Source organism: Fodinibius sp., assembly GCF_034521915.1.
Taxonomy (GTDB): domain Bacteria; phylum Bacteroidota; class Rhodothermia; order Balneolales; family Balneolaceae; genus Fodinibius.
In genome coordinates this window covers 1-108,522 of record NZ_JAXHLU010000018.1, presented here as the reverse complement: position 1 = coordinate 108,522, position 108,522 = coordinate 1, and the positions used below count along the sequence as shown (strand labels likewise).

Below are 108,522 nucleotides of genomic sequence, written 5' to 3'. Positions count from 1 at the left end.
CGTGACGCATCACACCACTGCCCGGATCATTGGTAAGCACGCGCTTGAGTCGTTTGTCGGCCGACTCCGTTCCATCAGCAACACAGACCATTCCTCCGTGAATTGAATACCCAATTCCAACGCCGCCGCCATGATGTAGTGACACCCAACTTGCTCCACTTGCTGTATTCAACATAGCATTAAGCAGCGGCCAGTCGGCAATGGCATCTGAGCCATCTTTCATTCCTTCGGTCTCGCGGTTTGGCGATGCCACCGACCCCGCATCCAGGTGATCACGACCGATTACCAGGGGAGCATCTACTTTTCCCTTTTTGACGAGCCAGTTAAACTTGGCACCCATCTCGGCGCGTTCACCGTACTCCAGCCAGCAGATGCGCGACGGCAGGCCTTGAAACTGCACCTGATCTTGGGCTTTGCGAATCCACCGATTTAGCGATTCTTTCTCAGGAAACGTATCCAGTACCGCTTGATCAGTGGTATAAATATCTTCGGGATTGCCGGAAAGCGCCGCCCAGCGAAACGGACCGGAGCCTTTACAAAACAGCGGACGAACGAAAGCGGGTACAAATCCCGGGAAGTTAAAGGCTTCGTCCATACCGCGATGATCGGCCACCTGGCCGCGCAGGTTATTTCCGTAATCAAAGGTAATGGCTCCCTTTTCCTGCATTTTCAACATAGTTTCTACATGGGTCACCATCGAGTCAAGCACGGCCTCTTGGTACATTTCAGGGTTTAGCTCACGCTCTTCGGCAGCCTCTTCAACCGACATCCCGGCAGGAATATATCCAACCTGGAGATCATGGGCCGCAGTCTGATCGGTCAACACATCGGGGATCACGCCTTTTTCCAACATTTTAGGTAGCACTTCGGCCACATTTCCTAATAATCCAATAGATAGCGATTCTCCTTTCTCTTTGGCATCCAGTGCTTTTTCGAGCGCCTCATCCAGATTCGAACACTTTATGTCACAATAACCAGTTTCGATACGCCGGTCAATATGACTTTCATCCACTTCGATGGCGATGCAGGCCGCGCCGTTCATCGTAGCTGCCAGCGGCTGAGCGCCACCCATGCCACCGAGTCCAGCCGTGACCAACAGTTGACCTTCTAGCGTACCATCAAATTTCTGGCGGGCACATTCCGCAAAGGTTTCATATGTGCCCTGCAAAATGCCCTGCGTACCGATATATATCCACGATCCGGCCGTCATTTGTCCGTACATCGTCAACCCCATTTTATCTAGGCGGCGAAACTCATCCCAATTAGCCCAGTTAGGTACCAAGTGCGCATTGGCAATAATCACGCGCGGGGCCTCATCATGCGTCTGAAATACGCCCACCGGCTTGCCGCTCTGCACCAAAAGCGTTTCATCATTTTCGAGTCGCTTTAGCGTTTCAACAATTTTATGATAGCACTCCCAGTTGCGCGCCGCTTTGCCACTCCCACCATAGACAATAAGCTCGTCTGGCTTCTCAGCGACATCAGGATCGAGATTATTCATCAGCATACGCAGGGCGGCCTCCTGATGCCAGCCCTTGCACTGCAATTCAGTTCCGGTTGGTGCTTTTATATTTTTGACGACTCCTTTTTCTGTACTCATCACCAATTTTTTTACTTCGGATTTTTGGCAATGTAATAAATTTAATGCGTATTGCGTACCATCTACCCCTGTTTGAATATCTCTGTATCAGTCGTTAAATAATACAAACACTTAAAAAGTTGCTTCACTATGTCGGTTTAATTATCATGCACGGCGTAAATCAATTGTGTTATTGGGAATTGCAATTTTAAATAAATACCAGTTTCAATGGCAAACGAACAAACAGGGACAGTAGAGACTGATAACTCCCAAAAAAATGACTTTTTTGGCCATCCGCGGGGGCTATCAACATTGTTTTTTACGGAGTTTTGGGAGCGCTTCAGTTATTATGGAATGCGTGCCCTTCTAGTTCTTTTTATGGCAGCAGCTGTAACCGGAGAAAATCCAGGTCTTGGATTTAGTGATGGCAGAGCTACTGCTATATATGGACTTTATACGTTTTTTGTATACGTCTTGGCTTTACCCGGCGGCTGGGTTGCCGACAAGCTATGGGGACAAAAGAAAAGTGTTTTTATAGGTGGATGTATTATTGCTCTAGGCCACTTTACAATGGCCGGCCCACTGATGGGACTTCCCGATGAACCTTCTTTTTACCTGGGACTCATTTTCATCGTAATAGGAACCGGACTTTTAAAGCCAAATGTAAGTTCTATGGTTGGTGAGCTCTATCCCGAAGGAGGTGCCCGACGCGATGCCGGATTTTCTATTTTTTATATGGGGATTAACTTCGGTGCTATTTTAGGACCTACGCTTTGTGGTATTCTCGGCGAAGGTTACAACTGGCACTGGGGATTTTCATTGGCTGGTTTCGGAATGCTCCTCGGACTTATTTCCTATAAAGTTGGTGAGAAAAATCTGGGAGAAGCTGGAAAACTGAAGGTAGATGACAGCCGAGAAACACTTTCTCGACGTAGCCGAAATTTTTGGATAACAACCGGCGCATGTACTGCAGTTATCATTCTGTTTAGCATCCTGATGAATACTGGGGTTATCGGGATATCACTGCAGCAACTTGCTCAAACTTTGGGTACCAGCGTGGCTCTTATAGCCGTAGTTTTCTTTGCTTATCTCATCAACGATACAAAATGGATTGGGATTGTATTACTATTAGCCGCTGCTGGATTTTACGCTGCATCATTTAGTTGGGGCTACACGTTATTTTCGTACCAAATTGGTATTGGAATTACGGTAATAGCCTTTCTCCTCTTCAATACTGTTCGGATGTTCATGCCAAGTCTCAATGTTTCACTAGAAAAGAAAAGATTATTTGTAATTTTTTGGCTTTTTATTCTAGCAGCACTTTTCTGGAGTGGTTTTGAGCAGGCAGGTTCCTCTCTTAATTTATTTGCAGATCGAGAAACTGATCGCACTTTCGGTCCCTATGGATTAATTAGCCAAGTAGGTGCATTTCTTCCTGCCTTAATACTGGCACTTCCCCTCGGTTATATAAGCTGGCGTATTTTTAAGCGTGATAACCTTTGGTGGGTTGGTAAAGCAGGAACAGCCGGTCTCTCTTTACTGGTTGTTGGCTTTGTCTATTACGTTTCTACCCAATTAACCGCCACGTGGGAAATGCCGGCAAGTATGCTTCAAAATATTAATCCACTCTTTATTGTAATATTGGCACCTGTATTTGGCTGGTTTTGGACATGGTTAGCAGCTCGTAATGCAAACCCTTCGATCCCTGTTAAGTTCGGTCTAGGACTTTTGGGACTAGCTGCAGGCTTTTTCGTAATTTCTTGGGGAGCCGCTAATGCTACAGGCCCCAACTCTGTTGCTCCAACATGGCTCATCGTTACTTACTTCCTTCATACCTGCGGTGAACTTTGTCTGTCTCCTGTTGGACTCTCTTCAATGACGAAGCTTGCCCCAGAACGTCTTGTCAGTCAAATGATGGGGGTTTGGTTTGTAGCAGCGGCACTCGGCAACTTATTTGCAGGGCTGATGGCCGGGCAACTGGAAACGCTGGAACCAAGCAGCTTATTTGGGAGCGTAGCACTGTTGGTCGGCGGTGGAGGAATTGTAGGTTTACTTGCGGCACCTCCAGTTAAACGATTAATGGGTGATGTAGAGTAATATTTTAGGATTTTTTATCCGAACCCTGTCAGAGTATACAACTTTGACAGGGTTTTTTATTTGAATGATATAAGGTGCAAAACGCCTTATATTTATTGCTATGACAAAAGAAGAAGCCACTCCTAATACAGAAGAACAACAAGAAATTAATCAGAAAGAACCTATTGCGGCCATTGCCACACCTGTGGGTGAAGGGGGAATTGCTGTAATCCGCGTATCGGGCAAAAATGCAATTGCCCAAGTTAATGCTGCCTTTAGTGGCATAGATCTTACCGAGCAGGAATCCCATACGGTACATTTTGGCAAAATTATAGATCAAGATGACAATGTCGTAGATGAAGTATTAGCTACGCTGTTCCATTCTCCAAAATCATACACCGGAGAAGAAACCGTTGAAATATCATGTCACGGCGGAGTGCTCGTAACCCAAGCCGTTTTAGAAGCTATGTTGGAGCTGGGAATTCGATCTGCCGAACCGGGGGAATTCACCCAGCGTGCTTTTCTGAATGGAAAAATGGAGCTAAGCCAGGCCGAGGCCGTTGCCGATCTTATCCACGCGAAAAGTAAAAAGGCCATGGATGCGGCCCATCAGCAACTCGAAGGGCAGCTTGGCGAACATATCAAGCAATTTCGGCAGCAGATCATCGACGCTACGGCTATGGTAGAACTCGAGCTCGATTTTGTAGAAGAAGACGTCGAATTTGCCGACAAGGAAGAATTGGAGCGACTCCTGAAAGAACTCGATAAGGAAATTGATAATCTCCTGGCCACCTACGAAACAGGGCGGCTAGTTAAGCACGGCGTTAAAACTGTGTTCATTGGGCTCCCCAATGCCGGAAAATCTACACTCCTGAATACACTGGTGGGTAAAGACCGGGCCATCGTTACCGACATAGCTGGCACCACGCGGGACACCATTGACGTGGACTGGAGTTACGACGGACTGCGTTTTACACTCACCGATACTGCCGGACTCCGCGATACCGAAGATGTAATTGAGGCCGAGGGCGTTAAGCGTTCGCAGGAAGCCTTCGAAAAAGCGGATCTGGCTGTCTACCTGAAAGATCTATCAAAACAACTGACTCAGGAAGAGCGCGAAGATATCGCCCGCTTCCAAAAAAGTGCAGGGGATACGCCCTTCGTACTTATAGGTACTAAAAACGATATCGCCTTAGATGTTGACGATGAGCGCATGGATTACGACCTGAAAATTTCGGCATTAGAGGGCGAAAAAATTGACGAGCTCAAAAAACTAATGAAACAACGAGCCCTCGAAAATAAGGAGTACGATTCCTCGAGCCTGCTCGTAACTTCCAGTCGCCACCGCGATGCGCTCCAAAACGCTCAGGAAAATGTTCGCAGCGCTTTAAACGCACTTGATCAGGGTATGACAGGCGATTTTCTTTCTATTGATTTGCGCTCGGCTCTTAAAGATCTGGGAACCATTACCGGAGAAATTACTACCGAAGATATTCTGGATTCGATCTTTTCGCGATTTTGTATCGGTAAGTGAAGCTGTTTTCTCTTCTTTGGCTTAACTCCTTTATATACTTTCATTTATACCCTTAACAGTATAAATAAGGACTTTAAAGAGTCAAGCTTTTAAAGGAGACCCTCTTTGAGCTTGCCGCTTTAAATTCTTTGCTATAGCATCATTTTTTATAGAATTGCTATAACAGGTTGTCGTTATGGTTTGGAGTCGACAACCTATAGCTGATTGGGTGTCTACCAAAATGTAGCAAGTTCACAGTAAAAAGTTGAACTAACCCCGATTGCTTATTTTGTTTGGCTTTAATTAACAACTGTAAATACTGTCTGAACATCAGGAGGAGTAGAAGCTATAACAGCAAACTTACTCTCATCATTATATTCAAACTCACCATACCCTTGCTCAACAGTAGCTATAATTTCTTTTACTCTTTCATAGCTAAAATTGGGTTTACCATCTTTAACCATTCTACCAGGCAGATCTTCTAATGCAACTTCTTCCAAATTAAACTCAGGAATTGCACGAAATGACCAAATTGCCAGCTGGATTTCACGATAAGTAATATCAGGATTATTGGTCATCAGATCTTCTTTGATATTAATCAAATAATTAACCGGTTTCCACTTTTCAACCCTATACGTAGAGTAGAGTTCAATACCATTGTAGACACCGTTTTCAGAATCGATTGAGGTCTGCCAATCTATACACCACCCTTCTCCAATACCATTCTGAGATTACATCATTTTGTTCAATATCACTGAATTCAATTCTGAAAAACGCTTTATTGTCCTTATTCACCGTGATTGTTGCATCTTCTCCTCCAGAAATCAGGGTTACTTCTTCCACTGGTTCAAGAGATTCAGATAATTGTTTATCGTTTTGTTCAAGAATTTCGCATGAAGCAATCGCGAATAGACTAAATACGAATATTGATAGGACAAATAAATGAGTGCTTTTTAACATCTGTGCCGTTTATTTTATTATTTCTCTATTAATGACTTTAGATAATATTACATCAAATATGATACAAAATTTATACTGTTTCTAATTAATATGTTCTAATGTTATCTACTGATCATTAATACTATTAGTCAACATGGTATTGCTAAAAAATTAGTCAGTTGGTTAAGACAGATCATGCAACTAGTTCTTTCTTAAACTCGGCCAGTTACTTCTCTTTGGGTATAAGGCTGGGAATTCCCTTGCTTGGAAAAGATTACCAGGATTTTTTTATGCCCTGATCACAAACTGTAGATAAGACTCGTTTAATAACTCCCTCCTAAGCTAACTCACGGATATTGACACATTGATTATTAACTGGATCAAATCCAATTTAAATGCTTAGCAGTAGATTCCTATTGGGGCATAATTTGCAACCGGAAATCTATAGCTCAACTGGTACCAAAATTTTACAAAGTTCACATGCTTATTGGATAATTATTAAGATACTTTTCTTTTGGTCTTTTTTTAGCACTTTTAACACTTTTTCAAATTGCTTTCATTACTATGGTTTTCATCCTTATATCAGTTGTATTATCAAAATCTCCAAGCACTTACTTTGATCCAATAAGTACCATAAAAAGGGATCAGATTTGTAATCATCATATAAACACTTCCTATCCCATCAATTTGAAGAATATATTTTCCTTTGGGGTGGAAAATATCCATCCTTCAGACGTAATTATTAAACCATCTGAATCTCAACATAGATTATTATGAAAATTTTATTGATAGGCGGAACCGGAACTATCGGCTCAAAAGTGACAGAACGACTTGATGCCGACAACGAGCTAATTATTGCCGGAAGCAGTTCGGGCGACATACAAACGGATATTACCAATCCGGCATCCATCAAAAAACTCTTTAAAGAAACAGGTAACGTCGATGCCGTAATTGTCACTGCAGGATCGGCGCCTGTAAAACCCTTGGTCGACTCTACGAACGAGGATTTTCTGGAGGGCGTTAAAAGCAAGATGATGGGACAGATCAACGTAGCCCTCACGGCCATGAATTACCTGAATGAAGGCGGCAGTGTAACGCTTACCTCCGGAATTCTTTCTGACGATCCCATACCACAAGGAAGCATTTTGAGCACGATTAATGGCGCAGTTAATGGATTTGTGACGGGCGCCTACGGAGAATTTCTACAGAACGGATTTCGCATTAATGCTGTAAGTCCCGCGCTGGTCGAAGATTCAGCCGATGCACTCGGCGATTTCTTTCCGGGACATACGCCTGCCAAAATGGAGCACGTCGTCGACGGCTACGAAAAAAGTCTCAAGACGCTCATCACCGGACAAATTATTAATATAGAATAACAACTATTTATCTATTAGATTACAGTAGTATCCTCAGAAACATAACCACTATTCATTATGCGATATGGAATATTAATAGCATTTATTTTGGCAATGGGTTACGGCTGTCAGTCCGAATCCCAAGAACAAACTGATAATAAATTAGCATACGATACTACTGTTGTAGTAAATGAGGGACAAAAGATAGCGAAAGCAACTTTTCAGACATTGAGTTCAAACCTGCAAAAAGCTATGCAAGAAGGAGGTGTTGAGTATGCCTTGGAATTCTGTAATGTAGAGGCGATGCCTCTTACTGATTCGCTTTCAGCTCATCATGACGTAAGTATTCGTCGCGCCAGTCATAAACCGCGCAACCCCTACAACACCGCCGACTCGCTCGAAGCCGAAGTCATCAAACAGTATATCAAAAAATTAGAATCGGGTGATAAGCTACAACCCGTTACCTATGCCGATGAAAACAGAATCACATTTCATGCCCCGATTACTATTACCAATTCTCTCTGTTTGAACTGTCACGGTAAGGTCAATGAAGATATCAGCAAAGAAAACCTGGCTACTATTCAGGAACTGTATCCCAAAGATCAGGCTACAGGATTTTCTATGGGCGACCTTCGTGGTGTTTGGACGATCCGTTTCCCCGCCACTCATTTTGATGATGCTGATATCCAACAATTAAAAGAGTAATCAGTTAACGCTTTATACTGTATTTTCTGTGTCTAACTTATTTTGATAAGAATTTCCTGTCTTAATTTATGAGCAACAATCCCCTTTCTGAGGTAAAATACTCTGTACTGGATTTAGCTGTAATAACCGAGGGCAATTCCGCCGCTGACGCCATTGAAAACAGCCGCGATTTAGCTCGCCATGTCGAAGACTGGGGCTACACCCGATTCTGGATGGCCGAACATCACAATATGGAAAATATCGCCAGCTCGGCAACTTCTGTTCTGCTGGGACATGTAGCCGAAGCCACCGAAACATTACGAATTGGCTCGGGTGGCGTAATGCTGCCAAATCACTCTCCGCTGGTTATTGCCGAACACTACGGGACGCTGGCTACGCTTTATCCCGATCGCATTGACCTGGGTTTGGGACGCGCGCCGGGCACCGATCAAAAAACCGCGCAGGCCATTCGTCCCGACCGCATGCAGCAGGTGCGGCAATTTCCTCAAAATGTAAAACAACTGCAGCAGTATTTTTCTGCTGATAACAGTTCGGCAGATGTCCGTGCCATTCCCGGTGAAGGAACCGAAGTACCGTTGTGGATTTTAGGTTCCAGTACCGACAGCGCTCATCTGGCCGCCGCATTGGGATTACCCTACGTCTTTGCCAGCCACTTTTCTCCACAGCAACTGCATGCGGCACTTCAGGTATATCGCGAAGAATTTCAGCCTTCAGAACAATTGGACAATCCCTATGTAATGCCCTGTATTAATACAGTTATAGCAGATACTGACGAACAAGCTGAATATCTGTCCACCTCCCTAAAACAGATGTTTATGGGGGTCGTTACCGGCAATCGTGATCCCATGCCACCCCCCGTTGACAATATGAATACGGTTTGGAATATGCGTGAGCGAATGGCTGTCGAGCAGATGTTGAAATACACATTCGTGGGCAACAAAGAGACTGTTAAAGAAGAGCTTTCCAGTTTCGTAAAAAAAACGAATGCCGATGAAATTATGACCGCTACCTACATTTATGATCATGATAAACGGCTCAAATCACACCGCCTGTTATCTGAAATCATGAGTGACCAATAGAAAAGCCCGACTTCCTGTTCAGAAATCGGGCTGTATAAAATCTTTATTCGTTTCGGAATTAATTATCGTCTCCCGAACTTCCTCCGTTATCTCCACCACCGTTGTTACCACCTTGGTTCTGTGGCAGTTCGGGTACCGCTGATGGCGTCTGGGAGGCATCATTTACTCCATTGCTTTGCTGGGCGGGGGCTTCAACCCCACTTTGTTGTACCGCACTTTCGGTAGCACCTTCACGCTCAATGGCAAAGTTCGCAAACACGCTGAGCGCCAACAATGCTGCTCCAAGTACCGTTGTAGATTTGGATAGCAGGTCAGCTGTGCGACGAGCTCCAAGGCCCTGGCCACCTGCCTGTCCACCTGCCAAACCACCGGATATTCCTTGTCCCTGGCCCGGTTGCAGCAAAATAACAATTACCAATAAAATGCAGATTAAAGTAATAGTCGATAATATAATTGTATAAAGCATAAGAGTAATCTATCTAACAGTAATTTTCAGACCCGTAAAGTTATTCAAAATTCCTTTTCTTTACAATGAATATATAATAGAAATTTAGCTGTAATGCACCTATACTAACAATTTGAATCAGTAAATATTTCATTGCCTAAATAATTAGCCGTGCCAGATTTCCCAAATAGAGTTCAAGAGTTCATTCAGAATTCCCCCGGTATTACCTACCAGGTTATTATTTCGATCATTGCCATTTTTATTATTTGGCTGATTCGCCTTATCGCTATACGTATCATCAACAAAAAACTACCGGAGGCAAAAGCCCAATACAAATGGCGTAAAAATCTGACATATATCGCCGTTTTCATCGGCTTTTTAATTGTTGGACGCATCTGGTTTGAAGGGTTGCAATCGCTGGCCACCTTTTTGGGATTACTTTCTGCCGGTTTAGCTATTGCGCTGAGAGGTCCCGTCACTGATTTTGCCGGATGGATCTTCCTAATCTGGCGCAAACCTTTTGATGTTGGAGACCGCATTCAGGTTGGCGATGTCAAAGGCGATGTAATTGATGTCCGAGTTTTCAAATTTACATTATTGGAAATCGGCAACTGGGTGCATGCCGACCAGAGTACCGGTCGCGTTATCCATGTGCCCAATCATTTGGTGTTTGATGATTCACTGGCCAATTACACCAGCGATTTTGAGTTCATATGGAACGAGCTGCCGGTGCTCGTCACTTTTGAAAGCGACTGGAAGAAAGCAAAACAAATTCTTCACGAAATTGCCGATGATCACTTAAAGGATTATGTGAAAGAGGCTCAAAACCAAGTGAGTTATGCTAAAAAATCGTACCTTATCCACTATCGGTATCTAACACCTACGGTCTATACGGATGTACGGGACAGCGGCATTTGCCTGACAATCCGCCACCTCTCCAATCCCCGGCGGCGACGTAGATTAGGCCAAGATATCTGGGAAGATATATTGGATAAGTTTGATAACCATGATGATATTGAACTGGCTTACCCCACCATGCGGATTTATAAAGAAGGCGAACAGTAATTTAGTGGGCTGATTGGATTAATCCTCGGTCCTGTCATTATTTGGGAATCGGCTGTATAAGTTCCGGACTGTTATTTTCGGGGTCATTGACATCCTCAGATACGCGATTGACCGTCAATTCGGTCATGGCGTAACCATTAATCACTTTCTCCAACTCCGATTCACTTAACACATCATCTCCCAGCCACTGATCATGATCATCAGGATGCACAAAAATAGGCATCCGGTCGTCAACAGGCTGAACGAGCGTGTTGGCTTCAGTCGTAAGCATCGCGCAGGAATAGACATCGCGGCCAGCCGAAGATTTCCAGACAGAATAAATCCCGGCAATGGCTGTCAGCTCGTTAGACAGCAGCCTGATGTAAAAAGGCGTGCTTTTCTTTTCGCTGAATTTCCATTTGTAAAATCCGTTGGCCGGTATCAGACATCGACGCTGCTCAACACACTTCGTCAGCCACTCATCCTCTTCGAGTTCTTCAATAGGAACGACAAAATTGTCGTTGCCCTCAATTTCTTCTTCGGCATCGGGCGGAATCAATCCCCAGCGAAAAGTATAGACTTTTCGTTTTTCATCCTCTTCATAAACAACCGGAATAAGCGAACCGGGCGCGATATTATAGTCCGGCTTAAAAAAATCATCCCGCGCCGTTGAAACCTCAAATAGTTCTTCTACTTCCTGTTTGGATGCCTCCAAGACAAAACGATCACTCATAAATTTCTGATTTCCTTTAGCTTTTCACATAGATTATGTTGCCTTTATACTAAGGTAACCGAATCAAAACTGCTAATGTTTCTTAATCCATGAATATCTTCATCAATAATAACGAACAGCGCCCCAGAGCCGGGTGGCGGCTGTTAATTCAATTCATCTTCATGTTTCTGTTTGTCGGCTTCGGCATAATGGGCGTTCAACAACTGTTAGCTGATCCGCTAATCATATACACCACCATTCCTCAATTTTTGGGAATTATCCTAAGCGTCTGGCTTGCAGCAAAACTGTTAGATAAACGCTCTTTTTTTGAATACGGAATCAATTTCAACAAGCAGTGGAGTAAAGATTTTTTTACCGGATGTTTGATTGCGGCCATTTCCATTAGCACCATTTTTCTTATTCAATGGTCGTTAGGGTGGATAACTATTATTGAATACGGCTGGGAAGCAGACTTAGAAACACCATTTCTAACCGGAATCATCAGCTTCTTTGTAGCTATGCTTATGGTGGGATTCCATGAGGAGCTGCTCTCGCGGGGCTACCAGCTTCTCAATATCACCGAAGGGTTAAAATATCCCGCCGTTGGATTAAATGGAGCCCTTGTTATGGCCATATTGCTAACATCTTCCCTCTTTGGGTTTATGCACTTTTTTAATCCTAATGCCTCATTTATCTCAACATTCAATATCATTTTAGCAGGTATCGTCTTGGCCATACCATACGTTCTGACCGGTAGTTTGGGCTTGTCGGTCGGACTTCATTTCAGCTGGAATTTTGTAATGGCAGGTATTCTCGGCTTTCCCGTTAGCGGTAAGAATATCGAGTTTTCCATACTCCAGATTCAGCAATCCGGGGCCGACTTTTTTACCGGCGGTGCTTTTGGCCCCGAAGCGGGTATTCTTGGATTATTGGGAATGACAATAATGTTAGGGGGATCACTCGTTTATATTAGGCAGAGCCGTCGCGAACTTAATATTGATCAGTTGTTTAAAAAAGACTATCAACAAACCACGAAATCAGATGAGCAAACGGCATAAGTTTTGTATATTCTGCTATTGATACGCATCGCTTGGTTTTGAAGCGAATGCATGAAGAACAAACATTAATAAAATGAAAGGTTAGCACGTTGAAGTTTGAAGAAATGACGTTGAGCCCCAATATCATGAGCGGGCTTCAAGACATTGGTTATACTGAACTTACTGAACTGCAAGAAAAAGTAATCCCAGCTGTACTGGAAGGCAATGATGCACTTATAAAAGCCGAACCGGGAAGCAGCAAGATCGCCTCTTTTGTAATCCCAGCACTTGAGCAGGTCAATAAAAGAGAGGACAAAGACGGTACTTCGGTACTGGTACTAACTCCCAACCCCGAGGAGTCTCAAGAAATTGATGAGCTTGTTTGGGCTATGGGTTATCATGCTCAAATTGAGTGTGCTTCCATCGATATGGATACCGATCTCGAAGAACAAAAGGAATCTATCCAAAGTGAGGTGGAGGTTATTGTTGGCAATCCCGGTCCCCTGTTGGATGTTTGCCAGGATCTGAGATTCATATTCCGTCACGTTGGATTAGTGGTTATCGATGCCGCTGACGAAATGGTGGCTCTAAATCTGCAGGACAAAATACAGAATATTTTAAAGCGGGTACTCAGTGATCATCAAACACTTATTTATGCAAAAGAAGTTGATGATGATGTAAAAGAGCTTACCAAACAACATACTGAAGATCCTATTGCCATTGGTTTTGAAGATAAACCTGGCATGTTAACAGAGCCCCCAAAGGTAGATCAAAACTTATCACAGGGCTACATCTATGTGCCTAACCGCATGAAGATTACGACCCTGATGGCACATCTTGAGAATACTCCTCATGATAACTGTGTTATTTTTACAGCCTCGAAGCGCGGGACGGATCGCCTCTATCGAACGCTGCGTAAAAATGATATGAAGGCCACCAGCCTTCATGGAAAGCTTTCGGATGAGAAACGGTCACAACGATTTGCCAACTTTACCAATGGTGATGTCCAGTATTTGCTGGTAGCCGATATTCCGGCCGCAGAACTGGTGTTAGATCGCGTAACACAAGTTATTAATTACGATGTGCCTAACGATCCGAATGAATATCGATATCGCGCCAGCTTAGTTGGTTCGGGTACCGCTTCGCGCATTGTGTCACTCGTCTCTAAGCAGGATCGCAGTGATATTAACGAGCTGGAAAATAGCCTTGGACAAGCACCCAAAGAATTACCACTTCCGGACAAAGTGAAGCAGAAACTTGAAGAGCGCAAGAAACAGAAAAAGAAAAAGTCTCGTGGCGGTAAGCGTGATAACCGCTCCAAACAAGGCGGCAACAACGGTCGCGGTAAAAAGAAAGATGACGAACTTCAATTACCACGTCCAAGCTATGACAAGCTTAGCGGTGGTAAAAAGGGCGATTCGCCTAAAGATCAAAAGGATGGGGTTATTGGCCTGATCAAAAAGCTATTTTCTTAAGAACCATGATAGGGAAATGATCTGAATCCCAACAATTTATGAAAAGAAAAAGCCCCGTTTTCGGACGGGGCTTTTTCTATATAGATTCTGAATGTTAAATCAATTGGCAACTGCCTCTCATGCCGTCATTTTCTTCTTCTGTTTTTCCGCCTCAGCAAATACCACATCTTTAATCGCTTCAAACCCTTTGAGCGTTTTTTCAATATGCTCTTCGGTATGAGCGGCAGTCGGTATCAGACGAATTAGTACCGTGCCCTTTGGTACTACCGGATAGGCAACACCGCTTACAAAAATGCCGTGCTCTTCACGCATTTTTCGCATAATAAGCTGACAGAGATCAGTACTTCCTTTTGTTAAAACAGGCGTTACGGGACATTCGGCAGGCAATACATTATATCCCATATCCCGGAGTCCACCGCGCAGCATGTTCGTATTTTCCCATAGCTTTTCTCTCCACTGAGGATTATTACGAATCATTTCCAGTCGCTTGCGCGCCGACTTCACAATCGGCATGGGTACTGACTTCGCAAAAATCTGACTTCGCACATTTGCTTTCAGAAATTCCACAACGCGTTCATCGGTAGCTACAAAAGCACCAATCAGAGCAAAAGCCTTGGCAAAAGTTCCAAAGTAGATATCAATTCCATCGTGACAATCTAAATGCGTTCCAGTACCGGAACCGTCTTCACCCATCGTACCAACACCATGCGCATCATCAACAAGCAAACGGAACGGATACTCTTCTTTAAGTGCAATCATCTCATTGAGAATACCAAGGTCTCCGGTCATCCCGAAGGCGCCCTCTGTTACAACCAAGACAGCCCCATCATCCTTTTTCTTGCGATGGGCTCGCTCCAACTGAGTCTTAAAACTATCAACATCGTTATGCTTAAACACATACTTTTCAGCCATAGCCAGCTGCTTTCCATCAACAATACAAGCGTGGCTTAGCTCGTCATAAATAAGAACATCGTTGCGATCTACCAGCGCATGTATAACGCTCATAATGCCTTGGTAACCATAATTCAGCAGAAAAGCATCATCTTTATGAACAAAATCGGCCAGCTCATCTTCCAGCTTTTCGTGCTCGGTAGAGTTTCCCGTCATCAGGCGGGCCCCCATAGGGCTGCTTAAACTGTAATCCTGTGCAATTTTGGCATCATATTCTTTTATCTCTTCATTGCTGCCAATACCTAGATAATCATTGATGCTCCAGACAATTACATCTTTATCGTTAAACTTCATTACGGGACCCAATGGTCCTTCAAGTTTGGGATATGTATAATATCCGTATCCTTCTGAAGTAAATTCTCCTAACGGGCTTGGTCTGGACTCAAGCTTATCAAATAAATCCATAAACTAACTTGTACTAATTTGGTTATATGTAGATGATTCTATTATGCTCACAACATAAAATGTAGCTGTAAAAACAATTAAAAAAGGTAATGAAAATAACCCGCATCTCAAAAATAACAACTTCCCGAATAACCCTTCCTAAACTATTGATATTAATATAATTACGGATAATATAAACTGATTTTTATTAAATTCTACTATTTGCTCTCCCTTTTCAAACCCTCTTTTTCTCCAACTTGCTGCCAATTTCCAAAACCACCTTTTTTAGCAGTTGTATATCCTCCTTCTTGGTACGGGGATTGATAAAGCAAACCCGAAGTGCGGTTTTCCCATTTATTTTTGTCCCCGTTAGAAACACACGCCCATCCGACTCAATTTCCTTTATAATTTGATCATTCACCCTGTTTATGGCCGACTCTTCCATCCCCCCGGGATTATATCGAAAACAAACAATCGATAACGAAACCGGGGCCATAAGTTCCAGTTTTTCATCCGACTCCACGAGTTTCGACAAATACTTTGCCTTATTTATATCGGAAGCTATTTCCTCGCGCAACCGTGTGGCACCAAATGCCTTAATCGTCATCCAAACTTTTAACGCCTTGAACTCTTTTGTAAGCGGAAGGTTGTATTCCATTAAATCGGTACGGGCCCCGGTTTGCTCATCAGATTTTAGATAATCGGGAATAGTGCTGAATGTTTTGCGCAAATGATCGGGATTCTTAACCAAAGCCCCGCCCGCTTCGAATGGTACATATAACCACTTATGGGGATTCACAACAACCGAATCTGCTTTCTCAATCCCGGAAAACAACTCACTTTTTCCCTCAACTTTAGCAGCCGGACCTCCATAAGCTGCATCCACATGGTACCACAAGTCGTAACGCTGGCAAATATCAGCGACGGCATCCAAATCATCAACAGCACCCGTGTTGGTCGTCCCTGCAACGGCAATAGCACAAATAGGTTGAAGACCTGCATTTTTATCGGTCCGAATTTGTTCTTCCAGCTGATCGAGATCAATTCGAAACTCATCATCAACCGGAATCTTACGCAGATACTTCTTGCCCAATCCCAACATATCCATCGCCTTGTCGAAACTGGAGTGTCCCTCCTCCGAAACATAAACGGTCATCGGCTGAGAGCCGTAGATGCCCTCCTCCGAGATATCAATCGGTGCTTTAATTTTACGCGCCACGGCCAGGCAGTTAAAGTTTGCGACCGACCCACCGCTGAGCAACACCCCGGCACTGCTGGTCGGGTAGCCGATAAATTCTGCCACCCAACGCATCACCAGTCTTTCCAGTTCGGTACTCACCGGTGATGAGTGCCACTTTAGATTATTCTGATTAATTGACGCCTTGATCATTTCCGCCAGTACCGCCACTTGATTTCCACCGCCCGTAATGTATCCGAAATAACGCGGTCCGGCACTATTCGTAATGGTGCTTAAGACCTTCTCACCGACTTCATCCAGCAGGGAACCAATATTTTGCGGATCATCAGGTAAAGGCTCATCCAGAAGCTTTTGTACCTCAGCAGGACTTTTCCCGGCAAAAACCTTTGATTTGCTATGTTCCTGGTAGTGTGATGTGACCAGTTTACCCGCTTCATCAATCCAACGCTTAAACTGTTTTGGCGATACATCAAGACTCATTATCTGCTATTTTTATATTGCTAGATTTGATATGATGTAGGTGAATATAGCTCTCTTCTACAGCAACTTCACCACTGACAATACAATCATCTAAAAAGATTAAAATCCCTCATAAAAGTACCTCCCCAGTCCCAGAGTAAAAATCAGCCAGCCGTAAATAACATGCTCCATCGCAACCCAAAACAGAGATTGCGTTCGTTTGTAGGTCATACCAAACAATATGCCTCCGCCAAAACTGAGTGCTACTGCCAACCAGTTTCCATATACAATGTGTAAAAAGGAAAATGCCAAAGCACTCAACAGAATATCGCTGTTCTTGAAATAGAAAAAATCTTTGTATCGGTGAAAAAAGAACGTGCGATAGATAAATTCCTGTGGCAGGGCCGAAAAAAATGGATATAACACCATCACAAGCATCCATATCCAGGGCCGTTCAAGTGGGAAGGCGAATAAATCTTCTGGATGTAACAGCCACGCTAACCCCAACAATCCCGGTGCAATAATTAGCAAACGAAGTAAAATTGTTTTACTAATCTGATCGTCATCAGATCTGCGAAACAGTCCTCGTCCAAATGTAGGATCATGCCAAAGCATATAACCACAATACACCGCAACTAATACAAGCAACACCAACTTTGGCAGAAAATTTGCTTCCAGATATTCCACTAACGGCAATCCGATAAAAAGGACAATCCCTTCCAATATAAGTAGCCATGAAACTGATGAAGTCGGAACCTCTTTTTTATCACTTTCTCCGGTCATCATAAGCGAACGTATTTATAATCTGACTTGTTTTAGTTAATTGTTTAAATGGATTAAAACCTCACTTTTTGCCATAAAATTCGTACCTTTACCCGTTTATAAAAACGCAAAAATAATTGAATGTCTCAGACCGAAACGATCTCCGATAAAGACCAATCACAAACCGACGAAGATCGCCCCATTATTGTCAAAGGGGCTCGTGTTCATAATCTTAAAGATATAGATGTAGAAATTCCCCGAAACAAGATGACGGTAGTTACCGGCGTCAGCGGATCGGGTAAATCGAGCCTGGCTTTTGATACCATCTACGCCGAAGGGCAGCGCCGTTATGTGGAGAGCCTTTCCAGCTACGCACGACAATTTCTGGAACGCATGGACAAACCCGATGTAGACTTCATGCAGGGTATTTCTCCGGCTATGGCCATCCAGCAGAAGACTACGTCTTCAAATCCGCGCTCTACCGTAGGTACCACCACTGAAATTTACGACTACATGCGGCTCCTTTATGCGCGTATTGGCCATACAATCTCCCCAAAATCGGGCAAAGAGGTCAAAAAAGACACTACCAAGACAGCCATAGAAGAACTGCACAATCAGTTTGATGAAGGTACAAAATTTTATGTGTTGTTTTCCATTCCCGAGCATAAGGAAAAGAGGCTGGAAGATGAGCTCCGCGTTCTAAAAGAAAAAGGCTATCCGCGACTACTGCATATCGACGACGAAAGTATTTTAGATCTCACTACCGATGATGTAGATCCCGATGACATCAATCCCAAAAATTATCGGGTACTGGTTGATCGCCTTATTTTAAAAGATGACGATGACACGCGTACCCGTATCGCCGGATCACTGGAAACAGCTTTTCAGGAAGGCAGTGGACGCTGCTCAGTAAAAATTCGCGATGGCAAAGAGCTTAATTTCAGTGAGCGTTTTGAACGTGATGGCATGGAGTTTACCGAGCCTAAGCCACAGATGTTTTCATTTAACAACCCGTTTGGGGCCTGTGATAAATGTGAGGGGTTTGGCAAAGTTTCGGGCATCGATGAAGATTTAGTGATTCCTGATCCCGAAGAGACTATTCGCAACGGGGCCATTGCTCCCTACAGCGGTGAAAAATTTAGCAAACATCTGCGCGATCTTATCAAAGTTTCGGCGCGATACAGCCTGCCTATTGATACCCCCTACCAAGAACTCGACGATGAAGTCAAAGAGATCATCTGGGAAGGCAAAGATGAATATATTGGCATTCGCCCATTTTTTGAGGAGGTGAAAAGTCAATCCTACAAAGTACATATGCGCGTATTCTATTCGCGCTATCGGGGATATAGCCGCTGTCCCTGATTGTAAAGGCTATCGCGTGCGAAAAGATGCCCTGTATGTGAAAATAAACGACAAACATATCGGGGAAGTAGCCGAAATGACCATCGGCCACGCCCGGGACTTTTTTGAGAACCTGGAGCTATCAGAGTTCGAAAAAGAAGTAGCCGAACAGGTACTCTTTGAGATCCGTAAGCGGCTCAAATATCTCGATGAAGTCGGTCTCAGTTATCTTACGCTAAACCGCTTGGCCAAAACCCTAAGCGGCGGTGAAGCACAGCGCATCAGCCTTGCAAATTCCCTGGGCAGCTCACTCATTGGTAGTCTGTATGTGTTGGACGAGCCCACTATTGGATTGCATCCCCGCGACAACGATCGCCTGATCAACATTTTAAAATCGCTGCGTGATATCGGAAATACCGTATTGGTTGTTGAACACGATCCCGAAATGATTAAAGCGGCCGACAATATTATTGATATTGGTCCCTTTGCAGGCGTGCACGGCGGTGAGGTGGTCTTCAGCGGATCATACGATAACCTGCTTGAAGCCAACACCCTAACCGGAAAATATCTCAGCGGTCGCAAAGAAATCCCCGTACCTGAAAAGCGTCGCAAAGGAAGTGGAAAAACAATTACGCTTAAGGGGGCAATGGAGAACAACCTTAAGAGTCTGGATGTAGACTTTCCACTCGAGAAACTGATCTGTGTGACCGGCGTCAGCGGATCGGGGAAATCCACCCTGGTACACGATACGCTATATGCGGCTATACAAAATCAGATGGGGACCTATAATGATGAAATTGGTAAACACCGAAAAGTTACCGGCACCAATTATATCGATTCGGTAGAAATGGTCGATCAATCTCCAATTGGCCGATCCTCGCGCTCTAATCCCGCTACCTATACCAAAGCATTCGATGGCATTCGAGATCTTTTTGCTAATACGCGTCAATCCAAAATAATGGGTTACGAACCGGGTCACTTTTCATTTAACGTGCCCGGCGGGCGTTGTGAAGCCTGTCAGGGCGAAGGCATCCAGAAAATCGAGATGCAATTTATGGCAGATATTGAGCTGACCTGCGAAGAGTGCGGCGGCAAGCGGTATCGCAAAGACGTGCTACAGGTTAAATATCGCGGCAAAAATATCCACGATGTGCTGAACATGTCGGTATCCGAGGCAATCGAATTTTTTGTGGATGAGGAACGCATCACCAATAAACTGCAAACGCTTGAAGATGTGGGACTCGGCTATCTTAAACTCGGTCAAAGTGCGCCTACGCTTTCAGGCGGTGAAGCACAGCGTGTGAAATTGGCAAAATTCTTGAGTAAATCAGCCGGCGACAGTACGCTGTATTTCTTTGATGAACCCACGACGGGACTCCATTTTGAAGATATCGCCAAGCTGCTTGACTCCTTCAATGAGCTCGTAAATAACGGACATACCGTTATCATCATCGAGCACAATTTAGACGTAATTAAATGTGCCGACCATATCATTGATATCGGTCCGGAAGGTGGTTTTGCCGGTGGACAGATTGTAGCGACCGGTACCCCCGAAGAGATTGCTGAAGTTGAGGAAAGTTACACCGGTCAGTATTTACAAGAGGTACTGTAAACGCTTATTGATCTATCGGTACAATTTGTCCGGTAGGCGTTATTTTTTCGCGGGGGCCCGGCTCTTCCTGAGGAAACTTATCAATAGACACATCGGGATCACGATCGTTAGGTACGTAATGCACATGAGAGCCATGCGATACAGCCGTATATGGCTTAGGATTGAAATACCCGAGTGCATCGGCCAAGGCCAACGATGCCAGCACAATTACCACGGCGATAAAAATATATTTGAACGTATTCTTTGAGGTCATATCATCACTTGCTTCAGGATTTAAAACAGCATTATAAAGATAATATTGTCAGCTTGATTCCCGAAATGCTATTTTGAACATTAAAGAACTGCTGAATTTACCTGTGTATCATGCTGCGTAAACTTATATATCTCAACTGGTCTGCGTTTTTAAACAGACTCACCAGCTTCCAGACCTTTCTGGTAGTAGGATATATTATTTTCCTGCTGATCCTATTCTCCAATCTTCTCGGTTCGGCCCTGGTTATTGTTTTATTTGATCAAAATCCCATTGTCACTAACCAGCTGCCCTGGCTTACCGCTGAAATTCACCAGCTTATCACTCTCATTTTTGCCAACGTTCTGTGGATTCTCCATTTCTCCTTTACCAGCACCCGGCTCCTTAATATGGAGGAAAATAGAAAGCTATTAGCCTATGGATATCCCGTTAAAAAGTTGAGCTGGTACCTCAATCTGATGGGCTTTTTCCACCCGCTCAACCTTATCTACAATTTCACCTGGCTGGTTTTTTTGCTGATGCAGATTGAAAACCTGATGTATATCCCGGTTGTTATTACCGTTGTGCTGTTAAATTATGCGGTTATCTATTCCATTAAGCATCGATTTCTCAAAATTGTTGAAAAACGCTTCAAAATTATTGTCTTTAGCGCACTATTCCTGATTTTCGGCACTATTCAGGCCATTGCCATCATCTCGCGTCGGTTTGAACAAATTATTGCCCATTACCTGCCAAGCATAGATATCATCAACAGCTACCTGTTTTATACTCCCGGCGGGCTTCTGCAGTACACGGCTACCGGTACCTACAACCTTCCCACGGCATCAGCTATTTATGGATTCAGTGCACTGCTCATCTTCCTGATTTTTCGCGATCACTTTTTCAAAACAAGAGAAGGGCTTCAAAAACCGGTTAGGGAACGGAAAATTTTCAAACGTAATAAGCGATGGTACTATCTCAAAAAATGGCTGGGACTTAATGCCGGCAAGTTTTATCACTACGTATTATCTCACTCATACAACCGCTTGCAACTATTAACCATCGCGCTTATTCCTGCTGTGTATATTCCTCTTCTGCTACAGCTGGGCAACAGTTATTACAGCGCCCTGCTCATCCCCACTATGCTGGCAGCCATCCCCGTAGCACTACTTGCCATGGGCATGGCCAACATGTTTGGATATGAAAACAAAGAATTCTTGCTCCATAAGCAGTTTCCCGTCTCGTTTGAAAAGCAGCTCAAAGAGCGCTTTTTAGGGATTATCGTGGTCCCATTACTCATATTTTATCTGATTACCACCGCTGAAATTATTTACTTGCCACAATTGGGGTCAGTTGTTGAAATCTATGTTGCCAATACCTTCTTTTTTGTTTGCTTTACGCTCGTATTTCTTTGGGCCTCTTTTTATTACTACAAAAAAGTCAACTATTCCTCCTTTAGCTTCAAGCATCCCATAATTTCCCAGAAAGTTACTTTTATGATGATGTTCCTGATTTTTGGACTCGGCTATGCCGTTTTTGCACCCCTTGGAGAATACCAGATTTATCGACTTTGGGTGATGGGAGGATTAATCATTGCTATCGGAATTTACCTGTGGCGCGACATGGATCTGTTAGTCCGTGCCTTTAATAACCATATACTAGATAAAGTTTGGGCCGATTCCGGTCATTAAGTTTAACACTCTACTGTTGCAACTATGGATCAAGCGATAAAAATTTCCGGCCTTCAAAAATCATATGGTAGTACCTTTGTACTTGCCGATTTTGAACTTTCAGTTCCGGAAGGAAATATTTTCGGGCTCATCGGTCCCAATGGTGCCGGCAAAAGTACACTAATTGGCATATTAACGGGTCTGCTCGATTATGATGAAGGGGAAATCATCATCAACGGACACGAGCTTAACGAGCAAAATGAGCTCCTGATTAAACAAGAAGTGGCCTCGGTACTTCAGCCGCCCCTGCTTTTCGAGCACTTCACCAGCCACGATTTCCTGCACTACATTTGTGATATCTATGAGGTTGATCCCAAAACACGGCAGCAAAAAATGGATTCTCTGCTGGAATACTTAGGACTTACTGAATTTGAGCATGCCAAAATTAACAAGCTATCCGCTGGTAGCCGCAAAAAACTATCCTTCTGTGCAGCTATCATAAGTGATCCTAAAGTCCTGTTTTTAGATGAACCTTTTGAAAGTATCGATGTTATTTCAATTGGCCGAATGAAAACCATCCTCAACCACCTGCAACAAAAGGGAGTTACCATTATCATCACCAGTCATATCTTAGAGATTGTAGAAAACCTATGTGATGATATTGCCATCCTCCACAATCAAAAAATTATTGCCTATCTCGATTCTGAAACGCGTAAAGAATTGCAAAAAGATGCAACTCTCAGCGAAATATTTGAAAGCTATGTCGAGATCGAGCAACCTAAAAATGACATATTAAATTGGCTTTAATCAAAACTAGAATCCCAGCAAATTCCAGTAGTTGAGCTGCCAAATCATCGTCACCGAAAGCAAAAATAATAAGCTGTACCACAGGCGGCTCCAAACGCCACTCTCGCTTTTTTGCCAAATCTTATAGGTGTAGTAACCCATAGCAACGGTCAAAACCAACGAAAAGAGCGGTAGAGCAAATGCCACCTTAAGTGAGGTGGATAAGCCATAAACGATAGCATCCAAATTACCGCTACTTAACAGAATGCCAACCCAAGCAAAAAATACCAAAACAATGAAAGCGTTGCTCCAAGCTGTTGCCTTCTTTTCAAAACTTATTGGCGCATTTGCGGCTTTTGCCGGCTCATATTTTCTGCGAACTCCATACGCCAGCGGCCAGTAGATAAGCGTCAGCAAAAAAGCAGCGCCCGCAAAACCGAAAAGCGTAAAATGTAATTTCTGACTCGAAATAAAAGGCACTTTCTCAAATGCCATAATCGGCAGATCGTCACGGAACATATGTGTGATTTCTCCGGAATCATTTTCTTCAAAGGCAAGTACATCAGAACTTTCAGTATTTCTGAACGTGAGGGAATCTACGGGAAACCAGAAATTCGCTTTGCCATCATTCATTGTCTTTAAGGTGTCTTCCTCGGTTACATCTACGGAGCTAGATCCCAATAGGGCCATTATGTAGGTAAACCGCTCATGCGGGTAGCGATTTGCACGGTAATTTCCCGCAAAACGACCGAGCTCCTCCCGGCTCTGTTAAAGGAGATAAAAAAACCGAGATCGTGCTCCGGAAACAGCGCCATCGAGGAATGAAACCAAAACGTATCGCCACCGTGACCGATAATTTATATCCCATTTTGACTCATATCTATAAAAGAACCTTGTTTAACAATACTTTTTAACCTGTAAAAAACCGATTATTCAAGAATATTAGAAAAATACACCCTTTTTTAATGGATGACTCCATATATCCCCTTTATTGTTTTTTCAAGTATAAAGGAGTGATGTTTATCCGTTTAATCATAATTTATTTACAAATAAATTATGAACGCTACAACATAATATTATTAAATCCATTTTGCTGATAATCAAAGTGAGACTGGCATTCAACCAAAAACTTGGTTATAAAACAAATCCTTTTGATCCTTTCAGAGCAGGCTTAACGTGGAATTATAGTATTTAAGATATGGTTATCATAATTAGAGCTTTGAAAAACAGAAGTGAAACAAAAGAGCAGTTTTGCAAAGGCCTCTTAATAATCAGTTAATAAATATTAAATACAATGGAAGAACAAAAAGGAATGCCATTATTAGGCGATATGTTTCCTGAAATGGAAGTAAGCACGACGCACGGACCGAAAAAATTACCCGATGACTATAAGGGAAAATGGTGGGTACTTTTCAGCCATCCCGGTGACTTTACCCCGGTATGTACTACTGAATTTGTCGCTTTTGCAAACAGAGCAGAACAATTTAAAGAGCTGAACACAGAGCTAATAGGACTTTCCGTAGATCAGGTATTCTCTCACATTAAATGGACGGAGTGGATTAAAGAAAATCTCGAAGTTGAGATCCCATTTCCCATTATAGGGGATGAGATGGGGCGAGTTGCCAAGCGTTTTGGAATGATTGCTCCTGAGAAAGGTACAAATACTGTTCGAGCGGTTTTTATTATTGATCCGGAAGGACGCATCAGGCTCTCTATCTACTATCCACAAGAAATTGGACGACAGGTGGATGAAGTGCTGCGTGCACTCAAGGCATTACAGATGCATGAGAAAGAAAACGTTGCACTGCCTGAAAACTGGCCTAATAACGAACTCATAAAAGATCGCGTGATCATACCACCTGCAGCAACGGAAAAAGAAGCTGCAGAACGTCGGGGGAAAAAAGATTGCTACGACTGGTGGTTTTGCCACAAGGAGATGAAGTAAAGGAATACCCCAAAAAGAAAAATGCCGGATTGCCATCCGCAGTTTGGCATTTTTCTATATTTTATAAATCAACGCACTGGCAAATAAAACTGCTACATCATGTGAATTAGCAGGCTTAACAGCAAAGGATTGTCATGTGAAATTTATAAGAAAAATTTAAACACAGATTTTATTATGATTAAAGAAAAAGTCCAAAAAGCAATAAATGAACAAATACAAGCAGAACTCCAATCTGCATACATCTACTTAGGAATGTCGGCATATTTTGAAGAAAATAATTTAGATGGTTTTGCAAACTGGATGAAAGTTCAGTGGGAGGAAGAGATTCAGCACGCCATGTACTTTTACGATCATGTACTACGCCGAGGCGGCCATGTAGAACTACTCAATATAGATCCACCTAAACTGGATATAAAAAGTCCGAAACATGCTTTTGAACAAGCACTTGAACACGAGCAGTATATAACGGGCAGAATTAACGAACCTCTACGAATTGGCTCAGGAAGAAAAGGACAATCCATTTCAAACTTTACTGCACTGGTTTATCGATGAACAAGTAGAGGAAGAAGAAAACACGGATCGAATCAGACAGCAGCTTGAAATGGTTGGAGATGATCATACCGGATTGTTTATGCTGGATAAGGAGATGGGACAACGTCAGGCAGCTCAAAACAATGCCGGCAATGAAGGTGGTCAGACCTGAACAAAATTAATCATCTCACATTACATAAGCTCAAAAACCACGGACACGTTGTAAAGTGTGTGTGGTTTTATTTTTTTGAAAATCTGTTGGAATTAACTGCCAGTTGTTTCAATTTTACAAAAAGGTATGATCACCAATTACTTTACTTAAACCAACACCCCAGTGAGGAACTTTACCACCTAAGGTATAATACATTTTTTTGAAGCCCATTTTAAGCGCATAAGGCGTCACGCCCATTTCCAAATGCGATTCTTTTCCTCCCCACCATTCATCTGTGCGCATATAAAAGCCCTTAATACCACCCATATCGCCCATACATAATAGTTCAAATTCCATCGGTTCAATCTCACCCTCAACCACACCCAGCTCTTTCGATAAGGTATTGGTCAATACTTCAGCTTCCATGTGACCTATCGAACCAATTTTGGGTACAGTAATTGAAGCAGCATCACCTACTGCAAAAATGTTTTGATAATCCGGATTACGCATATACAGATCAGTAATGACAAAACCCTGATCATCTGTGAATGGCAGCTCTTTCAGAAAATCATGGGCCTGCCAATCGGGAAAAATAATAGCTACCTCAGTTTCCTGTGATGATCCATCATTGAATTCAATTCCGTCTTTATGAATCTTTTTTATCCCACGAGTATTTGCCTGGTAATTATATCCCTGTTTATCCATCATAGGCAGTAACTCATCGAGTATGGTTTCACCTGCATCTTCTGCAATAACCTCAGCAGGAGTTGATAAATAAATGGTGGATTCTTCGCCTTTTTTATTTTCTTTTAACCAATGGGCCATGGAGAAAGCTAATTCAACAGGTGGCCCTTCACATGCGGTTTCTGCTACTGGCAATCCTTCGGGAAGCTTATCACTCTTTCCCTGATGAAACAGATCTGAAGTGATGCCGATAGGTCCACCCTTATATTCTTTATGTAAATAATTTCTTAAGCGATTACCCAGGTAAATATCTGTAACACTATGGCCATGTTCACTAAATCCATCAATGGCATCATAGGCCAAACGGTTACCCAATGCTACAATTAAATAATCGTATTGTATTTCACGAACCGGATGACCGGGTCTTTCATTAGGTTTATAAAATACGGTATCGATTTCAGGATCAATATCTTTTACTTCAGCCTGAATAAAAGTACTTCCATCATCCTCCAAAAATGACATGAATTGATAATTCAAATCTATACCAGGATTTTTGTTTTCCAATACCTGCATAGGAATATTCGGCACAAACGTAAGTAATGATTTACGGTCAATAATGGTAATTTCTGCTTTATCTTTCACCGCGTCGTGGATATATCTTGCGGTTGTAAGTCCTGCAAAATTGCACCCGAGGATAACGATATGTGGTTTTGACATAATCTTTTATTTTTTATTTCTCTGCTTCCCAATTAATGGTATCGCAACCTTATTTACATCGACGGATCGAAGTGCTAATAGGGCTCGCTTAACTTCGCCCATATTTTAGCACACTTCACCATGTAAAACTTGATTGAATGAATTACCAAAAGTATGAATAACAAGATTTTAAGTGGGAGTATTTATCTTTCCACCTAACTTACTTTACCATATAAATTTACGACACGCAAATTTATATTTACACTGATAGTGCCATTCCTCGAATACGACTAGCTTTTCCTCTTTTTAATATCTCCAAACTATACCCCAGTGGATATTGTAGGTATCAATGACCAAGTATAACCTGAAAAGCACTCATAGCAAGTACAGCTAAGGTAACCCAAACGCCTACTGATTTAGCTTTACATTGTTCAAGAGCTTCCGGTACTAAATCGGCAAATACCATCCAGATCATGGCACCGGCGGCTAAACCGAGACCGAGTGGAAGATATTGTTTAAAGGTTTCAACAAAAAGAAAGGCAGGTATAGCCATCAACGGTTGGGGTAAACTCGAAAAAATACTCCACCAAACTGCCTTAAGTGGAGAGGTGCCCTGTGGAACCATTACCAAACTGATGGCAAGTCCTTCGGGAATGTTATGGACGGCAATGGCAATGGCTATGAATACACCAAATTCCAGGGTGCTGGCGAAAGAAACCCCGACACTAATCCCCTCTGCAAAGGAATGAACCGTCATAATTCCAAGAAACATAAGCATTTGTTTCCGACTTCCGCTAATCAAATCTTTTACATCAGTATCACCGCGACTTTCCATCCATTTTTGTGATACCGCTACAAGTATTAAACCGGCAAGCATACCACCAATAGTCATCCATTCACTGGCATTATACCCTTCTCTGATCAGACTAAAACTTGCAGCAAGCATTAGTCCGGCAGCTGCGGCGTTTGACCTGCCTAAAAGCGAGGGTGAAATATTTTTAATAAAGAAAAAAGGCACAGCTCCCAAACCAGTTGTTACCGCGGTTAAAAGAGCATATAAAAAGACTTTTGTAATTGGTAACGAAAGTATTTCCATAACAGTAAATTATTGTAATAATATAAAGAGACTGGTACCAGTTTTTTTAAATACCTATCCAAATGCTTCGTTGTTTATTTTAGAATCTAAACCATGTAATTCTTTTTTCATAAAGATCCATCATCTCTTCATCAAGAATTGTTAATTTGGAATAATACCATTAATTCGTAATCCCTTAAATTCACTATTTAACAAAATCTCTACCATGAAAAAGCTTACAAAGCTAATCCTTAATTTAACTATAGTCACCTTCATTATGGGTATATCAACAACACCTCTTTCAGCTCAATCCACACTGGACAACTACATTACCTCTTTTGATTATGAGGCCAGAAAAGAGATGAAGGTAAGTAGTGAAGAAATTGTGAACTTACTTATATCCGGCGACGCCATTCTTCTTGATATCCGGTTTGAAGAGGAGCAACAGTCATGGGCGATGCCTTATGCCATGGCGATGCCATTGCCGAAAATTCCCGGTCGTATTGAGGAATTAGACAAAAGTAAAACCATCGTGGCGGCATGTCCGCATAGAGATCGGGCTATCATTGCTATGATGTATTTGAAAAGCAAAGGTTTTGATGCAAAATATTTAAATGAAGGGCTGCTTGGATTGGCTGAATATTTGAGAGGTGACCGGGCCCGTGAGTTTATTAAAGAATTAGACAATAAGTAATACAGATCATAAATTGCAGTTCAACCGGCGAATAAGTTCTCAGCAGTGATGAACTAAGGGTAATAGAAGAGTGTTTTCATTATACAACAGTATAAGCAGAAATAGGTCATTTCGCCGATCTGTATTCTGCCTGAATAACGTACTAACAATAAAATCACTGAATCATGTCTGACAAAAAAGATATCTATCGCCTGGAAGAAGAACAAAGCCTCGAACAGATTGCCGATTATTTTGAAAAACTGGCTTCTGATCTGAGAAACGGACATATTACGTTCGGTGATGGTACCAGTATTAAATTGCCGGAAACCCTTACTCTTGATATTGATGTTGATGAAAAGCACAAAGAGGACATCATCTCGACTAATGCTGAGTTTGAGCTAAAATGGGTCGAGGAAAAATAGGACGGCACTAATTCCTACCACCAAGCCTCTATTTTTAGACCCATTTTTGTGGTCTTTACGTTTAAAATACGTCTGTAAAATATTCTTTCTTAAATACATTTTAGCACCCTTTATTTGTCATAATATAAAGGGTGCTAAATGACATAAACTACTTTCACCTATTGAGATTTAGCTTTTTAGGTCATATATCACTCTTCCAGTTGTAATCCAATAATAACAGTAATGATCACAATTACAGTTAGTTCCCAATTCATCCCCCGCTGTGGGGCCCAGATAGCCTGAAGCGGAGCAAGTTGTTACTACCACGAGTGTGATAGCTGCAACTTATTTAATTTACAGAATTTGCTTGGAAAATTGAGGGTAATTAAAATTTAGACCCGTTTATGTTCGCAGTAGCCGTTTACGGCTGTCTTATCCTTAACAAATGCTTTTTTGCTTAGTCCTCCATGTCATGCATTATAAACTACAAGTTCTTTGCTGGTAATTACTATTTTAAATCGTAACATTAGCTCATGTTATGTTAATTTTTTTTACTTATGGAGACTAATAATCAATTGAGCTTAAAGCACCGACTGCACAAAATCATTTTTGAGGCCGATACCCCGAGCGGCAAAGCGTTTGACGTAATTCTTATCCTCAGCATTGTTATCAGCGTATTGGTGGTAATGCTCGACAGCGTCTCAAGCTATCATGCAGCCTACGGCCACTGGTTCTACAGTATCGAGTGGTTTTTCACCATACTATTTACCTTCGAATATGTACTTCGAATAATAACGGTAGAGAGGGCCAAGGGGTATATTATTAGTTTTTACGGGATCGTAGACTTGCTCTCCTTTTTACCTACTTATTTTATTTTATTAATTCCCGGCAGCCAATTCTTTCTGGTAATTCGTATACTCAGAATTTTACGGATCTTTCGGGTACTCAAATTTACTAAATACATTATCCAGGCCGATCAGCTTCGAGAGGCATTGGCCTCATCCCGCCAAAAAATTATAATTTTTATGTACACCGTCGTGACCATAACCGTAATTGTCGGCTCGCTTATGTACGTCATTGAAGGTGCCGAAAATGGATTTACCAGTATCCCCAAAGGTATATACTGGGCTATTGTTACGTTAACTACAGTAGGCTATGGTGATATTTCTCCGCAGACAAATTTGGGACAGATGGTTTCAGCAATGATTATGATTATGGGATATGGCATTATTGCGGTACCCACCGGAATTTTTACTGCTGAACTGAGTCGCGTTAAGCAGGGGAAACAGACGACCGAGGTCTGTCCCTACTGTTCAAAAGAAGGGCATGATGCCGATGCAGAATATTGCAAGTATTGTGGTGGCAAGCTGAATCCCGAATAAAGATCTCAAGTGGTCTTTGCCGTCCAACATGTTGGAACCGGGAAATCGATTTCTTTAAAACGAAATCACAAATAACGGATATGTAGCCGGGGCAATTCTGCTCTGTATCGTTCTGCTGCTTGCCGCCGTCTATCTGCCTGGATTATCCGATGTACTTAACACGCAAGATCCCGGACGATCTGGCTGGGCGCTATTGCCTGGTATGAGCCTCGCTCCTTTTGTAATCGGACAATTAATCCGGGCATTCCAATCAAAATATGCAGGTACTGCAGAAGAGGGTGAAAGCGAGTCCTGATCGTAAAATATATCACTTACTCTTAGCATTCTTTTAGACAATTCTTTTTTTGAAATTGTTATTTCAACATTTATTTCTTGGGGTTCATCCGTTCTATTTTCAATTTCATTTGGGTTCATTTTTGTGGCAATAGCTGCCTACAGTATAATCGAAATCTAAATTTACCAATGATAGAATACGATAAGGATAAGATTGATGAGATGATGCTGGCGCTTCTGTAGCTTACCATGTTCAACGATAAATTTGGCACGCGAGCTTGGAAAGAACATAGCTGGGAGCATTTGGGGATAGCAGTCTTCTAAAAAATCTGTAAATGACTTTCATTCCAGCGTTAGTTATAATAAAAATAAAACGCTAATTAAGGGACTATGCCATGGAAACGGATGCCACTCAACAAACAGTAAAAGATTCCAAGCACCAAGTCGGTTATTTCGATCGTCTTGCCACGCACGTCCGAGATCTGCGCGACACCCCGCCCGACGTATTTGAAGATGTTAGCTTTACTGACTGGTCCGACCTGAGCTGGGATAAAGTAAATAGACCATATAAAGTTGATAAGTGGGCCGAAGGCAAAAAAAAGTGGGAAAAGGAGCACGGTGAAGAAATGGGTGTAAAAGAAGGCTGGGAGCATTTTAATAGATCTTTTCATCAGCTATTTATCAAAGATGTTCCCGAAGAAAAACAGCAGGCCCGATCTGCTATCTGGAAAAACCTAATGAGCATGGATATTCACGGTGCGGGCGAAGCGCTGGAAGAGCTGGTACAACTACTGGTTTGGAATAAGGTACACCGCATTGAAGACGCCATCTGGGATCCACGGGGCAAACGAGCCCTTTTTGAAGGATTGGATGTCGAAAAACCGGAAGTGCTGTTCCTGGGGGCAGCCGACGGCTACGAGGCCATGCAATTAATGGCACAATATCCCGGAGGACATGCGGTGCTAGTTGACTATGACAAATTCTGCAAAACCGATCGCTATGGTAAATTTCCGGCCCAATATCCTTTTTTAGGAAATGATCCCGCTACCGGCAATCACAAGGTATATTACAAAGAGGATATGAATATCGATTTTGTGGTCGAGGATATCCGGAATTTAAAATATGGCAAGGAGTTCGACATTGTGGTCAGTATTGGGCTCATCGAGCATTTTCCCGATGAGTATAAACACGAGGCTTTTGAAATGCACCGTCGTTTCTTAAAACCAGGCGGCTATGCTATTCTTACTACTCCTCGAAATCAGCTGCGCAGCAAGGCATTTTATACCGTAATGAGCGATTACATGAATTATGGCTACCGAGAGTTGATGGATATCCACCAAATGGGATTATATGCCTGGGAAAACGGCTTCGATATCCTGCGCGCCGGATACATCAAAGCACATAACGGACTTATTTGCAAGGTTCGTTAACTATCTTTTGCATCTATAATCTTCACTGAGCTAGCTACAATGTTATACTCCTTTTGAGGCCCCATCACCTTTTTAGCATCTCCTCCGGCATCCTCAGCATAGTGCTTAGCCTGATCTTCAGAAATATCCTTGACCCTAAATATTCCCATCAACTGCACTTTAGATCCGGCCGCATCGGTTGGAATAAAGAACTTGTAATCCTTAAATGAAACGCGAATATTTTTTTCACCGGCAGAGAGCATAAAGAAACAACCTTTCTTTTGGCATACCTGCTTGATAGTTCCCTGAGTTGCCACCTTTTTAGCTTTAAAAATATCTGCATTACGCACTAAATATCCCGGGGCAAAAAATTGGGCATCATCCGGGAATTCACTGCCATAGACCTTATAATTTTCGCCCGTTTCTACCGGTTCCGCCAACTGCATTACTTTATCTGTATTTTGGGCAGTACCAATATTTGTTATGAATAATACTCCAACAATTATGGTAGCTAATTTTTTCATGATCGACTTCATCATTTTTTATTTAAAATAATGGCGAAACAATTTCACAAACCTTCTCCAGCATTTTTCGATGCTCTTCGGTCATCGAATCTCTCTTGTGCGAATCAATATCAAGCTCGGCAACAAATTGCCCATCTTTTTTAACCGGCACTACAATTTCTGCTTCAACGTGCACACTGCATGCCAGATAATTATCTTCTTTACTAACATCCTGAATTACAAAAGTTTCGTTAGTTTCGGCCGCCTGTCCGCAAATTCCCTTCCCAAATGGGATGCGCGTATGGTCGGTTTCTTCGCCAACATACGGCCCCAGCACAAGCTCCTTGTTGGCATTAGGATCAACCAGATAGAACCCTACCCAGTCAAAAGCTTCAACATTTTTTGCCAGTAACTCACTGATCTGCTGCAGTTTTTGATCGCGCGATTCATCGTCACGATTAACAATTTTGCTAACGGTATTAACAATCGATTCGTAATTTTGTCCTTCTTTTTGCTTCATCAACAATCTATTAAATACTTAAAAATTCGAATCTAAATCTAAGATTAAATTTAACATTTGGAAAGCGTATTTCGTTGGCAAAATATGTTAAAAAACTGAGCACCATTTTATATATTAGCGACTTATGTTTGAAGAGATTATAAATCAAAGTAGCACATTTAGTTCCTATCTAATGGGTACCACAACCCTTTTTGTGGCAGCCTTCACAGCCATAATATCGGTAGCAAACCCGTTGGCAGCCATGCCTGTTTTTCTCTCCTTGACCGAGAAAAATAGTGACCTTGAGCGCATCTCAGTAGCTAAAAAATCATCCCTCTATATGTTTCTGGTGCTCATCATTTTTTTGCTGGCAGGCACTTATATCATGAGTTTTTTTGGTATTAGCCTCTCAGGAATTCGTATTGCGGGCGGACTTATCATTCTACGTGCCGCCTACGCTATGTTGAATCCCGAAGTAACAGAACACAGAATTTCAGAAGAAGCACAGGAAGCCGCAAAGGATAAACAGGATATCTCTTTTAGCCCCATGGCGATGCCCATGCTATCGGGACCGGGAAGCATTGCTGTTGTTATTGGACTAGGATCTCAAGCTCAGGGTATCTGGGATTTTGCCATTATAAGCATAGCTATTGTATTGGTTGCTCTAATCTCATACGGTGTGCTTCGGCTGGCTCCTTTCTCCGCAAAGTATATTGGTCCCACAGGGATGAATATCATTACAAGAATGATGGGATTTATCGCAATGGCCATTGGGGTACAGTTTATCCTGAACGGGGTTTCAATGTTTTTTGGAGTCTGAGATAGAAGCGAAAAGCAAGAAGAAAGATCAAACACTTCTTGCTTTTCACTTCTTCCAATTACTGCTTCTGCTGTCTTTCCATAATCAGGCGCAAGCCATCGAGCGTTAGCATGGGATCAATAACATCAAAGTAATCGGTATGTGCGGCAATTTTTTCAGATAAGCCTCCCGTAGCAATTACTTTTGCCGATCCTCCCATCTGTTTTTGCATCCGGTCAATTAATCCTTCTATCATACACAAATGGCCCAATACCAGCCCCGACTGCATCGCCTCCATCGTGCTGCCGCCAATAACCTGCTTCGGGGGCTCCATCGGGATCTGTGAAAGCTGGGCAGTTTTCCCTACCAAAGCATCAATAGTAACCTTTAACCCGGCACAAATAGATCCTCCAACAAGTTCACCCGGCCTTCTTACTGCCATCAACGTCGTAGCCGTACCAAAATCAACCACAATACAATCATCTTGAAACAATGCATAAGCACCAACCGCATCTGCAATAAGATCAGCACCAACGCTTTTTCGATTTAACCGTTTAATCTTAAGCCCTGTCTCAACCTCTCCATTTAAAATCAATGCTTTGGTATGGGACTTTTTCTCAAAAACCTCACTAATCGTTTGCGTAAGCTGGGGGACAACACTGCTGATTATAATCTGCTTAAACCTGTTAAAGGTAAGATCAAACTCGCTGAACAAGCTATTAAAAAGCACCGCGTATTCATCAGCCGTTTTGTCGGTATCGGTCTGGATGCGCCACTGGTGTTTCCATTCCCCGTTTGATGATGCACCAATTACAATATTGCTATTTCCGATATCAAGAGCGAGCAGCATATTTGCACAATGATTTGTTTAATATTATCAAGCAGCTAAAATAGGATGGCTCTCAACTACTTCAAAATTTGTATTATATTATCATTTCTGATATGCTCTCTTTACTGATTAAATTCAACAAAAATCTAAATCATGGAATCAGCGGATCATCTGCTTCGATTATTTGAATACGACAACTGGGCCAACGAACAAATTTTATTAAGCCTCCAAGACAATCTCAGTTTTGAAGAATCCGAGAAAGCAGTTGAATACCTTGCACATATTGCGGGATCACAGCAAATGTGGTTACATCGCATTAAGGGCAAATCTTTGGGTGATATTAAAATTTGGCCCGACTACGGATTACCCGAAGCACTGCAAAATCTTAAGACCCTAAATCAACAATGGAAGCAGTTGATTAGTACCGGCCAAGACAACCTGGATAAAATTATATCCTATACCAATTCAAAAGGCATTTCCTACGAGACTACTCTTTCCGATATTTTATATCATGTAATCATCCATGGTCAACATCACCGGGCACAAATCGCCAAACTATTGCGAAATGCAAATATTGATCCCCCTGCTACCGATTTTATCTTCTTTACTCGCACGAACTAATTAGTATATTCACCCCTTTTAAATATTAATTAAATCCAGCTTATAATTTGGAACTTATAGAACAAGCACTTAGCGCTTTTTCAAGTTTTATGTGGGGCATGCCGCTGGTTTACCTGCTGGTAGGTGGCGGACTTTTCTTTCTGATTTATTCACGTTTTGCCCCTTTCAAATATTTTAGACACGCTCTTAACATCCTTCGCGGACACTATGACGATCCCGACGATCCCGGTGACATTACCCACTTCGAAGCACTGGCCAGTGCCCTGGCTGCAACAGTGGGCATGGGAAATATCAGTGGTGTAGCGGTAGCTATCTTTATGGGCGGACCCGGCGCACTTTTCTGGATGTGGGTCAGTGCCTTTGTAGGAATGGCCACTAAATTTTTCACCTGTACGCTGGCCATTTTATATCGCGGCGAAGATTCCGAAGGCAAAGTTCAAGGTGGACCGATGTATGTGATTCGCGAAGGTCTGGAAAAAAAGTGGGGCGACAACTGGACGTATCTCTTTAAACCCTTGGCCGGACTCTTTGCACTGGCCGGTATTTTTGGGCCGTTACCCATCTTCCAAGCCAACCAGCTCACGCAAATCCTGCGCGACAGCATTTATATTCCCCAAGGCTGGGTTGCTGCCAACGCGCATATGGGTGGTGATTTAATTACGGGCTTTGTGCTGGTTGTATTAGTTTCCATTGTCATTTTCGGTGGTATTACCCGCATTGGAAAAGTGACTTCCAAGTTGGTCCCTGCCATGGTTGTAATTTACGTGGGATGCGTGATCGCAATTTTAGCTTCGCATATCACCGAAATTCCACATTATCTGGGACTTATTGTTACGGATGCGTTCACCGGGAAATCCGTAATGGGTGGTGCGGTTGGATCCCTGATTGTTATCGGTATTCAGCGCGGTGTATTCTCCAATGAGGCCGGACTCGGTACCGAAGCCCTTGCCCACGGCGCCGCCAAAACCAAAGAACCGGTCCGCGAAGGGTTGGTTGCCATGCTCGGTCCCGCTATTGATACCATCATTACCTGTACGATGACCGCCCTTGCTATTCTGGTCACCGGCGTCTGGAAATCCACCGAAGCCAATGGCGTTACCCTTACGCTCAATGCTTTTAATCAAGCACTGCCTGAATTCGGAACGTACCTGCTGGTCATTTGTGTAGTATTCTTTGCTATCAGCTCAATGCTTACATATTCCTATTACGGAACCAAATGCCTGGGCTATTTAATCGGTGCTGACAAACAACATTGGTACAACTACTTTTATGTAGCTTCCATCATTTTTGGTTCAGTCGCCTCCATTGGTGCCGTAATTGATCTTATTGATGGAATGTTTGCCCTGATGGCGATCCCGACAATGGTTTCAACTATCCTGCTGGCACCCAAAGTTAAGGAAGCTGCCACCAGTTATTTCAGTCGCATTGATACTTTTAAAAAATTTAAGTGATAGGACGATCAAATTTTACCGATGAGAAATCCATCGTAAATCTGTTATATTCAAGTAAATTCACCTAATCACTTATTTATGGCTGATGTCATCCTTGGTATTGATCCCGGCTCGCGCAATACCGGCTATGCTATTCTCACCGAAGAGGACAGCAAGCTTGTAGCCTTGCGCTGCGATGTGCTGAAGATGGCTCACATGGATGACCACTCCGATCGTCTGCAGTATATTTTTGAAGAAGTTTCAAAGATTATTGCTTCTTTCAATCCCGACTCCTGCGCCGTGGAAACGCCTGTATACGGCGTTGATCCGCTGGCTATGCTCAAACTGGGACGTGCCCAGGCTGCAGCTATGCTGGCTATTACCAATCAAGATATTGGAGTCACGGAATACTATCCCAAACAAGTAAAGAAATCGATTACGGGAAATGGTAATGCCAGCAAGGAGCAAGTCGCTTTCATGCTGCGAAAAACCGTGAGCCTGCCCGATGAAAAGCTATCCAAAGATGCAACTGATGCACTGGCTGTAGCATGGTGTCACCTGATGAAACAAAACAGTTTTAACCGGCAGGCGCCCGAATCGAAAAAGAAAACGCACCAGAATAACAGCAAATCGAGCTGGGCCGATTTTGTAGCAAATAATCCCGACCGAGTTAAGGATTGAGCATTTCAAATTTGAATACCTTTACTAATATCGATATATCTGGAAGACTTTATCTTCGGATCAAAAACTTTTACTTATAGTCAAACCTATACACCCAAGCAAGTTTCCCGAGCTACAAAACACAAAAAGGTGTCATTCTGAACTTGTTTCAGAATCTGTAAGCTTTAATTTCTGATAACAAAGATCCTGAAATAAATTCAGGATGACATTAAATTTTTATACATATTTCTTTTTCATGATTGCATATTTAAAAGGAATCGTCCACGATAAATCACCGGAACAAGTTATTGTTGATGTCCGCGATGTGGGTTATATGCTTGAAATTTCCAATCAAACGTATGACCAGTTACCGTCCACAGGCGATGAGGTGGAACTGCTTGTTTATCATCATGTGACTGATAACGATCAGCGGCTATTCGGCTTTGCCAATCAGAATGAGAAAGATCTTTTTGAGCTCTTGATTACCGTTAAGGGAGTGGGTCCCAAGCTTGGACTTACTATTCTTTCCGGATTACCCGCCCAGGAAATCACGGGCGCTATCGTGCAAGAAGATAAATCAGCACTGTCAAAAATTAAGGGCATCGGCAAAAAAACCGCACAGCGGATGATCCTGGAACTCAAGGATAAAATTTCCGAGATGGTAGATGCCACTTATACGCCCGATGGATCTACAGCTATCAGCAGCAATGTTAAAGAGGAGGCCGTTTCTGCTCTGCAATCGCTTGGCTTTAAAAAGCGGGATGCCGAAGAATCCATTGAGCTTGCGGCCAAAGGTGAAGATTTTGATGGCGACGTGCAGCAGCTGGTTAAAAAAGCCCTTTCGCAGATGGACAAATAAGCAGGCTATATTTCATTGTATGGCTGATATTGCCATCCGATAAACACTATCCGTTTTCTTTAGCACCGGATCGCAAAATAAGCGAGCGTGTGGAGCATCCCCAAAAGAAATAACAATTATTTAACAGGGCTGCGGTTTCAATTGCGGATGGGGCTTTGTACTATTGCTTCTTAAGCTATAAGCAATGTTTTACTTACCTTCATTTAATACTGTAATCAATTTTTGAGCCGTGTCTGACAAACAAACCATCTTAGTAGTCGACGACGAACAAGATCTTCTCGATCTAATTGAATATAATCTTCAAAAGGAAGGCTATGACGTCCTAAAAGCTGAAAACGGCAAAGAGGGTTTGGAGATGGCTCGCAAGCACAGCCCAAATCTTGTACTTTTAGACATCATGATGCCTAAAATGGATGGCATGGAAGTGGTGGAGCGCATGCGCAACGATAAAAATCTTAAACACATCCCTGTTATCTTTCTAACGGCGCGGGGCGATGAAAAAACGGAGGTCAAGGGATTAGATATGGGAGGTGATGATTATATCACCAAGCCAATCAGTACCACGAAATTGATCTCTCGTATTAATGCCGTTTTACGTCGGTTTGAAGAAACCAATCAGATGTCCGACAAAATTGAAGTACATGATATCGTAATTGATAAAGATCGATATATAGTCACCAAAGGCGATGAGGAGTTCCAAATGCCGCGCAAGGAATTTGAGCTGCTTTATTTTTTAGCCAGTCGAAAGGGTAAAGTTTTAGATCGCCAAACACTGCTTAATCAGGTTTGGGGCAACAATGTTTATGTAGTCGACCGAACAGTAGATGTTCACATCCGAAAAATTCGAGAAAAGATCGGAAGTGAGTATATTGAAACAGTTAAAGGAGTCGGTTACAAGTTTAAGGAATGAGAAAAAAACCTTTTCAAAGATCATCACGTCTTGCATTCCGCAGTGCCATCTATGCCGGGCTGTTAATTGGCATCGCGGCAGGTGTTGCTGCTAAATTCTTGTTGAACACTGCCTTTACAAACTCACTTCTTCTAGGCGGCGGGATGTTCCTGCTATCAGGGATTATTGTTTACGTGATTATCTATAAACAGCAATTTTCCCGCCTGGAGACCCTTAATCAGATCAATAAAAATATACTAAATAAGCGTTTTCGGGATTACGAAGAGCTTAAGACGAAAAATCATGATGAACTCGACTATCTTATCAAGCAAACGGTACGTGCCAGCAAAACGGTAGAGCGTGAAATACAACGCCTTAACAGAATAGAAAATTACCGCAAGGAGTTTATCGGGGATATTTCTCACGAACTTAAAACACCCATATTTGCCATCCAGGGCTTTATCGAAACGCTGCTAAACGGCGCTATTGATGATGCGGAAGTCAACCGCAAGTTCCTTGAAAAGGCAATGCGAAACGTCAATCGTCTCATCTATCTCACCAAAGATCTAATGGAGATCTCAAAGCTTGAAACGGGGGAATTAAAGTCTGATATCCAAGACTTTAATCTCAAAGAGCTGATCGTGGAGGTGGTTAATATTCTGCAATACAAGGCCGACAAAGCCGACGTCTTGCTTAAAACGAATATCCCCCACGTTTTCTCCGTCAGCGCCGACCGTAATCAGATCAAACAAGTTCTCATTAACCTGGTCGACAATGCCATCAAGTACAATGTTGAAGGAGGCAAGGTTACCGTTGGTGTTAAATCGTGGGCAGAAGATGAAAGCCGTGTATTAGTGTATGTAAAGGATACGGGTATTGGGATTAGTCAGCAGCATATTGAACGGGTCACCGAACGTTTCTTTCGAGTTGATAAATCTCGTTCTCGAGAGGACGGCGAAGGCACCGGCTTGGGACTGGCTATCGTAAAGCATATTATTAAGGCTCATGACGAAGAGCTGTTTATCGAAAGTACTCCCAAGGTCAGCTCCTCATTCAGTTTCACGCTCAGCAAAGTTGATCGTACATCTGCAGAAGCAGAATTAACCAATTAAGTGCCATAACATATTTTGATGAACAACCCGGAAACTTCCATCATTTTTTTAATAACCGGACTCATTACCGCCTGTGGATCACACGAGGCCATGCCTATCCTGCAAAAAACACGGATGAAGGTAGTAAACAAACAATATCTTGAAGCTATTTTTGCGGCCGAAAAAATTGTAGAACACTATCCCAATACCGCTTTTGCAGAATCCGCCCGAGATATTATTCATCTTATCAATAAACATCACCTCGACGAAGAGTACACCGTTACTGTTTAATCGTGGGATACATCCAACAAAACTTCTTCACACTTGTTGGGATTTTCAATACCTTCCCTTTCCAAATTCATCAATTCTAACGCTTATTTACTTTTATGCTACACGCCGTAATTATGGCCGGCGGATCAGGTACCCGATTCTGGCCACGAAGCACTGAAGCTCGTCCCAAACAATTCTTAAATATTTTTGGCGATCGCACCATGCTGCAGGATACCGTTGATCGGATCAAACCACTGGTTTCTGCCGATTGTGTCTGGGTCATTACCAACGATAAGTATGTAAATTTGGTGCAGGAGCAGCTCCCTGATGTACCGGCTAATAATATCGTCGGTGAACCTGTGGGCAAAAATACCGCACCTTGTGTAGCGGCTGCTGCTACACTTATCCGGGAAAAAGACCCTGACGGAACCATGGTTGTATTGCCTGCGGATCATTTAATCGGCAAGCCCGATACATTTTTATCCATTTTAGAAACCGCCGAAACCAAAGCTCAGGAACCCGGCGCGCTGGTAACCATCGGCATCAAACCCGACCATCCAGAAACCGGCTATGGTTACATTGAGTTTGATGAGGATACTTCGGAAAACGTCAAAGGGCACCAGGTTAAAAAAGTAAATCAATTCCGTGAAAAGCCCGACTTGGAAACGGCGAAAGAGTTTATCGAATCAGGCAATTTCCTCTGGAACAGCGGAATGTTCGTCTGGAAAGCTTCAACTATCTTGGATAAATTCAAGCAACATCTGCCCACCCTTTTTGATGAGATAAGTAAACTAAAACCTGAAGTTGGTACCAAAAATCAAAAAGAGGCTGTTGATGAATTTTATTACGGCTGCACTTCTATTTCCATTGACTATGGAATAATGGAACAGGCCGACAGCGTTTTTGTTGTTCCCGGCTCCTTTGAATGGAATGATGTGGGAAGCTGGAGGGCCGTTTACGACTTGAGGTCCAAAGATGAGGACGGCAATGTTATACAGACTAACACCTCTGCCACCGCTGATGCCAAAAATAATCTTATCCAAAGTAATAGTGGCAAAATGATTGCACTCGTAGGTGTTGAAAATCTTGCCGTTGTGGAAACAGACAATGCCATTTTGGTTTGCGATCTGGACAGTTCTCAAGGTGTTAAAAAGGTAGTCAACAGGCTCCGCAAAGATGATGACCTAAAACGATTTGTGTGATTCCGGAGCAGGGCCTCTAATCAATAGTAAGCGTTAGCTGATCGTAGGCCAGACGTACATGGTCGGGCAGCCGCTTATTCGATTCCTCGTGATTCACATACGAATTCATGTGACACAGATAGGTTTGGGGGATATCAAGCTCATTGGCAACCTCCACCGCTTCGGGAATGGTCATATGGGTGGGATGTTCCGGCTTCCAGCGCAATCCATCCAGCACCACCACTTTGGAACCCAGAATACGTTCTTTCGTTGAATCAGGCAGCTTTTTAACATCTGTAATATACGATATGTCATTCACGCGATATCCAATTACGGTAACCTTACCGTGGATAGCAGGCAATGGCGTAATTTTTAAATCCCTAAACGTAATCGGATCACTGATTTCCTTTAAATCGATATCCGTTGCTCCGGGATAACGATCAGGACCAAACATATATTCAAAACGACGCCGAATAGCATCCAAACAAATAGAGCTGCCATATACCGGAATAGATTGGTCCTGCTTATAGCAAAATGGGCGCAGATCGTCGAGCCCGGCAATATGATCCATATGCTCATGCGTAATAAGCACCAGATCGATTTCCGAAAGTCCGGCCCGGATCGACTGCAATCGAAATTCAGGTCCGGTATCAATAACAATAGATGACTCTTCGGTTTCTATCCATGCCGAACAGCGCCAACGAATGTTACGCGGATCTCCATCAATTTGCTCTTTACCAAATCCCCCGGCCGTTGGGACGCCCATGGAAGTTCCGGTACCCAAAAACGTTAACTTCATCGTCTAAATATCAATATCCATTTCTTCAATTTCACTGTCTTTATACTTCTCAAACCGATCCCAAAGTTCCTCAAGCTGCTTGCGAATAACCGGCTTAATATAGATATCCGATAATTCCTGCTCTTTATTTTTAAGAACACGGGCCAGCAATCCCACCTGTTGCTGTTCGGGTTTATTTTTATTCAGAACTACCAACTTTTGCCCCTCCATCACACAAGAATCCCCCCGGAATGTTCCCTTTTCCTTGCGAATGGTATAGCCCAGTTGTTCAATGAGCTGTTCAAGTTCTAAAATCAGTTTTTCGGTTTTCATCAGTTTAAAAAGTAACTCCTATTTCAACACTGTGTCCTTTCATGTCGTAGTCGTAGATATCGTCTTCGATATCATAACTGCGCAAATCATATTTATAACCAATCGATAATCCCTTGTCGTTAAATAGACGATCAAAATACAGCTTGCCATGCGCATTAACGGTTCCTATTGACCCGCCTAACGATCCCCCCGTTGCAAAAGAAAATCCATAAGTTGGAACTGCTCCAACTTCAATTCGAAAGTTTTTAGCAGGCCGCCAAACTCCATTTATTCCAGCTCCAGCTGCAATCATTCCAAATTGAAATCGATTAACTGTAAGAAATCGAAAGGTCTGATTGTTCGTGATATTGGTGTAGCGCGATGCTATACGGATGGGGATTTTTACATTAATTTTAGAACTTCGATATAGGCTAAGCCCAAAATCAAAGTTACCACCTGTGTGAAAGTATGCTCTATCGTCCACTCCTGTAATTTTACCTCCGGTGGAAAGATATAAATTTATTCCCCCGGTATTATATCCCACTGATAACACCGGTCCGCTATATCCAAAAGCTCCTGCCCCATTTAAGTTAGATTCTCCTTTAAAATTCGCATCCATAGAACCTACGCCTACATATAGTTCAGACATGGGACGATTATAGCTAGGTCCTGATTCGCCCACCGAAAACATCTGTGCCTGCAACTGCTTTGTATTTACAGCCATCAGGATAAACAGAATCGATAAGAAGGGGACTAAGATTTTATATCTTTTTTCAAAAAGCAGGGAATTCTTTGTTGTATCTTTACATTTCATATATGTCATTTGTTAAATAAGGTGTAAAATCTATGAAAACCGCAGGACTCTTAATAATTCTTTTATCAATGTCGTTACATACTGCTGATACAACCACAGATTCCGTTTACGAGTTCAAAACTACTAATATTGACGGAGAAGAAACATCACTAAATAAATATGAAGGAAAAGTTTTACTAATCGTCAATACCGCTTCGGAGTGCGGCTATACTCCACAATACGAAGGATTGCAAGCCTTATACGAAAAGTATAGTGATGATGGCCTTGTTGTATTGGGTTTTCCTGCCAACAATTTTGGCGGGCAAGAGCCGGGAACGGACGAAGAGATTAAACAGTTTTGTAATGTGAACTACGATGTAAGTTTTCCGATGTTCTCAAAGGTATCCGTTAAAGGCGATGATCAGCATCCATTGTTCTCGTATTTGACAACGGCTGAAAATCCCGATTTTACCGGCGAAATAAAATGGAACTTCGAGAAATTCTTGATTGATAAGAACGGAAAACTAATCCATCGCTATCGAAGCGATGTAAAACCACAGAGCGATGAGATTTTAAGGACAATAGAAAAGGAATTAAACAGTTAGATATGATGTATCCCTAATACATCCCATCACCATCCCGACGGAGGGCCGTAACTGATACTTGCGGTCCTCCTTTTTTATTTAGTTCAATAGATGTGATGTAAGTAAAAATTCCGGTATTCGAACCTTTATTATTTTCCCATCACTGCGCTCCATAGTATAATACCCACGCATACTGCCACGATACGATTTTAGCACACAAAAGCTGTTGTATTCATGCTCGGCACCCGGCTTGATCGTTGGTTGTAACCCAATTACACCCGCTCCATCGACTTCATGATCTTGTCCGCCGGAGTCTTTAATCTCCCAATGTCTTCGCAACAATTGTACCGGCTGGTCTCCCATATTTCGAATGGTAACGAAGTAAACAAATACATGTTTATCAGCAACAGGGCTTGATTCCTCTTCTAAATAGCTCGGCCTTACCTCAACACTGATATCATGGGAAACCTCAACAAATGTGGGCTGATACATAAATTTAATTAGCTTAATTTTTTCCTATAGTAATAAATTCCATATGTGAATCAAAGGATCAAAAATAGCATAAATTATGCTTGACATAGGAGCCAAAAGGTCGTTATATTTGGGCTCTCATTTGGTCCCGTAGTTCAGTTAGAACGTCCCGATGTTTCGGGAAGGTCGCGAGTTCAGGCGATTATCTACTGATATAAGGTCATATTGACATTTTAAACACGGTCCGGTAGTTCAGTTGGTTAGAACGCCTGCCTGTCACGCAGGAGGTCGCGAGTTCGAGTCTCGTCCGGATCGCTTTCTTATAAGCCGTTAGCTCCCATAGAGTTAGCGGCTTTTTTTGAGATAGTACAGGAATAGGTATAGTTAAATGCCCATTTCTAATTAAAAGAGCATAGATACTTATAAAAATATGTCCTGTCAATCTCCACAATTTCTGTGCGCACTCAACTCTAAATAAAGTTTTTTACGCTTACTTCGGATCACAAGGTTGAGGGGCAAACCATTCCGGGCGTATAATGATATAACTGCTGGGGACAATAGAATGTTTTTACCTATGCTCTTTTTTCTACTAGTGAGATCACAAAAAGAATAGAACAATAACTTTACTTGACATCCAGCTCACCCTTTAACGGTGAAGTCTCATACATTTCTTTGGGATCTGCTAAAGGTAAAATAGCCTCCGAGAGAATATTCTCCTCTGATTTCGCTACCAACGCACCTCGGGTTGTAGAAAGGGCAATACTGAGTAATGTTATAGCAAGACCTTTGGGTAAGATAAAATCACCATCTTCATTTATCAGATCATCCATATTCGACAGGCTATAAGTTGTACGAGTTATGATGTGTCCTAACTCTACAGGCTTATCCCTCCCAAGTTGGGCGGTAATCTTAAATTCAATAGAAAAGGTACTGCCTTCAATATCAGCATGATGCTTAAACTGTACCTGGAAACCAAGTTCTTTTAGATCAATATCTTTTTCAGATCCTTTATACTCATATTTCAGAATCTCGAATGCTTCAAGACCAAAATTAATTGAGATTCCTTGTTTCTCTTCTTCACTCATAATCACTTAACAAGCTTCAGTTCACCTTGAGCTGGAACCACATATTCGGATTCAGCTTGATTGTTCTCATAATTTAATCGATTACCAGTTTGAATATCATAAACGGGACTAAGATTGGCCTCATCAGAACCAGTAACCCTTTCCCCCTCTAATCGGTAATGTTTATTTAGAGCAGCCTGTTGGATCTTAAAATGATCTGCAATATTACGTATTACCTTCTTGGACAACCGTTTTTTGTAATTCAGGATTTCAGAGATATAACTCTTTCCCACACCAGCAATGTCTGCAAGTTCCGTTTGGGTAAGCCCATGATCTTCTTTCAAGCTTTTAACAAATTCTACTGGATCAAGATCAGGTCCGAGCTTGTTCTTATCGTCCCAGTCCTTGATCAAAAGATCCAGAAGCTCAATCTCGTCCTGATACTCTTCGCTATTATCACTAAACACCAATTCTTTGTGGATTTTACAGTACTCTTCATACTGCTCATCTGATTTAATAACTGTATATTTAAGATCTGCCATAGCTTTATCCCTTATTTAATACTCGTCAACTGTATATTGCCTGCCTTGATTACACAACTCTGTGTATTCGGCATGAGTACCTATCCAATTTACGTAAAGATGAACTCTGGTTTTACCAAAGTTATATTCACAAATGATTCTATGCTTGTTACCTCCAACATCAAATACGACTCTATCGCTGCCTTTTCCCAAAGGATCTGCAGAGGGAAAAGTCTTTCTGATATCATTTGCGTTCTCCCATTCAGCATTTTCTAATCTTCTAATCCAGCGATTAAAAGAACTAATTGAAGTAGCATGCTCTTTAGCATACTTGTTAACTGTTTGTTCTGCTATTAAATGAACTTTCATTTATGCAACGATCCAAAGGTACAAAATAGTTCGCAATTTGCGAACATTTATTATAATAATTAATCCCACAGAGTATTTAGAACTTGATCACCCAGAAATTCGGCAAGCTGTCCTTCTGGTCTAGCCTTCCCAATCACTTGGCCTACTCTCTGTGACCATAACACATTCTTATTATCAATTGCCTTTTAAACCTCTTTAATAATAGGTTTAAATCATGCTCGATAAACCCATCCCCATTAGAACTGTATGCAAAAGGGATATACAGGATTTCCGCATACTCCTTGGCTTGCTGGATACCGGTCCCGAGCGGCTTGCTATTCGATTTAGCCTCGACAATAGCTAAGGGAATATTGGCCTTGTAATTAAGCACATAGTCGGCTCGTTTCGGCTGGCCTCTCTTAACCGTTTTCCCTCGAACGATAACTTTACCTGCGGTGAACGAATACTCTTCTCTAAGCTGGCGCTCTACATCCCATCCCGCTTGTTCAATTGCCTGAGTAATATATTTCGTCCAAATATCCTGTTCGGAAAGCTCGCTTTTCTTCATAGATGAATTGATTAGTCAAGAAACATAGCGCAACGTAATGAAATCTTGTAAATGATTATAACAGAAATAGGGAAGAGTTGCTATACCTCCCTATTCTGGGAATAGGAGAAATACAAAAAGCCCGCCCCTCCGGGCAGGCTCAATGTAACTCTCTCTTGATATTATCAACGGCTTATCTATAAGTAAGACCATTGCAAGGCCCGATCCTTACAATATTCTTTTATTTCATATATTATTTCCCATAATTTGTGTGGAAACGCTTAAAACGCTATTAGAAATCCGGTCAGCTGCGGCTAAGGGTTCGCCGGTCGTAACGGTATATATTTTTAATATTCTAATTACAAAAGCGGGATCAACAGATGGATCTTTTAAAGATTATTTTTGCGGTACTTCTTCCTCCTCTCGGAGTCTTTTTGGAAGTGGGACTCAAGGGAGCATTTTGGTTAAATATTCTGCTAACCATCCTTGGGTTTCTTCCTGGTATTATCCATGCGGTATGGGTGATTGCCAAACGCTAATGCTGGAAGACTGTCGTTACTTCAAAGAGAACAACAGACTATTCCTTGGAGGCTGATCGTCCGTCCCATTGGATGTCGACATTAACCTCTTTTTCATCGAAGAGCATCTGATCGTCAAACTCATAGAGCAGGATCCAGATAATCTTGTCGGCGTCATACACAAGGTGAAAATACCGGTCACCTTCGCAGTGAATCACAAAATGGACCTGCAGGCGCTTGCCCTTGCGCTGGGCGTAGGAGCGGCGGACTTCCTGAATCTTTAACACTTCTCCTTTCTTCCGCTTGACGTAGCGAGGCTCAATACGCTTGTGTTCCCACCCGCTGCGCGTTGAGGCGCGGTCGTCTTTATAGCTGCGAAAGACCGCATCCACATTTACTTTTTCTTTGAGGACCGTTTGCATATATGAAAAGTAATAATTCTATTTCATGTATTTTTTTATATATATTATGAGAAATTGCCCCACGAAGTCAACTCTTTTTCATGTCCATGAATGCGACTATAGACCCGGGAACCTACAATCCCGACGAGGACGTCCACAAGATTACCGACTACCGGTGCGTGAGTCGCGACATGCAACACTCCTCGATGAAGGAACGGCTGTACCTGCACCTGGATATGAACTGCTTTTATGCGCAGGTCGAGCAGCAGTGCTTTAAGCTCCACGGGCTTCCGATCTATATAGGCGGGTGGTACAAAGGGGAGCAGGGGATCCCGCGAGGCATTGTCGCCACCAGCTCATATGAAGCACGGGCCTTGGGAATAAAGACGGCTATGAGCGCCTACGAGGCCGAGCAGATCTGCCCGTACGTCATTGGCCTGCAGGCCGACTACGAGAAGTATAAAGGCGTCAGCGCGCTCATCGAAGACGTGCTGGAGGAGTTTGCTCCGACGGTCGAAAAGTATTCAATGGACGAGTACTTCCTTGATATCAACTTTTTGAAGGACAAATCCAGAGACGAAATTACGCAGTTCGGCAACGACCTGAAAAATCTGATCTACCGGGAGATCGGGCTCGTCTGCTCGATCGGAATCTCCTTCTCGAAGACCTACAGCAAGCTGGCCAGCGACATCAACAAACCCGACGGACTTACGCTGGTCCTGGACAAGCAGGAAGCCGAGGAGCTGCTGTGGCCAATGCCACTGGATGAGGTGTGGGGAATAGGCCGGAAACGTTATGAAAAACTAAAATCAAAAGGTCTGATGACTATCGGTGATGGTATCAAACGCGGATATCCGGTATTTCAAGAGCTGTTTGGTAAGTACTTTGGTAAAATTATGTATGAGATGATCGCCGGCAAGGACCGCGCCAAGGTTCTTACCGGAGAGCTGTCACCCAAAGAGCAACTGAACTACATGCATACCTTTAGCACCCAGTCCACCGATCCCACCCGCATCAGCGGTGAGCTGATGAAAGGAATTATGCGCTTGTGTTATCGTATGCGAGGATACCGGCTGCGAGCACGGTCGTTTTTCTGTTACCTGCGCATCCAACACCGTGAGCATCGTGGAATTAACTTTCGATTTACGACCGACGGCTATACTAATCTGGACGGGTATATACACCACGAGTGCATGCGAAAGGCCAAACCGCGAATTAAAGGGTTACTTGATGCCGGTTATGCGCTCCGAGGGATCGGAATAGGTACGACCAAGGTGGATACCTCCGGTCAGCAGGAACTGTTTTTTAGCGAGGATCGTCAGCAACGAAACTTCTATCTGGCTCAGGACGCCATCAACAACCAACACGGCAACGGCACTATCACCAGAGCTTCTGTTATGGACAGCGTGCCTGGGAAGACGCATTTTCTGGAGCGTTCATAAGGCTGCTTTCGGCTCGATGAGTGGGCCTCATTCCAAATAATCCTCTATCACTGATTTGATGATATTGCAGGGGATGAAGCCGGGTTTTTCCGTGATACTTACCGATAGGGTATCCCCATGAAATGCGACCTCACCGGTAACCTCGCCACCCGGCACTGAGATGGTAAAGGCTCCGCTGTTGCCGGTAATTTGGATGTCGCCGTCGTTGCTTGTGATCTCTTCGGTGATAATTTGTTTCGCTTCGTCCGTAGGTTTCGAATACGTGATCTCGAAATCGCAGGTAGCCATAGGGAATGTATTGAGTAATGAGTTCGAATTGGTGATATTAAAAATAGTATAAGCCTACAACTAAAACGAATACCATTTTATGTGTGGACGCTATACACTTACCAAAAATGAGGGAGATCTAGAATCATGGTTTGATGCGGTCATGGAAGAGGTTGAGGAATACGGGCCCAACTACAACGTAGCACCGACTCACAACATGCCGGTAGTGGGACAAAACCGCGAGGGTCAGCGCACGATACGGCAATTCCGTTGGGGACTGCTTCCATTCTGGGCGAAAGAGAAAAAGGTTGGCTACAGCATGATTAATGCCCGGGCCGAATCCGTGAACACCAAGAAATCCTTCAAGCGATCTTTCGAGCGATACCGATGCCTGGTACCGGCCAGCGGATTCTACGAGTGGAAAGGGAAGAAGGGCAATAAAACGCCCTACTATATTCATCCAACGCACGAACCAATGTTTGCCTTTGCGGGGATCTATAACGTGTGGGAGTCGCCCGAAGGCGAAAAAATACCGACCTACAGCATTATTACGACTGATGCCAACGAGAAGATGAGTAACTTGCATGACCGCATGCCGGCCATGTTGCTAAAAGAAGAATGGGACGAATGGCTGGATCCCGAGAATCACAACACCAAGGCTCTGAAAGACCTCCTTAATCCATTCCCGGATGATGCCATTGACTATTATCAGGTAGATAAAGCCGTTAACAACGTGCGGAATAATTCTGAGGAGTTGCTGGAGAAGGTTAACGGCGAATAATCTGGTATGCTTGGAGTGTATAGTTTATTTGATCAGTACAGATACAACTGTTTGGTGTTTACATTATCTGTATTCAAACGGACCTCTTAAGAATGGATAATATAGAGAATTTCTAATATTTCAGCTCCTATTAGACCTTTAATGTATTATCCATAAACATGTGGGTAGACTGCTATTTCTATTCATATGTAACCTTCAGGACTTTTTTCAGTATTAAAATAGAACAATATCTATAAACTTAGTACTGATTATGAACAAATACACTTTAATGCTCTTGTTCTGTGGATTATTAATTTTTATTGGCACACCAATAACTGTAAAAGCTCAATTCGGTAATGTTGAACAAAAAGCCCGGAATAAACCAACTTTGGTTATTGTGGGAACTTACCACATGGCTACAACAACAAGTAACGTCATTAATACTGATGTCGATGATGTAACTTCGCCTGAAAGGCAAAAGCAAATGCTTGAGCTAATAGATAAGCTTAAAAAATTTAACCCTACGAAGCTTGCATTGGAGTGTGATTATAAAAATCAATCTAAGGTTGTAAACCAATATAATGATTACCTGTCAGGAAACTTTGAACTCACAAGAAGTGAAGTTCATCAAATAGGTTATCGGCTGGCAAAGGAATCAGGACATGAAAAAGTCTATTGCATTGATTGGGGTGTTTTTCCAGAAGATTCTTTATACAACTATCAAACCTACTCCAAGCAACATCCCCAATTAAATGAGTATCTAAATGATTTATATAAGGACAATGAGGATATTGCAAAAAAAGACTCTGCAAAAATAGCATCTCGAACTATCATTGAGAATCTGATTGCTGAAAATCAACCTGTTGCTAACGAAAAAAGCCATCAAGGTTATTTTAAACTTCTCCGTATTGGCAAAGGACATGAATATGTAGGGGCCAATTATTTGTCTTGGTGGTACGGTCGAAATTTAAAGATTTTGACAAATATTATTCGCTTTACAGAATCACCGGATGATCGAATTCTTGTAGTTTATGGGGCTGGCCATAACTATTTGTTAAATCAATTCGCCAGAGAATCCGGGTTTTATGAAGTTGAAAGCCCACTAAATTATTTAAGAGAATAGAAAGACATGACTAATACATAGAAAAAAGAGCAATAAGTTGATCCTGCAGCCCAACCATCGTTTCAAGCCGACGCAACTTTCCTATTTCTTGCCAGTTTGCCAATTTTGGCCTACCATACTTTTATGAATCATAAAATAAACCTATTACGTCGGTTAAGTGCAGTGAGCGTTATACCATCTGATAATTCTATTTCTATATACATGAAAAGGACAACACTTTTTTTAGCCATTTATGCAATTACTTTAACCATCATTGTTCTTTATGCTTTACTTTCAGGATTCAAGATAAGTAGTAACAACCAAGAGTTTGAGGAAATCACAGTTGAACGAATTAATGTGTTAGAGTCTGACGGAAGCCTAAAAATGGTCATCAGTAACAGTTCCAGACAGCATCCCGGGATGATGAATGGTGAAAGCCTTGAAAAAAGGGACAGAGATCCTGGTATTATTTTTTTTAATGAGGAGCAGGATGAGGTAGGCGGATTACTTTATTCGGGAAATGAAAAAGAAGGTGCTACGTTCGTACTGTCAGTTGATCAATACAAGAACGATCAGGTCATGCAATATATGCACTACACCAATAAATACGGGAATAATCGTTACGGCCTTCAACTTTGGGATCGTGATAAAAACTATACATTGCCAGTTTTGAACAGCATTATGGACTCCCTTGACCGTGAAGGATATAACTATCAACAAAAATTGAAGTATTTGGAAGAGAAAAATAACGGCAAGCCAATAACTGCTCCTCGATTATTTATTGGGAGAAATTACAATACTGAAGCCGGTTTATTCATCAAGGACAAATTCGGAACAGATCGACTTCGATTGTATGTAGACTCTACCAATACCCCAAAAATTGAAGTACTTGACGAATCAGGAACAGTAATTAAAAGTGTTTTATCAGAATAACAAATACTGAAGTGGTATAACGCGCGCATTTTGCGCAATGTTGTTATAGGGCTTTCTTAACCTGATGAACATAGTTTAAAATATTCAATGGATGATTCAGCCGCATATTTGTTGATGTTATTAGTAATAATCAGTCTTGCTTGGTTGATTCCACAAATACGTAAAAAAATATTGAGCCTATTTAGAGGCTGGATAGGCGAAAAAAAGACTACGTTCTATCTGGGTCTATCACTCAATTCTAAAGTCTACAGAAGATTTCATGATGTCATCATTCCATCAGGAAATGGAACAACTCAAATTGATCACCTTGTTGTATCACTATATGGACTTTTCATAATAGAAACAAAGAATAGGAAGGGGTGGATATTTGGATCTAAGGGTCAAAGAAGGTGGACCCAATCCCTTTATGGTAATAATTATTCTTTTCAGAACCCGATACGGCAAATCTACAGACAAAAAAAGATTGTTTCAGAATTTTTGGGTCTCAATGAATCAATTATCCATACCGTTATTTATTTCGTTGGCGATTGTAAATTTAAAACAGAGTTGCCAGATAACGTGATAAAATCCCGGCCAGGAAAATACATCAAACAGTTTAAGGATCGAGTGCTTTCACCTGAAGAAGTAGATCGAGTAGTCCGAGAAATTGAATACTACGTTTCTGAGTCTTCACTCACCACTAAAGATCATGTACAATCTTTGCGTGAACGACATAATTCATCTACTGTTTGTCCGAAATGTGGATCTAATCTTGTTGAGAGAACTGCAAAGAAGGGGCCTAATGCAGGTTCGAAATTTTTGGGATGCGAAAACTACCCACAATGTCGGTTTACAAAGGATATATAATAGAAACTAATGCGCCCTATAACCCATGCCTTAACGCGGACAGGCCTCGCCATCTCCTTGGCTCCCTTTCATTTATTACTTAATCTATCGTTTTAACACTAATCCGACATTCCAGCGCCTGACGGTTATGCGCCATGTCGTTATTTACCAAAGAAAAGTACATAAACTATTCAGACAGGCTTTTTACTTTAATTTTTAAAATTAAGATGATGCCTGTACTTTGATACTAAGTATTATTTCTACATTTTATTTATTGTTTATTTACATTAAATAAATAGCGCAAAATAAAGAGTAATGCAGTTCGTATCAGTGTTCTTTAAATGACGATAATTTCCTGAGAGAATATGGATGTTTATGAACTACATAAATCTAACCCTAAACTCTTCCCACAATTTTCGGTTAAAGATACGCTGGTTTTATACTACAGTTGTCCGCAACGGGATGAAATTATGCAGCTCTACTCCAAACATATCCAGATCTTATTTACATTAAGTGGGAAACGGATCCAGAAACATGGAGATCAGGTATGGGTATCCAGTCCCAAAAAAGGTGGATTATTAAAAAAATGTGCTTTTTTACAGGAACTACCTGCCGATTATAGTGGATGGGACACCATGGTATTCTACCTGAAAGATGATTACCTCCGTTCTGTATTTGAAGAGTTCAGATCGCACTTATCCCTGATTGATTTACCTGAACCAAACAAAGAGATGATCGAGATGTTTGAGATTAACGACCGTATCAGGAGTTGTTATAAAAGCTTTCTTCCCTATTTTGGTAATAATGAACCGCTACCGGAGAGTGTGCTTGAAAATAAGTTCAAAGAGTTACTTTTTAATGTTTTCAGCCACCCCGAAAACAAACACATCCTGTCCTATATACTGAAAATCGTAGATCGCCGTCAGACTCCGGTCTGGGAAGTGATGGAAGAGAACTATATGTACGATCTAAAAATCGAAGATTTTGCTAATCTTGCGAACCGAAGCTTGTCTACCTTTAAGAGAGACTTTAAAAAACACTATAAAAGTTCTCCGGGGAAATGGCTTACTTTGAGGCGCCTGAAAAGAGCTAAAAGTATGTTGCAAACCGGGAACAAAACAATTAGCCAGGTCGCTTTCGATTGCGGCTTTAATAATTTATCGCACTTCAGCAGAACCTATAAGGCCGAATACGGCATGTCCCCATCTGCATATCGGAGAGATTGGGCTGATAAGTAAAGCTTCTGAGCTTTTAAGAAAAGCCTCAAGCAAATCTTTTTATTACATTCGATTGTATCGACGAATATAGATGGGTATGGTTTTGAATTGTAGAATCTGAGTTCGATTCATAAATCAAGTCATTTGAAAGACTCCTTTAAAAAAGAGGGAATAAGGGAGATGGTCATACAATGATGGAAAAATCAATAGACAACCTTTTAAATCTCTCCGCCATCCGGCGGATGTTTAAAATGCTTACCACCTATCAAGCATTCAATTAAAAAATGGAGATTACATGCTGGAGAACAAAACAATCACAGAATTCAATAACGCACTTCTTGGAGAGATTATTACTCCGAAGGATAGAAGGTATGATCATGAACGACAGGTTTGGAACGGGCTCATTGACAAATATCCGTTATTGATCGCCAAGTGCAGGGGAACATCCGACGTGATTCACTCCGTTAACTTTGCACGGGAAAATAAACTGCAAGTATCCATTCGCGGTGGCGGCCATAATGTTGCAGGTCTGGCTTTGGTTGATGATGGACTGGTCATTGACCTTTCGGATATGCGGGGAGTTCACGTAGATCCGGACTCAAAAACGGCTATTGTAGAGGGAGGGGCAATCTGGAGCGATGTTGACCGGGAAACTCAGCTTTATGGGCTGGCCGCTCCCGGGGGAGTGGTTTCTACCACGGGTGTTGCAGGCCTCACGCTAGGCGGCGGGCTGGGAAGGCTTCGGAAAAAACACGGACTCAGTTGTGATAACCTTCACTCTGTACGCATTGTGACCGCAGAAGGAAACGTTTTGACAGCGAACGAACAAGAAAACAGTGATCTCTTTTGGGCAGTACGGGGCGGGGGCGGAAACTTTGGGATTGTTACAAGCTTCGAATTTAATCTCCATAAAGTGGGGCCTCAAGTAATGTTTTGTTTACCAATGTATCCTATGGAAATAGCCGAAAAAGTACTATCGGTTTGGCGGGATTTTATGGTTTCTTCACCTGACGAAGTAAGCTCAGAGGCCTTGCTTTGGTCTATACCTGATGTTGAGGATTTCCCGGAAGAAGCACGGGGCAAGAGTATTGTAGGCATCCCGGCAATGTACTCCGGTGATCCGGATGAAGGCCAGCAGGTGCTCCAGCCCCTCAGGGAGATTGGTGAACCGGTTGTTGATCTGAGCGGACAATATCCTTTTGCAGTGGTACAAACGATGTTCGATTGGGTATTCCCCAAAAACGAGCGCAATTACTATTTCAAGTCAACAGATCTCAGCTCGCTTGATAATGACGTGATAAACGCATTCGTTTCAAAAGGGAAAGAGCGCCCCGTGCCTTCCATGCTGATGGCTATCTGGCATTACGGGGGAGAAATGAACAGGATTCCTGCAGAAGATACGGCTTTCGGCAGCCGTGATACATCATTTCTGCTGAGTGTCGATTCCGTTTGGGACGACCCTGCCGACTCCGAAAAAGTTATTGCATGGTCGCGCAATGTACTGGATGAGATGAAACCCTATTCCGGATCCGGTATGTATTCCAATTTCCCCGGTTTCGGAGAGGAAGGAAACGAGTTGGTACAATCCGCTTACGGTAAAAATTACGAACGCCTTTCAAAAATAAAGGCCAAATATGATCCGGATAATTTTTTTAGTGTAAATTTGAATATTAAGCCGGCTGATTAATTCAAAAATATGAAACGGATCATCTTTTTAGTTTTTTTCCTGATGCTTGGTTGTAGTCAACAATCCAAAGAGTTGTCAATCGATGAAATTGAGCAAATAAAAAACGAGATAATTACGCGGTCCCAAAAGCACGCTTCTGATTTGGAAAACATGGATTATGAATCCGTCATGACGTTCTATTCGAAGGATCTCATCATGTTTGGAGATGGATATTATTGGGGAGATTACTTAACAGCTGATGGAGTCTGGAAAGATATTTTAGGAGAAGATGGCTGGGAGGAAATGTTGAAATGGGATTTGCAGAACCACAAAATTCATGTCCATTCAAGAAACGCAGCATCCTATTTGGTTGAGTTCGACCATGAGCATTTAGTGGAAAACGGGGATACCATTCGAAGTTCAGGATGCTTCACATACGGAATGCAGAAATTGGATGGGGAATGGAAAGCTGTAACCGCTCATGTAACACATATCCCTGTTCGAACTGATGATGAAAAATGGTGGTCTAAGTACTCGCCTTCAAACAGGTCCAAATAGAAAATAAAGACATACAACTACAACTAAAATCTACTGCCACTCAGTATCTAAAACCCACCTTTTCGTAGCTGCTTATATTTTATAATCAGAGAGTCATACATTCACAACAAGTGCAATTCTTTAAAACATGTTTTAAAATACCTCACAACATCATCATTGAGGAGTTACTTTAGCGTATAAACTTTGAAATGAGTCCGGATTTCTCCATTTTAATTTAATTCTTCCAAATAAAGAGTTTCACGGGAAGATATTTCGATAATCATTTGGTGCCATGCCAACTCTCAAATGTCCGTATTATGGATTTGTATGAAGCACAAATATCGAACCCTGAACTGTTTCAGCAATTTACGTTGAAAGACACGCTGTTTTTGCATTATAGCTGCCCACAAAAGGAAAAAGTTGTGCAGCTGTTTTCCAAATATATCCAGTTCAATTTTACATTGAGCGGAAAACGGATAATAAATCATGATAGTAACAGATGTGTGGCGAACCCAAATAAGGGAATAATCATTAAAAAATGTGCTTTTGTACAAGAGTTGCCATCAACCCGTGAAGGATGGGATGTATTAATATTTTATCTGAAAGACGACTATCTTCGATCTTTGTTTGAGGAATTCAGGCCACATTTATCGTTAGAAGAATTGCCCGAGCCAAATAAAGTCTGGATTGAAAGCTTTTCGATTAATGAGCACATCAAAAATAGTTACAAAAGTTTTATCCCCTATATCATTGACAATAAATCACTACCGGACAGTGTATTTGAAAATAAATTTAAAGAGTTACTCTTTAACATTTTCTCCCACCCCGAAAACAAACACATTCTCGCATATATCCTGAAAATTGTGAACCGCTTTCAGACTCCAATCTGGGAGGTTATGGAAGCAAATTATATGTATGATCTAAATATTCAGGATTTTGCAAAAATTGCCAATCGCAGCTTATCTACCTTTAAGAGAGACTTTAAAAAACACTATCAAACATCGCCCGGAAAATGGCTTACAGAGAGGCGCCTGAAAAGAGCTAAAAGCATGCTTCAGACCGGTAACAAAACAATTAGCCACATTGCATTCGATTGCGGCTTTAGCAATTTATCGCACTTCAGTAGAACGTATAAGGCCGAATATGGCATGTCCCCATCTGAATATCGGAGAGATTGGGCTGATAAGTAAAGTTTCTGGGCTTCTGAGAAAAGCCTGAATCCCGGGAATCTATTATGTTGCACTTCAGATAGATAACGTGTTATTGGGGATTCTTAGAGGAGAGCAGAAATTCTGATACCCATCTATGTATTCCCGTAGGAATTTATCTCAAACAATCAGTCTTTAACCTCCGACATGTGGGAGAGGAAAAAGAAGCCATTGAACGGGACGTTTTTGGCTGCGATACTGAAACCGTAAAAATGGAGACCCATGATTTTAAAGTGGGAGCCTCGGATAACTTTATTGCATATCAACCGGAGTATAAAGACAAGAAACTAATACAGTAATCCTGAGAGAATTGTCCTCGATTACAGATTGAACAGGCACAAAACGTGCCACAACATCAACAATAAAACAAGAGGTATTATGAAAACACTAAAACTACTGCCGATACTACTGATAACGGGCCTTCTGTTCGGGTGCGAATCATACACCCCGGTTTCGCCTGAAAGTGAATTAGCAATTGCTGAATTGCAGTTGGATGCCGCTGCGAAGGTAAACACCAAATCCACTGCGGATATTTTCAACTTCGTTACCGGTGACTTAATCGGAAAATCTACGCTGCACCGGAATGGCAATGGAATCACGGTAAACTTTAAGACAACCGGATTAATGCCCGGCCATGCCTACACATTGTGGTGGGTGGTTTGGAATAAACCGGAAAATTGTGCGACCCCGGGAGCATGCGTTGAATCTGATTTTGCAAATGCCTTGAACGTGGAAGTACAGCTTCTGTATGCCACAGGTAGCATTGCGGGAAATAATGGAAAGGGAAATTTCTCGGCTCACCTGAAAGAAAACGATGACAGCGGCTCAGTTCATGAAATATTTGGTTTGCCAAACTTTGGCGGCCTCCAGGATGCGCATGCTGCAGAGATTCACGCTGTTTTGAGAAGTCACGGGCCGAAAATACCCGGCCAGGTAGGTGAGCAGATCAATTCCTATGAAGGCGGCTGTGTCGTTAATTTTCCGGCCTTTACGGAGATACCTGATGAGGCGGGAGAGTGCGGAGATATCATTGCTGCTATTCACGGGCCGCTTTGAAAGTAGAATCAGTGAAAGAGTCGTAACTCATTCAGTTTAGTCAATAATGGGATAGCTTTGTCGTAATCATCCTGAAAAGAAGCGTTTTTTGGAAAATTCAGCGGCTCAGTATTCCGTATTTGCCGGACCCACCCCCGCCTTGTGCCGAAAAAAAGCGTGTCGGGACAAGGAGGGGAGTGATCCTGTAACCTTTAAAATAGTGTTGTCCCTGGTTTTTGAGCAAAATTAATAACACCTGCCGGATAGGATGCAACCTACACAGAATCATCGATTCATTTAATTCGATTACAACAGATAACGGGAGATAAGATCAATGAAACATTCAACAGCCCACAACTTACATCGGCATACTGGAGCCATTATTTCCACAGCTCATGGATGGAGTATAGCAAAACTTAAAAAAAACACCTTCCTGATTGTAGCATTGGTACTGTTTTCTATAGTCCTGACGTCCTGCGATCAAACCACTTCTCCAGGCAAAGATACCGAACTCCCCGAAACCTCTGAGTATGACGCTCACGTGGCGACTGCCTGGTTTGGACTGTCACTCGACCTCATCGAAAAAACAGCCGGCTTTTCTCCGCCTGTAGCCTCACGGGCTCTTAGCTATATGGGAGTAACACTTTACGAAACCGTGGCTCCCGGAATTCCCGGATACCGAAGCTTGGCGGGAGAGCTGAATGGACTGAAACCCTTGCCCCAACCCGGGGCTGAAATTCACTGGCCTGCTGCAGCCAACAGTGCCCTGGCGGAAATCACCCGCAAACTCTTCAGATCTGCGGAACCTGACCTCCTCCAGGCTATTGATGCATTGGAAGAGACGCTGAACGGTCAGTTCAACCTTCCTGCCACTGATGGCGTTTTTAACCGTTCGGTGGAATACGGGCGGGAGATTGCCGGGGCAATCTATAACTGGTCGCAATCCGACGGCGGCCATCAGGGATTTTCAACTAACTTCCCGGACAACTACACACCCCCCGCAGGTCCTGGCATGTGGATCCCCACTCCGCCCGGTTATCAGACGGCCCTGCAGCCTTACTGGGGTGAGAACCGTCTGTTTGCCCTCTCCGAAGCCAACGAATGTTCCGTAACGCCTCCGCCAGCCTATTCAGAAGACCCGGAATCGGTGTTTTATACCGAGGCACTGGAAGTGTATGAAACCGTTGGGCAATTGAGCGATGAGCAGCGGGAAATCGCCCTGTTCTGGTCCGATGATCCCGGGAAAACTTCCACCCCGCCGGGACACTGGATCTCGATCCTCAATCAGGTGATTTCAGAGTACAACCATTCGCTCGATACCGCCGCTGAAGCCTATGTCCGACTGGGAATTGCCCTTGCCGACGCCTTTATTGTCTGCTGGTACGAAAAGTACCACTATGATGTGATCCGGCCCATCAGCTACATCCAACAGGTGATAGATGCGGGCTGGAATGACCCCGAAATTACCGATCCTGTGTTCACCCCGCCCTTCCCGGAGTATCCGTCCGGGCACTCCGTGCAGTCGGGTGCAGCGGCAGTTGTGCTTACTGATTTGTTCGGAGAGATATCCTTTGTCGACCGCAATCACGAAACCCGCGGACTTGCAACCCGATCATTTGTCTCGTTTTGGGAAGCGGCCGAAGAGGCGGCCATCAGCCGGTTGTATGGCGGCATTCATTACCGGGCCGGCATCGAGTTCGGTGTGGAACACGGACGGTGTATAGGTGAAAAGGCGACCGCCCTGGAATTGAAATAGTAAATAGGTTTAGCGCTCAGAGATTTCAAAACCTCAGTTTGATTCTAAAAATCAATAAAAGAGGCTCCCCTCCTTCGTAAGGAGGGGACTTTTGAGGCACTTTGATACAGATTAAGAATCGAACTCAGGTTTAAATGTTTTCCGCAAAACGATCCATTGTAAGTGAATTTATAGTATTCATTTTAAAGGAATCCATCAGCTAATCTGATGAAAGTCAGATAAATATTTAATCCATTTAGATATGCTTTGAAGGTACTTGTGCTATAATTCTAAGGGTAGTGTAAACTGAACTCTGTCCGGTTTGTTTATTTTTTAGGGTTACGGGTTAAGTCCAGCGGCGGTATCTACGGCCTGGAAGAAACGACTTAGTTTTCCATTTTTTACAGTCCAGATGTGAACCGCATTAGCTTTAAATTTCTTACCAGTGGCTTTCCAAGTTCCCGTGTAATACCCCTCCATGATTACGCGGTCGCCTGATTCCATAAGTTCTTCAATTTCAACATTGAAGTGATCATAATACTCAGAGAGCTTACTGAAAACACCATTACCTACCGCTTGTGGTCCTGTAAATATGCCATCGCCCTCAATAAAGGGAAATCCGTTACATTCATGCCATTCCATTTTGGGATCAAACATGGCAAGAACACCATCAATATCACCTTCACTGAATTTTTTATACCCGGTTTTTGCTAACTCAATATTTTTCATAACACTCCCTCTAATATTTGATTTGAATTACCTGTATAGTAGATAATATTTATATAGAAAAGGTATATTTTATTTGTATAAATAAAATATAAACAAATACTTATAACTATTTGTGTAGTAGTTATTAACGACCAACAGCTTTGCAACTATAGGAATCACTACTGGTTCATAATGTAGCTAACCAGCGTATATATAATTCCCCATTTTTTTCTGATGTTTCCACAAGCCCTCATCACCTACATTTTCACGATCCATCTCAGCCAAGTGCTTTTTTAGTTTTGGAACTTCTTCTTCTGGCCACAGATCAAATAACGTAAAGGAGAGTATCTCTTCTCTTGAATATCCGTGTAGCTTGGCCATCGATTGATTTACATCCCTGATCGAGTAGTCGTCTGGATTGTAAGTCCACATGGGGATAGCCAACAAATTAGCTTATGTAATAACTAACTGATTTAGGTGAGATACTTGAAGCTATTTGCCCACTAAAAAACAGCTCTATAAAAGTTTTGGTAGTCCCTCTTTTAATTAGGTTGTACCCAAGAAAGACCTCTTTATTTTACTGGATCTTTGTCTCTTCGAGCGTAACCACGCGGGTATACTTGTTTTGCTTGACGGTGTTAGCAGCTCCCATTTTGGCATAGTTTTCTCCAGCGCAGGTATAATTAATCGCAATATTTCCTCCAATATCTACCTCTATATCAGTAGTATCATCAGTATCCCCCACTAATACTGAACCATTGATAGTGGGTGTGCCGTGTCCCTCGAAAAGCTGGGCATTTTCAAAAATAACCAACCCGTTAAATTCAAAATTACCCCTGATGCTAACTGTATTTCCATCTTCATCCTCATAATCCATATGGGCACTATCTTTGATAACCATTATGCCATACCCCTCACTTTGCTGTCCCGTCAGCTTAACATTCCCATCTATAAAAAAGACTCCGGGATTTTCAGCAGTTCCCAAGTTGTCACTGTAGTCGGAATTAACTGTAGTTGCATTGCCCGAATTTTCAAGTCTCGCAATTAGTTCGTCGGTAGGTTCATAATTTAACTGATTATCTACCGCAATATCCCCATCCAGGTTCAGATCATGACTTTGCAACCCATCTTTTGTCTCTGAATTATTTACCGTAATTGGTGGTCTGTCTTCGCTGCAATCCGGATCCGTGCCATTAATTTCATGAGCATTTCCATCTACCGTCAATGAACCATAACCACTGGGTAACTGAAGTGCTCCAGAAAATTCAGGAACCAGATTACTAAATGGGGCTATCAAATAAACGCTAATAACTTTGGAGGTATATTTCTTTGATCCACCACCTCCCACATCAATCTCTGACTTAGACACAAGACGTATAGAATCGGCATCCCAGTAATTAGGGGCCTCATACATATAATCTACATACAGTGTTGTTTGAACATCTTCAATAGTTGTGGTCCACGCGTTAGAAGAATCATGCTCTTTAGCCCAATCATCGTTTTCATTTATTTTCTGCATGGAAACCTGAATAGCCGTATGCGCAGCATTAAGGGCTTCTGTTTTCTGTGCATATTCAACCGTTTTTTTGGTCAGCATCTTGCCCTGACCTGAAGTGCCCATTGCTACAATGCCAAGCGCAACTAACATACCGGCACAAATTATTAACATTGCTCGTCCCATAATAACACCTCTTACTTATTAAACATCTTCCAAATTAGGGGGAGAAAAGCGCTTCTCCCAAATTGTACGCACAAAACGTCCATCAGTATTTGTATTACCGTGGACTTTGGCCGAACTTTGCAATTCTAAGGCAATATAAAGCTGTCGAATACTATTTAGATCAGAACTTGCCACCGGGGTTGACATATGGTTGCTAACCGGTTGGCCATATTTATCCAGGTACTTGATATTAAAGTTCGTTACTCCCAATCGTATAGGAGTTTCACTTATAATACTCCCCGTATCAACATCCTTGACTGTTCTTTTTAATACATATGCGTTGGGATTTCCGTTGCCAACCGACGTATTTGTAAACTCCCAGGTTACCAGTTCAACTGAGTTATCACTACTGTTGTCAATATTACTGCGAAATGCAACTTTGTGGCTATCTGCTTCCACCAACACAGGACTAGTCTTATTATTCCTGTTAAATCCAATTTTTTGGATATCGTGATTAAGCATCTCCTGCACACCCACTGCTTTTTCGCGGGTCGTTTGCGTTAAGGTAAGCTCAGTAGAGCTTTGAGAAAGCGACATATTCATAGCAAGAATACCAATCAACAAAATGCCCCCGATAACATAACTTGTAACTAATCCCATATTCATAATGTTACTCCGCTAATCTGCGTAATAATTTCGAATAAACTCCAAACTGTATAATGTAAGGTTACCAGAACTCTGCCGATTCAAATATTTACTGGTTATATACACGCGCAGTTTTTTAAATGTCGTTTGTGTATTCGTTGAATCGTAGTTCGTCTCATCCACATAAAAAACTTGGGCACGAATGTTAAATTCGCCATGCTCGGTTTCTACCACATCATCCCATCCGTTGTAGTCGTCAAAATCATTAAACTCATGACGCGTTATATTTCCATCACCATTCTGATCATCACTGGTTTCTGGTCCCAAAGACGAAGGAGCTGAAAAATCACCCGGTATATCTGCCGGTGGTGCCGCTGCATCAACGGAAACCTCATCAAATTCTTTAGTGCGGCCCTCTTCAATAATATCCTGAGCCAAAGCAATAACTTCCTGTTCCAATTCTCCCTCTACCTGCATATAGGTATTCCGCTGAATCATGCTTGTGGCACTAAGTAATATCAGCGAAAAGATCACCATCGCTCCGATTGTCTGTAGTACTTCTCCGTAGCCAACCATAACTAATTATTTAAAATGAGTTTTACTAACGTTAGAAAATTTTAATATTATATCAATGCTATTTTTCAATTCTAATGTTTCGCATTCCAATTAATAAGGCCGTCGGACAGTAACTAATACTATCCGACGGACTCAGCTGATTATATGAAGTAATCGCCCACTAAAAGGCTATTACTTCTGACTCTGCTAATTTTGAGAGACGGTAATCGTTTCCAATTCCGTTGTTTCGCCTACATTTACTTCAACGTTATCAACATTTTCTGTTGCATAGGAGTCATCGGTAGGATCAACGGAAACGGTATAAGAACCTTCTTCGAGACCAATAAGCTTAAATTCGCCATTCGATGTATCAGCTTTTGTGGAAGACAGTGTATCCTCTCCGGCTATAGCATACACATACGGCTCAGAATCAACGGGCTCAACAGCTCCTGCAATATTACCGGTCACTGCTTCATTTGTAGCTTTTATTACCGGCTTCAGCAGATAGCCTTCTCCAGCTTGCTGATTACCTGTTACTACCACCGATCGCGCCGCATCAAAATCGAGCAGCAAGGTATAAGTGATGTCGGGCTCAATTTCAGCATTTACATTTAGCTTGATACCTGTTTGTTCACCACTGGGTACAAACATGCTGTGTTTTTCTCCATCAACTACCACACTGTGTCCGTCACTGCTTAATATAAGTCGAATTTGATTATAAGTTCCCGCGGGCAATTCGGCAGATCCGAGAACTTCGGTTGCTCCGTTTGTAAGCTCGAGAAGATCATAGGATTGCTGGGGACTATTAATTTCTACCCATCCCTCGTCATTTTCGCTATTATTAACCTCCACTCGCTCAATAAATACATTTACTTCATCATAATTGGCCGGTGCATCATGGAGTAAGACCTCCATTGTCCCGGTATCTCCATCAGCATTGGTTCCACTATTACATCCCATAAATACAACTGAAACTGCTAATAACAGTGCAAATGGTATTTTTAGTAACTTTTGTGTTTTCATAATTATTACCCTGTAGATTTATTATTTGTGTTAAATGTAGGATATATGACGATCGGGGTTTCGAAAGGTTACCAACTTTCTTGATAGGCTTACTACTTCTCTTGATAAACAGTGTAAATACGGAACCTGTACGACAAAGAAATCTAATTAGCCATTGCCGGAATTATTGCCCCTATTTCCCTTGCCTGGATTATCTTCCATTCCTTTGGGGATATTGCCGGGCGGTCCTCCTCCTATATTACCATCAAACAACTTTTGCAAAATATCTTGGGCAGGAACCCCTTTCTGCAACTGATTACCCACACCCTGAATAATGTTCGATGCAGGAATTTGACTTCGCTTCTGTGCCATATTTAGGGCCATAGGCAGCTTTTGAAATTCACCGGCTTCAAATCCTCCCTTCAACGCCCGAACAATAAATGACCGCGTAAGCTCGGGCTGATCCTGCATGGGCAAATCCGAAACAATATCCATTGCAGAAACAATGTTAGATCCGGTTGTTTTTGACAGCACTGACTTTTTACCTATGTCTGACAGAAGCTGACTAATATTTTCGGGCGAAACATTTTGTGTTATGGCGCGAGAAGACGATTCCACAAGTCTGTTGCGCATACTTCGGGAGGACTCATTTTGTCCGCCCATTATTTGTTTTACTTCCGGTTTTTCCATCCAGGGATCAACTACACCGGCTGCCTGACGGGTAGCACTGGTCATTCTATTTATATAAGGAACGATCCGTGCATCGGGCACTCCTTTTGACAATCCTTCCAGAGCTTTTTGCAGCACATGGTTTGCCGGCAAGTTATCTTCAGCAAGTTGTACCGCCGGCTCAATCATATTTATCAGCTGTTGATTACTTAAACCTCTCGCTTCTTTTCTTGCCTTAAGATCATCAATTACGGATTGTTCTATTCCTGCATTACCTGCCCGCTCCACCAGTTTATCCAACGATTCTGTTTGACCAGAGGCCGTATCAGGAATACCAAACCAAGCACACGCAACAACCAAAAGTGCTATGACCTTTATATGTTTATTTAAAACCTTCATCATATTCATTTCATTTAAATTATTGAACTAATAACAATGCATTTTGTCCGCCAAATCCATCTTCGACGGTATACGTCTCGCTGGAAAATGCAATCCAGCTTTCTTCTCCGCCCTCAATTTTAAGCACTTTATATTCATAAGAACCGGGATCCAGCTCAAGCTCGGCTCTGTACCTATCATTCTTAACATTTACGAGTGGGACGCCGGGACGTGACCAGTTATTAAAATCGCCAACCAGATAAATACGTGCATCCCCTGAATAAGAAATTTCTACCCGCTGAATATCTTTCTCCTTATTCCAGTCCGGCGATATTTTACCCCTATCTTTTCCCGATTTGGGCTGCAGCGTCAGTCTAATACCGCCAGAAACCTGTATGTCATTAATATTCTGATCGGTCGCAGTTGTGTTATAACGCAATCCTTCTGCACTCACAAAAGCCGTTAACTGCTGGCTGATGGGAATACTACCTTCAATTCCCAGCCGAAATATGCGATTTGTTTCTTCTATAGTTTCTGTGGTCTCGGGGGGTCCACCTCCCACAGGGGGAAAGCCGCCCCCTCCGCCACCGGTAGTTACTGTTTGTTGGTTTTGATACTGTTCAAGACCAACTTTAAATCTAATTTTTGAACCCTTTTCAAAAATTCGGCTTGCAGCCACAAACGAACTAAATCCTTGTTGTATATCTGGAAAAGAATCGAAGTTTCCGTACAACCCCGTAGAAAGTTGCCAATTAAAACTGGGCCAGGTTTCAAACTCAAGAGCATATAAATCAGATCTATCATTGATAGAGGTAGCCACACTGTCAACCATATAATCTCGATAGGAACGAAAGTTAGAGCCCGCTTTTACTTTCAGCTGGCTGAAGGGCGTAGGCGACCACGTAAACGTAGGTTGAGCCCAAAACATGCCGCGGCTAAATGAAGAATTAAAATAACTGCCTCCCACTTCTATTCCTCCACTTATCGAATGGCTAAATTGATGCTGATACCTTGCCAGAGCCAATCCTCCTTTCCACGTATCTAAGCCTGAAAAGAAAGGTTCCAAAACAGCAATCCCCGTTAACTCAACCATGTCCTTGTCGCCAAACCACGTGCTTTGACCAATTCCCGAGAGCGCCCCAAAAGAAGTATTTTCTGCGCGATCCCACTCCGCGTAATAGGGGTTCAAATAGGTATTCGTTGAATACCCTACCCGGGAATCAACAGAAAAAATGGTCTGCCAATCCTGGGCTAACATTTCATTTGTTATAGAAAGTAATAACATCACAATAATGAGACCTATTCTCATAAGTAGATCACTGCATTTTTATTGCCAAATCCATCTTCGCGCTGCATCGGAGCCATTGGATCGGTTACCCATTTCTCGCCATCTTTAACAAACATATAGCGGTGCTCACCTCTATTCATTGATACCAAGCCGGTCCAAACCTGCTCTCCGTTTACCTCCTGTTTGTCAAGAGGGATAGGCTCCCAGCCGTTAAAGTCGCCGGCAACTTCTATGGATCGCGCATTCTCATCAATATATACAAAGCGTACCCACACCTGGTCTTGGCTATGGGCAACTTGCTGAACTGTTTCTTGGGTAGTGTTATTCGCCGGCTGCACCTTTTGGGAAGCATCAAAATAAAATGGCGTCAATATTGCGATCGTTAAAATCATTGCTGCGGCAACACCATACACCGGTCGCAGATGTATCTTTCGCGGCATCCATATCCCTTTTATCCAGCTTTCAATCTGCTCTGTCAGCGAGTTATTCGGAACCGATTGTTCCCCTTGTTCAATGCTATACATTACCCGATCCGTAAATCCATCGGGCACTTCCGGTTGATCATACGCATTCGTCTCATTAATAGTACTTCGGACTGATCTTTCGAAAGAAAGCATTTCTCGCATCTCGGGGTCTTCTGCTATCATATGGAGGGCTTCCCGCTCCTCCTCTCCGGATAGTTCCCCATCCAAGTATTTTTGCAGTATTTTGTCCTTATCTATATTCATAATCTCCTAGTTATATTGGCTGATATAATCCTGCAGCTCCTTGCGTGCCCTGTGCACGCGCACTTTTAGAGCTCCTTCCGTGGCATCCAAACGCTTTGCCATGGCTTTATACGTCATATTATCACGATACTTCATCAAAAAAGCCTCTGCATAAATCGGTGTTATTGCAGAAAGGCCCTTTTCCAATATTGCCTTCTGTTCCTGCTTCTCAATATCATCGTTGGGCAAATCCTCTACTTTCATGTTCGCTTCGAGCTCGTGGGATTCCATCTCACTGAACTCCTTATTTGATCGCCTGATATTCTTGGCGTAGTCCAAACAGTGATTCCTTGCCAACGTGTAAAGCCAGGAAGAAAACTTTGATTGCCTCCTAAAAGAATCCAGTCGCTCGTAAGCCTTAACAAATATCTGCTGCGCCAATTCTTCCCGGTCAGCTTTTCTATTCACAAATTTTCCAACAATACTAAATACCATCTTTGCATACCTGTCAACAAGTATCCTGTAACGATCTTGCTGACCGTCCAGGATCTTTTGGATTAATTGAAATTCTTTTTCCTTGGAATCATCCATTTAGCAGATACATATATCAGCGCAGAATTAGGCCTTTGCAAACTCTGCTCGGTTATGTGACGACTGACTTTAAAAATGGTTACTAAAAAACCGCAATTAAATTAAAAGATCTATCAGCTTGTCCATTTACAAAAATAACCAATGGTTGACCTATCTTTTAGCACCCAATTATAATTGTAAACATAATATATTTTATTTTTATAGGTAATCATTCGGTTATTTCATAACATATTAACAAATCGTGAATTTTTAATTCATGAACGACTTCTCGAGTAGCAAACAGGAATGATAATTTCACTGGTATACAATTTATTCCAAGCTGGTCATACGGTGTAGTATAGCATAGATCAGTTTTAATGAGCTTTTCCATGGACCGTACTTATCAAATTTTACTCCTCGCAGATGATAAAAGCGATGTTAAACTAATAAACAGGACGTTATCCGGCGTTGGATTAGAGCATGAGATTACAATCATGCAAACCCGGAAAGAACTGGAGTCTCTTCTTGCAGAGAACACCCCACATCTTGTCATCAGTAATTACAACCTTGCTAATTTTAGCGCTACTGATGCTTTAACATACGCAAAAGCTCATGCCCCAAACCTTCCTTTTATTATAATTGGAGAACACATCGGTGAAGAAAAAGTGGTGGATATTCTCCATCAAGGCGCCTCCGATTATATCAATAAAAGTAATATTAGTCGGCTGAAATCTGTAGTTGATCGAGAACTACTCAAAGCAGATCACCCGGAGAATACTGAAAGTCAAAATACGTTCGTTTACAAGCATTTGCTGGAGCGTACAAAAGAACAGGCCTGCATATTTCATATTTCCAGCCTGGATGAACAACAGCTAACCATTAAGGAACTCCTAGAAAATACTCTGCGGATTATACCGCAAGGATGGGCTTATCCCGAAATAACAGAAGCATCCATTACATTTAAAGAAAAAACCTACAGCACCGAGCATTTTAGGGAAACCCCATGGCTCTTGCGTTCAACAAAATCCGATCTCTTATTGTCGGGAACACTTACAGTTAGTGTTGTCTACACCGAAGAAAAACCACCCAGAGATCTCGGTCCCTTCCTACATGAGGAACAACAGCTTTTGGATTTAATAACGGGGCTTTTGGGACTTAAAATTGATCATATTCAATCAAGAAAAGACCTGCAGGAAAAGGATCAAATTATTGCCAAGGCCTATGACCTTGCCAGCATTGGTCATTGGGAACTGGATCTTACCAATCAATCATTGCATTGGTCTAAAGAAATAAAACGACTGCACGAAGTGGATGAAGATTATGAGCCTGATCTGGACTCAGCAATAAATTTCTATAAGGAAGGCTATCACCGCAAAAAAATTCAGGAGGCCGTTCAGCGGGCAATAGACGAAGCTATCCCTTTCGATGAAGAGCTCAAAATTATTACTGCCAAAGACAATGAACGGTGGATACATGCTGTTGGAGAGGCAGAATTTGAAAATGGACAATGCCGGTGCATTTATGGCAGTACTCAAGATATTACCTCTCGTAAACGGGCAGAAAAGAAGCTCAAAAGTACGGAACAAAAATTGCGTGATATCGTCGAGAACAGTACCAACATGTTTTATCGGCATGATACTGATCATGTACTCACTTACCTGAGTCCACAGTGCAAAGACTTTTTGGGATATCCTGTTGAAGAGGCCAAAAAACAATGGACAGAATTTACGACTGACCACCCCATTAATGAAGAAGGATTGGAACACACACAAAAAGCAATTGAAACGGGTCAACCCCAGCCAGCGTTTGAACTTCAACTCCAGAAAAGAAACGGTGAAATAATTTGGGTGCTCGTTAATGAGGCTCCCATCGTAGAAGATGGAGCAACGGTAGCCATTGTGGGATCTCTCACCGATATCACCGAACAAAAAAGGTATGAGGATAAACTTGAGCAGTTGTCCTTAGTGGCATCCAAAACAACCGATTTAATAGTATTGACTGATGCCGATGAAAATATTACTTGGGTCAACGATGCTTTTGAAGAAGTAACGGGATATATGCTGGACGAGATTGTCGGTAAAAATCCCGGACAGTTATTACAAGGACCCGAAACTGATCCCGCTACCGTACAGCATATCGCCAATAAACTTGCAAAGCCGGAGACCGTGCAGGAGGTCATCTTAAATTATACCAAAGACGGCCGTAAGTACTGGCTGGATATGACTATCGATCCCATTCTGGATGATGACGGCCAATGCACCGGCTTTATAGCCATTGAAAAAGATGTAACTGCTGAAATTGAACGAAGCCAAAAACTACAGGAAAGTGTAGAGCGCTACGAGATTGTATCAAAAGCTACCAGCGATACCATCTGGGATCTGGATCTGCGCACTGATGCCATGCAGTACAATCAAAACATTTACAACATGTTCGGCTACGAAAAAGAGGAGGTTAATAAATTAAGCCAGTGGTGGAGAAACAAAATTCATCCAGCCGATCAGCAGTACGTTCAGGATAAACTTGATGAAGCGCTTTCTTCGGACGAAGATCGCATTCAATTCGAATATCGCTTTAAATGTGCCGATGGCAGTTACAAATATATTTACGATCGGGCTTTTGTTGTTCGTAATAAGGATAACGATCCTATTCGAATTATTGGTGCCATGCAAGATATTACAACCTTTAAAAAGCGGGAGCAGCAAAGCCGGGAATTTCAGGAAGTTGTTTCACGCCTGGCAACCGATCAATCTCTGTTGCAGAAAGATCTTTTAGATGCCTTGGTTGACGTCCTCCAAATTTCCGCTCAAACATTAGGCGTTGAACGCGTAAACCTTTGGCTGCTTGAAGACCAAAAACTGCGATGTGTTTGTTCCTTTGATGACGGACAGCTAAACACCATGCGTGGAACTATCATCACAAAACAAGATAGCCCCAAATATTTTAGTTACATTAAAGAACACCGCACCGTTGCTGCCGAACATCCCTACAATCATGAAGCCTTCAGCGAACTCGCTGATTCGTACTTAACTCCCAACAACATAAAATCGCTCCTGGATACCAGTGTTATAAGTTATGGTTCTAAGCAAGCCGTCGTTTGTCATGAGTCTGTAACCCGAAAGCGCAGCTGGGAAAGCGATGAAATTTCATTTGCCGGAGCTGTCACTGATCAAATTGCACAGCTTTTGGCCCACCAAGAAAAGAAAAAGCGTGATCAGGAAATTCGAGAATCCCTGAAAGAGAAAGAAACCTTACTGGCCGAAGTTCATCACCGGGTAAAAAACAACCTGGCCGTAGTATCGGGTATGATGCAGCTGCAAGCCTTTGAAGCGACAGACAAAGATTTGCGCAACAAGCTTTTTGACAGCGTGGCTCGCATCCAAACCATGGCCGCCATTCATGAGTTGTTGTACAAATCAAATAGTTTTTCAAATCTGCAGCTTGATGAAAATATCAAAAAACTGATCTCCAATATTACTGATACTTTTCAGTCGGCAGACAATATTAATATTTCATACACGCTGGATGCTGTTAACCTCAATGTCAATCAAGCTATTCCCTGCTCGCTCATTATCAACGAAGTGGTCACCAATGCACTAAAACATGCCTTCGAGGATACAGGAACCATTGGCATTGAGCTTTTCGAAAAACATAGCCTAATTCATCTTACGATTTCTGATAACGGAAAAGGGTTGCCCGATGACCATGAAAAGTTAATTCAGTCGGGATCGCTCGGCTTTAAATTAGTCGATACCCTTTCAAAACAGCTCGAAGCTACCTATCAGTTTACTTCCAATGGAAATGGTACGGATTTTTCCCTGTCTTTTGATCGGGCTAAAATTAAGGGAATTGGCAGTGCTCACTTGGAATGAGGTTTCGTTTTCTATTAGCTACAATTTATTATAATGTACTATCGTGCTATTACCTATAAGAGAGTCTAAATTATGAAAATTAAAAGGATTCTGTTAAGCAGCAAAGCTATTGCTTTAATGCTTCTACTGTTTGGATACGTTTGGATCATCACGTCTGATTTTATTGCTGCCTATGTGAATGGTAATACCTTTAGCCTTCTTAACATCCAGGTACTAAAGGGGCTTCTTTTTATAACTATTGCTGCTGCAGTTGTATATATATTACTCTATCTCAAAGACAAGGAACTGGATCAAAGCCGCCGATATACAGATTCTATTTTAGAAACAATAGATGTAGCTATTCTTGTAATGAACCAAGATGGGCAAATCGATAGTGTGAACAATGCCTTTGTAAATATCTTTGGATACACCAGAAAAGAAATAGTAGGACGGCATTTTACGACCCTGCTTAGTAAAGAAACCCATGGGAAAGGGAACCAGAATTTTCAACAACTGATAGAAGGCACGTCCCTCCCGAATGAAGAATGGGTAATAAATGATAAGTCCGGCAAACCTATTTCGTTACTTATCAATTCCGAAGTTTTAGAAAGTGATGAAGATAAATACCTGATTTTAAGTGCCATGGACATCACTGATCAGAAACAGACCCAAGCCAAGCTTGAACACTCCCTGGTAGAAAAAGAGGTTCTTCTATCCGAAATTCATCACCGGGTAAATAACAATTTGGCTATTATCTCGGGGCTGATGCAGCTACAGATTTTTGATGAGGATAATCCCAAATTGAAAGAAAAGCTTATATCCGGCATAACTCGCATCCAAGCCATTGGTTCCATCCATGAACTGTTATATCAATCAAACAGTCTTGTTGAGTTACGATTTGATAAGAGCATAGAAAAACTGCTTGAGAATTTGAGTAGTATGTATAATCAGCATCAGACTATAAACTTAGACCTCAACCTATCTCCTATTACTATTAATATTAACCAGGGAGTACCTGCCTGCTTAGTCATTAACGAAATCGTTACAAATGCCTTGCAGCATGCATTTTCTGCCAAAGAACAAGGTCTTATTTCTATTGATTTATCCCAAAGCAATGATGAAGTACTTACCCTAACTATTTCTGATAACGGAAAAGGCTTACCTGATCATTTCACTTCAATTTCCCAAGATGGCTCCCTTGGCTTTCAACTTGTTGATACACTTTTAAGACAACTGGATGCTGAACATACAGTCGACTCTACCAGGCAGGGGACTAAATTTTCTTTCTCATTTAAGAAAACCTCCAAAAAAGGGAGCAGCAGTAGCTTTGTTAATTAGTTTGGACCTTTGTCTTTTAATTAACGTTGTGCCCTTTTCAAATTTCTGTATTTTAGAGCAGTAAATATTCAAGAATTAAAAATACTATTATGACCCAAGAAGAAGCTAATAATGGAAATCGTCTGATCGAAGATCTGATGGGCTCAACCATCAAAATTGATCAGGAAGATGTAAAAGACATTCCCCTGGCGTTTCTCCAGCTCGAAGACATGAAGTTTCACCTGGCTTGGAAGTGGCTCATGCCGGTGGTTATAAAAATCGAGGATGACTTGGGCTATTCCGTCCTGATCAAGGATAAGGCCTGTATGGTCGTAGTTGACGATGACACTTCCTTTGAATATGAGGCCGAAACGAAAATGGAAGCGGTCTGGCGGGCTATTGTTGAATTTTTGGATTGGCATAAAGATCAATAACATTGCCATTCACTTTACTTTTGGCCCTAAACTCTTATTCAGTTTAGGGCTTTTTATTTTAGGATTCATTTGGCTCATTTTCTAAGCGATGTAATATCTCTCATAATCCAAGACTGTTAAATCCAAAACACCATTATGACAAAGAGTGCTTTTGTTACGGGCGGCACTGGCTTTATTGGTATCAACTTGGTTAAACAGCTTGTTGATCAAGGTTGGGATGTTACGGCACTCCACCGGTCTACATCTGATGTATCAACTTTAAAACAGCTGCCTGTAAATTTGGCTGAAGGTTCTATTACCGACTTACCCTCCCTGCAAAAGGCAATGCCCGAAGATACTGACGTGGTTTTTCACCTGGCCGGTGACACAAATATGTGGTCGCAAAACAATGAGCGTCAAACCGATATTAATGTCACAGGAACCAAAAATATGGTTCAGGCATCCATAGAAAAAAACATCGACACTTTCATTCACACTTCCAGTGTATCGGCCTGGGGTAAAGTTAAGGGAAGCATTTCTGAAGAAACACCACAACAGGGAAACGATTCGTGGGTTAACTATGAACGTACCAAATGGTTATCCGAACGCGAAGCGTTAAAAGCTCGCGACCACGATGTGAAAGTCGTAATCATGAATCCGGCCATGGTCGTCGGTCCGCATGATGCCAATAATTGGGGGCGCCTGTTTTTTGTTTTGCGCGATGACGATCTGCCTGGCGTTACGCGCGGAAATATGAGTGTGGCTCATGTTAAAGAAGTTGCAAAGGCTCATATTTCAGCCGTTGAGCAAGGTGAAGATGGAGAACGCTATATTTTAGGAGGCCAAAACTGCACTTTTGCTGAATTTGTCTCTACCATTGCAGAAGTCTCCGGCCTTTCTGCCCAGCCCAAAATAATTCCCGCTCCCATTCTAAAGCTTGTTGCCTATTTACAAGCCGGAACTTCTTATTTCACCGGAAATGAACCCGACCTTACGCCGGAGCTTGCAAAACTTATGACCCGAAATGTGGTCTACTCCAGTGATAAAGCTAAAAGGGAATTGGGCTACAGTATTCCTGCTGTCAAAAAATCTGTTCGTGATTGTTATGAATGGCTTGAAAAGGAGAACTTGCTATAAAACTGAAGGGAATAATGAGACAACTTATTTATTTTAAAATATTAAGAAATGACGTCTACCATGAACGTACAATCTTTTGCTTACATAACTGATACTCATCTCGATGAATCATACCTCTCGAAAATTGGCGTAGATACCCGGGAAAACTGGTTGCGTATTTTAGAAAGTGTATCTAAAAAAGGATTACAAGATATTGTATTTGGGGGTGATATCGGAAAAGCCGATACTCATAATTGGTTTTTTGATACCCTGCAGAGCTTCAGTTTTAGAATTATCCTTGGGAACCATGACAACTATCAAAATGTATCTGAGCATTTAGATTTGTCTCTCCCACAACATAACAACGACGAGTTTTATTACAGTCAAGAATCCGATGATAATATCTTATTATTTTTAGACTCGTCATCTAATAGCATCAGTAAGCATCAGTTAAAATGGGTGAAGTCAAAACTAAATAGGAAGAGACGTGTTATTGTCTTTATACATCATCCTGTATTACCCGTTGAAACCTTCGTAGATACAGCAGCTCCCCTACAAAACCGAGACGAATTGGAAACTATATTTAGAAAGGTAGGACAAGAGGTCACAATATTTTGCGGACACTACCATATGGATCATACCCAAAAGAAAGGGTCCGTAACACAGATAATTACCCCCGCCAGTTCATATCAGATGGAGCAATCCTTAAATAAAGTTATTAATACTGATACTTTTGGCTACCGAATAATCAAATTAAATAACAACTCTATCGATACAGAGTTAGTCATGTTCGATTAACCTCCGTTTTATTTAAAAGTAATTGCTCTCCACAACATCTATAACCGCTCGAAAATAATCTTCGAAATTGCCCGTATCGTACCGCTTTAACTTCTCCGGCAACGGGTATCCCAGCACCACATCTCCACCTTGAATCCTCTTGCGGATTGCAGGGGTAAGCTGTAGCTCATTACTATTATCGGGCGATGTTTCTTTAAGAGTTTCAAAAATTCTATTGTCCAACACATACCTACAGGCTGTTGCCCATGGCTCATCGGGAATTGCCGACGGCTTTTCTATCATATCTGTTAATCGAACTGTCTTACTATTTATGGATTTATCAATATCGAACTTTACTACGCCCCTCGATGAGACCTCTTCTTTATTTATAGGATAGATCGCCAATACTCCCATAACATCGTTTTCCCTTTTCAGTGATATAAGATCTTTTAAATAGGTTGATCTTCCCGATCCTTGTAGAGGAGCATCAGCAAAGGCCACCACAAAATCTTCACTTTTTACAAACGTTTCTGCTTTTAAGATAGCACCGCCCGGCCCCGATAAAGAGTCATCAAAAATAAACTGTACCGAAGCATCATCTTCAAAATAGTTGACCATCTTTTGATCGTCGCTTTTTGCCACTACAGCAATTTCTTGTATTCCTGCTTCTTTCAGCTCTTCGATGATATGCTGCAGTACCGGCTTTTTGCCCAACGGCAGCATTGACTTCGACATATAATTCGTAAGCGGCCGCATCCGAGTTCCTTTTCCTGCAGCAGGTATGACAGCCTTGGTAATTTTTGACATCTTCTAATCGTTATTGGATTGCTATTTACACTTAATCATTACAATAATAACTCTAAGACAGAACGTTAAATATTTTGCTTAAAAACCCTTATTTTTGGAGACTCTCAAGATTATTGCTGATTTAGCAACGGATTGAGGCGACAGCAAACAACTCTACAAATAATAACCACTTAAGTGTAATAAAAACATACACTTAGAACATTATGAATTCTCTTTTCCCAAAATACGATGTGATTGTAGTTGGTGCCGGTCACGCAGGCAGTGAGGCCGCAGGAGCCGCTGCTGAAATTGGTGCCAACACCTTACTTATAACGATGAACCTTGATGCCATTGCAAAAATGTCTTGCAATCCGGCTATCGGTGGTGTTGCAAAGGGACAGTTGGTACGAGAAATTGATGCCCTGGGCGGACTTATGGGTAAGGTAGCTGATAAATCCGGTGTACAATTTCGTATTCTAAATACAAGCAAGGGACCGGCAATGTGGAGTCCGCGCTGTCAAAGTGATCGTGCTCTTTACAGCAAGACAATGCGCGAAGAACTCGAAAAGAAAGAAAACCTCCATTTTCGTCAGGATAATGTGGTTGATGTTTTAACCACTGATGACGGGAAAAGAGCTACCGGAGTAAAAACCTCAACGGGGCAAGTCTTTGAAGCTGATGCCGTTATCCTTACTACCGGAACTTTTGGCAACGGTTTGATGCATATCGGCGAAACTAATTTTGGAGGAGGGCGTTCAGGGGAACGTGCTTCAATTGGAATTTCTGCAGCTCTTGAAGATCTCGGCTTTGAAGTTGGCCGGCTTAAAACCGGTACGCCTCCACGTATTGACGGACGTTCAATCAATTATGACAAATTAGAGATTCAGTACGGGGATGAAGATCCCAATGCGTTTAGCTTTATGACCGAGTCGCTTCCATCCCGCGAAGAACAACTCACCTGCTGGATCGGCAATACTAATGAGGAGGTGCATGATATGCTACGCTCCGGATTTGATCGCAGCCCTATGTTCAATGGCACCATTGAATCTACCGGCCCTCGATATTGTCCCTCTATTGAAGATAAAATCAATCGATTTTCTGATAAGGATAGTCACCAGCTATTCCTTGAGCCCGAAGGATGGAATACCTATGAGATGTATCTAAATGGATTTTCAACATCCTTGCCTGAGGACGTACAATATAAAGCGCTTCGTACTATTCCAGGATTTGAGGATGCGGTTATGCTTCGTCCGGGTTATGCTATTGAATATGATTACTTCCCTCCCTATCAAATCCGACGGAGTATGGAAACTAAAATTACGGAAGGGCTCTTTTTTGCCGGGCAAATTAATGGTACTACAGGCTACGAAGAAGCTGGCTGCCAAGGACTTATGGCCGGCATTAATGCGGCACGAAAAGTTCAGGGCAAAGAAGAATTTATTCTCAAAAGATCCGAAGCATATATCGGGGTGCTTATTGATGATCTTATCACCAAAGGGACTGAAGAGCCTTATCGTATGTTCACCTCCCGCGCCGAGCATCGCATTTTGCTACGTCAGGATAATGCCGATCTTCGTCTTACCGAGCTGGGCCATAAAATTGGATTGGCTTCTGATGAGCGTTATGAGAAGTTCAAAATCAAGAAAGAAGCCATCGATGAAATTCATGACCTTTTTGCTGACTATACGGTCTATCCGGAAAAGATGGATCCAATGCTCAAAGAACAGGACACCTCTACCCTATCGCAACCTGTAAAAGCAAAAACGCTTATTCCCCGTCCCGAACTCTCCATTTTTGATTTGATGAATGCCGATCCTGAACTCAAAGAAAAAGCACATGAGATCACTTCTGACGAGCTTGTTTACGAGCAAGTTGAAATTCAGATCAAATACGCAGGTTACATCGAAAAAGAGTTTGAGATGGTCGAAGAAATGAAGAAACAGGAAGACACCCATATTCCAGAAGAGCTCAATTATGACAAGATTAATAGTCTTTCTGCTGAGGGAAAACAGAAAATGGACCGAATTCGTCCCGAAACCTTGGGTCAGGCAAGCCGAATTAGCGGAGTAACACCCAGCGATATTTCTGTTCTTATGGTTTATCTCAACAACTAATACATCAGAAAAACATCCACAAATTACAACTTTAAACTCTTTCGTTTCACGTGGAACAACATCATATTATTGAAAAATCCGTTCCACGTGAAACATTTGCTCAAATCGATGGGCTCATTAAGCAATTCCGGAATGAGCTAGAATCCTATTTGGATAAGCTTCTCTGGTGGAATGATCGCGTAAACCTTGTCAGCAGAGGTGTTCCACGTGAAACTATCTGGGAGCACATGCGCCATTCTTTACTCCTTTCAGCGCTACAGGCCTTTCAAGAAAACAAACTATTCATTGACGCCGGAACCGGTGGCGGATTACCGGGCATTCCTTTAGCCATCACGCATTCAGATAAACATTTTGTACTAAACGATTTAGTTACCAAAAAGTGTCTGGCTATGAAGCAAATAGCACGTGAATTGGATCTAAAAAATATTGGCATTATAGACGGGTCCATCGAGGATTTGCAACATAAGGAAGAATGTATTCTTATCTCAAAGCACGCCTTTAAGATTGGCAATCTTATTGAAATGACCGGCCATTTATCCTGGAAAAAGATGATTCTTTACAAGGGATTAGATTTTGAGGATGAATTACAAGGTCTTTCGAAACCACTCACTATTACATGCTTTGATCTCTCCAGTGGTTCTGATTTCTATAGCGGAAAAGCTATCATCATCATTGAAAAACCTTAACTCTTCCCTCCTTTTATTCACTGAGAATCTCTGCGGTTTCACTTATATTGAGCTTTCATCCACCACTAAAAAATGACTCTTATTATCGATGAACAGCTCTGAGCGCAGAATGAAGCTCATCCTTATGCTTCAACAATCAAACAGCCGTATAACGGTAGATAAAATAGCCGATAAATTTAACATAAGTCGCAGAACCGTTTTTCGCGATTTTAATGCCCTGTCGGAAATGAACGTCCCCGTCACCCATGACAAATACCACGGCTATGGCATTATGCAGGGTTATAAAATCCCTCCGCTGATGTTCACAAATAAGGAGCTTGCTACCATTATGGTAGGACTCAATTTTGTAAAATCCCAGGTCGACCAAAAACTTATAGAAGATGCCAAAGGCGTTGAGCTAAAAATAAAAGAAGTGGTGCCGGATGAGCTTCGGGAATTTATGGAATCGCTGGAAGAACGGACGGTAGTAGATCCATACTTAAACTTTGGGGCTGAAAAAATGGAGGGCGGAGACTGGTATGTCATTAGTAATGCCATCGCCAAAAACAAAACCATTCGCTTTAATTACCGAGCCAAATCAACAGAAGAAATAAGTAGCCGAAAAGTGGATCCCTATATTATCGTTTTTTATCGCGACCACTGGAATGTGATAGGTCACTCCCACAAAAGAGACGATACACGGAATTTTGTACTCGATCGTATGTCAGAGATCGAAATTTTGGATGAAGAGTTCGTCCCATATGGCAAAATCGACGTAGAGGGCCTTATTTTTCGATCTGACGATCGTTCGGAGAAAATAATAGTAGATGTATCCGAGAGCGCACTAAAGCGATTTCAGGCCAATTTGCCGACGAAGATTATTAAGAAAAATAAAATTAAACCTAAATTATTTAGGATAGAGTTTTATTTCGATAATTTAGACTTCATCAACGAATGGCTATTACAATTTCCAAAAGATGTTAAATTGATTTCTCCAGATATATTATTAGAAAAAAGAAATAAATTATTGAAAGAAATGATTAGAAAAGTAGATAAGTAGAAATTAAGATTTATTTACTCATAGCATAACCTATATTTAAAATTATACAGACCCGAAAAAAACATAATTCGGCAAGTGATCTTATCATTGATTTACAGTTTTTCCGAGCCTCTACCAACCGCAAAGAAACCGCAACATATCAACCAGTTTTAAGAGTCTACCGTTACTCAAATTTTAGGGCCAGCATTAATAATCTCTTGACTACTTTCCTTCTCGTATTTTTGAAAGTTTTCTTTAAAAAGTTTGCCAAGTTTGGCAGCCTGTTTATTATAATCTTCTGGATTATCCCAAGTATCTCTGGGTTGTAGCATTTGGGAAGGTACATTTGGGCATTCCTTTGGAATAGCAAAGCCAAATACCTCATCTGTTACCGTGGAAACATCGTCAAGAACATCATTATGAATAGCATCGATAATTGCTCGGGTGTTCTTCAGATCTATCCTACTTCCCTTACCATAAAGCCCCCCAGTTAATCCTGTATTTACGAGCCAGGCTTTCGCATCGTGTCTACGCATTTTATCGGCCAACATTTCAGCATATTTGCTTGGCGGCCATGCCAAAAATGCCGCTCCAAAACAGGCAGAGAATGTAGCCTCAGGCTCAGTAACGCCTACTTCGGTACCGGCTACTTTTGCTGTATAGCCACTAATAAAATGATACATAGCCTGCTCAGGCGTTAATTTGCTTACAGGTGGTAACACCCCAAAAGCATCATAGGTAAGAAAAATGATATTCTTTGGATGCCCGCCCTTGCACGGAATCTTGGCATTGGATATATATTCAATGGGATATGAAGCTCGTGTATTTTGGGTGATAGACGTATCCTCATAATCCACTTCGCGCGTATAAGAATTATATCCAACATTTTCCAAGACAGTTCCAAATCTGATGGCGTTATAAATCTCCGGTTCCTTTTCTTCTGATAGGTCAACGGTCTTAGCATAACACCCGCCCTCAATATTGAACACCCCATCTTCGCTCCAACAATGCTCATCATCCCCAATCAACTTACGACTACTGTCTGCAGATAACGTCGTCTTACCGGTGCCGGACAGACCAAAAAACAAGGCCACATCATTTTCACTATCTCCTTCATTAGCTGAACAGTGCATCGAAAGTACGTTATTTTTGGGCATAAGGTAATGCATCACCGTAAAAACTCCCTTCTTCATCTCACCTGCGTACTCAGTTCCCAGGATAACCATCTGTTTGGTTTTAAAATTTACGTCCACGCTGGCATCAGAGGTCATACCCTCGGTATATTTGTTTGCAGGAAATTTACCAGCATTGTATATCACAAAGTCAGGGTCTCCAAAATTTTCCAGCTCTTCTTCAGTGGGTCGTATGAGCATGTTGTGCATAAAAAGAGCATGGTAGGCACGCTCGGCTATAATCCGCACTTTAATTCGGTAATTGGGGTCCCACCCCGCAAACCCATCAATTACATACAACTTATCCCGTGTATTGAGGTAATCAGTGGCACGTTGATGGTTTATCTTAAAGGTATATTCATCCAAGGGAATATTAATATTTCCCCACCAAATTTCGTCTTTGATATCTTCCGTTTCAACAACGCGCTTATCTGCTGGGCTTCTCCCTGTTCTCTTTCCTGAACGAACAACAAGAGCTCCATTATTAGCAATCACTGAACCGGCATCATGTTGAATAGCCTCTTCATAAAATTCCGCCGGGGAAACATTCCTGATGAAATTGTCGACTTTTATCCCGTGTTTAGTTAAATCAATATCTTTTTTGGCCATAGCTGGCAAATTTTTAGTTATTGGAGTAAGACTTTTATATAAAGACGGTTCATAAACTTCCAGTGAATAAGTATACAAATATTTTAAATATAAAGGGATGGAATTATTCAAATGATTTCCGATCCATCAATTACATTAATAATGAACCTAAAAGATAATGTATTATGATTCAACGAAGAACAGTTGGTATTATCGGAACGGGAAATGTTGGAGTGGCCGCGGCCTATGCCCTCTTCAATCAACGAATAGCAAGCGAGATCATATTAGTCGATCAAAATAAAGAAAAAGCTGAAGGCGAAGCCATGGATCTCATGCATGGTCAACTTTTAGTTGGAAATGTAAAAGTACGCTCTGGCAGTTACGAAGATCTTAATGACACCCAGGTAATTGTTATTACCGCAGGTGTTGGACAAAAATCACCGGACGAGTCAAGGCTTGAGCTCTTAAACAGAAATGCCGCTGTTTTTAAGGATATTATTTCAAAGCTGGATAAACACGCCCCCAATGCTATTTTAATTATTGCTACCAATCCGGTGGACATTCTCACCTATGTTTCACAAAAACTGAGTAGCCGAGAGCCGCAAAGAATTATTGGAACAGGCACTCTTTTAGATACCGCCCGCTTTCGTGCCCTACTTGGCAATTACTATGATGTTGATCCCCGCTCGGTGCACGCGTATATCCTTGGTGAACACGGCGACTCAGAAGTACCTATCTGGAGTCAAGCAAATATTGGTGGAAAGCCCATTGAACATAATACCATCATGAACAAACCTTATAAACGCGAGAAGTTGGAGGAGCTTTTTATCCAAGCAAAAAATGCCGCTTATGAAATTATTGAACGCAAAGGATTTACCAATACGGCCATTGGCGTTGTTATTGCCCGCATTGTTGAAGGCATTTTGGAAGACGAGAAAAGTGTCATCCCGGTTAGTATCTATTGGAGTGGGGAATACGGAATATCTGATGTATGTATGAGCCTGCAAAGTGTTATCGGTCTGGAAGGAGTTAAAAATAAGATTACTCCTGACCTTACAGACGAAGAGATAGAAGGGCTTACCAAATCAGCAGAAATTCTAAAAGAAAGTCTTTCAGAAATTCAAGAAATAGATTAAAAATAAGAAACCCTGTCAGAATAATAACTCTGACAGGGTTTGCTTTAAAGTGTATAAGGAGAGATTAATTGCTACACCGTTTCGTCCTCTTCTTCGTTGACGACACGCGTTACGGCAGCAATTTTTCCTTCGCTGTCGAGACGCATAATTCGAACGCCTTGCGTATTTCTACCCATCGTTCGTATTCCGTCACAACTCATTCGGATTACTTTTCCGCCTTCGGTGATAACCATCAGATCATCTTTATCTGATACATCTTTCAAGGCAATTAAATCACCAGTTTTCTTGGTAACCTTGAGAGTAATCACTCCTTTTCCGCCACGGCTTTGTTCTCTATAATCTTCGACCATCGATCGCTTGCCGTATCCGTTTTCAGATATCGCCAGAACCGTAGCTCCATGGGTGTTCTTAATAACGACCATATCAACCAATTCGTTATCTTTACCCAAGTCCATGCCCTTAACCCCAGAAGTGTTTCGGCCCATATCTCGGACTTCATCCTCGTGGAATCGAATGGCGCGTCCTTTTCTATTAGCAAGAATAATATTGCTTTCACCATTTGTAAGAGCAGCCTCGAGCAATGAATCGTCGTCATTTATATTAATGGCAATAATTCCATCTCGGCGCGGACGACTATAGGCTTCAAGGGTCGTTTTCTTAACCTTGCCCTCTTTCGTAGCCATGATAATGTAATTGTTGTTGATGTATTCCTCATCGTCCAAGGTCTTCACCGGAACGAATGTTTTAATGGAATCATCCTTATCAATATCGATAAGATTTACAATAGCACGACCGCGAGCGGTTCTCGAACCTTCGGGAATCTCATAAACTTTTAACCAGTAACATTGTCCTTTCTCTGTAAAGAAAAGAATGTAATTATGATTGGTCGCTACAAAAAGATGCTCTACATATTCGTCATCTTTGGTAGTCGTACCTTTCATTCCCTTTCCACCGCGTTTCTGTCGGCGATACCCGCTGACCGGCATTCGCTTGATGAATCCTTTGTTGGAGATAGTCACAACTACATCTTCATCAGCGATCATGTCTTCAACGCTGAAGTCTTCGGCAGAGTGTACAATTTGCGTACGACGTTCATCGCCGTATCGATCCTTGATCTCCAGGAGCTCATCTTTAATAATAGACTTTTGTCGACTGCGATCTGAAAGAATCTCACGATAGTCCTCAATCTTCTCGGCAATATCATTGTACTCAAGCTCAATCTTATCGCGCTCCAGTCCGGTAAGCTTCTGCAGGCGCATATCGAGGATGGCCTTGGCCTGAAGATCGGTAAGCGCAAATTTTGAGCGCAGTGCTTCATTCGCTTCCTGCGGACTGTCGGAGGCTCGAATAGTTTTGATAACCTCGTCCAGATCATCCAGCGCAATTTTGAGTCCCTCAAGAATATGCGCTCGTGATTCCGCCTGATCCAGATCATAAAGCGTACGTCGAATAATAACTTCAACGCGATGCTCTACATAATGATAAATAAGCTCTTTAAGCGGCATCACTTTGGGACGCCCTTTTACAAGCGCCAGACTAATAACCCCAAAGGTCGTCTGCATCTGGGTATACTTATAGAGCTGATTGAGCACAATGCCTGTATTGGCATTTCTTTTGAGTATTACTACAATCCGCATTCCGTCACGATCCGACTCATCACGGATCTCAGAAATTTCATCAATTTTTTCGTTTTGTGCCAGCTTAGCAATCTTCTGAACCAAGGTGGTTTTATTGACCTGGTAAGGAATTTCAGTAATGACAATTTGCTCACGTCCGTGACGTAGCTCTTCTGTTGTGCAACGAGCACGAAGGGTTATTTTTCCACGACCAGTTTCATAAGCTTCCTTCACGCCTTCATAACCGTATATAATGCCACCGGTAGGAAAATCAGGAGCTGGAATATGTTCCATAAGCTCCTTGCATTCGATATCCGGATTGTCCAAATAGGCAACAATACCGTCAATGGTTTCCGTCAGATTATGGGGCGCCATATTCGTGGCCATCCCCACCGCAATACCCGAAGCTCCGTTTAGCAGCATATTTGGTAACATGCCCGGGAGAACGGTAGGCTCTTGCAGGGTATCATCAAAGTTATCGTTAAAATCAACGGTCTCTTTGTTGATATCCGTGAGCATTTCTTCGGCGATACGCTCCATACGAACTTCCGTATAACGCATAGCCGCTGCGGAGTCCCCGTCGATAGAACCGAAGTTTCCCTGCCCATCAACTAAGGGATAGCGCAAGGAAAAGTCCTGGACCATCCGAACAATCGAGTCGTAAACGGCCGAGTCGCCATGCGGGTGATACTTACCAAGCACCTCGCCTACAATACGAGCACTTTTTTTATAATTTCTGTTGTGAAGCATGCCCAGCTCACTCATTCCGTATAAAATACGTCGGTGAACCGGTTTCAGACCATCCCGGACATCGGGCAGGGCACGAGATACAATAACCGACATCGAGTAATCGATATAGGCCGACTGCATCTCATCTTCAATCGCAATAGGTATAATTTTATCTCTTGCCATGGATAATAGTTAGTACAGTGTTAAAATTAGATTCCTAAAAGTATACAAGTTTATAAGTGTTGAGGTGTGAAAGTTTGAAGTAGTACTTCAATACATGAGCACTCCAACACTCAGAACTTAAATATCAAGTGTTGCGTATTTAGCGTTGCGTTCGATGAATTCCCGTCGAGGTTGCACATCAGATCCCATCAACCTGGAGAACAGCTTGTCAGCAGCGGCGGCATTATCTACCGTAACCTGCTGCAGAGTTCGTGTTTCGGGATCCATTGTGGTTTCCCAAAGCTGTTCGGGATTCATTTCACCAAGTCCCTTATAGCGAGAAACATCAAATTTATAACGGGATTTTCTGTGTTCTTTTACCAACTTGCGCCGTGTTTCTTCATCCCAGGCATAGTCAATATTGCCCTGACTGTCCGTAATTTTATAAAGCGGCGGCATCGCAATATATACATGGCCTCCTTCCACAAGTGGTTTCATGTATCGATAGAAAAAGGTAAGCAACAATGTTCGAATGTGGGAGCCATCCACATCGGCATCCGTCATAATAATGATCTTGTGATACCGTAATTCTTCGAGATCGAAATCTTCTTCAGAATGGCCCACTCCAGCTCCTAAAGCCGTAATCATAGCCTGGATTTCATTATTCTCCAGGATGCGATTAATCTTCGCTTTTTCGGTATTCAAAATCTTACCTCGAAGCGGAAGTATCGCCTGGAAGCTTCGGTTTCGTCCCATCTTTGCAGATCCTCCGGCCGAGTCACCCTCTACCAGATAAATCTCACTTTGCTTGGGATCTTTAATTGAGCAATCGGCCAGTTTTCCGGGAAGTCCACCGCCACTCATCGCACTCTTGCGCTGAATAAGCTTCCGAGCTTTCTTTGCGGCCTCGCGGGCCTCCGCGGCAAGAATAACCTTTTCAAGAATCGTCTTGGCAACCTTAGGATTGCGTTCAAGGTACTCATTCATCTGTTCATAAACGATGACCTCAACAGCACTTTGTACTTCAGAGTTACCAAGCTTTGTCTTGGTCTGTCCCTCAAATTGCGGCTCGGGAACCTTTACACTCAGAACAGCCGTCATTCCTTCACGGAAGTCACTGCCCGAAACGCTGACATCACTTTTTATAAGATTGTTATCTTTCGCGTATTTCTTAAGCGAACGAGTAAGCGCACGACGGAAACCGGAAATATGAGTACCGCCTTCGCGCGTGTTGATATTATTAACGTATGAATGCACATTTTGAGAGTAACTGCCATTATACTGAATAGCCAATTCAACAGGCACCATATCAACCTCCCCTTCAATCAGGATAGGTTCTTCCATCATGGTTTCCCGATCCTCATCCAGATACTTAACAAAATCTTTTACTCCACCTTCATAGTGAAACGTTTCGGAGAGATCTTCTTCCCGCTTATCCTCAAGGTTAATCGTTATCTGTGGATTCAAAAACGCCAGCTCGCGCATCCGCTCAGCAATAATATCCCACTTAAATTCAGTTGTCTGATTAAATATTTCCGCGTCAGGCGTAAACGTAATAATAGTACCGGTTTTATCAGTCTTACCTTTCACCTTAAGTGGCTGAACAGTTGCTCCATGCTCAAATTCCATAACGTAAATTTCACCATCGCGATGAATTTCGGCATAAAAATGAGAGGAGAGCGCATTTACACAACTAACGCCAACTCCGTGTAATCCACCAGAAACTTTGTACGTATTTTTGTCAAATTTTCCTCCGGCATGGAGTTTTGTAAGTACAACCTCAACGGCAGGTAATTTAATTTTGGGATGCTCGTCGACCGGAATCCCACGACCATTATCAGCAATCGTGACAGAGCCGTCATCATTGATGGTAACATCCATCACATCGCAATGGCCTTCCATGGCCTCATCGATGGAGTTGTCGACAACCTCATTAATAAGGTGATGAAGTCCGCGCTGACCGGTATCCCCGATGTACATCGCCGGGCGTTTGCGAACGGCCTCCAGACCTTCTAAAACCTGAATATTTTCCGCCTTGTAATCTGATCCTTTAGTTTTCGCCATAAATGTGGGTATGAATGGGGTTTAAAATAATGATGAAGACGCCTGAAAATAGGGCATAAATAGGCAAAATCAAAGAAAGTGATGGCATTTATAGACAAATGTCGAGATATGCTCGTAAATCAAATTTATCCCCTATTAGAAGTCTTCCTAAAGTTCCTGTTTTTGTTCCCCCAGAACGGCTTAATATGTGAAAAAAATATCTCTAAAAGAAACATTGATCTTTTTGGGGAATAAGCCTATTTTTCCAGTCTATCTGAGAAATGTAAAATAACGTTTTATTCGTATCATGGCACGTAAAGATGACATTACTGGAAAAGGAGCACAGAATGGATATCGCTCCTCAAATGCAAATAATAAAACGAAGCATAAGTTTCAGCAGAATCTACAAAAAAAGAAATTTTATATCCCCGAGGAAGACAAGTGGGTTACACTGAAAGTTTCTGCAAAAACGCTTCGCACAATCAATAAAAAAGGCATCCATGCCGTGCTGAAAGAAGCAAGAAAAAAAGGAACGCTCATTAAAGACGTTTAAGTCAGTTAACAGTTAGATACTATTGGTTGTTGACTTCCATTCATAAACTAACTGATAACCAGAAACAAAAGAATTATGGCAAAAGGAAACAGAGTACAAGTAATTTTAGAATGCACTGAAGCACCGGGTACGTCTCGGTATCATACCACAAAAAATCGGCGAAATTCTCCCGATCGACTGGAATTGAAGAAGTACAATCCGGTTCTTCGTAAGCATACTGTTCACAAAGAAATTAAATAAGTAATACCTAAGAACCAGCATCATGGCTAAGAAGAAAACTTTCGGAACCAAAGAAGAAGAGCAAAAGACGGGCGACCGGCGAATGGCCAAAGTTATTGTAGCTCAAAAAACGGCTAACAATAAGTATGGTTACAAAGAAGCCATTATCGACGAAGAAGACGTGCAGGACTTTATCAACGAGAATAAGGACTAACAGTTTTTCTTTATTTGATAAAAAGGTTGCATCCGCATGAGTGGGTGGAGCCTTTTTTTATGAGCTTGTTCGACCCTCAACAATTTTAAAATCGATTTTTATGGCTATCAAAGATCAAATCATGGCCGACCTCAAACAGGCTATGAAGGACAAAGAGCAGGATAAACTGCGTGTACTGCGATCTATAAAATCAAAACTGCTGGAGCGGGAAATCAGTGAACGCAAAGGCGGTGAAGGAGAACTCTCTGACGAGCAAACTATTGAAGTGCTCATGAAAGCGGCCAAACAGCGCAAGGAATCGATTGAGCAGTTCGAAAAAGGTGATCGTAATGACCTAGCTGATGCAGAAAAAAAAGAGTTGGAGATTATCAACTCCTATCTGCCAGAATTGCTTTCTGAAGATGAAGTGCGTGATAAAGCGAAAGAAAAGATTGAGGAGCTTGGCGCCGAAGATATGTCCGACATGGGACAAGTTATGGGCGCACTCATGCAGGAGCTAAAAGGAAAAGCGGAAGGGTCTGTAGTCAGTAAAGTTGTAAAAGACGAACTTTCTTAACCGCGTTCTGATGAATCTGATTGATTTCCTCATCCTGATTCCCATTGCTTACTTCGCGTACCGCGGATTTGCTAATGGAATCATCAAGGAAGTGCTCAGCATCGTCGGTATTATTTTAGGCGTTTTTCTCACCTTTCAATATATGGAACCTGTTGGCGCAGCAATCAATCCACTCTTTGAAGAAGGTGCTTCTTTTATCCCCTTTATTTCGGCTATTATCATTTTTGTGGGCACCTTATCACTTGTTCACCTTGCGGCATTTTTAAGTAAGAAATTTTTAGAAACTATTAAGCTGAATTTTATCAATCGCATTGCAGGGGCCGCGTTTGGCTTTCTAAAAAGCGGTATCGTTATTAGTGCTATCCTGCTCATTCTTGCCGGCTTCAGTTTCCCTTCCGAAGAAGCCCGACAAAATTCGGCTACCTATTCTTATGTTATCTATTTGGCGCCATGGGCTTATGATACGGTTGCTACCGTTTATCCCGGTGCCGAAAATTTTACAACGACCATCCAGAAGACGCTCGAGCAATATAATCCAATTGAAAATTTTCCATTTTTAGAAAAGAGCAATTCCTGATTATTTATGAATTTTTTACCTGTTAACGAACAACTTGAAGTAATTAGAAGAGGTACGGTTGAAATCGTACCCGAAGAGGAGCTTGTTGAAAAGCTCAAGAATTCAAAGAAAGAAGGTGAACCCCTTAAAATTAAGCTGGGTTGCGACCCTACGCGTCCCGATCTCCACCTGGGACATTCGGTAATCCTTCGCAAGCTGCGACAGTTTCAGGATCTCGGTCACGAGGCTATACTCATTATTGGAGACTTTACAGCACTTATCGGAGATCCCACCGGACAAAATGAAACGCGTCCGGCCCTGTCCCGTGAAGAGATCGAAGAAAATGCCGCAACCTATCTCGACCAGGCCACAAAGATTTTAGACGAAGATAAAACCACTATCGTATATAATTCGGAGTGGCTCGGCAAAATGGACTTTGAGGATGTTATTAAGTTAACCTCAAAGCTGACGGTTGCTCGCATGATTGAGCGCGACGACTTTTCCAAGCGCTACGAAAACAATCAGCCCATTTCACTGCACGAGTTTTTATATCCGCTTGCACAGGGGCAGGATTCCGTACACCTTCAGTCTGATGTGGAACTCGGCGGTACCGATCAGAAGTTTAATCTGCTTGTAGGACGTGAACTTCAAAAAGATGATGGCCAAGAGCCACAAATCGCTCTTATGATGCCCCTGCTCGTTGGCACTGACGGTACTATGAAGATGTCGAAATCTTATGATAACTACATCGGTATTACAGAAGATGCCAATGATATGTACGGAAAAGTGCTATCTATTCCTGACGACCTGATCTACCCTTGGTTTGAGCTACTCTCAGATATTGATGTGGATGAACTGCCCAAATACAAAGAAAAAGCAGAAAAAAATCCGCGCGACACCAAGCACGAATTAGCGCTGGTGATCACGCGCATGTATCACGGAGAGGAAGCCGCACAGGCTGCACGAGAACACTTCGAAAAAACGGTAGTGGGTGATGAAATCCCAGACGATGCTCCTACCCTTGAATATGATGCGGGAACTGAAGTTCGTCTGTTGGATATTGTTTCGGATGCCGGCTTTACCGACAGTAACGGTCAGACTAAGCGCCTGATTAAACAGGGCGGTATATCTATTGATGATGAAAAGGTTTCTGATAAAGGATACAGCGTGACCTTTAAGGATGATACGGAGTTTACGCTTAAAGTTGGCAAGCGGAATTATGCTATAGTTAAGGCAAAGTGAGAAGTGAAAAGCAAGAAGTAATTAATTATCGACTTGTCTTAAGTTTCGATAACATTGCGAAACATTCGTTTAGTAATTCCGATAGTTTTCTAACTTCTTTTTTGCTAATAAAACCAAGCTCTAATGATATCTCGATTTGGGCATCAATCTCCACCAAAGAAGCACAAGAAATTTCATAGAATCTACGTTTTTCTTTTTTGGTTTTTCGGGCTTCACCTTCTGAAATATTTGAAATAATAGAAACAGAAGCTCTTCTAAGCTGACTAACGAGACCAAATTTTTCCTCACTGGGAAAGGAATCCGTAATCCGATAAACTTCTTTTATTAACTGTATTCCCTTATCCCAAACAATCATCTTCTTGTGACTTAGATCTAACATAAAATCATCATTTAAATTATCATTGTATATATAATAAGACCTGAGAAAAGAACTATCCTTACAGATCTTCTTTCTTCTCACTTTTCACTCAACTAATAGACTTAGGTACCATAAAAAAACTGCTGATCTAAAAAAGAAATTACCTTTATCCCATGCTTAAAATCTCATCCCTCAACGTAAACGGTATCCGCGCGGCACATCGGCACGGTTTTACAGACTGGGTTGACCAAACCGATCCTGATATTATCTGCATTCAGGAATTACGGGCCATGGAGCATCAGATTCCAGGTCCAATTCAAAAATTAAATTATCACGAGGCCTATCATACCGCCGAAAAGAAAGGATATTCGGGCGTGGGTATTTTATCAAAGCAGGACCCCATCCGCATAGAAAAAGGAATGGGCGTGAACTGGATTGACAGCGAGGGACGCGTGATAATGGCAGAATTTGAGGATCTCTACGTATTCTCTATTTATGCGCCCAGTGGTACAACGGGTGATGAACGCCAGGATTTAAAAATGGAATTCCTGGAATATTTTCTTCCCTTTGCCCAAAAGTTTCTATCTAATGAGAAACCCATCATAATGTGTGGCGATTATAACATCTGCCACAAGCCTATCGATATCCATAATCCAAAGCGAAATAAAAATACTTCGGGATTCTTACCCGAAGAACGAGAGTGGGTCACGCGCCTACTACAAACCGGTTTTGAAGATATATATCGACAATTACACAAAGATGAAGAAGATCTGTATAGTTGGTGGAGCTACCGGGCTGCATCCAAAGAGCGAAACAAGGGCTGGAGAATTGATTACCATATGACAGGTCCAGAACTGCTCGATGCCGCCGAGGAAGCAGTCATCGAAATGGAATGGGATTTATCCGATCATGCTCCTGTAACCATTAATTATAACCTTTAATGGCTTTCCCATTCACTAACTTATATATTAATTACTGCGCATCATTCAATATTCAATAATTTAGCTTAAAAATAATGGGTACGCACTATCAAGGCAGTGACCGTGAAGAGAAGACGTTAAACGCATTTATTAAATTAATGCGGGCAACCGACTCGCTTAACAACCGACTAAATAGACAGCTTAATGATGTTGGATTAACTATAAGCCAGTTTGGAGTGCTGGAAGCCCTGTTGCACTTAGGTCCGCTTAATCAGAAAGCACTGGGAGAAAAACTCCTGAAAAGCGGAGGCAACATCACCCTTGTAATTGATAATCTTGAGAAAAGCGGTTGGGTAGAACGCCATCAGGATCCCGAAGACCGACGATCAATGCTCATTCACCTTACCGATGAAGGAGAAGAATTTATATCCAATTACTTTCCCAAACATCTGGCACGCATAAAGAAGGAGTTTGAGGTTTTATCAGATGAGGAGCTGGAACAACTTGCCAATATCTGCAAAAAATTAGGCCTTCAGGAGTAGTTGCTTAATCGTACCTGATTGCATCAGCCGGCTCTACCTCTGCCGCTCTTTTTGCGGGGTACCAACTGGCCAACAGACAAAGCACTAAACTTCCCGCCAATACAATGCTAACATCAACAGAACTAATACTTACCGGGTAGGCATCAATAATAAAGGCCGATGATAGCTTTATGAGTCCGTATTGCTGTTGCATCCAGCTGAGTAGCAAACCTACCCCTCCGCCAATTACACACCCAATAATGCCAATATAAAATCCCTGGCGGACAAATATATTTTTAATATCTGACGGGGTAAAACCCATCGTCAGCAATATTCCAATATCCCGATTTTTCTGGATGACAATCATCGTTAGCGAGCCAATAATATTGAGTACGGCCACCAGTACGATAATCATTAAAATGACATAGGAACTCCATTTTTCAAGATACATCACATCATATAGCGGTTTCTGTAAATCATACCAGGTAGATATTTCATACTCCGATCCCAGTGAGGCCTGTAACTTCTCTTTCACGGATTCTGCCTCATCGGTATCAGATATGCGCAAATCAACTCCCGAAACGGTATTCCGCATTTCGAACAGTCGCTGTGCTGCTTCTTTATCAATAAAAACGCCGGGACTTTCGGTGATTTGAAGCTGCGAATAGCTGCCTCGAATTTGAAACCGGAAACTGCGTGGAAGAGAAAACTGCGTAAGCGACTTGCGCATTCCGGCGGCACTTAACAAAACAACTTCATCATTAATTCTAAGATTTAGCTCATTCATCAACTGTCCGTTAACCAACATCCCCGGCCTTTGATTGCGAACGGATAAATCCAGCGTACCCTCATTAATACTTTCATCAAAATTGTTTACCTCAAAATATTGATCGGGATCTATTCCCTGCACCTGTACTACTTTATCATCACTGTGCTTAAATGCCAGCAGTGCCTTTCCTTCTATATACGACGCCATCGCCTGTACTTCCGGAATATCGGCCAGCTTCTGCTCCATATCCCCTGTAAAAAGAAAAGAATTAGAAGCAGCAGACTCTATACGCAGGTCGGGATCGTTCTGAAGGAGTAGTCCCTGAATCACATCAAAAAAACCATTGAACACCGAAAGCACGACAATAAGCAGCGCCGTACCAATAGTTACCCCTATGATACTGATGATGGTAAGCGTGGATATCAGCGAGATATGCTTGCGCGAAAATAAATAACGTCTGGCTATAAATCCGGTTGTTTTCATAGCTCCAAAAGTAAGCATAATGCAAGAGCATTACAGCATGTTATGTAGAAATTTACTTCACAAAATTTTACCAAATTCTATAATCCATTTTTTATACATTGCATTTTCTATAACAGGCGAAACTAATTTAAACACAACCCAGGGATATATGTTATTGCACAACCAAAAATTTAAATACGCCATAATAACTATTGCTGCCCTTCTTTTTATGGGGATTTCATTCTCTGCCGAGGCTCAACGCTTTGGCGGTTCAGATCAAGCAAAAGACATTGACGAAGTATCATTCGAGTCACCCTATCTGCAAAACTTAGATTACCGAAATATAGGTCCATTTCGCGGTGGACGGTCGGTAGCTGTTACCGGACATCCCGATCAGCCGCATACTTATTATACGGGCTTTACCGGCGGTGGCGTCTATAAAACGACAGATGGCGGCAAAAACTGGGTGAATGTTTCGGACGGTGATTTTAAAACCGGATCGGTCGGTGCGCTTAACAGCAGCTCCATCTAACAGTAATGTCATATATGCGGGCATGGGAGAAACCTGTATCCGCGGAAATATGTCGGCCGGAGACGGAATGTACAAGACCACCAATGGCGGTAAAACATGGGAGCATATTGGCCTGCCGGAATCCCATTTTATTGGCGAAATTGCCGTACATCCCAAGAACGAAGATGTTGCCTGGGTGGCTGTAATGGGTCATGCCTTTGGAACCGAGGGCAACGAAGAGCGCGGCGTCTACAAAACGACGGATGGTGGTGACACCTGGGAAAAGGTATTGTATCACAATAAATTTACGGGTGCTGTTGATGTCGAAGTTGACCCCACTAATCCTGACATTTTATATGCTTCTCTATGGGAAGCCTATCGCAATCCGTGGAAAATGTCGAGCGGTGGTGAAGGCAGCGGCCTATATAAAAGTACAGATGGCGGCGAAACCTGGACTAATATCTCTGAACGTCCCGGCATGCCCAAAGGGCTGATGGGCAAAATTGGCGTAGCGGTTTCTCCTGTCAACCCCGATCGCGTTTGGACGATTATCGAAAATGAAAACGGTGGTGTTTTCCGCTCTGATGACAGCGGTGAAACCTGGAATCGCGTCAACAGTAATCGCGAACTGCGTCAACGAGCCTGGTATTACACGCATATTGTGGCCGATACCGAGGACGCAGATGAAGTGTACGTACTCAATGTAGGATTTTATAAATCTACCGACGGCGGCGAATCGTTTGATCGCATAGGAACCCCGCACGGCGATCACCACGATCTTTGGATAGATCCCAATGACGGTGATCGGATGGTCGTAGCTGATGATGGCGGCGGACAGGTTTCCTATAACGACGGCAAAAGCTGGTCATCGTATCACAAATATGCTACCGGCCAGTTTTACCAGGTAATTACTGATAACGAATTTCCCTATCGCATTTACGGGGCCCAGCAAGATAACAGCACTGTGGGCATTAAAAGTCGTACAGCCGACTATGGCATTGAAACGCGCGACTGGCATCCTGTAGCCGGTGGCGAAAGTGGCTATATCGCTCCTGACCCAGAAAATCCCAATGTAACCTATGGTGGTAGTTACGGAGGATACTTTAATAAGTTTAATGACTTTACGGATCAAAGTGATCGTATTGACGTGTGGCCGGATAATCCGATGGGAGCCGGTGCCAAGGATCTGAAATATCGCTTCCAGTGGACCTTCCCCATCTATATTTCTCCGCATAATCCGGATATCCTATATGCCACGTCACAATTTGTACACCGTTCGGATGATGAGGGAATGAGCTGGGATACCATCAGCGAAGATTTAACGCGCAATGACAAATCCAAGCAGGGCCAATCGGGCGGACCTATTACTAAAGATGATACCAGCATTGAATATTATAACACCATCTTTACCTTCGCGGAATCTCCCGTTGAACCCGGCGTTCTGTGGACGGGTGCCGATGATGGTCTTATCCACGTTAGCCGCGACAATGGGGACAGCTGGACCGAGGTAACGCCTGATGGCATGCCCGAAGCTATGGCCAGCATCATCGATCCATCGCCCCACGATGCCGGGACAGCTTACCTAGCTGCTACGCGTTATAAATTTGATGACTTTCAGCCGATGCTATATAAAACAGATGACTACGGACAGAGCTGGACCAAAATTACTACCGGTATTCCCAGCAAGGATTTCACGCGCGTAATTCGTGAAGATCCCAATAAAGAAGGACTGCTTTATGCTGGTACCGAAACGGGTGTTTATGTTTCGTTCAATGATGGAGAACTCTGGCAACCTCTTCAGCTCAACTTGCCCGCCGTACCCATTACTGATCTAACAGTCCATAAGCGCGACAAAGATCTGGTGGTAGCCACACAGGGTCGCTCATTCTGGGTACTCGATGATCTATCCGTACTGCACCAGCTTGGTGATCAAGTCACGCAATCGGATTACTATCTCTATCAGCCGGAAACAACCTACCTGTTTGGAAATCACGCCGAACCCGATCCCGGGCAAACGCTGGGCGAAAATCCTGAGGATGGCGTAGTAGTCCATTATAATCTAAATACGAAAATTTCCGATCAGGAAGTTGAGCTACATTTTGCCGAATCGGACGGTGATGTCATTCGCACTTTTTCCAATAAAGAAGATTTGGATGGCAATGAGGTAAAAGAGTCCGAGGAATTCCATGAAAAAGAACACGAGGTCCCTTCTGATGTGCTGACCACCAAGCAAGGACAGAATACCTTTGTCTGGAATATGCGCTATCCCGGAGCTACAGACTTAGAGGGACGGCAAATTCTGTGGGCCGGCTCTACCCGTGGACCAACGGCTGTTCCAGGCACCTACGAGGTGCGCTTGATTGTGGATGATCAAACGCTGATGACCCAAGAGTTCGAAATCACCAAAGATCCCCGCATTGATGTCACGCAGGATGATTTCGAGGCTCAGTTCGATCTGCATCAGACGATTATCAGCAAGCTGGATACAACGCACAAAACCATCAACCGCATTCGTGAAGTGCGCGAAGAGCTGAATGGAATAAAATCAGATTATTCCGATAACGACGAAGTACAAGAACGCGTTGATGCCATGCTAACGACCCTTTCGGATGTGGAAGGGAAATTGATGCAGACAAAAGCTGAGTCGTTCCAGGATGTGCTAAACTATCCTATTAAGCTGAATAACAAGCTGGCTTCTCTGGCCAACACAGTAGGTACCGGTGACGGGCGCCCGACAGAACAGCAATATGCGGTTTACGAGGATTTGGCAGCAAAAGTTGATAAACAGTTTAAGCGCGTTAAACCCATTTTAGAAGGAGATGCTTCTGAGCTTATCCAGGAAATGGATCAGGATGCCATCCCGATAGAAAATTAACCGTTCAAAAACTATAAGAAGCCTTTGCAAAACCCCTAAAAATTAAACTTGTCACTGCGAGCCTGAGAAGCCTGCCTGCGCGGAGCCTTCTATAAATAAGCTTATGATGTAACAAAAGCTTCGGCATAGGCAGGCAATCTCCCGATCAAAGCTTTTAAAAGGAGATCGCCGCATTACATTCGCGATGACAGTATGGTTTTGCAAAGGCCTATATAATAATTACACCTTCATGTAGGGTCACGATACACCGTGACTCTACTTTTATTTTTATCCCTCTCTATCTACGGGCAACTTCACTGAGGAACGAACATGCAGATCGCGCTGGGGAAATGGAATCTCAACGCCATATTTTCTGAACGTGCGTACAATCGCCTGATTCAAGTTCATTGCGAATTTTAGGATACTGTTTAACATCGGGAATCCATACCCGAAGCTGCATATTCCATGAGGAGTCACCGAACTCTATAATATGTACTTCCGATTGGGGATTCCTCATTACCGAACTATTATTATCAGCAACCTCTTGCAGTGCTTTTAGCACATTATCTAAATCAGAGCCATAAGAAACCCCTACATTTATATCCAGCCGATAGGTAGAGTCGCCGTGGGAGTAATTGATTACATCCTTGGATACAAAATCCGAGTTAGGCACTATAATCACAATATTATTCACCGTACGCACCATAGTAGCTCGAATATTTATTTCAATAACATCTCCTTCGATTTGATTAACCATCACCCGGTCACCCACGCTAATGGGACGTTCAAACAGAATAATAAGGCCCGATATAAAATTGGAGGTTATATTTTGCAGACCAAAACCAATACCTACTGAAAGGAGTCCAAATATGACAGTAAGGCTGCTTAGGTTAATCCCCACAAAATTAAATGATACAAGCACCCCAATGGTAATGATCATATATTGGGTAATGCGTGATAAGGTGTAGCTGGTGCCGGAATCAACCTTAAAGCGTTTTAAAACACGTCGCTGCAAAGCTCGTCTCGCAAATATTCCAATCCCAATAAAAAATGTGAGCAGGAGAAGAAAAATCAGAATAGAAGCAATGGTAACGGGCGACTCACTCATCTTAAACAATTCAAAGTTCAAGATGTCCCGGACATAACTAAAAAATTCATCCCACGTCATAGCAGTAATTATATTAAGTCAGAACTAATACGATACGTAAAAAATATGCAGCTCACAATAAAGCGGCATCAATAACACCGAGTCCCTCAATAACGGTTAATCATGGCCAAGTTCTGAGGCCGAAATGCTATGCTCCCACAGCTTTTCTCCATCAGAACCGTAAGTTTCCAGAATTAACTTGCGATTTTCTTTCTCTCCCCGTACATGCATCATCCCAAAGTTTTGATCCTCATAAACCAACGTACCATCCACCCGCTGCGGATTATCATACTCTTCGGATTCGTTCAAATCTCCATAGGTCCCACTGCTTAGAGGCGAAGAGGTAAATTCATAGAGCGGATAGGCGTCTTTGCGCTCTGTTTTCAGCAGTTCCGTAAAATGGCGATCTCCCGACAGAAAGAGTACCCCTGGAATATCATGCTGATCTAAAAATTCCATAAGCGTTTCATATTCTTCGCCATACGCCAACAGCGACTCATGTTCATTCATCTTATTGGTCACCTGATTACCAACCACAACAATCTTAAAAGTGGCATTGCTACTCACCAAGCTATCCATCAACCACTGCAGCTGCGCTTTGCCAAAGAAATCCTTGTCCTCTTTTTTAAGCTGATTCGGTGCCCGGTGAAAGCGATCATCCATCAGGAAAAACTCCACGTCACTATACTTATATCTGGTAAAAACCCCATCCGTTTCACGGGTTCCATATCCCGGATTGGCCCAATATCTTCGAAAAATTTCCAATGCTTCTTGACGCATGCGGTAGGATCGATCAGAATTGTTGGGTCCATAGTCATGATCATCCCATGTTGCAATATTAATAGCATTTGCTAATAGCGGTTGCAGTTCAGGGGTATTACGGGCATCCTTAAAGCGATAATCCATCCGTTTCTTAGAATAAAAATCGGGCTCGCGGTAATAGACATTATCCCCCAGCCACAGCATCATATCCGGGTGCTGATTATTGATATGCGTTAGTATCTCCGTGCCTTTTCCGTAAGGCGTACCCGGACGATCAAAATCCGAATCATTTATATACAGACACGATCCCATCGCCACCGAAAAGTCGGGCGCCGGCTTGCGCCATTGCCAAAGCTGTTGGGTCGCAAACTCCGTTTTATATGGCAGATTAATTTTCTCTCCGTCAATGGTTAGCTCATACTGATAGGTTGTCCCATAATCAAGATCCGTCAGCTTAACCTGTGCCGTATTAGACTCCAGCGCCAAGGTTGAACTACTAAAAACATGCTTGGGTGCATCCTTTTTATTTTTCTTCCAATATGTTAATTCAAACGAAACCGGTTTTGTTGTTTGTATCCACAGGTTCGCTTCCTGCATCTCCACATAACCCAGCATGGGACCGGCCTCAAGCAGCGATTCGTTTTCCTGGGCCTGTACAAATCCAGTGACAAAGAAAAAGATCAATAGGATACAACATCGACGTAAGGGGTGAATATTCATAAAACGCGTAATTAGTTATAAATCAATATGAGGTTACAATATCGGACTTGCCGTTTATAATTTATCGTATTCTTCCGGTTCTACATCAGGGACATCTGCCATAATTTTTTCAAACTCTTGGCGATTTCCTTTTTCTGCTCTTTCTTTAAGGTAGTCAACAGTAAGTAAGGCAGATAGCTTTTCTGAAACAGCCAAATTGATTAACTGATTCATAGAAACTCCCTCCTTTTGAGCTAGTTCCTTCAATTTTTTGTGTAAAGAGTCTGGTAGTCGAACACTTAAAGTACTCATGATAACTCCTGTATAATTTTAAGAAATTCTTTTGCGCTTGCTAGTTCTATTCCAAATTTATCAACGCTTTGAAAATCTCGTTTGTTATAAGTTATGATATATTGACAGTTAGCTTTTACAGCTAATTCCAAAAGCATATCATCTTTTGGATCGTTTAAAATAGGGCGCCAAAGAAAATATACCTCATGCAAATTACCAAAGAAACATAGGTAATCAACAAATTTTTCAATACGATTACTTGAAAATGACAGTGTATCCTGCTTGCGTTTTAGGACATCTTCATATTCAATAACAAGAGGAACAGAGAGATTAATTTCAAATTTATTACTGTCTATCAATGATAAGAGTTTGTACGAAGCCCCACGTTTTGAACGAAGAGCTGCATATATAACATTTGTATCTGTTACTATTTGTAATGGACGCATAATGGTATTATATATAATACTATAAATTTATGCAAGATATGATGGGAGACATTAAAGGCAGTATATCCTATTTTATTCGAACAAAAATAAAGGGATATTTTACGTCGGTTTTCGTTGAATATACTTGTCGATTACGGTATTTTCTTCATCACTTAATTAAGAGCACTTAACCTAACTACTTATTATGCGCATCATCATTTTCGGACCTCCCGGCGCGGGCAAGGGAACACAAGCTAACCTCATCAGTGAAGAGTATGATATTCCCCATCTTTCTACCGGAGAAATTTTTCGATCAGCCATTAAAAACGAAACGCCGCTCGGTAAAGAAGTGAAAGCTATTTTAGATGCCGGTGACTTGGTTCCCGATGAAAAGGTAGTAGGCCTGGTTGAAGAAGAGCTTAAAGATGAGAAATATAACGACGGCTATATTTTGGATGGATTTCCGCGCACCGTTCCGCAAGCCGAAGCCTATGATGCGCTGTTGGATAAAAAAGGCAAAAAGCTGGATGCCTTTCTACAATTGGAGGTTCCCCAATATGAACTTGTGGATCGTATTTTGAGTCGCGATGAAGGCCGCTCGGATGATACTCCCGAAAAAGTTAAGAATCGCTTGTCCGTGTATCGTGAAGAGACTGCTCCGGTACTCAATCATTACAAAAAACAGGATGTGGTAGAAACCATTGACGGCGTGGGATCTATTGATGAAATATTTGATCGCATAAAAGTAACGTTAAACAGTAAGTAAATCTCTTTTATTCATCGGACGGCAACCCCAGCCGTTCGATGAATTATTCCCTCTCACTCCTTCTGTTCAATCGACAGTTATTCCTGTACGTTATTTAGGGATAACACCTTACAACCTTCTTCCCTTTCAATAGATAATTTCCTTATATAGTTATCAAAATAACCATTGAGGAGATGAAATATTCAATTTTGGGATTCGCCGTACTGAGCGCTTTTTTTATTTCGGGATGTACGACATCGGGCGCTTTTCTGTCAGCCAATCAAACCATTGTACATTTAGAACGAGCTAATTATACCATCACTGCTACCAATGTTTCCGGATCTGCGGAAGCAGGCTATGTATTGGGATTTAGCTATTCCACCGGATTTACCACCAATACATTTGCTGCCGGACGCGTAGAAGGAACGGGTATGCTCTACCAAGAAGCCCTCGAAAATCTGTGGATTAACTACGAAAAGGACAGTGGCACGATCAATGGTAAGCGGTTGGCTCTTGCCAATGTACGCTATGATACCGATATCCTGAATCTACTTATCTATACCAAAGTAATGATTACCGTCCGAGCTGATATAATCGAATTTACAGATTAATTATTCGATATCTTCCAACCCCTCTTACTCTCCCCTTTCGTAAGGGGAGAATTGTATTACAACCAGAAAAATGTTAGTAGCTTGATCAATAACACTATATACCTATTTAACATACTTTAGAAAAAGAAATTCCCTTCTATTTTTCGCCTCGTCCTTTTCGAGTAATAGTGTGCCAAATAAGTCCAACTCCTATCAACAATACCCCGCTGATCCAGATCGTTGGCTCAATCCAGAACGCTAAAAATAGGCAGCCGAATAGTCCCATGGCGGGGATCCACCGGGGATAGAGCCGCAGATCTTTCGGCATCACAAACGCAGATAGGTTGGTAATGGCATAGTATATCAGCACCGTAAAAGCACTGAACGACCACGTAAAAACGACATCGCCGCTAAGTACAAGTAACCCGATTAGTACTCCTGTCATCCATACTGCCGCAACGGGACTTTGAGTATTGGGATTGACCTTTGCCAGCGCTCCGGGAAGATCTCTGCGACGTGCCATGCTCAGCATTACTCGAGATAATCCCAATATGAGATTAAGCAAAACCCCCAGCATAGCTGTAATAGCGGCAATGGTTATAACCGGACCAATAACCGGCACTGATAGCGTTTGTGCCACTACCATTAACGGGGCAGCTTCTCCATCCACAGTTTGACCAAAGGCCTCGGCACCCATCACCTGCAGAGCCGTAAGCGAAACGGCAAGATACAGAATCACAATGAACACCATCGCCAATATAATAGCTTTGGGAATGGTCGTGCGCGGTTCAGATACTTCTTCGCCCAGCGTGGCGATACGTCCGTAGCCGGTATAGGCCACAAACATCAGCGCAGAAGCATAGAGAATGGATGATCCCGAGGTATCAGTGAAGGCATCCACTATTGGGCGGGTCGGAATTCCGTTGAAGAATAGTCCGACAACCACAAGCGAAGCAAGTCCAACAAGCGTCACCGACACTATATATTTATTTGCCTGATTGCTGCGACTGATTCCCCCGGAAACCAGGATCGTCATGATCAACAGCAAAAAGAGTCCGGCGACGACAATTAACCAATTAACAGCACCCACATCAAAGGCATAGAAAAGATAGCCCACACAACCCAGCACCGCCGTTGCTGCAGAAGCTGATTTAGCTATTAAAAACATCCATCCAGCTGTAAAACCAAAGTAGGAATTAAGGAACCGATTGCCATATTCATAAGTGCCCCCACTCACCGGATGTTCCGCTGCAAGCTGAGCGCTGCTTAGTCCATTAAAAGTCGCAAGCATCGCCGCAATTACAATAGCAATAACAATGCCGTTACCCGACACCTGGGTGGCAATGGCAATACTTACAAAAATTCCGGTACCCACGATTGAGCCCAGACCCATGAGGATGGCGCCGGGGGTTTTTATTGCGCGCTTAAGTTCTTCCGGCATTATTATTCAGCATCTTTCTCGGAAATCCATTGTAAATCAAGCGACCATTTTCCTCCACCCTTAATCATCAAAAAGATACTTCCGAGCCACATGGCCCAATCGGTACGCATTTCGTGAGCCATACTCCAGAAGCCGTAGTTGCTGAGCTCTCGTAATTCAAACGGTCCAAAGGAGGCACCAAAAGCGATGGGAATTTTAGTCACGATTATTGCTACGCTCATAATACAGAAAGTGAGAAAGGCACCACCACGGGTAAATAGTCCAAAAAGAATTAACAGTCCGGCCAGTATTTCAAGCACTCCTACAAAATTGCCGAAGAATTCCGGCGCGGGAAATCCCATGCTTTCAAAACGACCCACACCGCGCTGCACCGGATACAAAAATTTTTGGATACCTTCGGACAAAAATACCGATCCAACCATTAGACGTATGAGTAAGGTAGTCTTATTGGCATCAGTCTGTAAAAGTTCTTTTAGCATATTGATATGATTTTTTTAACTAACTAATTAGATATAATTATTCTTCTAAAATTTCAAGAATTCCCGGCGTCACATCCATAATACTTTTTGCGTCTTTAAACTGGGATGCTTCCGACCCATAGGCAAAAAGCGGTACCTTATTAAAGGTATGGGTTTTAGTCGACAAATCTTCTACATTTCCATGATCGCTGCAAAGCACAAGGGTAGTATCACTGTTTTTATAATTAATAAGATGCCATAAAAAACGATCATACGTTTTTAAGTAATGCGCAGCCTTATCGAAATCTTGGCTGTGTCCTGCTTTATCGGTAAGATAATATTCGTGCAGCAGCATATCATAGCTCTCCGTTTGCTCCAGTAGCCGGTCAGCAGCTTCTTCGGGACTAATTTCCGGAACATCAATATCAAGATGCTCCCGCCAGGCCTGCTGTGTTAACTCGGCAGTTAGTGCCTGACCTCTTTTTACTTCCTTAGTAGTATTAAGTGAAATATCTGCACTCTTCGTCATGAGCGTAGTGCAGCTCCAGCGATTTCGTTTTCGCGCTTTTTGAAAGAAGATATCCGGGTAAGCATTTATAAAATTACACTTCTTTTCCATCTCTCTTGCTTTAATAAATAGACTATCCTCTTTTAAAAAAGGTTTGATCCCCGAATGGGGAAAGGGTCCAAAGTGTTTGCCGATCTCTTTAGAAGCATTTTTCCCGGTAAATAAAGCCGTTTGACCCGTTCCACTTTGTGGTAATCCATCCACACCAAGACGGGCATCAACAAATTTAAACAGGTGATTAGTATCGGTTAATTCTGATGCTTTGTCCGAAAATTCCTGGTCACCCGCCATAGCCGAAAATCCACAGTAGGTGGATTGCGTAAAAGGATTCGCATCTGTGGCTTTGCCCAGCCCTACCCCATCTATAAAAAGAAAAATTACAGAGGACATAATGATTTAATATTTTCATGTCATCCTGAACTTGTTTCAGGATCTCTTATATAATTTATTCTACAGATGTTAATCCGAAAGCTATCGGGGTCAACATCTTATTAAATGACACTCTTTTGTTTTCTCCCTATAGTTAGGCAGAAAAACTCATGGATCTAAATTCTAAACAATTTTAAACCTTCCTAACCCTGTTGATAATTGAGGACAAAAGTAGATAAACTCATCGCTCCATCACCAACGTAACGGGACCGTCATTGTGGAGCTGCACATCCATATAAGCGCCAAACTGGCCGCTTTCAATATTGAGATCCGAAAGTTGTTTAAAATAACTTATCATATTCTCGTAGAGTTTCTCAGCCTTATCCGGACCTGCCGCCTCAAAATAACTGGGTCGGTTTCCCTGCTCATAATCCCCATACAAGGTAAACTGTGGAACGACTAATATTTCACCCTCTACGTCCCGCACCGACAGGTTCATTTTCCCATCTTTATCATCAAAAACACGAAGTTTTAAAATTTTCTCAGCCAACCACTGCATCTGCTCCTCAGTGTCATTTTCATGGACGCCCACCAGCAGCATTAAGCCCTGACCGATAGAACCGACGCGCTCATTTTTCACTAAAACACTCGCTTCCGATACCCGTTGCAACACTACTTTCATATCTAAGTCTGTTAATAACTATGTGGATAAGTATGTGTATAACTTCTTCTCAAAATAGACCAATCAAAACCAACAAAATTTCTCCACAGCTTTCAACAACAGAATATTATTTTCCACAAGTTATAAAGTAAGAAATTTGTGTAGATAACATTTTTTACTTGACACTCACTTTTCTGTGAATTGTTAATAACTTAAAATTAATTCGTCTAAGTCCTTGTTTTTATTATTATTTTTATCCACAAAATAATCCACAATACAAATTTACCAATCTGCATATTGTGTGTTAAAAAGTTATCCACTTTTCCACAGTAACTACTATGTACTACAAATATTATTTATTTAATACTATTAAGGGTTTCCGGTGGATAATGTGGAGAAATATTTCTTAAAAACGAGATCCAAGTTGGCTATATTTATATCAGTTTGAAAAGCGAATAATAATTTTCAGTAATCCGTAATGAGCAAAAAGAAATTTACCTACAAAGATGCCGGCGTTGATATCGAAGCCGGAGAAGAGATGGTCGAATCCATCAAAAGCTTGGTTCAGGAAACTCACAGTGATGCCGTATTGCAAAATATTGGGGGATTCGGGGGATTCTTTCGTCCCGATTTAAGCAGCTACGACGATCCGGTATTTGTCAGCAGCGTAGATGGCGTAGGTACCAAACTGATTGTAGCATTTAAATCGAAAAAATATGATACCGTGGGACAGGATCTGGTAAATCACTGCGTAAATGACATTGCCGTTTGTGGTGCCGATCCTCTTTTCTTCCTGGATTATTTTTCGACCGGTAAACTGGAGCAGGAAGTAGGTTACCAGGTGGTTAAAGGATTTGCTCAGGCTTGTAAAGAAAATGGCGTAGCGCTCATTGGCGGGGAGACCGCCGAAATGCCGGACATTTACAGCGAAGGTGAATTTGACCTGGCGGGCACCATCGTGGGAATGGTAGATCGGGAAAAAGTGATCGATGGGTCTCATATCAAAAAAGGCAATGTGCTATTGGGATTCCCCAGTACCGGCCTGCATACCAATGGCTATTCACTGGCCCGAAAAGTACTGTTTTCGGAATATGAAGTGGATGATCATGTAGATGAACTGGGTACCACCGTGGGGGATGCAATGCTGGCCGTACATAAATCCTATCTCCCGATTATCCGAAAATTGCGGGACTTAAACGGTGTCAATGGCTTTTCACATATTACGGGTGGAGGCATTATCGGGAATACAAAGCGTGTAGTTCCCAATAAACTAACTATTCAGTTAGATTGGAATGCGTGGGAACGTCCGTCTATTTTTGAGCTTATCCAGAAGCTGGGGAACGTCCCGGAAGATGATATGCGGGTTACCTTTAACCTGGGGATTGGCCTGATTGCTGTTGTGGACCCAGATGTAGTTGATGAAGTGAAAGAAGTAGCCGCAGAGATGGATGAAGCAGTTATTGAGATGGGCAAAATAAGCTAAAATGAGAAGGTACTTTCAGTACAGATAAAAAATATTATGCATATACATTATGTGTATTAACCCTGCACTAACCCATACACATAATATTTCATAATTAGAGGTTGTAATTACTTAATCAACAATATTGCATAATATGCATACAATGAATAGTATTTGAATTGTATGTATAAGACTAGGTT

The 108,522-nt window shown here is 42.3% G+C and carries 111 protein-coding genes, 1 tRNA gene and 2 pseudogenes; 65 read left to right on the top strand and 49 right to left on the bottom strand.

Annotated features, from left to right (window positions below; translation table 11 throughout):
• Window positions 1-1,600: urocanate hydratase (gene hutU, locus U5J89_RS14280; RefSeq protein WP_322576321.1), on the bottom strand; the 1,600-nt coding region annotated here is incomplete at its 3' end.
• Window positions 1,601-1,807: 207 nt separating this feature from the next.
• On the opposite strand from hutU, the gene U5J89_RS14275 reads away from it, so the two are divergent.
• On the top strand, window positions 1,808-3,676 hold the full coding sequence (locus U5J89_RS14275) for a peptide MFS transporter (protein ID WP_322576320.1): 1,869 nt from the start codon (window positions 1,808-1,810) through the stop codon (window positions 3,674-3,676).
• Between the two features lie 100 nt (window positions 3,677-3,776).
• Complete coding sequence (gene mnmE, locus U5J89_RS14270) at window positions 3,777-5,189, top strand: tRNA uridine-5-carboxymethylaminomethyl(34) synthesis GTPase MnmE (protein WP_322576319.1); 1,413 nt, start codon at window positions 3,777-3,779, stop codon at window positions 5,187-5,189.
• Between the two features lie 278 nt (window positions 5,190-5,467).
• On the opposite strand, the gene U5J89_RS14265 is transcribed toward mnmE, so the two are convergent.
• Window positions 5,468-5,770, bottom strand: a complete 303-nt coding sequence (locus U5J89_RS14265; protein WP_322576318.1) for a hypothetical protein — start codon at window positions 5,768-5,770, stop codon at window positions 5,468-5,470.
• Between the two features lie 70 nt (window positions 5,771-5,840).
• Window positions 5,841-6,128 (bottom strand): hypothetical protein, encoded by a 288-nt coding sequence (locus tag U5J89_RS14260; RefSeq protein WP_322576317.1) that lies wholly within the window; start codon window positions 6,126-6,128, stop codon window positions 5,841-5,843.
• 752 nt (window positions 6,129-6,880) lie between these two features.
• Between U5J89_RS14260 and U5J89_RS14255 the strand changes: the two genes are divergently transcribed.
• The 3 genes from U5J89_RS14255 to U5J89_RS14245 all read left to right on the top strand — a co-directional run bounded on the left by U5J89_RS14255 (window position 6,881) and on the right by U5J89_RS14245 (window position 9,246).
• Window positions 6,881-7,483, top strand: coding sequence for a short chain dehydrogenase (locus tag U5J89_RS14255; RefSeq protein WP_322576316.1), 603 nt, complete (start codon window positions 6,881-6,883; stop codon window positions 7,481-7,483).
• A 57-nt stretch (window positions 7,484-7,540) separates the two neighbouring features.
• A complete protein-coding gene (locus tag U5J89_RS14250; RefSeq protein WP_322576315.1) occupies window positions 7,541-8,167 on the top strand; it encodes a DUF3365 domain-containing protein in 627 nt (208 codons plus the stop codon).
• Window positions 8,168-8,235: 68 nt separating this feature from the next.
• The gene (locus U5J89_RS14245; protein ID WP_322576314.1) at window positions 8,236-9,246 is read left to right on the top strand and encodes an LLM class flavin-dependent oxidoreductase; all 1,011 of its coding nucleotides are present in this window, start codon (window positions 8,236-8,238) and stop codon (window positions 9,244-9,246) included.
• A 58-nt stretch (window positions 9,247-9,304) separates the two neighbouring features.
• On the opposite strand, the gene secG is transcribed toward U5J89_RS14245, so the two are convergent.
• On the bottom strand, window positions 9,305-9,712 hold the full coding sequence (gene secG, locus U5J89_RS14240; protein ID WP_322576313.1) for a preprotein translocase subunit SecG: 408 nt from the start codon (window positions 9,710-9,712) through the stop codon (window positions 9,305-9,307).
• Window positions 9,713-9,862: 150 nt separating this feature from the next.
• On the opposite strand from secG, the gene U5J89_RS14235 reads away from it, so the two are divergent.
• Window positions 9,863-10,756, top strand: coding sequence for a mechanosensitive ion channel family protein (locus U5J89_RS14235; protein WP_322576312.1), 894 nt, complete (start codon window positions 9,863-9,865; stop codon window positions 10,754-10,756).
• A 37-nt stretch (window positions 10,757-10,793) separates the two neighbouring features.
• Here the strand turns inward: U5J89_RS14235 and U5J89_RS14230 are convergent, their stop codons facing one another.
• Entirely contained in the window at window positions 10,794-11,468 is a 675-nt protein-coding gene (locus U5J89_RS14230; RefSeq protein WP_322576311.1) for an SOS response-associated peptidase, read from the bottom strand.
• An 89-nt stretch (window positions 11,469-11,557) separates the two neighbouring features.
• On the opposite strand from U5J89_RS14230, the gene U5J89_RS14225 reads away from it, so the two are divergent.
• Together U5J89_RS14225 and U5J89_RS14220 are read left to right on the top strand one after the other, a co-directional pair.
• Complete coding sequence (locus U5J89_RS14225) at window positions 11,558-12,505, top strand: type II CAAX endopeptidase family protein (RefSeq protein ID WP_322576310.1); 948 nt, start codon at window positions 11,558-11,560, stop codon at window positions 12,503-12,505.
• 89 nt (window positions 12,506-12,594) lie between these two features.
• A complete protein-coding gene (locus U5J89_RS14220; RefSeq protein WP_322576309.1) occupies window positions 12,595-13,959 on the top strand; it encodes a DEAD/DEAH box helicase in 1,365 nt (454 codons plus the stop codon).
• 117 nt (window positions 13,960-14,076) lie between these two features.
• Here the strand turns inward: U5J89_RS14220 and U5J89_RS14215 are convergent, their stop codons facing one another.
• From U5J89_RS14215 to U5J89_RS14205, 3 genes are all read right to left on the bottom strand, one after another.
• Window positions 14,077-15,315 (bottom strand): aminotransferase class I/II-fold pyridoxal phosphate-dependent enzyme, encoded by a 1,239-nt coding sequence (locus U5J89_RS14215; RefSeq protein ID WP_322576308.1) that lies wholly within the window; start codon window positions 15,313-15,315, stop codon window positions 14,077-14,079.
• Window positions 15,316-15,529: 214 nt separating this feature from the next.
• Window positions 15,530-16,972 carry an aspartate aminotransferase family protein gene (locus tag U5J89_RS14210; RefSeq protein ID WP_322576307.1) on the bottom strand — a complete coding sequence of 481 codons (1,443 nt, stop codon included), beginning with the start codon at window positions 16,970-16,972 and terminating at the stop codon, window positions 15,530-15,532.
• A 99-nt stretch (window positions 16,973-17,071) separates the two neighbouring features.
• On the bottom strand, window positions 17,072-17,737 hold the full coding sequence (locus tag U5J89_RS14205) for a CPBP family intramembrane glutamic endopeptidase (protein ID WP_322576306.1): 666 nt from the start codon (window positions 17,735-17,737) through the stop codon (window positions 17,072-17,074).
• A 117-nt stretch (window positions 17,738-17,854) separates the two neighbouring features.
• Here U5J89_RS14205 and uvrA point away from each other — a divergent pair.
• Window positions 17,855-20,666: pseudogene (gene uvrA / locus U5J89_RS16095) on the top strand (excinuclease ABC subunit UvrA).
• Between the two features lie 4 nt (window positions 20,667-20,670).
• Here uvrA and U5J89_RS14190 read toward each other — a convergent pair.
• Window positions 20,671-20,919 (bottom strand): hypothetical protein, encoded by a 249-nt coding sequence (locus U5J89_RS14190; protein ID WP_322576303.1) that lies wholly within the window; start codon window positions 20,917-20,919, stop codon window positions 20,671-20,673.
• A 110-nt stretch (window positions 20,920-21,029) separates the two neighbouring features.
• Here U5J89_RS14190 and U5J89_RS14185 point away from each other — a divergent pair, with 110 nt between their 5' ends.
• The gene (locus tag U5J89_RS14185; RefSeq protein ID WP_322576302.1) at window positions 21,030-22,586 is read left to right on the top strand and encodes a hypothetical protein; all 1,557 of its coding nucleotides are present in this window, start codon (window positions 21,030-21,032) and stop codon (window positions 22,584-22,586) included.
• A 24-nt stretch (window positions 22,587-22,610) separates the two neighbouring features.
• Window positions 22,611-23,372: an ABC transporter ATP-binding protein gene (locus U5J89_RS14180; protein ID WP_322576301.1), complete on the top strand. Its 762-nt coding sequence runs from the start codon at window positions 22,611-22,613 to the stop codon at window positions 23,370-23,372.
• Window positions 23,373-23,378: 6 nt separating this feature from the next.
• Here U5J89_RS14180 and U5J89_RS14175 read toward each other — a convergent pair whose 3' ends face one another.
• Window positions 23,379-24,032, bottom strand: a complete 654-nt coding sequence (locus U5J89_RS14175; RefSeq protein WP_322576300.1) for a hypothetical protein — start codon at window positions 24,030-24,032, stop codon at window positions 23,379-23,381.
• A 613-nt stretch (window positions 24,033-24,645) separates the two neighbouring features.
• Here U5J89_RS14175 and U5J89_RS14170 point away from each other — a divergent pair.
• The 3 genes from U5J89_RS14170 (at window position 24,646) to U5J89_RS14160 (ending at window position 25,999) form a co-directional block, all read left to right on the top strand.
• On the top strand, window positions 24,646-25,296 hold the full coding sequence (locus tag U5J89_RS14170) for a peroxiredoxin (RefSeq protein WP_322576299.1): 651 nt from the start codon (window positions 24,646-24,648) through the stop codon (window positions 25,294-25,296).
• A 174-nt stretch (window positions 25,297-25,470) separates the two neighbouring features.
• Window positions 25,471-25,848: a ferritin gene (locus U5J89_RS14165; protein ID WP_322576298.1), complete on the top strand. Its 378-nt coding sequence runs from the start codon at window positions 25,471-25,473 to the stop codon at window positions 25,846-25,848.
• Window positions 25,790-25,999: a hypothetical protein gene (locus U5J89_RS14160; RefSeq protein ID WP_322576297.1), complete on the top strand. Its 210-nt coding sequence runs from the start codon at window positions 25,790-25,792 to the stop codon at window positions 25,997-25,999. The genes U5J89_RS14165 and U5J89_RS14160 overlap by 59 nt, the downstream gene beginning before the upstream one ends.
• Before the next feature lie 114 nt (window positions 26,000-26,113).
• Here U5J89_RS14160 and U5J89_RS14155 read toward each other — a convergent pair whose 3' ends face one another.
• Window positions 26,114-27,379, bottom strand: coding sequence for an NAD(P)/FAD-dependent oxidoreductase (locus U5J89_RS14155; RefSeq protein WP_322576296.1), 1,266 nt, complete (start codon window positions 27,377-27,379; stop codon window positions 26,114-26,116).
• A gap of 325 nt (window positions 27,380-27,704) precedes the next feature.
• Window positions 27,705-28,454, bottom strand: coding sequence for a ZIP family metal transporter (locus U5J89_RS14150; protein WP_322576295.1), 750 nt, complete (start codon window positions 28,452-28,454; stop codon window positions 27,705-27,707).
• Window positions 28,455-28,659: 205 nt separating this feature from the next.
• Between U5J89_RS14150 and U5J89_RS14145 the strand changes: the two genes are divergently transcribed.
• The 5 genes from U5J89_RS14145 (at window position 28,660) to U5J89_RS14130 (ending at window position 32,592) form a co-directional block, all read left to right on the top strand.
• The gene (locus tag U5J89_RS14145; protein ID WP_322576294.1) at window positions 28,660-29,127 is read left to right on the top strand and encodes a rhodanese-like domain-containing protein; all 468 of its coding nucleotides are present in this window, start codon (window positions 28,660-28,662) and stop codon (window positions 29,125-29,127) included.
• A 164-nt stretch (window positions 29,128-29,291) separates the two neighbouring features.
• Window positions 29,292-29,528: an amphi-Trp domain-containing protein gene (locus U5J89_RS14140; RefSeq protein WP_322576293.1), complete on the top strand. Its 237-nt coding sequence runs from the start codon at window positions 29,292-29,294 to the stop codon at window positions 29,526-29,528.
• Between the two features lie 536 nt (window positions 29,529-30,064).
• Complete coding sequence (locus U5J89_RS14135; RefSeq protein ID WP_322576292.1) at window positions 30,065-30,889, top strand: ion transporter; 825 nt, start codon at window positions 30,065-30,067, stop codon at window positions 30,887-30,889.
• Window positions 30,890-30,953: 64 nt separating this feature from the next.
• Window positions 30,954-31,184: a cation transporting ATPase C-terminal domain-containing protein gene (locus U5J89_RS16090; protein ID WP_416208541.1), complete on the top strand. Its 231-nt coding sequence runs from the start codon at window positions 30,954-30,956 to the stop codon at window positions 31,182-31,184.
• Between the two features lie 373 nt (window positions 31,185-31,557).
• The gene (locus U5J89_RS14130) at window positions 31,558-32,592 is read left to right on the top strand and encodes a class I SAM-dependent methyltransferase (protein ID WP_322576291.1); all 1,035 of its coding nucleotides are present in this window, start codon (window positions 31,558-31,560) and stop codon (window positions 32,590-32,592) included.
• Here the strand turns inward: U5J89_RS14130 and U5J89_RS14125 are convergent.
• Window positions 32,589-33,095: a DUF4920 domain-containing protein gene (locus U5J89_RS14125; RefSeq protein WP_322576290.1), complete on the bottom strand. Its 507-nt coding sequence runs from the start codon at window positions 33,093-33,095 to the stop codon at window positions 32,589-32,591. The genes U5J89_RS14130 and U5J89_RS14125 overlap by 4 nt on opposite strands.
• A gap of 22 nt (window positions 33,096-33,117) precedes the next feature.
• Window positions 33,118-33,594: a GAF domain-containing protein gene (locus U5J89_RS14120; protein WP_322576289.1), complete on the bottom strand. Its 477-nt coding sequence runs from the start codon at window positions 33,592-33,594 to the stop codon at window positions 33,118-33,120.
• Window positions 33,595-33,718: 124 nt separating this feature from the next.
• On the opposite strand from U5J89_RS14120, the gene U5J89_RS14115 reads away from it, so the two are divergent.
• Window positions 33,719-34,393 (top strand): MarC family NAAT transporter, encoded by a 675-nt coding sequence (locus U5J89_RS14115; RefSeq protein ID WP_322576288.1) that lies wholly within the window; start codon window positions 33,719-33,721, stop codon window positions 34,391-34,393.
• 58 nt (window positions 34,394-34,451) lie between these two features.
• On the opposite strand, the gene U5J89_RS14110 is transcribed toward U5J89_RS14115, so the two are convergent.
• On the bottom strand, window positions 34,452-35,222 hold the full coding sequence (locus U5J89_RS14110) for a type III pantothenate kinase (protein ID WP_322576287.1): 771 nt from the start codon (window positions 35,220-35,222) through the stop codon (window positions 34,452-34,454).
• A gap of 132 nt (window positions 35,223-35,354) precedes the next feature.
• Here U5J89_RS14110 and U5J89_RS14105 point away from each other — a divergent pair, with 132 nt between their 5' ends.
• The 8 genes from U5J89_RS14105 (at window position 35,355) to U5J89_RS14070 (ending at window position 42,223) form a co-directional block, all read left to right on the top strand.
• On the top strand, window positions 35,355-35,822 hold the full coding sequence (locus tag U5J89_RS14105; RefSeq protein WP_322576286.1) for a DinB family protein: 468 nt from the start codon (window positions 35,355-35,357) through the stop codon (window positions 35,820-35,822).
• A 47-nt stretch (window positions 35,823-35,869) separates the two neighbouring features.
• Window positions 35,870-37,273 (top strand): sodium:alanine symporter family protein, encoded by a 1,404-nt coding sequence (locus tag U5J89_RS14100; protein ID WP_322576285.1) that lies wholly within the window; start codon window positions 35,870-35,872, stop codon window positions 37,271-37,273.
• Window positions 37,274-37,351: 78 nt separating this feature from the next.
• Window positions 37,352-37,933: a crossover junction endodeoxyribonuclease RuvC gene (ruvC, locus tag U5J89_RS14095; RefSeq protein ID WP_322576284.1), complete on the top strand. Its 582-nt coding sequence runs from the start codon at window positions 37,352-37,354 to the stop codon at window positions 37,931-37,933.
• Between the two features lie 235 nt (window positions 37,934-38,168).
• On the top strand, window positions 38,169-38,771 hold the full coding sequence (gene ruvA / locus U5J89_RS14090; RefSeq protein WP_322576283.1) for a Holliday junction branch migration protein RuvA: 603 nt from the start codon (window positions 38,169-38,171) through the stop codon (window positions 38,769-38,771).
• A 229-nt stretch (window positions 38,772-39,000) separates the two neighbouring features.
• Complete coding sequence (locus tag U5J89_RS14085) at window positions 39,001-39,681, top strand: response regulator transcription factor (protein ID WP_322576282.1); 681 nt, start codon at window positions 39,001-39,003, stop codon at window positions 39,679-39,681.
• Entirely contained in the window at window positions 39,678-40,772 is a 1,095-nt protein-coding gene (locus U5J89_RS14080) for a HAMP domain-containing sensor histidine kinase (protein WP_322576281.1), read from the top strand. The genes U5J89_RS14085 and U5J89_RS14080 overlap by 4 nt, the downstream gene beginning before the upstream one ends.
• An 18-nt stretch (window positions 40,773-40,790) precedes the next feature.
• Window positions 40,791-41,042 (top strand): hypothetical protein, encoded by a 252-nt coding sequence (locus U5J89_RS14075; protein ID WP_322576280.1) that lies wholly within the window; start codon window positions 40,791-40,793, stop codon window positions 41,040-41,042.
• Window positions 41,043-41,137: 95 nt separating this feature from the next.
• Window positions 41,138-42,223, top strand: coding sequence for a mannose-1-phosphate guanylyltransferase (locus U5J89_RS14070; protein ID WP_322576279.1), 1,086 nt, complete (start codon window positions 41,138-41,140; stop codon window positions 42,221-42,223).
• Window positions 42,224-42,239: 16 nt separating this feature from the next.
• On the opposite strand, the gene U5J89_RS14065 is transcribed toward U5J89_RS14070, so the two are convergent.
• The 3 genes from U5J89_RS14065 to U5J89_RS14055 are packed head-to-tail and all read right to left on the bottom strand — an operon-like array spanning window position 42,240 to window position 44,106.
• Complete coding sequence (locus tag U5J89_RS14065; protein ID WP_322576278.1) at window positions 42,240-43,001, bottom strand: MBL fold metallo-hydrolase; 762 nt, start codon at window positions 42,999-43,001, stop codon at window positions 42,240-42,242.
• Between the two features lie 3 nt (window positions 43,002-43,004).
• A complete protein-coding gene (locus U5J89_RS14060; protein WP_322576277.1) occupies window positions 43,005-43,313 on the bottom strand; it encodes a hypothetical protein in 309 nt (102 codons plus the stop codon).
• Between the two features lie 4 nt (window positions 43,314-43,317).
• Window positions 43,318-44,106, bottom strand: a complete 789-nt coding sequence (locus U5J89_RS14055; protein WP_322576276.1) for a hypothetical protein — start codon at window positions 44,104-44,106, stop codon at window positions 43,318-43,320.
• Between the two features lie 68 nt (window positions 44,107-44,174).
• Here U5J89_RS14055 and U5J89_RS14050 point away from each other — a divergent pair, with 68 nt between their 5' ends.
• A complete protein-coding gene (locus U5J89_RS14050; protein WP_322576275.1) occupies window positions 44,175-44,690 on the top strand; it encodes a glutathione peroxidase in 516 nt (171 codons plus the stop codon).
• A 78-nt stretch (window positions 44,691-44,768) separates the two neighbouring features.
• Here the strand turns inward: U5J89_RS14050 and apaG are convergent, their stop codons facing one another.
• On the bottom strand, window positions 44,769-45,161 hold the full coding sequence (gene apaG / locus U5J89_RS14045) for a Co2+/Mg2+ efflux protein ApaG (RefSeq protein ID WP_322576274.1): 393 nt from the start codon (window positions 45,159-45,161) through the stop codon (window positions 44,769-44,771).
• A gap of 220 nt (window positions 45,162-45,381) precedes the next feature.
• Between apaG and U5J89_RS14040 the strand changes: the two genes are divergently transcribed.
• Window positions 45,382-45,455: transfer RNA gene (locus U5J89_RS14040), tRNA-Asp, on the top strand.
• Between the two features lie 308 nt (window positions 45,456-45,763).
• Here the strand turns inward: U5J89_RS14040 and U5J89_RS14035 are convergent.
• The 4 genes and pseudogenes from U5J89_RS14035 to U5J89_RS14020 all read right to left on the bottom strand — a co-directional run.
• On the bottom strand, window positions 45,764-46,225 hold the full coding sequence (locus U5J89_RS14035; protein WP_322576273.1) for a hypothetical protein: 462 nt from the start codon (window positions 46,223-46,225) through the stop codon (window positions 45,764-45,766).
• Window positions 46,226-46,227: 2 nt separating this feature from the next.
• Window positions 46,228-46,746, bottom strand: coding sequence for a helix-turn-helix domain-containing protein (locus U5J89_RS14030; RefSeq protein ID WP_322576272.1), 519 nt, complete (start codon window positions 46,744-46,746; stop codon window positions 46,228-46,230).
• A 15-nt stretch (window positions 46,747-46,761) separates the two neighbouring features.
• Entirely contained in the window at window positions 46,762-47,094 is a 333-nt protein-coding gene (locus U5J89_RS14025; protein ID WP_322576271.1) for a type II toxin-antitoxin system HigB family toxin, read from the bottom strand.
• A gap of 211 nt (window positions 47,095-47,305) precedes the next feature.
• Window positions 47,306-47,641 (bottom strand): annotated as a pseudogene (locus U5J89_RS14020) (type I restriction endonuclease); the annotation flags it as partial.
• A gap of 359 nt (window positions 47,642-48,000) precedes the next feature.
• Between U5J89_RS14020 and U5J89_RS14015 the strand changes: the two are divergent.
• Window positions 48,001-48,159 carry a YqaE/Pmp3 family membrane protein gene (locus U5J89_RS14015; RefSeq protein WP_322576269.1) on the top strand — a complete coding sequence of 53 codons (159 nt, stop codon included), beginning with the start codon at window positions 48,001-48,003 and terminating at the stop codon, window positions 48,157-48,159.
• Between the two features lie 38 nt (window positions 48,160-48,197).
• Here the strand turns inward: U5J89_RS14015 and U5J89_RS14010 are convergent, their stop codons facing one another.
• Window positions 48,198-48,560 (bottom strand): hypothetical protein, encoded by a 363-nt coding sequence (locus U5J89_RS14010; protein WP_322576268.1) that lies wholly within the window; start codon window positions 48,558-48,560, stop codon window positions 48,198-48,200.
• A gap of 185 nt (window positions 48,561-48,745) precedes the next feature.
• On the opposite strand from U5J89_RS14010, the gene U5J89_RS14005 reads away from it, so the two are divergent.
• Window positions 48,746-49,981 carry a DNA polymerase IV gene (locus U5J89_RS14005; protein ID WP_322576267.1) on the top strand — a complete coding sequence of 412 codons (1,236 nt, stop codon included), beginning with the start codon at window positions 48,746-48,748 and terminating at the stop codon, window positions 49,979-49,981.
• Between the two features lie 27 nt (window positions 49,982-50,008).
• Here the strand turns inward: U5J89_RS14005 and U5J89_RS14000 are convergent, their stop codons facing one another.
• On the bottom strand, window positions 50,009-50,269 hold the full coding sequence (locus U5J89_RS14000) for a hypothetical protein (protein WP_322576266.1): 261 nt from the start codon (window positions 50,267-50,269) through the stop codon (window positions 50,009-50,011).
• 79 nt (window positions 50,270-50,348) lie between these two features.
• Here U5J89_RS14000 and U5J89_RS13995 point away from each other — a divergent pair, with 79 nt between their 5' ends.
• The 11 genes from U5J89_RS13995 (at window position 50,349) to U5J89_RS13945 (ending at window position 61,287) form a co-directional block, all read left to right on the top strand.
• Complete coding sequence (locus tag U5J89_RS13995) at window positions 50,349-51,029, top strand: SOS response-associated peptidase (RefSeq protein WP_322576265.1); 681 nt, start codon at window positions 50,349-50,351, stop codon at window positions 51,027-51,029.
• 250 nt (window positions 51,030-51,279) lie between these two features.
• Window positions 51,280-52,131: a DUF5694 domain-containing protein gene (locus U5J89_RS13990; protein WP_322576264.1), complete on the top strand. Its 852-nt coding sequence runs from the start codon at window positions 51,280-51,282 to the stop codon at window positions 52,129-52,131.
• 201 nt (window positions 52,132-52,332) lie between these two features.
• On the top strand, window positions 52,333-53,043 hold the full coding sequence (locus tag U5J89_RS13985) for a hypothetical protein (RefSeq protein WP_322576263.1): 711 nt from the start codon (window positions 52,333-52,335) through the stop codon (window positions 53,041-53,043).
• A gap of 87 nt (window positions 53,044-53,130) precedes the next feature.
• On the top strand, window positions 53,131-53,889 hold the full coding sequence (locus U5J89_RS13980) for a nuclease-related domain-containing protein (protein ID WP_322576262.1): 759 nt from the start codon (window positions 53,131-53,133) through the stop codon (window positions 53,887-53,889).
• Between the two features lie 344 nt (window positions 53,890-54,233).
• Window positions 54,234-55,106 (top strand): AraC family transcriptional regulator, encoded by an 873-nt coding sequence (locus U5J89_RS13975; RefSeq protein ID WP_322576261.1) that lies wholly within the window; start codon window positions 54,234-54,236, stop codon window positions 55,104-55,106.
• Between the two features lie 274 nt (window positions 55,107-55,380).
• Window positions 55,381-56,772, top strand: coding sequence for an FAD-binding oxidoreductase (locus U5J89_RS13970; protein ID WP_322576260.1), 1,392 nt, complete (start codon window positions 55,381-55,383; stop codon window positions 56,770-56,772).
• Window positions 56,773-56,781: 9 nt separating this feature from the next.
• A complete protein-coding gene (locus U5J89_RS13965) occupies window positions 56,782-57,309 on the top strand; it encodes a hypothetical protein (RefSeq protein WP_322576259.1) in 528 nt (175 codons plus the stop codon).
• A gap of 296 nt (window positions 57,310-57,605) precedes the next feature.
• On the top strand, window positions 57,606-58,478 hold the full coding sequence (locus U5J89_RS13960; RefSeq protein ID WP_322576258.1) for an AraC family transcriptional regulator: 873 nt from the start codon (window positions 57,606-57,608) through the stop codon (window positions 58,476-58,478).
• A gap of 167 nt (window positions 58,479-58,645) precedes the next feature.
• Window positions 58,646-58,795 carry a hypothetical protein gene (locus U5J89_RS13955; protein ID WP_322576257.1) on the top strand — a complete coding sequence of 50 codons (150 nt, stop codon included), beginning with the start codon at window positions 58,646-58,648 and terminating at the stop codon, window positions 58,793-58,795.
• Between the two features lie 79 nt (window positions 58,796-58,874).
• Window positions 58,875-59,552 (top strand): hypothetical protein, encoded by a 678-nt coding sequence (locus tag U5J89_RS13950; protein WP_322576256.1) that lies wholly within the window; start codon window positions 58,875-58,877, stop codon window positions 59,550-59,552.
• Window positions 59,553-59,865: 313 nt separating this feature from the next.
• A complete protein-coding gene (locus tag U5J89_RS13945; protein ID WP_322576255.1) occupies window positions 59,866-61,287 on the top strand; it encodes a vanadium-dependent haloperoxidase in 1,422 nt (473 codons plus the stop codon).
• Window positions 61,288-61,605: 318 nt separating this feature from the next.
• Here U5J89_RS13945 and U5J89_RS13940 read toward each other — a convergent pair whose 3' ends face one another.
• The 10 genes from U5J89_RS13940 to U5J89_RS13895 form a co-directional block, all read right to left on the bottom strand.
• The gene (locus tag U5J89_RS13940; protein WP_322576254.1) at window positions 61,606-61,995 is read right to left on the bottom strand and encodes a nuclear transport factor 2 family protein; all 390 of its coding nucleotides are present in this window, start codon (window positions 61,993-61,995) and stop codon (window positions 61,606-61,608) included.
• A gap of 177 nt (window positions 61,996-62,172) precedes the next feature.
• Window positions 62,173-62,406, bottom strand: a complete 234-nt coding sequence (locus tag U5J89_RS13935; protein WP_322576253.1) for a PAS domain-containing protein — start codon at window positions 62,404-62,406, stop codon at window positions 62,173-62,175.
• 145 nt (window positions 62,407-62,551) lie between these two features.
• Window positions 62,552-63,655, bottom strand: coding sequence for a hypothetical protein (locus tag U5J89_RS13930; RefSeq protein WP_322576252.1), 1,104 nt, complete (start codon window positions 63,653-63,655; stop codon window positions 62,552-62,554).
• An 18-nt stretch (window positions 63,656-63,673) separates the two neighbouring features.
• Complete coding sequence (locus U5J89_RS13925) at window positions 63,674-64,294, bottom strand: hypothetical protein (protein ID WP_322576251.1); 621 nt, start codon at window positions 64,292-64,294, stop codon at window positions 63,674-63,676.
• An 18-nt stretch (window positions 64,295-64,312) separates the two neighbouring features.
• Window positions 64,313-64,855, bottom strand: coding sequence for a hypothetical protein (locus tag U5J89_RS13920; RefSeq protein WP_322576250.1), 543 nt, complete (start codon window positions 64,853-64,855; stop codon window positions 64,313-64,315).
• Window positions 64,856-65,041: 186 nt separating this feature from the next.
• On the bottom strand, window positions 65,042-65,857 hold the full coding sequence (locus tag U5J89_RS13915) for a DUF4382 domain-containing protein (RefSeq protein WP_322576249.1): 816 nt from the start codon (window positions 65,855-65,857) through the stop codon (window positions 65,042-65,044).
• Window positions 65,858-66,004: 147 nt separating this feature from the next.
• On the bottom strand, window positions 66,005-66,907 hold the full coding sequence (locus U5J89_RS13910) for a hypothetical protein (RefSeq protein ID WP_322576248.1): 903 nt from the start codon (window positions 66,905-66,907) through the stop codon (window positions 66,005-66,007).
• A 16-nt stretch (window positions 66,908-66,923) separates the two neighbouring features.
• Window positions 66,924-68,192, bottom strand: a complete 1,269-nt coding sequence (locus U5J89_RS13905; protein ID WP_322576247.1) for a glycogen-binding domain-containing protein — start codon at window positions 68,190-68,192, stop codon at window positions 66,924-66,926.
• Window positions 68,189-68,899, bottom strand: coding sequence for a hypothetical protein (locus U5J89_RS13900; RefSeq protein ID WP_322576246.1), 711 nt, complete (start codon window positions 68,897-68,899; stop codon window positions 68,189-68,191). The genes U5J89_RS13905 and U5J89_RS13900 overlap by 4 nt, the downstream gene beginning before the upstream one ends.
• Before the next feature lie 6 nt (window positions 68,900-68,905).
• Window positions 68,906-69,469, bottom strand: coding sequence for a sigma-70 family RNA polymerase sigma factor (locus U5J89_RS13895; protein ID WP_322576245.1), 564 nt, complete (start codon window positions 69,467-69,469; stop codon window positions 68,906-68,908).
• Window positions 69,470-69,837: 368 nt separating this feature from the next.
• Here U5J89_RS13895 and U5J89_RS13890 point away from each other — a divergent pair, with 368 nt between their 5' ends.
• The 5 genes from U5J89_RS13890 (at window position 69,838) to U5J89_RS13870 (ending at window position 76,940) form a co-directional block, all read left to right on the top strand.
• Window positions 69,838-73,317, top strand: coding sequence for a PAS domain S-box protein (locus tag U5J89_RS13890; RefSeq protein WP_322576244.1), 3,480 nt, complete (start codon window positions 69,838-69,840; stop codon window positions 73,315-73,317).
• A gap of 72 nt (window positions 73,318-73,389) precedes the next feature.
• A complete protein-coding gene (locus U5J89_RS13885) occupies window positions 73,390-74,634 on the top strand; it encodes a PAS domain S-box protein (protein ID WP_322576243.1) in 1,245 nt (414 codons plus the stop codon).
• Window positions 74,635-74,723: 89 nt separating this feature from the next.
• A complete protein-coding gene (locus tag U5J89_RS13880) occupies window positions 74,724-75,047 on the top strand; it encodes a hypothetical protein (RefSeq protein ID WP_322576242.1) in 324 nt (107 codons plus the stop codon).
• 135 nt (window positions 75,048-75,182) lie between these two features.
• Complete coding sequence (locus U5J89_RS13875) at window positions 75,183-76,163, top strand: SDR family oxidoreductase (RefSeq protein ID WP_322576241.1); 981 nt, start codon at window positions 75,183-75,185, stop codon at window positions 76,161-76,163.
• Between the two features lie 60 nt (window positions 76,164-76,223).
• Window positions 76,224-76,940: a metallophosphoesterase family protein gene (locus U5J89_RS13870; protein ID WP_322576240.1), complete on the top strand. Its 717-nt coding sequence runs from the start codon at window positions 76,224-76,226 to the stop codon at window positions 76,938-76,940.
• 12 nt (window positions 76,941-76,952) lie between these two features.
• Here the strand turns inward: U5J89_RS13870 and U5J89_RS13865 are convergent, their stop codons facing one another.
• Window positions 76,953-77,726, bottom strand: a complete 774-nt coding sequence (locus U5J89_RS13865) for a sugar phosphate nucleotidyltransferase (protein ID WP_322576239.1) — start codon at window positions 77,724-77,726, stop codon at window positions 76,953-76,955.
• 203 nt (window positions 77,727-77,929) lie between these two features.
• Here U5J89_RS13865 and mnmG point away from each other — a divergent pair, with 203 nt between their 5' ends.
• From mnmG to U5J89_RS13850, 3 genes are all read left to right on the top strand, one after another.
• Window positions 77,930-79,819, top strand: a complete 1,890-nt coding sequence (mnmG, locus tag U5J89_RS13860; protein WP_322576238.1) for a tRNA uridine-5-carboxymethylaminomethyl(34) synthesis enzyme MnmG — start codon at window positions 77,930-77,932, stop codon at window positions 79,817-79,819.
• Window positions 79,820-79,869: 50 nt separating this feature from the next.
• Window positions 79,870-80,505, top strand: coding sequence for a 16S rRNA (guanine(527)-N(7))-methyltransferase RsmG (locus tag U5J89_RS13855; protein WP_322576237.1), 636 nt, complete (start codon window positions 79,870-79,872; stop codon window positions 80,503-80,505).
• 88 nt (window positions 80,506-80,593) lie between these two features.
• On the top strand, window positions 80,594-81,544 hold the full coding sequence (locus U5J89_RS13850; RefSeq protein ID WP_322576236.1) for a YafY family protein: 951 nt from the start codon (window positions 80,594-80,596) through the stop codon (window positions 81,542-81,544).
• Window positions 81,545-81,711: 167 nt separating this feature from the next.
• Here U5J89_RS13850 and pckA read toward each other — a convergent pair whose 3' ends face one another.
• On the bottom strand, window positions 81,712-83,304 hold the full coding sequence (gene pckA / locus U5J89_RS13845; protein WP_322576235.1) for a phosphoenolpyruvate carboxykinase (ATP): 1,593 nt from the start codon (window positions 83,302-83,304) through the stop codon (window positions 81,712-81,714).
• Between the two features lie 164 nt (window positions 83,305-83,468).
• Between pckA and U5J89_RS13840 the strand changes: the two genes are divergently transcribed.
• Window positions 83,469-84,419, top strand: coding sequence for an L-lactate dehydrogenase (locus U5J89_RS13840; RefSeq protein WP_322576234.1), 951 nt, complete (start codon window positions 83,469-83,471; stop codon window positions 84,417-84,419).
• 71 nt (window positions 84,420-84,490) lie between these two features.
• Here U5J89_RS13840 and gyrA read toward each other — a convergent pair whose 3' ends face one another.
• Window positions 84,491-86,947 carry a DNA gyrase subunit A gene (gene gyrA, locus U5J89_RS13835; RefSeq protein WP_322576233.1) on the bottom strand — a complete coding sequence of 819 codons (2,457 nt, stop codon included), beginning with the start codon at window positions 86,945-86,947 and terminating at the stop codon, window positions 84,491-84,493.
• A 117-nt stretch (window positions 86,948-87,064) separates the two neighbouring features.
• Window positions 87,065-88,990: a DNA topoisomerase (ATP-hydrolyzing) subunit B gene (gene gyrB / locus U5J89_RS13830; RefSeq protein ID WP_322576232.1), complete on the bottom strand. Its 1,926-nt coding sequence runs from the start codon at window positions 88,988-88,990 to the stop codon at window positions 87,065-87,067.
• Between the two features lie 286 nt (window positions 88,991-89,276).
• Between gyrB and rpmB the strand changes: the two genes are divergently transcribed.
• From rpmB to tyrS, 6 genes are all read left to right on the top strand, one after another.
• Window positions 89,277-89,522, top strand: coding sequence for a 50S ribosomal protein L28 (rpmB, locus tag U5J89_RS13825; RefSeq protein ID WP_095607704.1), 246 nt, complete (start codon window positions 89,277-89,279; stop codon window positions 89,520-89,522).
• Window positions 89,523-89,597: 75 nt separating this feature from the next.
• On the top strand, window positions 89,598-89,762 hold the full coding sequence (rpmG, locus tag U5J89_RS13820; protein WP_095607703.1) for a 50S ribosomal protein L33: 165 nt from the start codon (window positions 89,598-89,600) through the stop codon (window positions 89,760-89,762).
• A 22-nt stretch (window positions 89,763-89,784) separates the two neighbouring features.
• Window positions 89,785-89,955, top strand: a complete 171-nt coding sequence (locus U5J89_RS13815; protein WP_322576231.1) for a DUF4295 domain-containing protein — start codon at window positions 89,785-89,787, stop codon at window positions 89,953-89,955.
• Between the two features lie 100 nt (window positions 89,956-90,055).
• Window positions 90,056-90,511 (top strand): GatB/YqeY domain-containing protein, encoded by a 456-nt coding sequence (locus tag U5J89_RS13810; protein ID WP_322576230.1) that lies wholly within the window; start codon window positions 90,056-90,058, stop codon window positions 90,509-90,511.
• A gap of 10 nt (window positions 90,512-90,521) precedes the next feature.
• Complete coding sequence (locus U5J89_RS13805; protein WP_322576229.1) at window positions 90,522-91,088, top strand: CvpA family protein; 567 nt, start codon at window positions 90,522-90,524, stop codon at window positions 91,086-91,088.
• A 6-nt stretch (window positions 91,089-91,094) separates the two neighbouring features.
• The gene (tyrS, locus tag U5J89_RS13800) at window positions 91,095-92,309 is read left to right on the top strand and encodes a tyrosine--tRNA ligase (RefSeq protein ID WP_322576228.1); all 1,215 of its coding nucleotides are present in this window, start codon (window positions 91,095-91,097) and stop codon (window positions 92,307-92,309) included.
• Between the two features lie 25 nt (window positions 92,310-92,334).
• Here the strand turns inward: tyrS and U5J89_RS13795 are convergent, their stop codons facing one another.
• Window positions 92,335-92,688, bottom strand: a complete 354-nt coding sequence (locus U5J89_RS13795) for a four helix bundle protein (RefSeq protein ID WP_322576227.1) — start codon at window positions 92,686-92,688, stop codon at window positions 92,335-92,337.
• A 152-nt stretch (window positions 92,689-92,840) separates the two neighbouring features.
• Between U5J89_RS13795 and U5J89_RS13790 the strand changes: the two genes are divergently transcribed.
• On the top strand, window positions 92,841-93,608 hold the full coding sequence (locus U5J89_RS13790; RefSeq protein WP_322576226.1) for an exodeoxyribonuclease III: 768 nt from the start codon (window positions 92,841-92,843) through the stop codon (window positions 93,606-93,608).
• 74 nt (window positions 93,609-93,682) lie between these two features.
• Entirely contained in the window at window positions 93,683-94,129 is a 447-nt protein-coding gene (locus tag U5J89_RS13785) for a MarR family transcriptional regulator (protein ID WP_322576225.1), read from the top strand.
• A 4-nt stretch (window positions 94,130-94,133) separates the two neighbouring features.
• On the opposite strand, the gene U5J89_RS13780 is transcribed toward U5J89_RS13785, so the two are convergent.
• Complete coding sequence (locus U5J89_RS13780) at window positions 94,134-95,378, bottom strand: FtsX-like permease family protein (RefSeq protein WP_322576224.1); 1,245 nt, start codon at window positions 95,376-95,378, stop codon at window positions 94,134-94,136.
• A gap of 130 nt (window positions 95,379-95,508) precedes the next feature.
• On the opposite strand from U5J89_RS13780, the gene U5J89_RS13775 reads away from it, so the two are divergent.
• On the top strand, window positions 95,509-95,871 hold the full coding sequence (locus U5J89_RS13775) for a hypothetical protein (RefSeq protein ID WP_322576223.1): 363 nt from the start codon (window positions 95,509-95,511) through the stop codon (window positions 95,869-95,871).
• Entirely contained in the window at window positions 95,846-98,725 is a 2,880-nt protein-coding gene (locus U5J89_RS13770) for a WD40/YVTN/BNR-like repeat-containing protein (RefSeq protein ID WP_322576222.1), read from the top strand. The genes U5J89_RS13775 and U5J89_RS13770 overlap by 26 nt, the downstream gene beginning before the upstream one ends.
• 337 nt (window positions 98,726-99,062) lie before the next feature.
• On the opposite strand, the gene U5J89_RS13765 is transcribed toward U5J89_RS13770, so the two are convergent.
• From U5J89_RS13765 to U5J89_RS13750, 4 genes are all read right to left on the bottom strand, one after another.
• Window positions 99,063-99,812 (bottom strand): mechanosensitive ion channel family protein, encoded by a 750-nt coding sequence (locus U5J89_RS13765; protein ID WP_322576221.1) that lies wholly within the window; start codon window positions 99,810-99,812, stop codon window positions 99,063-99,065.
• A gap of 156 nt (window positions 99,813-99,968) precedes the next feature.
• Entirely contained in the window at window positions 99,969-101,333 is a 1,365-nt protein-coding gene (locus tag U5J89_RS13760) for an alkaline phosphatase D family protein (protein ID WP_322576220.1), read from the bottom strand.
• 54 nt (window positions 101,334-101,387) lie between these two features.
• Window positions 101,388-101,624 (bottom strand): toxin-antitoxin system HicB family antitoxin, encoded by a 237-nt coding sequence (locus tag U5J89_RS13755; RefSeq protein ID WP_322576219.1) that lies wholly within the window; start codon window positions 101,622-101,624, stop codon window positions 101,388-101,390.
• Complete coding sequence (locus U5J89_RS13750) at window positions 101,621-102,049, bottom strand: putative toxin-antitoxin system toxin component, PIN family (RefSeq protein ID WP_322576218.1); 429 nt, start codon at window positions 102,047-102,049, stop codon at window positions 101,621-101,623. Before U5J89_RS13750 ends, U5J89_RS13755 begins: the two co-directional genes overlap by 4 nt.
• A 184-nt stretch (window positions 102,050-102,233) precedes the next feature.
• Between U5J89_RS13750 and U5J89_RS13745 the strand changes: the two genes are divergently transcribed.
• The gene (locus tag U5J89_RS13745) at window positions 102,234-102,794 is read left to right on the top strand and encodes an adenylate kinase (RefSeq protein WP_322576217.1); all 561 of its coding nucleotides are present in this window, start codon (window positions 102,234-102,236) and stop codon (window positions 102,792-102,794) included.
• 173 nt (window positions 102,795-102,967) lie between these two features.
• Window positions 102,968-103,384, top strand: coding sequence for a DUF6567 family protein (locus U5J89_RS13740; protein ID WP_322576216.1), 417 nt, complete (start codon window positions 102,968-102,970; stop codon window positions 103,382-103,384).
• Window positions 103,385-103,520: 136 nt separating this feature from the next.
• On the opposite strand, the gene U5J89_RS13735 is transcribed toward U5J89_RS13740, so the two are convergent.
• From U5J89_RS13735 to dtd, 4 genes are all read right to left on the bottom strand, one after another.
• A complete protein-coding gene (locus U5J89_RS13735) occupies window positions 103,521-104,804 on the bottom strand; it encodes an APC family permease (protein ID WP_322576215.1) in 1,284 nt (427 codons plus the stop codon).
• A 2-nt stretch (window positions 104,805-104,806) separates the two neighbouring features.
• Entirely contained in the window at window positions 104,807-105,283 is a 477-nt protein-coding gene (locus U5J89_RS13730; RefSeq protein WP_322576214.1) for a DoxX family protein, read from the bottom strand.
• Between the two features lie 37 nt (window positions 105,284-105,320).
• Window positions 105,321-106,220 (bottom strand): alkaline phosphatase family protein, encoded by a 900-nt coding sequence (locus tag U5J89_RS13725; protein ID WP_322576213.1) that lies wholly within the window; start codon window positions 106,218-106,220, stop codon window positions 105,321-105,323.
• 220 nt (window positions 106,221-106,440) lie between these two features.
• Window positions 106,441-106,881: a D-aminoacyl-tRNA deacylase gene (gene dtd / locus U5J89_RS13720; RefSeq protein WP_322576212.1), complete on the bottom strand. Its 441-nt coding sequence runs from the start codon at window positions 106,879-106,881 to the stop codon at window positions 106,441-106,443.
• 457 nt (window positions 106,882-107,338) lie between these two features.
• On the opposite strand from dtd, the gene purM reads away from it, so the two are divergent.
• A complete protein-coding gene (gene purM / locus U5J89_RS13715) occupies window positions 107,339-108,343 on the top strand; it encodes a phosphoribosylformylglycinamidine cyclo-ligase (RefSeq protein ID WP_322576211.1) in 1,005 nt (334 codons plus the stop codon).
• The last annotated feature ends 179 nt before the right edge of the window (window positions 108,344-108,522 follow it).

Coding starts and splice junctions, on each gene's coding strand:
- U5J89_RS14070 (WP_322576279.1), top strand. CDS start 41,138: ATGCTACACGCCGTAATTATGGCCGGCGGATCAGGTACCCGATTCTGG.
- U5J89_RS13870 (WP_322576240.1), top strand. CDS start 76,224: ATGAACGTACAATCTTTTGCTTACATAACTGATACTCATCTCGATGAA.
- U5J89_RS13940 (WP_322576254.1), bottom strand. CDS start 61,995: ATGAAAAATATTGAGTTAGCAAAAACCGGGTATAAAAAATTCAGTGAA.
- dtd (WP_322576212.1), bottom strand. CDS start 106,881: ATGAAAGTAGTGTTGCAACGGGTATCGGAAGCGAGTGTTTTAGTGAAA.
- U5J89_RS13915 (WP_322576249.1), bottom strand. CDS start 65,857: ATGAAAACACAAAAGTTACTAAAAATACCATTTGCACTGTTATTAGCA.
- gyrB (WP_322576232.1), bottom strand. CDS start 88,990: ATGGCGAAAACTAAAGGATCAGATTACAAGGCGGAAAATATTCAGGTT.
- U5J89_RS13965 (WP_322576259.1), top strand. CDS start 56,782: ATGAAACGGATCATCTTTTTAGTTTTTTTCCTGATGCTTGGTTGTAGT.
- U5J89_RS13725 (WP_322576213.1), bottom strand. CDS start 106,220: ATGTCCTCTGTAATTTTTCTTTTTATAGATGGGGTAGGGCTGGGCAAA.
- tyrS (WP_322576228.1), top strand. CDS start 91,095: ATGAATTTTTTACCTGTTAACGAACAACTTGAAGTAATTAGAAGAGGT.
- rpmG (WP_095607703.1), top strand. CDS start 89,598: ATGGCAAAAGGAAACAGAGTACAAGTAATTTTAGAATGCACTGAAGCA.
- U5J89_RS14135 (WP_322576292.1), top strand. CDS start 30,065: ATGGAGACTAATAATCAATTGAGCTTAAAGCACCGACTGCACAAAATC.
- U5J89_RS14250 (WP_322576315.1), top strand. CDS start 7,541: ATGCGATATGGAATATTAATAGCATTTATTTTGGCAATGGGTTACGGC.
- U5J89_RS14065 (WP_322576278.1), bottom strand. CDS start 43,001: ATGAAGTTAACGTTTTTGGGTACCGGAACTTCCATGGGCGTCCCAACG.
- U5J89_RS14130 (WP_322576291.1), top strand. CDS start 31,558: ATGGAAACGGATGCCACTCAACAAACAGTAAAAGATTCCAAGCACCAA.
- U5J89_RS13730 (WP_322576214.1), bottom strand. CDS start 105,283: ATGCTAAAAGAACTTTTACAGACTGATGCCAATAAGACTACCTTACTC.
- U5J89_RS13750 (WP_322576218.1), bottom strand. CDS start 102,049: ATGCGTCCATTACAAATAGTAACAGATACAAATGTTATATATGCAGCT.
- U5J89_RS13815 (WP_322576231.1), top strand. CDS start 89,785: ATGGCTAAGAAGAAAACTTTCGGAACCAAAGAAGAAGAGCAAAAGACG.
- U5J89_RS13740 (WP_322576216.1), top strand. CDS start 102,968: ATGAAATATTCAATTTTGGGATTCGCCGTACTGAGCGCTTTTTTTATT.
- U5J89_RS14255 (WP_322576316.1), top strand. CDS start 6,881: ATGAAAATTTTATTGATAGGCGGAACCGGAACTATCGGCTCAAAAGTG.
- U5J89_RS14215 (WP_322576308.1), bottom strand. CDS start 15,315: ATGGATTTATTTGATAAGCTTGAGTCCAGACCAAGCCCGTTAGGAGAA.
- U5J89_RS14275 (WP_322576320.1), top strand. CDS start 1,808: ATGGCAAACGAACAAACAGGGACAGTAGAGACTGATAACTCCCAAAAA.
- U5J89_RS14245 (WP_322576314.1), top strand. CDS start 8,236: ATGAGCAACAATCCCCTTTCTGAGGTAAAATACTCTGTACTGGATTTA.
- U5J89_RS13925 (WP_322576251.1), bottom strand. CDS start 64,294: ATGGGATTAGTTACAAGTTATGTTATCGGGGGCATTTTGTTGATTGGT.
- U5J89_RS14185 (WP_322576302.1), top strand. CDS start 21,030: ATGCTGCGTAAACTTATATATCTCAACTGGTCTGCGTTTTTAAACAGA.
- U5J89_RS14005 (WP_322576267.1), top strand. CDS start 48,746: ATGAAGGAACGGCTGTACCTGCACCTGGATATGAACTGCTTTTATGCG.
- U5J89_RS14025 (WP_322576271.1), bottom strand. CDS start 47,094: ATGAAAGTTCATTTAATAGCAGAACAAACAGTTAACAAGTATGCTAAA.
- U5J89_RS13735 (WP_322576215.1), bottom strand. CDS start 104,804: ATGCCGGAAGAACTTAAGCGCGCAATAAAAACCCCCGGCGCCATCCTC.
- U5J89_RS13795 (WP_322576227.1), bottom strand. CDS start 92,688: ATGTTAGATCTAAGTCACAAGAAGATGATTGTTTGGGATAAGGGAATA.
- U5J89_RS13995 (WP_322576265.1), top strand. CDS start 50,349: ATGTGTGGACGCTATACACTTACCAAAAATGAGGGAGATCTAGAATCA.
- U5J89_RS13960 (WP_322576258.1), top strand. CDS start 57,606: ATGGATTTGTATGAAGCACAAATATCGAACCCTGAACTGTTTCAGCAA.
- mnmE (WP_322576319.1), top strand. CDS start 3,777: ATGACAAAAGAAGAAGCCACTCCTAATACAGAAGAACAACAAGAAATT.
- U5J89_RS13990 (WP_322576264.1), top strand. CDS start 51,280: ATGAACAAATACACTTTAATGCTCTTGTTCTGTGGATTATTAATTTTT.
- U5J89_RS14060 (WP_322576277.1), bottom strand. CDS start 43,313: ATGAAAACCGAAAAACTGATTTTAGAACTTGAACAGCTCATTGAACAA.
- U5J89_RS13880 (WP_322576242.1), top strand. CDS start 74,724: ATGACCCAAGAAGAAGCTAATAATGGAAATCGTCTGATCGAAGATCTG.
- secG (WP_322576313.1), bottom strand. CDS start 9,712: ATGCTTTATACAATTATATTATCGACTATTACTTTAATCTGCATTTTA.
- U5J89_RS13745 (WP_322576217.1), top strand. CDS start 102,234: ATGCGCATCATCATTTTCGGACCTCCCGGCGCGGGCAAGGGAACACAA.
- U5J89_RS13865 (WP_322576239.1), bottom strand. CDS start 77,726: ATGTCAAAAATTACCAAGGCTGTCATACCTGCTGCAGGAAAAGGAACT.
- U5J89_RS13890 (WP_322576244.1), top strand. CDS start 69,838: ATGGACCGTACTTATCAAATTTTACTCCTCGCAGATGATAAAAGCGAT.
- ruvC (WP_322576284.1), top strand. CDS start 37,352: ATGGCTGATGTCATCCTTGGTATTGATCCCGGCTCGCGCAATACCGGC.
- U5J89_RS13895 (WP_322576245.1), bottom strand. CDS start 69,469: ATGGATGATTCCAAGGAAAAAGAATTTCAATTAATCCAAAAGATCCTG.
- U5J89_RS14170 (WP_322576299.1), top strand. CDS start 24,646: ATGGAAGAACAAAAAGGAATGCCATTATTAGGCGATATGTTTCCTGAA.
- U5J89_RS14230 (WP_322576311.1), bottom strand. CDS start 11,468: ATGAGTGATCGTTTTGTCTTGGAGGCATCCAAACAGGAAGTAGAAGAA.
- U5J89_RS14055 (WP_322576276.1), bottom strand. CDS start 44,106: ATGAAATGTAAAGATACAACAAAGAATTCCCTGCTTTTTGAAAAAAGA.
- U5J89_RS13785 (WP_322576225.1), top strand. CDS start 93,683: ATGGGTACGCACTATCAAGGCAGTGACCGTGAAGAGAAGACGTTAAAC.
- pckA (WP_322576235.1), bottom strand. CDS start 83,304: ATGGCCAAAAAAGATATTGATTTAACTAAACACGGGATAAAAGTCGAC.
- gyrA (WP_322576233.1), bottom strand. CDS start 86,947: ATGGCAAGAGATAAAATTATACCTATTGCGATTGAAGATGAGATGCAG.
- U5J89_RS14115 (WP_322576288.1), top strand. CDS start 33,719: ATGTTTGAAGAGATTATAAATCAAAGTAGCACATTTAGTTCCTATCTA.
- U5J89_RS13970 (WP_322576260.1), top strand. CDS start 55,381: ATGCTGGAGAACAAAACAATCACAGAATTCAATAACGCACTTCTTGGA.
- ruvA (WP_322576283.1), top strand. CDS start 38,169: ATGATTGCATATTTAAAAGGAATCGTCCACGATAAATCACCGGAACAA.
- purM (WP_322576211.1), top strand. CDS start 107,339: ATGAGCAAAAAGAAATTTACCTACAAAGATGCCGGCGTTGATATCGAA.
- U5J89_RS14080 (WP_322576281.1), top strand. CDS start 39,678: ATGAGAAAAAAACCTTTTCAAAGATCATCACGTCTTGCATTCCGCAGT.
- mnmG (WP_322576238.1), top strand. CDS start 77,930: ATGAATTCTCTTTTCCCAAAATACGATGTGATTGTAGTTGGTGCCGGT.
- U5J89_RS13805 (WP_322576229.1), top strand. CDS start 90,522: ATGAATCTGATTGATTTCCTCATCCTGATTCCCATTGCTTACTTCGCG.
- U5J89_RS13975 (WP_322576261.1), top strand. CDS start 54,234: ATGGATGTTTATGAACTACATAAATCTAACCCTAAACTCTTCCCACAA.
- U5J89_RS13765 (WP_322576221.1), bottom strand. CDS start 99,812: ATGAGTGAGTCGCCCGTTACCATTGCTTCTATTCTGATTTTTCTTCTC.
- U5J89_RS14180 (WP_322576301.1), top strand. CDS start 22,611: ATGGATCAAGCGATAAAAATTTCCGGCCTTCAAAAATCATATGGTAGT.
- U5J89_RS13910 (WP_322576248.1), bottom strand. CDS start 66,907: ATGATGAAGGTTTTAAATAAACATATAAAGGTCATAGCACTTTTGGTT.
- U5J89_RS13885 (WP_322576243.1), top strand. CDS start 73,390: ATGAAAATTAAAAGGATTCTGTTAAGCAGCAAAGCTATTGCTTTAATG.
- U5J89_RS14140 (WP_322576293.1), top strand. CDS start 29,292: ATGTCTGACAAAAAAGATATCTATCGCCTGGAAGAAGAACAAAGCCTC.
- U5J89_RS13945 (WP_322576255.1), top strand. CDS start 59,866: ATGAAACATTCAACAGCCCACAACTTACATCGGCATACTGGAGCCATT.
- U5J89_RS13900 (WP_322576246.1), bottom strand. CDS start 68,899: ATGAATATAGATAAGGACAAAATACTGCAAAAATACTTGGATGGGGAA.
- U5J89_RS14075 (WP_322576280.1), top strand. CDS start 40,791: ATGAACAACCCGGAAACTTCCATCATTTTTTTAATAACCGGACTCATT.
- U5J89_RS14050 (WP_322576275.1), top strand. CDS start 44,175: ATGTCGTTACATACTGCTGATACAACCACAGATTCCGTTTACGAGTTC.
- U5J89_RS14015 (WP_322576269.1), top strand. CDS start 48,001: ATGGATCTTTTAAAGATTATTTTTGCGGTACTTCTTCCTCCTCTCGGA.
- U5J89_RS14210 (WP_322576307.1), bottom strand. CDS start 16,972: ATGAGTCTTGATGTATCGCCAAAACAGTTTAAGCGTTGGATTGATGAA.
- U5J89_RS13980 (WP_322576262.1), top strand. CDS start 53,131: ATGGATGATTCAGCCGCATATTTGTTGATGTTATTAGTAATAATCAGT.
- U5J89_RS14030 (WP_322576272.1), bottom strand. CDS start 46,746: ATGGCAGATCTTAAATATACAGTTATTAAATCAGATGAGCAGTATGAA.
- U5J89_RS13850 (WP_322576236.1), top strand. CDS start 80,594: ATGAACAGCTCTGAGCGCAGAATGAAGCTCATCCTTATGCTTCAACAA.
- U5J89_RS14155 (WP_322576296.1), bottom strand. CDS start 27,379: ATGTCAAAACCACATATCGTTATCCTCGGGTGCAATTTTGCAGGACTT.
- U5J89_RS14205 (WP_322576306.1), bottom strand. CDS start 17,737: ATGATGACCGGAGAAAGTGATAAAAAAGAGGTTCCGACTTCATCAGTT.
- U5J89_RS13985 (WP_322576263.1), top strand. CDS start 52,333: ATGAAAAGGACAACACTTTTTTTAGCCATTTATGCAATTACTTTAACC.
- U5J89_RS14165 (WP_322576298.1), top strand. CDS start 25,471: ATGATTAAAGAAAAAGTCCAAAAAGCAATAAATGAACAAATACAAGCA.
- U5J89_RS14225 (WP_322576310.1), top strand. CDS start 11,558: ATGAATATCTTCATCAATAATAACGAACAGCGCCCCAGAGCCGGGTGG.
- U5J89_RS13780 (WP_322576224.1), bottom strand. CDS start 95,378: ATGCTTACTTTTGGAGCTATGAAAACAACCGGATTTATAGCCAGACGT.
- U5J89_RS14120 (WP_322576289.1), bottom strand. CDS start 33,594: ATGAAGCAAAAAGAAGGACAAAATTACGAATCGATTGTTAATACCGTT.
- U5J89_RS14110 (WP_322576287.1), bottom strand. CDS start 35,222: ATGCTGCTCGCTCTTGATATCGGAAATAGCAATATTGTAATTGGTGCA.
- U5J89_RS13905 (WP_322576247.1), bottom strand. CDS start 68,192: ATGAGAATAGGTCTCATTATTGTGATGTTATTACTTTCTATAACAAAT.
- U5J89_RS13810 (WP_322576230.1), top strand. CDS start 90,056: ATGGCTATCAAAGATCAAATCATGGCCGACCTCAAACAGGCTATGAAG.
- U5J89_RS13840 (WP_322576234.1), top strand. CDS start 83,469: ATGATTCAACGAAGAACAGTTGGTATTATCGGAACGGGAAATGTTGGA.
- U5J89_RS13950 (WP_322576256.1), top strand. CDS start 58,875: ATGAAAACACTAAAACTACTGCCGATACTACTGATAACGGGCCTTCTG.
- U5J89_RS14125 (WP_322576290.1), bottom strand. CDS start 33,095: ATGAAAAAATTAGCTACCATAATTGTTGGAGTATTATTCATAACAAAT.
- U5J89_RS14000 (WP_322576266.1), bottom strand. CDS start 50,269: ATGGCTACCTGCGATTTCGAGATCACGTATTCGAAACCTACGGACGAA.
- U5J89_RS13760 (WP_322576220.1), bottom strand. CDS start 101,333: ATGAATATTCACCCCTTACGTCGATGTTGTATCCTATTGATCTTTTTC.
- U5J89_RS14035 (WP_322576273.1), bottom strand. CDS start 46,225: ATGAGTGAAGAAGAGAAACAAGGAATCTCAATTAATTTTGGTCTTGAA.
- U5J89_RS13775 (WP_322576223.1), top strand. CDS start 95,509: ATGTTATTGCACAACCAAAAATTTAAATACGCCATAATAACTATTGCT.
- U5J89_RS13920 (WP_322576250.1), bottom strand. CDS start 64,855: ATGGTTGGCTACGGAGAAGTACTACAGACAATCGGAGCGATGGTGATC.
- apaG (WP_322576274.1), bottom strand. CDS start 45,161: ATGTATCAGCCCACATTTGTTGAGGTTTCCCATGATATCAGTGTTGAG.
- U5J89_RS13755 (WP_322576219.1), bottom strand. CDS start 101,624: ATGAGTACTTTAAGTGTTCGACTACCAGACTCTTTACACAAAAAATTG.
- U5J89_RS14145 (WP_322576294.1), top strand. CDS start 28,660: ATGAAAAAGCTTACAAAGCTAATCCTTAATTTAACTATAGTCACCTTC.
- U5J89_RS13875 (WP_322576241.1), top strand. CDS start 75,183: ATGACAAAGAGTGCTTTTGTTACGGGCGGCACTGGCTTTATTGGTATC.
- U5J89_RS14105 (WP_322576286.1), top strand. CDS start 35,355: ATGGAATCAGCGGATCATCTGCTTCGATTATTTGAATACGACAACTGG.
- U5J89_RS14190 (WP_322576303.1), bottom strand. CDS start 20,919: ATGACCTCAAAGAATACGTTCAAATATATTTTTATCGCCGTGGTAATT.
- rpmB (WP_095607704.1), top strand. CDS start 89,277: ATGGCACGTAAAGATGACATTACTGGAAAAGGAGCACAGAATGGATAT.
- U5J89_RS13935 (WP_322576253.1), bottom strand. CDS start 62,406: ATGTGGACTTACAATCCAGACGACTACTCGATCAGGGATGTAAATCAA.
- U5J89_RS14150 (WP_322576295.1), bottom strand. CDS start 28,454: ATGGAAATACTTTCGTTACCAATTACAAAAGTCTTTTTATATGCTCTT.
- U5J89_RS14010 (WP_322576268.1), bottom strand. CDS start 48,560: ATGCAAACGGTCCTCAAAGAAAAAGTAAATGTGGATGCGGTCTTTCGC.
- U5J89_RS13790 (WP_322576226.1), top strand. CDS start 92,841: ATGCTTAAAATCTCATCCCTCAACGTAAACGGTATCCGCGCGGCACAT.
- U5J89_RS13930 (WP_322576252.1), bottom strand. CDS start 63,655: ATGGGACGAGCAATGTTAATAATTTGTGCCGGTATGTTAGTTGCGCTT.
- U5J89_RS14260 (WP_322576317.1), bottom strand. CDS start 6,128: ATGTTAAAAAGCACTCATTTATTTGTCCTATCAATATTCGTATTTAGT.